The organism is Kitasatospora sp. NPDC101183 (assembly GCF_044767945.1).
Lineage (GTDB): Bacteria > Actinomycetota > Actinomycetes > Streptomycetales > Streptomycetaceae > Kitasatospora.
Genome location: NZ_JBIWOW010000022.1, coordinates 1 through 109,538, shown reverse-complemented (window position 1 = coordinate 109,538; position 109,538 = coordinate 1). Strand labels below are relative to the sequence as shown.

General features: G+C 74.6%; 113 protein-coding genes (1 of these 113 running past the window's edge). 53 read left to right on the top strand and 60 right to left on the bottom strand.

Annotated features, from left to right (window positions below; all coding sequences use genetic code 11):
• Positions 1–134 carry the 5' portion of a hypothetical protein gene (locus ACIRRS_RS28230; RefSeq protein ID WP_402976240.1) on the bottom strand. It extends 265 nt beyond the left edge of the window, so the window shows 134 of its 399 coding nt (coding positions 1–134); its start codon is at positions 132–134; its stop codon lies off the left edge, out of view.
• A 237-nt stretch (positions 135–371) separates the two neighbouring features.
• On the opposite strand from ACIRRS_RS28230, the gene ACIRRS_RS28225 reads away from it, so the two are divergent.
• From ACIRRS_RS28225 to ACIRRS_RS28210, 4 genes are all read left to right on the top strand, one after another.
• Positions 372–1,496, top strand: a complete 1,125-nt coding sequence (locus tag ACIRRS_RS28225; protein ID WP_402976238.1) for a glycoside hydrolase family 3 N-terminal domain-containing protein — start codon at positions 372–374, stop codon at positions 1,494–1,496.
• 283 nt (positions 1,497–1,779) lie between these two features.
• The gene (locus tag ACIRRS_RS28220) at positions 1,780–2,247 is read left to right on the top strand and encodes a hypothetical protein (protein ID WP_402976236.1); all 468 of its coding nucleotides are present in this window, start codon (positions 1,780–1,782) and stop codon (positions 2,245–2,247) included.
• A gap of 375 nt (positions 2,248–2,622) precedes the next feature.
• Positions 2,623–2,967, top strand: a complete 345-nt coding sequence (locus ACIRRS_RS28215) for a helix-turn-helix transcriptional regulator (RefSeq protein ID WP_031076766.1) — start codon at positions 2,623–2,625, stop codon at positions 2,965–2,967.
• A gap of 24 nt (positions 2,968–2,991) precedes the next feature.
• On the top strand, positions 2,992–3,123 hold the full coding sequence (locus tag ACIRRS_RS28210) for a DUF6126 family protein (protein WP_402976234.1): 132 nt from the start codon (positions 2,992–2,994) through the stop codon (positions 3,121–3,123).
• A 59-nt stretch (positions 3,124–3,182) separates the two neighbouring features.
• Here the strand turns inward: ACIRRS_RS28210 and ACIRRS_RS28205 are convergent, their stop codons facing one another.
• A complete protein-coding gene (locus tag ACIRRS_RS28205) occupies positions 3,183–5,585 on the bottom strand; it encodes a cytochrome P450 (RefSeq protein WP_402976232.1) in 2,403 nt (800 codons plus the stop codon).
• Positions 5,586–5,981: 396 nt separating this feature from the next.
• On the opposite strand from ACIRRS_RS28205, the gene ACIRRS_RS28200 reads away from it, so the two are divergent.
• From ACIRRS_RS28200 to ACIRRS_RS28190, 3 genes are all read left to right on the top strand, one after another.
• Positions 5,982–6,152, top strand: a complete 171-nt coding sequence (locus ACIRRS_RS28200) for a hypothetical protein (protein ID WP_402976230.1) — start codon at positions 5,982–5,984, stop codon at positions 6,150–6,152.
• A 74-nt stretch (positions 6,153–6,226) separates the two neighbouring features.
• Entirely contained in the window at positions 6,227–6,649 is a 423-nt protein-coding gene (locus ACIRRS_RS28195) for a hypothetical protein (protein ID WP_402976228.1), read from the top strand.
• Positions 6,650–7,031: 382 nt separating this feature from the next.
• Positions 7,032–7,577, top strand: a complete 546-nt coding sequence (locus ACIRRS_RS28190; RefSeq protein ID WP_402976226.1) for a hypothetical protein — start codon at positions 7,032–7,034, stop codon at positions 7,575–7,577.
• Between the two features lie 28 nt (positions 7,578–7,605).
• On the opposite strand, the gene ACIRRS_RS28185 is transcribed toward ACIRRS_RS28190, so the two are convergent.
• A complete protein-coding gene (locus ACIRRS_RS28185) occupies positions 7,606–8,289 on the bottom strand; it encodes a lytic transglycosylase domain-containing protein (RefSeq protein ID WP_402976224.1) in 684 nt (227 codons plus the stop codon).
• Between the two features lie 83 nt (positions 8,290–8,372).
• On the bottom strand, positions 8,373–8,591 hold the full coding sequence (locus ACIRRS_RS28180; RefSeq protein ID WP_402976222.1) for an antitoxin: 219 nt from the start codon (positions 8,589–8,591) through the stop codon (positions 8,373–8,375).
• Positions 8,592–8,958: 367 nt separating this feature from the next.
• Between ACIRRS_RS28180 and ACIRRS_RS28175 the strand changes: the two genes are divergently transcribed.
• Both ACIRRS_RS28175 and ACIRRS_RS28170 read left to right on the top strand, forming a co-directional pair.
• A complete protein-coding gene (locus tag ACIRRS_RS28175) occupies positions 8,959–9,429 on the top strand; it encodes a DUF6542 domain-containing protein (protein ID WP_402976220.1) in 471 nt (156 codons plus the stop codon).
• Positions 9,422–11,020: an LCP family protein gene (locus tag ACIRRS_RS28170; protein WP_402976218.1), complete on the top strand. Its 1,599-nt coding sequence runs from the start codon at positions 9,422–9,424 to the stop codon at positions 11,018–11,020. The genes ACIRRS_RS28175 and ACIRRS_RS28170 overlap by 8 nt, the downstream gene beginning before the upstream one ends.
• 7 nt (positions 11,021–11,027) lie before the next feature.
• Here the strand turns inward: ACIRRS_RS28170 and ACIRRS_RS28165 are convergent, their stop codons facing one another.
• Together ACIRRS_RS28165 and ACIRRS_RS28160 are read right to left on the bottom strand one after the other, a co-directional pair.
• Positions 11,028–11,381 (bottom strand): hypothetical protein, encoded by a 354-nt coding sequence (locus ACIRRS_RS28165; RefSeq protein WP_402976216.1) that lies wholly within the window; start codon positions 11,379–11,381, stop codon positions 11,028–11,030.
• Entirely contained in the window at positions 11,378–12,178 is an 801-nt protein-coding gene (locus ACIRRS_RS28160; protein ID WP_402976214.1) for a nucleotidyltransferase domain-containing protein, read from the bottom strand. Before ACIRRS_RS28160 ends, ACIRRS_RS28165 begins: the two co-directional genes overlap by 4 nt.
• A 119-nt stretch (positions 12,179–12,297) precedes the next feature.
• On the opposite strand from ACIRRS_RS28160, the gene ACIRRS_RS28155 reads away from it, so the two are divergent.
• A complete protein-coding gene (locus tag ACIRRS_RS28155) occupies positions 12,298–12,735 on the top strand; it encodes a DUF4259 domain-containing protein (protein ID WP_402976212.1) in 438 nt (145 codons plus the stop codon).
• A gap of 28 nt (positions 12,736–12,763) precedes the next feature.
• On the opposite strand, the gene ACIRRS_RS28150 is transcribed toward ACIRRS_RS28155, so the two are convergent.
• Positions 12,764–14,020: a DUF6777 domain-containing protein gene (locus ACIRRS_RS28150; RefSeq protein ID WP_402976210.1), complete on the bottom strand. Its 1,257-nt coding sequence runs from the start codon at positions 14,018–14,020 to the stop codon at positions 12,764–12,766.
• A 410-nt stretch (positions 14,021–14,430) separates the two neighbouring features.
• Here ACIRRS_RS28150 and ACIRRS_RS28145 point away from each other — a divergent pair, with 410 nt between their 5' ends.
• Positions 14,431–15,768, top strand: coding sequence for a streptophobe family protein (locus tag ACIRRS_RS28145; protein ID WP_402976208.1), 1,338 nt, complete (start codon positions 14,431–14,433; stop codon positions 15,766–15,768).
• A gap of 77 nt (positions 15,769–15,845) precedes the next feature.
• On the opposite strand, the gene ACIRRS_RS28140 is transcribed toward ACIRRS_RS28145, so the two are convergent.
• The 7 genes from ACIRRS_RS28140 to ACIRRS_RS28110 form a co-directional block, all read right to left on the bottom strand.
• A complete protein-coding gene (locus tag ACIRRS_RS28140; RefSeq protein ID WP_402976206.1) occupies positions 15,846–16,136 on the bottom strand; it encodes a barstar family protein in 291 nt (96 codons plus the stop codon).
• 336 nt (positions 16,137–16,472) lie between these two features.
• Positions 16,473–16,745, bottom strand: a complete 273-nt coding sequence (locus ACIRRS_RS28135) for a hypothetical protein (RefSeq protein ID WP_402976205.1) — start codon at positions 16,743–16,745, stop codon at positions 16,473–16,475.
• A 220-nt stretch (positions 16,746–16,965) separates the two neighbouring features.
• Positions 16,966–17,616, bottom strand: coding sequence for a hypothetical protein (locus ACIRRS_RS28130; RefSeq protein WP_402976203.1), 651 nt, complete (start codon positions 17,614–17,616; stop codon positions 16,966–16,968).
• A 10-nt stretch (positions 17,617–17,626) separates the two neighbouring features.
• The gene (locus tag ACIRRS_RS28125; protein WP_402976201.1) at positions 17,627–18,001 is read right to left on the bottom strand and encodes a DUF1304 domain-containing protein; all 375 of its coding nucleotides are present in this window, start codon (positions 17,999–18,001) and stop codon (positions 17,627–17,629) included.
• Entirely contained in the window at positions 17,998–18,960 is a 963-nt protein-coding gene (locus tag ACIRRS_RS28120) for a serine/threonine-protein kinase (RefSeq protein ID WP_402976199.1), read from the bottom strand. Before ACIRRS_RS28120 ends, ACIRRS_RS28125 begins: the two co-directional genes overlap by 4 nt.
• Complete coding sequence (locus ACIRRS_RS28115) at positions 18,957–19,535, bottom strand: hypothetical protein (RefSeq protein ID WP_402976197.1); 579 nt, start codon at positions 19,533–19,535, stop codon at positions 18,957–18,959. The genes ACIRRS_RS28120 and ACIRRS_RS28115 overlap by 4 nt, the downstream gene beginning before the upstream one ends.
• 9 nt (positions 19,536–19,544) lie before the next feature.
• Positions 19,545–21,887 carry an ATP-binding cassette domain-containing protein gene (locus tag ACIRRS_RS28110; RefSeq protein ID WP_402976195.1) on the bottom strand — a complete coding sequence of 781 codons (2,343 nt, stop codon included), beginning with the start codon at positions 21,885–21,887 and terminating at the stop codon, positions 19,545–19,547.
• A gap of 158 nt (positions 21,888–22,045) precedes the next feature.
• Here ACIRRS_RS28110 and ACIRRS_RS28105 point away from each other — a divergent pair, with 158 nt between their 5' ends.
• On the top strand, positions 22,046–23,395 hold the full coding sequence (locus ACIRRS_RS28105; RefSeq protein WP_402976193.1) for an acyltransferase: 1,350 nt from the start codon (positions 22,046–22,048) through the stop codon (positions 23,393–23,395).
• Positions 23,396–23,414: 19 nt separating this feature from the next.
• On the opposite strand, the gene ACIRRS_RS28100 is transcribed toward ACIRRS_RS28105, so the two are convergent.
• The 12 genes from ACIRRS_RS28100 to ACIRRS_RS28045 form a co-directional block, all read right to left on the bottom strand.
• The gene (locus tag ACIRRS_RS28100; RefSeq protein WP_402976191.1) at positions 23,415–24,200 is read right to left on the bottom strand and encodes a DUF3050 domain-containing protein; all 786 of its coding nucleotides are present in this window, start codon (positions 24,198–24,200) and stop codon (positions 23,415–23,417) included.
• 32 nt (positions 24,201–24,232) lie between these two features.
• Entirely contained in the window at positions 24,233–25,198 is a 966-nt protein-coding gene (locus ACIRRS_RS28095) for an alpha-ketoacid dehydrogenase subunit beta (RefSeq protein ID WP_402976189.1), read from the bottom strand.
• A complete protein-coding gene (locus ACIRRS_RS28090) occupies positions 25,195–26,175 on the bottom strand; it encodes a thiamine pyrophosphate-dependent dehydrogenase E1 component subunit alpha (RefSeq protein WP_402976187.1) in 981 nt (326 codons plus the stop codon). Before ACIRRS_RS28090 ends, ACIRRS_RS28095 begins: the two co-directional genes overlap by 4 nt.
• Positions 26,172–27,086 (bottom strand): phytanoyl-CoA dioxygenase family protein, encoded by a 915-nt coding sequence (locus ACIRRS_RS28085; protein WP_402976185.1) that lies wholly within the window; start codon positions 27,084–27,086, stop codon positions 26,172–26,174. Before ACIRRS_RS28085 ends, ACIRRS_RS28090 begins: the two co-directional genes overlap by 4 nt.
• Before the next feature lie 24 nt (positions 27,087–27,110).
• Entirely contained in the window at positions 27,111–28,094 is a 984-nt protein-coding gene (gene hppD / locus ACIRRS_RS28080; protein WP_402976183.1) for a 4-hydroxyphenylpyruvate dioxygenase, read from the bottom strand.
• 27 nt (positions 28,095–28,121) lie between these two features.
• Entirely contained in the window at positions 28,122–29,381 is a 1,260-nt protein-coding gene (locus tag ACIRRS_RS28075) for a beta-ketoacyl-[acyl-carrier-protein] synthase family protein (RefSeq protein ID WP_402976181.1), read from the bottom strand.
• Positions 29,378–31,048 carry an AMP-binding protein gene (locus ACIRRS_RS28070; protein ID WP_402976179.1) on the bottom strand — a complete coding sequence of 557 codons (1,671 nt, stop codon included), beginning with the start codon at positions 31,046–31,048 and terminating at the stop codon, positions 29,378–29,380. The genes ACIRRS_RS28075 and ACIRRS_RS28070 overlap by 4 nt, the downstream gene beginning before the upstream one ends.
• Before the next feature lie 117 nt (positions 31,049–31,165).
• Entirely contained in the window at positions 31,166–31,696 is a 531-nt protein-coding gene (locus tag ACIRRS_RS28065) for a beta-ketoacyl synthase N-terminal-like domain-containing protein (RefSeq protein WP_402976177.1), read from the bottom strand.
• Between the two features lie 11 nt (positions 31,697–31,707).
• Positions 31,708–32,823: a beta-ketoacyl synthase N-terminal-like domain-containing protein gene (locus tag ACIRRS_RS28060; RefSeq protein WP_402976175.1), complete on the bottom strand. Its 1,116-nt coding sequence runs from the start codon at positions 32,821–32,823 to the stop codon at positions 31,708–31,710.
• A complete protein-coding gene (locus tag ACIRRS_RS28055) occupies positions 32,820–33,095 on the bottom strand; it encodes an acyl carrier protein (RefSeq protein WP_402976173.1) in 276 nt (91 codons plus the stop codon). Before ACIRRS_RS28055 ends, ACIRRS_RS28060 begins: the two co-directional genes overlap by 4 nt.
• On the bottom strand, positions 33,092–33,379 hold the full coding sequence (locus ACIRRS_RS28050) for an acyl carrier protein (RefSeq protein ID WP_402976171.1): 288 nt from the start codon (positions 33,377–33,379) through the stop codon (positions 33,092–33,094). Before ACIRRS_RS28050 ends, ACIRRS_RS28055 begins: the two co-directional genes overlap by 4 nt.
• Before the next feature lie 59 nt (positions 33,380–33,438).
• Entirely contained in the window at positions 33,439–34,803 is a 1,365-nt protein-coding gene (locus tag ACIRRS_RS28045) for a class I adenylate-forming enzyme family protein (protein WP_402976169.1), read from the bottom strand.
• A gap of 246 nt (positions 34,804–35,049) precedes the next feature.
• Here ACIRRS_RS28045 and ACIRRS_RS28040 point away from each other — a divergent pair, with 246 nt between their 5' ends.
• The 4 genes from ACIRRS_RS28040 to ACIRRS_RS28025 all read left to right on the top strand — a co-directional run bounded on the left by ACIRRS_RS28040 (position 35,050) and on the right by ACIRRS_RS28025 (position 39,282).
• On the top strand, positions 35,050–36,147 hold the full coding sequence (locus ACIRRS_RS28040) for an alpha-hydroxy acid oxidase (protein ID WP_402976167.1): 1,098 nt from the start codon (positions 35,050–35,052) through the stop codon (positions 36,145–36,147).
• A gap of 62 nt (positions 36,148–36,209) precedes the next feature.
• Positions 36,210–36,986: a methyltransferase domain-containing protein gene (locus ACIRRS_RS28035; protein ID WP_402976165.1), complete on the top strand. Its 777-nt coding sequence runs from the start codon at positions 36,210–36,212 to the stop codon at positions 36,984–36,986.
• Positions 36,987–37,033: 47 nt separating this feature from the next.
• Entirely contained in the window at positions 37,034–37,993 is a 960-nt protein-coding gene (locus ACIRRS_RS28030; RefSeq protein ID WP_402976163.1) for an alpha/beta hydrolase, read from the top strand.
• Positions 37,990–39,282 carry a PLP-dependent aminotransferase family protein gene (locus ACIRRS_RS28025; RefSeq protein ID WP_402976161.1) on the top strand — a complete coding sequence of 431 codons (1,293 nt, stop codon included), beginning with the start codon at positions 37,990–37,992 and terminating at the stop codon, positions 39,280–39,282. The genes ACIRRS_RS28030 and ACIRRS_RS28025 overlap by 4 nt, the downstream gene beginning before the upstream one ends.
• Before the next feature lie 66 nt (positions 39,283–39,348).
• On the opposite strand, the gene ACIRRS_RS28020 is transcribed toward ACIRRS_RS28025, so the two are convergent.
• The 4 genes from ACIRRS_RS28020 to ACIRRS_RS28005 all read right to left on the bottom strand — a co-directional run bounded on the left by ACIRRS_RS28020 (position 39,349) and on the right by ACIRRS_RS28005 (position 42,796).
• On the bottom strand, positions 39,349–40,113 hold the full coding sequence (locus tag ACIRRS_RS28020; RefSeq protein WP_402976159.1) for an ABC transporter permease: 765 nt from the start codon (positions 40,111–40,113) through the stop codon (positions 39,349–39,351).
• 37 nt (positions 40,114–40,150) lie between these two features.
• The gene (locus tag ACIRRS_RS28015) at positions 40,151–41,182 is read right to left on the bottom strand and encodes an ATP-binding cassette domain-containing protein (RefSeq protein ID WP_402976157.1); all 1,032 of its coding nucleotides are present in this window, start codon (positions 41,180–41,182) and stop codon (positions 40,151–40,153) included.
• Positions 41,183–41,298: 116 nt separating this feature from the next.
• A complete protein-coding gene (locus tag ACIRRS_RS28010; protein WP_402976155.1) occupies positions 41,299–42,459 on the bottom strand; it encodes a glycosyltransferase in 1,161 nt (386 codons plus the stop codon).
• Between the two features lie 73 nt (positions 42,460–42,532).
• Entirely contained in the window at positions 42,533–42,796 is a 264-nt protein-coding gene (locus ACIRRS_RS28005) for a hypothetical protein (protein WP_402976153.1), read from the bottom strand.
• A gap of 177 nt (positions 42,797–42,973) precedes the next feature.
• Here ACIRRS_RS28005 and ACIRRS_RS28000 point away from each other — a divergent pair, with 177 nt between their 5' ends.
• From ACIRRS_RS28000 to ACIRRS_RS27980, 5 genes are all read left to right on the top strand, one after another.
• The gene (locus ACIRRS_RS28000; protein ID WP_402976152.1) at positions 42,974–43,906 is read left to right on the top strand and encodes a 3-oxoacyl-[acyl-carrier-protein] synthase III C-terminal domain-containing protein; all 933 of its coding nucleotides are present in this window, start codon (positions 42,974–42,976) and stop codon (positions 43,904–43,906) included.
• Between the two features lie 63 nt (positions 43,907–43,969).
• Positions 43,970–44,260 (top strand): phosphopantetheine-binding protein, encoded by a 291-nt coding sequence (locus ACIRRS_RS27995; RefSeq protein ID WP_402976150.1) that lies wholly within the window; start codon positions 43,970–43,972, stop codon positions 44,258–44,260.
• 4 nt (positions 44,261–44,264) lie between these two features.
• On the top strand, positions 44,265–45,053 hold the full coding sequence (locus ACIRRS_RS27990; protein WP_402976149.1) for a hypothetical protein: 789 nt from the start codon (positions 44,265–44,267) through the stop codon (positions 45,051–45,053).
• Positions 45,050–45,736: a 4'-phosphopantetheinyl transferase family protein gene (locus tag ACIRRS_RS27985; protein WP_402976148.1), complete on the top strand. Its 687-nt coding sequence runs from the start codon at positions 45,050–45,052 to the stop codon at positions 45,734–45,736. The genes ACIRRS_RS27990 and ACIRRS_RS27985 overlap by 4 nt, the downstream gene beginning before the upstream one ends.
• 130 nt (positions 45,737–45,866) lie before the next feature.
• Entirely contained in the window at positions 45,867–47,744 is a 1,878-nt protein-coding gene (locus ACIRRS_RS27980) for a condensation domain-containing protein (protein WP_402976146.1), read from the top strand.
• 5 nt (positions 47,745–47,749) lie between these two features.
• Here the strand turns inward: ACIRRS_RS27980 and ACIRRS_RS27975 are convergent, their stop codons facing one another.
• Positions 47,750–48,400, bottom strand: coding sequence for a hypothetical protein (locus tag ACIRRS_RS27975; RefSeq protein WP_402976144.1), 651 nt, complete (start codon positions 48,398–48,400; stop codon positions 47,750–47,752).
• Positions 48,397–49,005 (bottom strand): RNA polymerase sigma factor, encoded by a 609-nt coding sequence (locus ACIRRS_RS27970; protein WP_402976142.1) that lies wholly within the window; start codon positions 49,003–49,005, stop codon positions 48,397–48,399. Before ACIRRS_RS27970 ends, ACIRRS_RS27975 begins: the two co-directional genes overlap by 4 nt.
• 245 nt (positions 49,006–49,250) lie before the next feature.
• On the opposite strand from ACIRRS_RS27970, the gene ACIRRS_RS27965 reads away from it, so the two are divergent.
• The 7 genes from ACIRRS_RS27965 to ACIRRS_RS27935 all read left to right on the top strand — a co-directional run bounded on the left by ACIRRS_RS27965 (position 49,251) and on the right by ACIRRS_RS27935 (position 54,726).
• A complete protein-coding gene (locus ACIRRS_RS27965) occupies positions 49,251–50,054 on the top strand; it encodes an SAM-dependent methyltransferase (protein ID WP_402976140.1) in 804 nt (267 codons plus the stop codon).
• A 62-nt stretch (positions 50,055–50,116) separates the two neighbouring features.
• Entirely contained in the window at positions 50,117–51,073 is a 957-nt protein-coding gene (gene bla, locus ACIRRS_RS27960) for a class A beta-lactamase (RefSeq protein ID WP_402976280.1), read from the top strand.
• Positions 51,074–51,190: 117 nt separating this feature from the next.
• Positions 51,191–52,099: a DMT family transporter gene (locus ACIRRS_RS27955; RefSeq protein WP_402976138.1), complete on the top strand. Its 909-nt coding sequence runs from the start codon at positions 51,191–51,193 to the stop codon at positions 52,097–52,099.
• A 49-nt stretch (positions 52,100–52,148) separates the two neighbouring features.
• Complete coding sequence (locus ACIRRS_RS27950; RefSeq protein ID WP_402976136.1) at positions 52,149–52,922, top strand: SDR family NAD(P)-dependent oxidoreductase; 774 nt, start codon at positions 52,149–52,151, stop codon at positions 52,920–52,922.
• Positions 52,919–53,674 (top strand): polysaccharide deacetylase family protein, encoded by a 756-nt coding sequence (locus tag ACIRRS_RS27945; RefSeq protein WP_402976134.1) that lies wholly within the window; start codon positions 52,919–52,921, stop codon positions 53,672–53,674. Before ACIRRS_RS27950 ends, ACIRRS_RS27945 begins: the two co-directional genes overlap by 4 nt.
• A gap of 11 nt (positions 53,675–53,685) precedes the next feature.
• On the top strand, positions 53,686–54,015 hold the full coding sequence (locus ACIRRS_RS27940) for a deoxyxylulose-5-phosphate synthase (RefSeq protein WP_402976132.1): 330 nt from the start codon (positions 53,686–53,688) through the stop codon (positions 54,013–54,015).
• Positions 54,016–54,096: 81 nt separating this feature from the next.
• On the top strand, positions 54,097–54,726 hold the full coding sequence (locus ACIRRS_RS27935; RefSeq protein ID WP_402976130.1) for a hypothetical protein: 630 nt from the start codon (positions 54,097–54,099) through the stop codon (positions 54,724–54,726).
• A gap of 9 nt (positions 54,727–54,735) precedes the next feature.
• Here ACIRRS_RS27935 and ACIRRS_RS27930 read toward each other — a convergent pair whose 3' ends face one another.
• From ACIRRS_RS27930 to ACIRRS_RS27920, 3 genes are all read right to left on the bottom strand, one after another.
• On the bottom strand, positions 54,736–55,815 hold the full coding sequence (locus ACIRRS_RS27930; RefSeq protein ID WP_402976128.1) for a hypothetical protein: 1,080 nt from the start codon (positions 55,813–55,815) through the stop codon (positions 54,736–54,738).
• A gap of 3 nt (positions 55,816–55,818) precedes the next feature.
• Positions 55,819–56,766, bottom strand: a complete 948-nt coding sequence (locus ACIRRS_RS27925) for an NAD-dependent epimerase/dehydratase family protein (RefSeq protein ID WP_402976126.1) — start codon at positions 56,764–56,766, stop codon at positions 55,819–55,821.
• Positions 56,767–56,868: 102 nt separating this feature from the next.
• Positions 56,869–57,996 (bottom strand): DegT/DnrJ/EryC1/StrS family aminotransferase, encoded by a 1,128-nt coding sequence (locus ACIRRS_RS27920; protein ID WP_402976124.1) that lies wholly within the window; start codon positions 57,994–57,996, stop codon positions 56,869–56,871.
• A gap of 326 nt (positions 57,997–58,322) precedes the next feature.
• Between ACIRRS_RS27920 and ACIRRS_RS27915 the strand changes: the two genes are divergently transcribed.
• The 3 genes from ACIRRS_RS27915 (at position 58,323) to ACIRRS_RS27905 (ending at position 62,799) form a co-directional block, all read left to right on the top strand.
• On the top strand, positions 58,323–60,575 hold the full coding sequence (locus ACIRRS_RS27915) for an MMPL family transporter (protein WP_402976122.1): 2,253 nt from the start codon (positions 58,323–58,325) through the stop codon (positions 60,573–60,575).
• Positions 60,576–60,730: 155 nt separating this feature from the next.
• Positions 60,731–61,954, top strand: coding sequence for a histidine kinase (locus ACIRRS_RS27910; protein ID WP_402976120.1), 1,224 nt, complete (start codon positions 60,731–60,733; stop codon positions 61,952–61,954).
• 170 nt (positions 61,955–62,124) lie between these two features.
• On the top strand, positions 62,125–62,799 hold the full coding sequence (locus ACIRRS_RS27905; protein WP_402976118.1) for a response regulator: 675 nt from the start codon (positions 62,125–62,127) through the stop codon (positions 62,797–62,799).
• A 66-nt stretch (positions 62,800–62,865) separates the two neighbouring features.
• On the opposite strand, the gene ACIRRS_RS27900 is transcribed toward ACIRRS_RS27905, so the two are convergent.
• Complete coding sequence (locus ACIRRS_RS27900; RefSeq protein ID WP_402976116.1) at positions 62,866–63,594, bottom strand: DUF4097 family beta strand repeat-containing protein; 729 nt, start codon at positions 63,592–63,594, stop codon at positions 62,866–62,868.
• Between the two features lie 169 nt (positions 63,595–63,763).
• A complete protein-coding gene (locus tag ACIRRS_RS27895; protein WP_402976115.1) occupies positions 63,764–64,594 on the bottom strand; it encodes an SAM-dependent methyltransferase in 831 nt (276 codons plus the stop codon).
• A 162-nt stretch (positions 64,595–64,756) separates the two neighbouring features.
• Here ACIRRS_RS27895 and ACIRRS_RS27890 point away from each other — a divergent pair, with 162 nt between their 5' ends.
• The 5 genes from ACIRRS_RS27890 to ACIRRS_RS27870 all read left to right on the top strand — a co-directional run bounded on the left by ACIRRS_RS27890 (position 64,757) and on the right by ACIRRS_RS27870 (position 69,790).
• Positions 64,757–65,023: a metal-sensitive transcriptional regulator gene (locus tag ACIRRS_RS27890; protein WP_392877763.1), complete on the top strand. Its 267-nt coding sequence runs from the start codon at positions 64,757–64,759 to the stop codon at positions 65,021–65,023.
• Between the two features lie 301 nt (positions 65,024–65,324).
• The gene (locus tag ACIRRS_RS27885) at positions 65,325–66,755 is read left to right on the top strand and encodes an endonuclease/exonuclease/phosphatase family protein (protein ID WP_402976114.1); all 1,431 of its coding nucleotides are present in this window, start codon (positions 65,325–65,327) and stop codon (positions 66,753–66,755) included.
• 14 nt (positions 66,756–66,769) lie between these two features.
• Entirely contained in the window at positions 66,770–68,755 is a 1,986-nt protein-coding gene (locus ACIRRS_RS27880) for a phosphocholine-specific phospholipase C (protein ID WP_402976112.1), read from the top strand.
• Between the two features lie 107 nt (positions 68,756–68,862).
• Complete coding sequence (locus ACIRRS_RS27875) at positions 68,863–69,336, top strand: VOC family protein (protein ID WP_402976111.1); 474 nt, start codon at positions 68,863–68,865, stop codon at positions 69,334–69,336.
• A gap of 4 nt (positions 69,337–69,340) precedes the next feature.
• Positions 69,341–69,790, top strand: a complete 450-nt coding sequence (locus ACIRRS_RS27870) for an SRPBCC domain-containing protein (protein ID WP_402976109.1) — start codon at positions 69,341–69,343, stop codon at positions 69,788–69,790.
• A gap of 62 nt (positions 69,791–69,852) precedes the next feature.
• Here the strand turns inward: ACIRRS_RS27870 and ACIRRS_RS27865 are convergent, their stop codons facing one another.
• On the bottom strand, positions 69,853–70,596 hold the full coding sequence (locus tag ACIRRS_RS27865) for a polyprenol monophosphomannose synthase (protein WP_402976107.1): 744 nt from the start codon (positions 70,594–70,596) through the stop codon (positions 69,853–69,855).
• A 287-nt stretch (positions 70,597–70,883) separates the two neighbouring features.
• Positions 70,884–72,449: a N,N-dimethylformamidase beta subunit family domain-containing protein gene (locus tag ACIRRS_RS27860; RefSeq protein WP_402976105.1), complete on the bottom strand. Its 1,566-nt coding sequence runs from the start codon at positions 72,447–72,449 to the stop codon at positions 70,884–70,886.
• A gap of 295 nt (positions 72,450–72,744) precedes the next feature.
• Here ACIRRS_RS27860 and ACIRRS_RS27855 point away from each other — a divergent pair, with 295 nt between their 5' ends.
• Positions 72,745–74,685: an amino acid transporter gene (locus ACIRRS_RS27855; RefSeq protein ID WP_402976103.1), complete on the top strand. Its 1,941-nt coding sequence runs from the start codon at positions 72,745–72,747 to the stop codon at positions 74,683–74,685.
• Positions 74,686–74,737: 52 nt separating this feature from the next.
• Here the strand turns inward: ACIRRS_RS27855 and ACIRRS_RS27850 are convergent, their stop codons facing one another.
• The 4 genes from ACIRRS_RS27850 to ACIRRS_RS27835 all read right to left on the bottom strand — a co-directional run bounded on the left by ACIRRS_RS27850 (position 74,738) and on the right by ACIRRS_RS27835 (position 78,402).
• On the bottom strand, positions 74,738–75,025 hold the full coding sequence (locus ACIRRS_RS27850; protein ID WP_402976101.1) for a hypothetical protein: 288 nt from the start codon (positions 75,023–75,025) through the stop codon (positions 74,738–74,740).
• A gap of 82 nt (positions 75,026–75,107) precedes the next feature.
• Complete coding sequence (locus ACIRRS_RS27845) at positions 75,108–75,377, bottom strand: GlsB/YeaQ/YmgE family stress response membrane protein (protein ID WP_402976099.1); 270 nt, start codon at positions 75,375–75,377, stop codon at positions 75,108–75,110.
• A gap of 191 nt (positions 75,378–75,568) precedes the next feature.
• Positions 75,569–76,411 (bottom strand): HEAT repeat domain-containing protein, encoded by an 843-nt coding sequence (locus ACIRRS_RS27840; protein WP_402976097.1) that lies wholly within the window; start codon positions 76,409–76,411, stop codon positions 75,569–75,571.
• Between the two features lie 116 nt (positions 76,412–76,527).
• A complete protein-coding gene (locus ACIRRS_RS27835) occupies positions 76,528–78,402 on the bottom strand; it encodes a hypothetical protein (RefSeq protein ID WP_402976095.1) in 1,875 nt (624 codons plus the stop codon).
• A gap of 265 nt (positions 78,403–78,667) precedes the next feature.
• On the opposite strand from ACIRRS_RS27835, the gene ACIRRS_RS27830 reads away from it, so the two are divergent.
• Both ACIRRS_RS27830 and ACIRRS_RS27825 read left to right on the top strand, forming a co-directional pair.
• A complete protein-coding gene (locus ACIRRS_RS27830; protein ID WP_402976093.1) occupies positions 78,668–79,297 on the top strand; it encodes a CBS domain-containing protein in 630 nt (209 codons plus the stop codon).
• 151 nt (positions 79,298–79,448) lie between these two features.
• Entirely contained in the window at positions 79,449–80,099 is a 651-nt protein-coding gene (locus tag ACIRRS_RS27825; RefSeq protein ID WP_402976091.1) for a beta-glucanase, read from the top strand.
• 46 nt (positions 80,100–80,145) lie between these two features.
• Here the strand turns inward: ACIRRS_RS27825 and ACIRRS_RS27820 are convergent, their stop codons facing one another.
• Entirely contained in the window at positions 80,146–80,517 is a 372-nt protein-coding gene (locus ACIRRS_RS27820; RefSeq protein ID WP_402976089.1) for a hypothetical protein, read from the bottom strand.
• Positions 80,518–80,678: 161 nt separating this feature from the next.
• Between ACIRRS_RS27820 and ACIRRS_RS27815 the strand changes: the two genes are divergently transcribed.
• Complete coding sequence (locus tag ACIRRS_RS27815) at positions 80,679–81,053, top strand: SHOCT domain-containing protein (protein ID WP_402976087.1); 375 nt, start codon at positions 80,679–80,681, stop codon at positions 81,051–81,053.
• Positions 81,054–81,077: 24 nt separating this feature from the next.
• On the opposite strand, the gene ACIRRS_RS27810 is transcribed toward ACIRRS_RS27815, so the two are convergent.
• The gene (locus tag ACIRRS_RS27810; protein ID WP_402976085.1) at positions 81,078–81,488 is read right to left on the bottom strand and encodes an organic hydroperoxide resistance protein; all 411 of its coding nucleotides are present in this window, start codon (positions 81,486–81,488) and stop codon (positions 81,078–81,080) included.
• Positions 81,489–81,623: 135 nt separating this feature from the next.
• On the opposite strand from ACIRRS_RS27810, the gene ACIRRS_RS27805 reads away from it, so the two are divergent.
• The 3 genes from ACIRRS_RS27805 (at position 81,624) to ACIRRS_RS27795 (ending at position 83,713) form a co-directional block, all read left to right on the top strand.
• Complete coding sequence (locus ACIRRS_RS27805) at positions 81,624–82,097, top strand: MarR family winged helix-turn-helix transcriptional regulator (RefSeq protein WP_402976083.1); 474 nt, start codon at positions 81,624–81,626, stop codon at positions 82,095–82,097.
• A 282-nt stretch (positions 82,098–82,379) separates the two neighbouring features.
• A complete protein-coding gene (locus ACIRRS_RS27800; RefSeq protein WP_402976081.1) occupies positions 82,380–82,949 on the top strand; it encodes an RNA polymerase sigma factor in 570 nt (189 codons plus the stop codon).
• Positions 82,946–83,713, top strand: a complete 768-nt coding sequence (locus ACIRRS_RS27795; RefSeq protein ID WP_402976079.1) for a hypothetical protein — start codon at positions 82,946–82,948, stop codon at positions 83,711–83,713. The genes ACIRRS_RS27800 and ACIRRS_RS27795 overlap by 4 nt, the downstream gene beginning before the upstream one ends.
• A gap of 225 nt (positions 83,714–83,938) precedes the next feature.
• On the opposite strand, the gene argG is transcribed toward ACIRRS_RS27795, so the two are convergent.
• The 3 genes from argG to ACIRRS_RS27780 form a co-directional block, all read right to left on the bottom strand.
• Positions 83,939–85,351 carry an argininosuccinate synthase gene (argG, locus tag ACIRRS_RS27790; protein WP_402976077.1) on the bottom strand — a complete coding sequence of 471 codons (1,413 nt, stop codon included), beginning with the start codon at positions 85,349–85,351 and terminating at the stop codon, positions 83,939–83,941.
• Between the two features lie 281 nt (positions 85,352–85,632).
• Positions 85,633–86,493: an SAM-dependent methyltransferase gene (locus ACIRRS_RS27785; RefSeq protein ID WP_402976075.1), complete on the bottom strand. Its 861-nt coding sequence runs from the start codon at positions 86,491–86,493 to the stop codon at positions 85,633–85,635.
• 215 nt (positions 86,494–86,708) lie between these two features.
• Positions 86,709–87,371: a rhomboid-like protein gene (locus ACIRRS_RS27780; protein WP_402976073.1), complete on the bottom strand. Its 663-nt coding sequence runs from the start codon at positions 87,369–87,371 to the stop codon at positions 86,709–86,711.
• Positions 87,372–87,575: 204 nt separating this feature from the next.
• On the opposite strand from ACIRRS_RS27780, the gene ACIRRS_RS27775 reads away from it, so the two are divergent.
• On the top strand, positions 87,576–88,286 hold the full coding sequence (locus ACIRRS_RS27775; protein ID WP_402976071.1) for a rhomboid-like protein: 711 nt from the start codon (positions 87,576–87,578) through the stop codon (positions 88,284–88,286).
• 82 nt (positions 88,287–88,368) lie between these two features.
• Here the strand turns inward: ACIRRS_RS27775 and ACIRRS_RS27770 are convergent, their stop codons facing one another.
• The 8 genes from ACIRRS_RS27770 to ACIRRS_RS27735 form a co-directional block, all read right to left on the bottom strand.
• On the bottom strand, positions 88,369–88,752 hold the full coding sequence (locus ACIRRS_RS27770) for a VOC family protein (protein ID WP_402976069.1): 384 nt from the start codon (positions 88,750–88,752) through the stop codon (positions 88,369–88,371).
• Between the two features lie 100 nt (positions 88,753–88,852).
• Positions 88,853–90,025 carry a methyltransferase gene (locus ACIRRS_RS27765; protein ID WP_402976067.1) on the bottom strand — a complete coding sequence of 391 codons (1,173 nt, stop codon included), beginning with the start codon at positions 90,023–90,025 and terminating at the stop codon, positions 88,853–88,855.
• Positions 90,026–90,316: 291 nt separating this feature from the next.
• Complete coding sequence (locus ACIRRS_RS27760; RefSeq protein WP_402976065.1) at positions 90,317–91,240, bottom strand: STM4011 family radical SAM protein; 924 nt, start codon at positions 91,238–91,240, stop codon at positions 90,317–90,319.
• Positions 91,237–92,568, bottom strand: coding sequence for an STM4012 family radical SAM protein (locus ACIRRS_RS27755; protein ID WP_402976063.1), 1,332 nt, complete (start codon positions 92,566–92,568; stop codon positions 91,237–91,239). The genes ACIRRS_RS27760 and ACIRRS_RS27755 overlap by 4 nt, the downstream gene beginning before the upstream one ends.
• Positions 92,565–93,401, bottom strand: a complete 837-nt coding sequence (locus tag ACIRRS_RS27750; RefSeq protein WP_402976279.1) for an STM4013/SEN3800 family hydrolase — start codon at positions 93,399–93,401, stop codon at positions 92,565–92,567. Before ACIRRS_RS27750 ends, ACIRRS_RS27755 begins: the two co-directional genes overlap by 4 nt.
• 44 nt (positions 93,402–93,445) lie before the next feature.
• On the bottom strand, positions 93,446–94,564 hold the full coding sequence (locus ACIRRS_RS27745; RefSeq protein WP_402976061.1) for an STM4014 family protein: 1,119 nt from the start codon (positions 94,562–94,564) through the stop codon (positions 93,446–93,448).
• A 31-nt stretch (positions 94,565–94,595) separates the two neighbouring features.
• Positions 94,596–95,528, bottom strand: coding sequence for an STM4015 family protein (locus tag ACIRRS_RS27740; protein ID WP_402976059.1), 933 nt, complete (start codon positions 95,526–95,528; stop codon positions 94,596–94,598).
• Between the two features lie 76 nt (positions 95,529–95,604).
• Positions 95,605–96,576, bottom strand: a complete 972-nt coding sequence (locus tag ACIRRS_RS27735) for an STM4015 family protein (protein ID WP_402976049.1) — start codon at positions 96,574–96,576, stop codon at positions 95,605–95,607.
• 201 nt (positions 96,577–96,777) lie between these two features.
• Here ACIRRS_RS27735 and ACIRRS_RS27730 point away from each other — a divergent pair, with 201 nt between their 5' ends.
• Positions 96,778–97,104, top strand: coding sequence for a hypothetical protein (locus ACIRRS_RS27730; protein ID WP_402976043.1), 327 nt, complete (start codon positions 96,778–96,780; stop codon positions 97,102–97,104).
• 81 nt (positions 97,105–97,185) lie between these two features.
• Entirely contained in the window at positions 97,186–98,295 is a 1,110-nt protein-coding gene (locus tag ACIRRS_RS27725; protein ID WP_402976041.1) for a DUF6745 domain-containing protein, read from the top strand.
• 70 nt (positions 98,296–98,365) lie between these two features.
• Here ACIRRS_RS27725 and ACIRRS_RS27720 read toward each other — a convergent pair whose 3' ends face one another.
• Both ACIRRS_RS27720 and ACIRRS_RS27715 read right to left on the bottom strand, forming a co-directional pair.
• Entirely contained in the window at positions 98,366–99,175 is an 810-nt protein-coding gene (locus ACIRRS_RS27720; protein WP_402976039.1) for a class I SAM-dependent methyltransferase, read from the bottom strand.
• Complete coding sequence (locus tag ACIRRS_RS27715; protein ID WP_402976037.1) at positions 99,172–99,729, bottom strand: hypothetical protein; 558 nt, start codon at positions 99,727–99,729, stop codon at positions 99,172–99,174. The genes ACIRRS_RS27720 and ACIRRS_RS27715 overlap by 4 nt, the downstream gene beginning before the upstream one ends.
• 78 nt (positions 99,730–99,807) lie before the next feature.
• On the opposite strand from ACIRRS_RS27715, the gene ACIRRS_RS27710 reads away from it, so the two are divergent.
• Positions 99,808–100,176 carry a hypothetical protein gene (locus ACIRRS_RS27710; RefSeq protein ID WP_402976035.1) on the top strand — a complete coding sequence of 123 codons (369 nt, stop codon included), beginning with the start codon at positions 99,808–99,810 and terminating at the stop codon, positions 100,174–100,176.
• A gap of 31 nt (positions 100,177–100,207) precedes the next feature.
• On the opposite strand, the gene ACIRRS_RS27705 is transcribed toward ACIRRS_RS27710, so the two are convergent.
• Positions 100,208–101,809, bottom strand: a complete 1,602-nt coding sequence (locus ACIRRS_RS27705) for an ABC-F family ATP-binding cassette domain-containing protein (protein ID WP_402976033.1) — start codon at positions 101,807–101,809, stop codon at positions 100,208–100,210.
• Between the two features lie 160 nt (positions 101,810–101,969).
• Entirely contained in the window at positions 101,970–103,325 is a 1,356-nt protein-coding gene (locus tag ACIRRS_RS27700; protein ID WP_402976031.1) for an NAD(P)/FAD-dependent oxidoreductase, read from the bottom strand.
• Positions 103,326–103,825: 500 nt separating this feature from the next.
• Here ACIRRS_RS27700 and ACIRRS_RS27695 point away from each other — a divergent pair, with 500 nt between their 5' ends.
• The 6 genes from ACIRRS_RS27695 to ACIRRS_RS27670 all read left to right on the top strand — a co-directional run bounded on the left by ACIRRS_RS27695 (position 103,826) and on the right by ACIRRS_RS27670 (position 109,403).
• Positions 103,826–104,689 carry an SDR family NAD(P)-dependent oxidoreductase gene (locus ACIRRS_RS27695; RefSeq protein WP_402976030.1) on the top strand — a complete coding sequence of 288 codons (864 nt, stop codon included), beginning with the start codon at positions 103,826–103,828 and terminating at the stop codon, positions 104,687–104,689.
• A 438-nt stretch (positions 104,690–105,127) separates the two neighbouring features.
• On the top strand, positions 105,128–106,747 hold the full coding sequence (locus ACIRRS_RS27690; protein WP_402976029.1) for a hypothetical protein: 1,620 nt from the start codon (positions 105,128–105,130) through the stop codon (positions 106,745–106,747).
• Between the two features lie 72 nt (positions 106,748–106,819).
• Entirely contained in the window at positions 106,820–107,416 is a 597-nt protein-coding gene (locus tag ACIRRS_RS27685) for a helix-turn-helix domain-containing protein (RefSeq protein WP_402976028.1), read from the top strand.
• A gap of 67 nt (positions 107,417–107,483) precedes the next feature.
• On the top strand, positions 107,484–108,320 hold the full coding sequence (lepB, locus tag ACIRRS_RS27680) for a signal peptidase I (RefSeq protein WP_402976027.1): 837 nt from the start codon (positions 107,484–107,486) through the stop codon (positions 108,318–108,320).
• Positions 108,321–108,384: 64 nt separating this feature from the next.
• The gene (locus ACIRRS_RS27675; protein ID WP_402976026.1) at positions 108,385–108,621 is read left to right on the top strand and encodes a hypothetical protein; all 237 of its coding nucleotides are present in this window, start codon (positions 108,385–108,387) and stop codon (positions 108,619–108,621) included.
• Between the two features lie 122 nt (positions 108,622–108,743).
• Positions 108,744–109,403: a zinc ribbon domain-containing protein gene (locus ACIRRS_RS27670; RefSeq protein ID WP_402976025.1), complete on the top strand. Its 660-nt coding sequence runs from the start codon at positions 108,744–108,746 to the stop codon at positions 109,401–109,403.
• Positions 109,404–109,538: the final 135 nt, after the last annotated feature.

The window sequence follows — 109,538 nt, the reverse complement described above, 5'->3', positions numbered from 1 at the left end:
TGGACGGAGCGCCCGTGCGCCTCGTCGCCGGGGCCGATCGAGCCCGCGATGACGTCCTCGCCGTTGACGAGGAAGCGGACCTGGGGCCAGCGGTGGCCAGGTTCGGGCAGGAGGATCTCCAGGTGGTCGAACACCTGCTCAGCCTACGGCCGCTCCGGTGACGGGTGGTACGGGATATCGACCAGGGGCGCGTGTGACCGGGGGCGCGTGGCGCACTGCCGGGCGCGGGCGTACGCCGCTACGCTGGCGGGCCGTAGCCCGCTGCCGACCCTGACCCAGGAGGCGTCATGGCCCCGTTCCGGCGCTCTTTCCGGCGCCCGTTCCGGCAATCGGCTCGGCGGTGGGCCCGGCGTCCCGTCCGGCTCGGTGTGGTGCTGGCCGCCGTGGCCGCCGCCGTCGCGCCGCTGCCCTCGGGCTCGGCGGCGACCAGGCCGGTGGCGCTCGCGAGCGGCCTCCCCGAGGTGAGGAGCGCGGCGATGGCCCGTCCCGTCCAGGACTCGCGGCGGCTCGCGGGCCGCCGGATCGTGCTCTCCTACCCGGGGCCGACGCCGCCTCCCGGCGTGCTGCGCGCGATCCGGGAGGGCCGGGCGGCCGGGGTGATCCTGTTCGGCGAGAACGTCAAGAGCCCCGAGCAACTGGCGCAGGCGGTGGCCGAGTTGAAGCAGGCCGCCGCCGAGTCCCCGGACCGGCTGCCGCTGCTGCTGATGACCGACCAGGAGGGCGGCAAGGTCCGCCGCCTGCCGGGCGCGCCCGAACTCTCCGCCCGCCGTACGGGGTTGGCCCCGCACCCGCTGGCCACGGCGGCGGCCAACGGGGTGGGCGCCGCGCGGACGCTCGCGGAGGCCGGGCTGAACGTCAACCTCGCCCCGGTGCTGGACGTGTACGACACCCCGGGGAACTTCATCGACCGCTACGAGCGCTCCTTCGGCCAGAACCCGTACCGGGTGGCCGAGTTGGGCACCGCCTTCCTCGCCGCCCAGCAGGGCCTGGGCGTGGTGGCGACGGCCAAGCACTTCCCGGGCCTCGGCGCCGCCGCCCGCGACGAGAACACCGACACCCGCCCCGTCACCCTGCCCGTCCCCCTGGAGCGTCTGCGGGCCCGCGACGAGGAGCCCTACCGCTCCGCCGTCGCGGCGGGCGTGCGGATGGTGATGACCTCCTGGGCCGTCTACCCGGCCCTCGACCCGGACCATCCGGCCGGCTTCTCGCCCGCCGTCGTCCAGGGCGAGCTGCGCGGGCGCCTCGGCTTCCGGGGCGTCACCGTCACCGACGCCCTGGAGGCGGAGGCCCTCACCCCGTACGGCGGCACCGGCGCCCGCGCCCTGGCCGCCGCCTCGGCGGGGATGGACCTGCTGCTCTGCTCCGGCCGTGACCCACAGCAGGCCGAGGATGCGACGGAGGCCCTCGCGGCCGCCCTGGACTCGGGCGCCCTGGGCCGCTCCGGCTTCACGGCCGCCACCGCCCGCGTCGACGCCCTGCGCTCCTCCCTCCGCTAGGCGCGTCTCTTCCGGGACCACGCCGGGCGGGGTTCACCGCAGCTTCGGCGGGGCGTCGCCCGGTGGTCGGGGTGTGCGGGCGGGTTCGCGCCATCCAAGGTCATGTTTCGGTCGGCTCGCCAGTTCGAAGGTCGAACGCTCTCATGGGCTAGGAATCGCATGGCAAAGTCTTGGTCACGGCGCGTATGAAATGTCATATGCGACACGTCATGCATCTCGTTCCACCGTCTCGAGCCGCAGACACCCTCAGTCGAACCCTCAAACGCCCTCAGAAGGGGAGATCATGAACCGCCTCGCCCGTTTCGCGATCGGCACCGCCGGCGCCGCCGCCCTGCTCGCCGCGCCCGCGTCGGCCTTCGCCGCCCAGGCCGGCCCGGCCACCACCACCGGCACGACGGTCACGACCTGCTCGTACGGCCTCCAGTCCGGCCTGGCCACCTACGCCTGCACCGACGTGACCGGTGACAGCGTCGCCGTCTACGGCAAGGTCGCGCTCGCCGGCCCGCCGTCGCCCGGCACCCCGTGGCCGCCGGCGCCGAAGGAGCTGTTCACCACCCTGTCGGCCGAGGTCGCGGGCGGCTCCTCGCTCGGCTCGGTCAACGGGCACGGCGTCTTCCAGATCAGCACCCTGCGCTTCGACGGCTTCACCTCCACCGTGCCGTGCGGCTCGACGGTCAACGCGACCTTCTCCGTCACCTCGTACGGCTGGGGCCCCAGCCCGGTGACCGTCTCGGTGCCCGTGAACTGCTGACGTCCGACACCCGCAGCGGCCGGGTCCGGGGGGTGCGAAGCCCCCGGACCCGGCCGCTGTGCGTCATGTCACCGGGCCGGAGTGTTTCGGGCGGGAAATCCGGGAGGGAAAGAGGTTCCGGCTGACACGCCCGGTGACCGTCCCGTGCCTGTAGGCTGCTGACGGCCCGTCATCGTGGCTGCCGGGTCCGGGAGTTGGCAGCGTCCCGGACCCGGTTCTGGCGTGCCCGCGCGCGGGCGCCGACGTGACGGGCGTCACCTCCCGCGGTGACGACTTGAAGAAATCTTCATCTGTCGCGATGATGCCTACGGCCGGGGCGGGACGCGCCCACGGCCGGACGACCACCGAACCGGACGCGAGGGAGCGAAGCGGACGATGCCGGTCCCGCTGTACCAGGCGAAGGCGGACTTCTTCCGCACCCTCGGGCACCCCGTCCGCATCCGCGTCCTGGAGCTGCTCCAGGACGGGCCCCGGCCGGTGCGCGAGCTGCTGGCGGAGATCGAGATCGAGCCGTCCAACCTCTCCCAGCAGCTCGCCGTGCTGCGCCGCACCCAGCTGGTGACGGCCACCCGCGAGGGCAACACCGTGGTGTACGCGCTCAGCACCCCGGACGTCGCCGAACTGCTGCGCGCCGCGCGCCGCATCCTGACCGAGCTGATCGCCGACCAGGGCGCGCTGCTGACCGAGCTGCGCGCCACCGGCGGCCGGCCGACCCGCTGAACCGCACCGAGGAGAACCCCCACCATGAGCGACGGCACGACCGAGGAGAAGGCGCGCCGCAAGGCGATGCTGATCCGTGCGGGCATCTACATCTTCGCCACGCACCTGTTCGCCGGCTTCGTGCTGCTGCTCTTCGCGCTCGGCGACCGCAAGTGACCCCGCCGCCGGCAGGCGCCCGCTAGCGGAGCGGGTGCCGGACGGCGGAGCGGGCACCGCTAGCGGTACCGCCTGCTCGTGCTCGACCAGATCCGGGCCCCCTCGACGAGCTCCCGGGTGCCGTCCAGGTACCAGCGTTCGCCGGGGTGGCGCCGCAGCAGCTCCGCGCGCAGGGCCTCGCTCTCCTCGCAGAGCCGGGCGACCCTGGCCCGCACCGCCCGTACGGCGCGGCGGCGGGTGCAGCCGAGGGCCCGCTGCACGGTGTGGACGGTGTTGAAGGCGGCCTCGCCCTGGCGCTCCTCGCGCTCCAGCGAGTAGAGGTCGTTGATCAGCGTGGCGGCGTCGGCCGTGTTGGCGCGCAGCCGGTGCAGCGCCGGGTCCGCGTGGAAGGCGGCGGGGGCGTCGGTGCCGTGGACCCGTTCCAGTATGTTCATGAACGGGTAGAGGCAGCTCCCGTGGCGCCGCAGCCTGATGGTCTCGGCGAGACCCAGGGAGGGCACGGTGCCCCCGGCCCGGTGCTCGGCCTCGGCGGGGAAGGTGTCCAGGCAGGCCTGCCACTCGCGTGCGGCGCGGGCGCGCCAGGCGGGGGAGGCCGTGGCGCTCTGTCGCCGCCACAACTCCCGCCAGGCGGCGGCCAGTCGGGAGTCCTCCGGGGCGCCGCGCGAGGGGCCGTGGAGGGCGGTGACCAGCGGTTCGACGAGGGCGCGGGCCTCGGCGGCTCGGCGTCCGGGCGGGCCGTCGAAGCGGTCGTCGAGGATGGTGAACCAGCCGAGCACGTCCATCAGCAGGTTCAGGTCCTCGCCCCGGGCGCGGGGGAAGGCGTGGCCGATCAACTCGTGGAGGGCGTAGGCCTGGTAGCCGGGCACGTCGTCCGGCGCGAGCAGGCCGCCGCGCACCGCCCAGTCGGTGTGCCGGCGTGCGGCCTCACACAACTCCCCGGTGACACGCGGTGGTTGGGGTCTGGGGGCGGCGGTCAGCGGCGGGTCGAGGGTCGAGCGGGCGGCCGGCACCCCGCTGGCCGGGCACCGGGCGGGCGGGGCGGAGCCCTCGCGCGGTGTCAGCCGCACCTTCAGCCCCTGGGCCTGGACGGTGGTCCACACCACCTCCCGGGCCCGGGAGCTCGGCAGCGCCTGCGGCCGCCAGCGCCGCAGGATCGCGGCGGCGGCGACGGTCAGCTCGGCCCAGGCGAAGGCCTCCCCGACGCACTTGTGCTTGCCCGCGCCGAAGGGCAGGAAGGAGGTCCGCCCGCCGCCGCCCTCCTGCCAGCGCTCCGGGCGGAAGGCGAGCGGGTCGGGGTAGCGGTCGGGGTCGCGGTGCAGCGCCGTGAGGCTGTAGAGCAGCTCCGTCCCGGCCGGGATCCGGTACGGGCCGAGGTCGACGGGCACGGTGGCGGTGCGCATCAGGAAGGCGTTGGGCGCGTGCAGCCGCACCACCTCCTGGGTGACGCTGCGGGTGTACGTGAGCCGGGCGAGCGCCTCGGGGGTGGGCACGGTGCCGGCGGGCAGGTGCTCGTCCAGTTCGGCGAGCATCCGGGCCTCGACCTCGGGGTGGCGCAGGAGTTCGTCGAGCAGCCAGGTGAGGGTGGTGGAGACGGTCTCGGTCCCGGCGCCGAACATGGTGATCGCCTCGGAGCGCACGTCGTCCTCGGTGAGCGGCTTCCCGGTGGCCGGGTCGACGGCGGCGCGCAGCAGCGCGGGCAGGGTACCGCGCTCCTCCTCGGTGCCGGGGCCGCGCCCGTTGACGGCCTGGTCGACGACGCGGTTGAGCACCCGGACGGCGGCCTCGAAGCGCCGGTTGACGGGCAGTGGCAGCCGGCCGAGCGAGGGGTGGGGGTAGAGGGACTGGACGATCTGGCCCTTCACCAGGTCGGGCAGGGCCCGGTGGAAGTCGACGGTGGCGTCCTCGCTGAGCCGGGCGCCGAACAGCGAGCGGGTGACGATCTCCAGGGCGAGGTGGTTCATCTCCTTGGCGACGTCCAGGACCTGGCCGGGCCGCCAGCGCCCCGCGCGCTCCTCGGTGACCCGGTGCATCACCTCCAGGTACCCGGCCATCCGGTCCTGGGCGAAGGCGGGTTGGACGACGCGCCGGCGGTCGCGGTGCGCCTGGCCCTCGGACATCAACAGGCCGTCGCCGAAAGCCGTCTTCAGGGTGTCCTGGACGGCGCCGCGGGGGCAGTCGTGGGCGAGGGCGACGAGCAGGGTGTGGACGAGCCGGGCGTCGGTGACCACGCAGACGGTGCGCGGGCCGAGCCGGATGCGCACCACGCCGCCGTGCCGGGGGAGGGAGCCGAGGAATCCCAGCGGGTCACGCAGCAGGGCGGCGGCGTGGCCGATGCCGGGGAGGGCGCCGGGTGCCAGGGCGGGCAGCGCCGCGCGGCGGGTGGGCGGCGCGGGCGGCGCGGGTCTCGGGGGGACGATTCCCAGCCGTTGACAGTGGAGCCTCGTCTCGGTCAGCAGGGACATGTCACTACCTCTCAGTAGAGGGGCCGGTTCGGGCGGTACCGGGGGATTCGCCGGCGGGCGGCCGGCCGGTCGGCGCGGGGGCCGACCGGCTCGGACCCCGCGCGCGCCCTGGCTGGAGGGCGCACGCCATGGGAAACGCGCCGGTCCGGCGGGCGTTGCGCCGTGCGCGCCCGGATCACTCCAACGGCTGATCGCCACCCCCTCGCCCGGCGGGCCGCCGCGCCCCGGCCGACCTGCGCGGACACGGCCGGGGAGCGGCCCCGGAGCGCGCGATCGAAGGGCGGCGTGCGGTGTGGCGCCCACCTCGCCCGGTGCGGGCCCTCCCGCAGGGTCTTTGGACCCTCGTCGCGCGGCTGTGCGAGGGCCAGCATGGTGTTCCGGAGAAGGAGGAACCCGATGACCCGTCTGCGCGGACGCTCCGTCACCCGGCCCGTCCTCGCCGGCCGCACCGGCCCCGAGGGCGGCCGCGCCCCGGTCCCGTACCGGCGCCGCGACGGCCACTACGGCCTGATAGCGGCGGTAGCGGACGGCACTCCCGGGGCAGGAACCACCCCGGAACACCTCTGACCCGCCAGGCCCGCCCGCACCGCCGGCAGTACTCCTCGACACGCCACCTCGACCCAGGACAGGGGACCGGGACCATGGACTGCGACGACGTCATGATGACCGTCCGGATCGCCGCCGCCGAGCGCTCCCTGCTGAGGGACCTGGCGCGCGGCCACGGCGGCGACGTCTCCGAGGTCGCCGTCGACGGACTGCTGGAGATCGTCCCCGCCCTGCACGACACCGCCGCGCTGCTGCCGCTGCGGCGCGTCCTGGCCCGCCCCGCCCCCTGCGCCGTGACCCTGTGGCTGCCCGCCCCGGTCGCGGACCTGCTGCCCCTGCTCGGCGACCGCCTCGCGCACGCCGTCGCCCCCGGCCTCGCCCCGGCCAGCGGCGCGCTCGCCGCCGCGCTGCGGCTCTGGCTCGCCGGGGACCGCGCCGCGCTGGCCGCCGGGCTCGCCCGGCTGCACGGCGCCGGGGGCGCGGCCGAGCGGGTACGGACCGTCCGCGTGGCCGCCTGACCCCACCCTTGCCGCGCCCTTGCTGACGGACCGTCATCTTCCGTACGTGAATGGCATGTCCAGGATCAGAACTCGCCAGCTCAAGGCTCTGGTCAGGGCACGGTCGAGAGGTCTAGCATTCCGGTCACGGCCCTCGGAGTCACGGCCCCGGGACTCCGGCCTGGTGGCCGCCGCCACCCCGCCGGGGAGCGCACACCCCCCGATTGCGCTCCCCGGCACCTTTGCGTCCCGGCCCGGGTGACGGGCCGTCAGAAGTGCGGCCGCGCGGAATTCCGCAGCCGGTTTTCGTTATTCGCGGGCCCCGGGCCGGGTCTCCGAGGTGCCGGAGGGTGCGTCCGCCGGCGCCCCGCGCACCGCCCCCGTCCGACGAGGAATGCCCGCCATGCGTACCCTCCCGCTGCTCGCCGCCCTCACACTCGCGGCAGCGGCCGTCCTGCCCTGCGCCGCACCGGCCGGGGCCGACGGCGACTCCGTCCGCCTGGACATCGGCGAGGCCCCCGGCGGCCACGTCCGCGCCGAGGCCCGCTGGGCGGGCGACCGCGCCCCGGTCGTCGACGGCCTCGACGGCACCCTCGCCGCCACCGCCCCGGACGGCCGCAGCGCCGGGCCCTGGCGGCTGGTCGGCCTGCCCGACCGGCCGGGCACGTACACCACCCGCGAGGCCCTCCCGTCCGGGCACTGGCGGATCAGCGTCGGCTGTTCGCAGCCCGCCCGGGGGCGCGGCGTGCGCGAACTCGACGTCGACGGGCGGGCGTTCACGGAGGGGCCGGTGGCCCCGCAGCTCGCGGTGCCGCTCGGGGCGGTGGCCTCCGGGGCGGCGCACGAGACCACCGACGAGGCGACCACCTGGGCCGCCATCGGCACCGCGGCGGCGGCCGTGCTGCTCGTCGCCACCGGCCTGTGGATGCGGCGGCGCCCGCCGTGGTGACGGGGCGCCAGCGGGGGGCTGACGGGGCCTACTTCACGGCCGTGCCGGACTTCTCCCAGTTGTCGTGCAGCCGGTCCAGGTAGGACTGGGCCTGCGGGCCGATCTTCACGCCCCGGGCGAAGGCCAGCATGTTGCCCGCCCCCGCGTTGTAGCCGAGGGCCAGCAGCTCGTCCTTGGTGAGCGGCGCGGCCGGGCGGGCCGGGAGCTGCGCCGCGAGGTCGTGCAGGTGCCAGGCGGCGGCCTGGACGGCCAGGTCCCGGTCGTCCGGCAGCTCCTCCCACCGGCGGGAGGCGAAGGGGCGGCCCGGCTTGGTGTCGTCGAACGCGGCGCGGTGCATGTTGGCGATGCCGAAGGAGGCGTCCGGCTTGCCGCGCTGCCAGGCCCGCTCCAGGTCCGGGTCGTGCGGCTTGTACGACTCGTTGTAGAGGATCGCCATCACCAGCTGCGGGTTCACCCCGGCCTCGGCGGCGAAGCGGCGCACCGGCTCCGCGTAGTCGGCGGGGTCGTAGCGCCCGGAGGCGGCCTTCTGTCTGGACGCCGAGGGGGAGGGGGCGGGCGCCCCGGGCGCGCTCGCGGAGGAGGAGGGGGAGGCGCCGGCGGACGGCTGCTCCGGCAGGTGCCCGCCGCTGCGGACGATGCCCCAGCCGGCCGCGCCCAGGAGCGCGATCGCCGCCCAGCGGCCCCATCGCGGGCCCTTCCGCTCCTCGCTCACCGTCGCCGACCCCTCCCCGGATCCTCGGATGTCCGTGCGACCGTCGTACGGCTGTCGTACGTCCGGTCGTGCCCCGGGGCCGGTTACTCGGCCGGCTTGTCGCCGGCCTCGCCCTTGCCGTCGAGGTTGTGCAGGAAGTCCTTCGCCTTCTCGACACCGGTGTCGATGTGGTTGCTGAACTTGCCGTCCGTCTTGTCGTCGATGACGTCGCCGACCTTCTCCAGGCCCGTCCCGATCGCGTCGCTGTGCTCGCGGGCGAGGTCGGTGGCCTTGTCCGCGAGGTTCTTCAGGTTCTCAAACATGGTGACGCTCTGCTCCTCTGACGCGTTCCTGTTGGTGTGCCGACGTGGCGGGGATCATGGTCATCCTAACGAGGCCGGCCCCGGCGGTTCCGCCGCCGGGAGGCCCGGATGACTTTGCCGAAATGGGTTTGTATGCTCCGGTTCACCTCTACATGTCTGTAGTAGGAGGGAACCGCCACGAGGACGGAGGGCGTCCCGGCATGCACGGTGGCGCAGAATGGGTCGCCGTGGCCGAAAACGATCGAGGGAAGTGCGCATGGCCGGTCAGCGGGCGAGAACGCCGTACCAGGACGCGGGGCCGCGCACCGAGGACCGGTCCGTGCCCGCCCAGCGCTCCCGCGTGGGCGGGGCGGGAGGAGGTGAACCGGTGGGAGCACCCGAGGGACGCGGCCAGCGGGCCGGAGCCTCGCGCCGGCGGCCGCAGAAGCGCCGGATCGGCGCCGTACCGGTGGTCCTCACCGCCGTCGGCCTGCCCGTGCTCGGCGGGATCGCCGACGAGTTCGGCGGGCCCGGCGTCGGCATCCTGTTCGCCGTCGGCGCGGTGCTGGGCACCGCCGCCGCGGCCGGGCTCTGCACCCGGGCCGGCCGGTGGTGGGTGGTGACGGCCTCGCCGATCGTGGTGCTGGTCGGCGCCTCCGCCGTCGAGTACGCGGCCAACCCGGACAAGTACCAGGGCAAGGGCCTGGGCACCGGCGCGCTGCGCTGGGTCGTCGGGGCGTTCCCGGTGATGGCCGCGGCCCTGGTCGCCGCGCTGCTGGTGATCGCCCTGCGCGCGGTGCTCGAGCGGCGCCGCCCCGGCCCGGCCGCCGCCCCGGGCGGAAGGGGCCGACGTGGCTGAGCGCCGCCCCCGAGGCCGCGCCCCGCGCCGCGGCACCACCCCGATGACCGTCGCCGGGCGCACCCTGGCCTGCACCGTCTCCCTCGCCGTGCTCGGTGCCAGCGGCTTCACCTGGTACGAGTACCGCAGCCTCGACGACGGCATGATCAAGTCCAAAGCGCTCGACGAGGCGAAGCGCAACGCCCCGGCGCACCTGGACAAGTCCGTCAACCTGCTCCTGATCGGCCTCGACAGCCGCAAGGACATGGACGGCAACGACCTGCCCAAGCAGTTCGTCGAGGACGAGCTGCACGCCGGCTCCAGCGAGATCGGCGGCTACAACACCAACGCCCTGATCGTGCTCCACATCCCGGCCAACGGCGGCAAGGTCAGCGCGCTGTCCATCCCGCGCGACGACTACGTGCAGACCGTGGGCGCCGACGGCAAGATGCACAAGATCAAGGAGGCGTACGGCATCGCCAAGGAGGCCGCCGAGGCGAAGCTCGCCGGCAAGGGGCTCTCCAAGGCGGAGCTGGAGCGGCAGAGCCGCGAGGCCGGGCGCTCGGCGACCATCCAGACCGTGCAGAGCTTCCTGAACGTCCCGATCGACCACTTCGCCGAGGTCAACCTGATCGGGTTCTACGACATCGCCAAGGCCGTCGAGCCGATCCAGGTCTGCCTCAACCACCCGGTGGACGACCCGATCGTCTCCCGGACGGCCACCCACGAGGGCGGCGGCACCGGCCTCAAGCTGCCCGCCGGGATCAGCTCCCTCGACGCCGCCCAGGCGCTCTCCTTCGTCCGCCAGCGCCACCACCTCACCAACGGCGACCTCGACCGCACCCACCGGCAGCAGGCGTTCATCTCCTCCGTCGAGTACAAGCTCAAGCAGCAGGGCATCCTGAACGACTTCGGCCAGATGCAGAAGCTGTTCGGGGTGATCAAGAAGGACGTGGTCATCGACAACGAGTGGAACATCCTCGACTTCGCCCAGCAGGCGCCCAACCTGACCGGCGGGAACGTGGAGTTCAACACCCTGCCGATCACCGGCTTCAAGACGGTGGGCGGGCAGGAGGTCAACACCGTCAACCCGGACCTCATCAAGAAGATCACCCGGCAGATCTTCAACCACGAGTCCGCCCCCGCGGCGCCGGCCGACCCCTCGGCCGAGGCGACCCCCGCGCCCGCGTCGGCGAGCGCCGCCGCGCCGACCACGGCCGCCCCGACGAAGGCCGCCGTCGACGTCAACGCGGCCAAGGGCGCGGACGTGGCCTCCGCCGAGTCCAAGGCGCTGGTCGAACTCGGTTACCAGGCGGGCAGGATCGGCGACGCCCCGGCCAAGACCCGGTCCACCTCGGTCATGTACGGAACCGGGGCCAAGGCCGACGCCCAGCAGCTCGCCGCCCGGTACGGCGTCACCGCCGTCCCGTCCTCCGGCGTGGCCGCCGGGCACATCGTGCTCACCCTCGGCGCCTCGCGCGGCGCGACCGCCGCCACGCCCTCCGCCACGGCGGGGAGCGGCGCCCCGGCCGACCCGGCGGCCGACCCCGCGGCGGGGCTGCCGATGCAGGGGCCGGCCGTGAAGGCGGGCGGGATCCCCTGCGTCGACTGAGGTGGTGTTACCGCTCCGGCCGTTCCTCCTCGGGCGGCCGGGCCAGGCGCGCGTCATGCATCGGCGGGCGGTCGAGGACCTCGACGTGGACGATCGCGCCGTCGACGAGGTCCAGGACGAGCATCCCCCTGGAGGGCAGGAGCGGCAGGCAGCGGTGGCCGGGCCCGTAGGGCTCGCCGTCCCTCGTCGGCGCGGTCTTGAAGCTCTGGCAGAAGTCGTCGCCGCAGTCGCAGCGGGCGACCAGGCGCAAGTCGGCGACGGTGAGGGCGAGTGCGGGCTCGCCCTCGGCCAGGAGGAGGCCGGTGAGCTCCGCGGCCAGGTCGGGGAAGACCTCGCGGACGAGGGGGTGCCGGTCGGTCACGGGCGGGGCGCCTTCTCGCCGTGGACGGCGAGGTACTCGGAGGCCAGCCAGGGGCCGAAGTCCTCGACGAGGACGGTCAGGACGGCGCGGTCGGGGTCGGCGGCGCGGGTGGCTGCGGCGGCGAGGCGGGCCTGGTCGGCGCGGTCCGGATAGTACGAGGCGAAGACCTCGGCGGAGGCCGCCAGATCGCTCGTCCAGCCGCCCCATCGCGGCATCACCAGGGTGAGGGCGGTGCGGACGAGGCGGCGGGAGACGGCGCGGTTGAGGGTGTGGAGGTCCGTGCCGGGCTCCGCCAGGCGGGCTCGCCAGTCGGGCAGGGCCAGGGCGAGGTCGCCGTTGGTCTCGCGGGCCAGCAGCGAGGTGGGGCGGTAGCGGGGGAGGCCCGCGGCGAGGTCGGGGCCGAGCAGCGGGGTGCAGAGGCAGGCGAGGAACCAGCCCAGGTCGTGGCGCTCCAGCTCGCTCAGCAGGGTGCCCGTGCCGAACAGCAGGGCGCCGACGCCGTTCACCTGGCCGAACCCGGCGTCCAGCGCGGCCTCCAGGGCGTCGGCGGCCTCGCGGTCGGCGGGGGTGGGCTCGTGGTGCAGGGCGAGCAGCAGGTCGAGGTCGGAGACGCCGGGCGTCGCGGTGCCGCGCGGGATGCTGCCGTAGAGGTAGGCGCTGTGCAGCCGGGCGCCGTCGAAGGACGCCGCGATCCGCTCCCGGGCGGCCTCGACCACGGGCCCGAACTCCGCGGGCACGCGGGAGAGCGAGCCCTCGCGGGCGATGAATCCTTCGGCGTCGAGCCCTCTGTCGGTCATGGGGGTACTGTGCCCGCCCGGCAGGGCACCCGGCCAGCGGTTTTACGGGAGACCGGGGTCGATTGTCAGTGGTGTGCGCTAGCGTCCCGGTCGTACACGAAAGCACGAGGGAGGCCGGCATGGGGACTTGGGACATCGGGCACTTCGACAACGACACGGCGGCGGACTTCTCCGGCGCCCTGGACGACGCCGCGCTCGCCGAGCGCGCCGGGCTGATCCGGGCGGCGCTGGAGAGGGCGGCCGAGGCGGTCGCGTACCTCGACGACTACGAGGGCGTGCACGCCGTCGCGGCGGCGGCGCTGGTCGCGGCGCAGTGCCCGGGCGGGGTGCCGGTGACGACGGCGTACGGGCCGGACGAGCCCGTGCCGGCGCTGCCCGTCGAGCTGCGGGAGCTGGCGGTGGCGGCGCTGGACCGGGTGGTCGGGGAGGAGTCGGAGCTGGCCGAGCTGTGGGACGAGTCGGAGTCCGGCGCGGAGTGGCGCCGGGGGATACGCGAGCTGCGCGAGGTGCTCGCGCCGACGCCGCCCCGTGCGGAGGAGCCGCTGGTCGAGCTGTGAGGCACAGGGGCTGACGGTCGGGCGGCGGTCAGGGCGTCGCGGCGGATGCGCTGACACACGGCGGCAGGGAGGACGGGGCGGTCGTCGCGCAGGTCGCGGCCGGGGTGTGCGCCGTGGTGGTGCCTGCGGCCGTCGTGGTGCCGCCCTGGGACGTGGTCGTGCCGGTCGTCGCCGCGCGGGTGGTCACCGTGGCGGAGGAAGTGCTCGCTGTGGCGCTGGCCGCCGTCGTCTCGGCCGGGGTCGCGGAACGGGTCGTCGGGCTCGCGGTGGTGGACGAGGGGCCGCCGGAGGAGCTCGTCGCCCCGGAGGTGGTCGCGCCCGAGCTCGTCGCGCCGGAGCTGGTGGAACCGGAGGTGGTCGCGCCCGAGGTCGTGGAACCGGAGGTCGTCGCGCCGGAACTGGTCGCCCCGGAGCTGGTCGCGCCCGAGGTCGTAGAACCGGAGGAGGTGCCGCCCGAGGCCGAGGTGGGGCCGGAGGCCGTCGGGGTGCCCGGCTTCCACGGCGCCGGCGGCGGCACGCCCGGCGTCAGAGGGCCCCTCGGTGCGTCCACGTGCCGGTCGACGATCTCGGTCCGCCCCGTCAGCCGGGAGAACCAGCCGCCCGTCTCGACGTTCACCAGGATGATCTCCGTCACCGGCTGCGGCGCCGGGACGACCACGATCAGCGTCGTGGGCTGGAAGCCCGCCCACGCCCTGCCCGTGTACCTGGCGTCGCTCACCAGCACCGGCTGCTTCAGCGGGTTGCCGCAGGCGCAGCGCACCCGGGGCACGCCCTGGGCGTCCACCAGCACGGCGGTGCCCGCCTGCAGCACGGACTGGTACTCGACGACGGCGCCGCTCTTGTAGTTGTGGTTGGTCACCCGGGTGTCCACCCGCAGGTACGCCGAGGTCAGCGACCGCAGGTAGCCAGGGATGTCGGCCTGGGCGATGCCGGCGGCCGAGGCCCAGGCGCGGCCGGCGTCCCCTGCGGAGACCATCGCGATCAGCCGCTCGGTGTCGCAGCTGGGCCTGGCCATCGTGCCGGCGTACAGCCCGGCCGAGCCGCCCTGCACGCTGTGCAGCACCGCCGAGGAGGTGGCCCCGCCCTGCGCGGTCGGCCGGGGCGGGGCGGGGGCGGTCACCGGCTGGGATTCCACCGATGGGGTGAACGGGTCCGGCCCGGAGTCCTGCGGGGCCTGGAGGGCGACCTCGTTGGCGGTCGGCACGGTGTCGTGGTGGCCGCCGTTCTGGTTGTTGACGATCAGCACCGTCGCCACCACGGCCGCGGCGACCGTCCCCGCCGCCACCGCCAGCCCCCGGCCGGAGCGCCACCACGGGGTGTGCGGCCCGCCCGCACCCCCGGCTCCGCCGCTGCCACCTGCGCCGCCTCCCGTACCGCCGCCTCCTGTACCGCCGCCTCCTGTACCGCCCGAGGGCGGGCCCGGTGGGCCCGGGGGCGGCGGGGGGACGGACGGCGGACCGGCCAGCGGACCGGAAGGTGGCCCGGAGGGCGGGCCGGCCGGAGGGGGTTGGGAACTCATCGGGGGCTCCGTTTCGCAGGCCGCCGACCGTCGCGGCCGGCGGCACGGGAGGCTCGTGCCACTGCCCCCCATTGGCCCCCGCTGCCCCGCCCGCCGCAACAGCAGGTCGGCGCGCGGTCGCCGAGCGTGCGCGGCCACTCTCGGCCAGTCTGGAGACCCCGGACCGAGGAGACGGCATGCGGCAGCCCGTACCCGAGCGGCAGACCGGCCCGCCCGGCGCGGTGCGCGGGTGGCTCGACGCCCTCGCCGTGGTGCTCGCCGGCTTCGCCGCGATGGCGGCCGTCGGCGCCCTCGGCCTCTGGCTGGCCGGCGCCGACGACCTCCCCGGCGGCGGCTTCCCCGCCGTCCTGGCCGCCCTGCTCGCCCTCGCCGTCGGCGGCTCCGTCCAACTCGACGGCGGCGCAGGCGACTTCGCCTCCCTCGGCGCAGGGATCAGCGCGATGCCGCTGTCCGTGTCCGTGGTCGGCGCCGTCGTGACGGCGGAGGTGTTCCTGCGCCCACTGCGCCACCGCGCCGTGGCGGGCGGAGGCGAACTGCTCGGGCGGATCGCCCGCACCGCCGTGCTCTGGCTCCTCGCCCTGGTCCTGCTCACCCTCGGCGCGAAGCACAGTTTCACCGTCCAACTCGGCCCCGACCTCGTACAGTCCATCGGCGGCGCCCTCGGCCTCACCCCCGACGTCGGCTTCCACGCCGACGCGCCCAGCACCATCGGCATCGGCCTCGCCTGGCTGCTGCTCGTCCTGGCCGCCACCTTCGCCGTCTCCCGCCGCGCCCCGCTCCCGCCCGCCCTGCTGCGCCACCAACTCGCCGTCCGGCCCGCCGCGTTCGCGATCTGGCTGGTGATGCTCGCCTACCTGGCCGTCGGCGCGGCGACGGGCGTCGTCACCGCGATCGTCCACGGCAACGCCCGTCAGACCCTCGCCGTGGTGCTGCTCGCCCTGCCCGACCTCGTCTGGCTCGCCTTCGGCCTCGGCCTCGGCGCCTCCTGGCACGGACGGCTCTCCGGTGGCCTCGGCCTGCCCGTCCCCAAGCCCCTCTCCGACGCCCTGCGCGCCCCGGAGGGGCAGCAGGCCACCGTCGACCTCGGCACCCTCGCCGACCAGGACGCCCGCGCCTGGTGGCTGCTCCCGCTGGCCGCCGTCCTCCTCCTCGCCGCCGCCTTCCTCGCCGCCCACCGCTCCCCGCGCACCGTCCGCCTCTGGCAGCACGCCGTCCGCTTCGCCCTCGCCACGACCGTCGCCGTCCTGCTCATCGGCCTCTGGACCCGGATGGACGCCCAGTACGGCCTCTCCGTCCTCGGCGTCGGCCTGGGCCAGGGCGGCCTCGGCGACCTCCTCGGCACCGTCCTCGGCGACACCAGCCCCCTCACCACCCTCGGCACCGGCACCCTCACCCTCCGCCCCGCCCTGTGGCCCGCCCTCCCCCTCGCCGCCGCCTGGGGCCTCCTCACCGGCACCCTCGGCGCCCTCCTCGCCTCCCACCTCCGCCACCGCGGCGAGGCGTCAGGGGGCTGAACCCGGCTGTGACGGGGTCGTTGGGAGGCAGGTGCTCGGCACCACGCGGTGTGGTGCCGAGCCACGATCCGACGAGATCAGGCACCGGGATGGATGCAGAGCTGGTTGGTCTGTCCGTCGAAGGTGTCTGCCAGGACCTGGGCCTCCCGGCGGCTCCCGTCGAACAGCCCTTGTCGGTCGACGTGAATGACCAGGGTGTCGTGGCTGTCGATGACCTCGGAGATGCCTCGGGTCTCGATGGTGTCCGACCAGGCGTCCAGATTCCGGCCGAACCATTCCGGCAGGCCGCAAGGACCGGCGACGGCATCCCAGAAGTCGTTCAGTGTCTCCATCGCGTGGCCGCGCAGGTCGATCCGCAACTCGTTCATCGCGGAAGACTGGAGCGAGCCCGGCATCGGTCGAAGAGACGCCTCCCACCTCCGCCACCGCGGCGCGTCGACGGACGACTGAGTCGGCTCGCGGTCCCTCACGGGCGCCAACCCCCGGCGGACCTGGGCGCCAGCGGCCGTGTCGCCCGGGCGTAGCCGCACCTCGTCCAGCGGCGCGACCCACGAGGTCCGGCCCGCGACGGTGCTCCGGGGCGGGCGCCGGGCCCGTCTGGGTCTTCACCGGACCGTCGGTGCACAGCTCCTCCGGTCAGGATCCTCGCGACGGTCCGACGAACGACGGCCTGGCAGGCGGATTCGTCTGCCAGGCCGGTTCGGTCACTGGGACCGGTGGTGGTTCCATTGGTTCATGACGCTGTCGTGCAGGTAGGCGCAGGCCTCCTCCTCGGCGTCGAAGACCGCGGGGTACCTCTGCTCACCGCGCTCGAATACTTCGATGTACCAGCGGTCGTCGAGCGCTTGGACCAGCACTGGCACCGACTCCAGCTTGAACACGAAGGATCTCAGATCCCGGGTGTTGATGCCGTACCAGTCATCCGGGACTCCGGCTTCCCGTAGGGCCGTCAGGAGCTGGTGGCGATTCATGTGCACGTCGTTCCGTCCCCGTTGACGAGATACCCCGCCGCGCCGGGTTCGCTCACGGTCTTCTCGGTCGTGAACCGGGTCGCGCCGCCGTCCTGCCCGAGCCGCTTTGCGGCCTTGCTCCGCTCGATGGTACCCGGCGCCCGAGTCGTGGTCCTCGGCCCATGTGAAGCGGTTGTACGGCAGGTTGAGGCCGTCCGGCGGGATGGACGTCGTTCCGATCTTGAGGTCAGTCGTCGTCGGGCACCCCGCCGTGCAGGCCCCAGTTGTCGAGGCCGGAGTAGATCCACGCGGTGCGTCCGCGCGGCCAGGAGAGGGCGACGGCCTCGCCCGTGTGGACGGCGATGAGGGAGTCGGGGCCGCGCCACCAGGTGTCGGCGAGGCCGCGTACCTCCGGCACCGGTTCGAAGCCGGTCAGGTCGATGGCGTCGACGTCCTCGCCCGTGACCTTGGTGATCTGCCTCGCCCAGGACGCCGCGTGGTGGGCCAGCGCGAGCGCCTCCACCCAGCCCTCGATGCTCGCGTGCAGGGGCGCCCAGTGGTCCCCGTCGATGGCGAACTCGCCGGACGGGCCGATCCAGAACCCGTACGGGAGGGCCGTGCGCTGCGGCCCGGCCTCGAAGGACCAGCCTTCCGCGTGCGAGTTGTCGGGCAGGTCCGCGCACAGCTGCTTGGGCCCGCCGTCGTACACCGGGGAGGGCGGCAGGACGAGGCCGCCCCAGCGCCGCTGGTAGGCGGCCATCCGGTCGACGACCGCTGCCGGGACGCCGTGGTCGAGCCACGGTTGCCGGAGTTCCTCGACGACGGGCCCGGCGTCGGCCCTGACGCCGTGGGCGCCGATGAAGGACCGTGCCCGGTTCGTCAGGTGTTCGAAAGTCACCGGCGCGATGCTATCGGGCCCCGGCGAGCAGGATGACGGCCGCCGGGACGGCCTGGCCGAGGGCGCCGCGCCAGAGTTTGGGTGCGGAGGCGGCGAGGGTGAGGCCGCCCGCGAGCATGAAGGCGGCGACGTAGAGGATCATCGGGCGGCCCGCGTTCGGGTGGCCGGTGTGGAGGAGGGTCAGGCCCGTGATCAGGCCGAGGGCCAGGAACAGGTTGTAGAAGCCGACGTTGACGCGCCACAGCCGGACCTCGGGGGCGTCCGCCGTGCTGCCGGTCAGCAGGCGGCGGACCCGGGGGTGCCCGTACAGGAAGCTCTCCAGCGGCCACACCACGAGGTGGATCGCGGCGGCGAGGACGGCGAAGGCCTGGCTGACGGCGTTCATCGCGGGCGGCTCCTCCGGAGGACGGGCTGGGCCCAGGCGGGGGGCTCGGGTACGGCGGGTACCACCTGGGTGGGCGGCCCGGGGGTGGCGGCGGCCGCGCGCAGGGCGGCGACGAAGTGCAGGCAGCTGTCGTAGCGCTCCTGGGGCGCCTTCGCCAGCGCCCGCGCGAGCACCGTCCCGACGGCCTCCGGCAGGTCCGGCCGGTGCTCGCGCAGGGTGGGCGGCGGGTCGTTGAGGTGGGCCCAGAGCAGGGCGAGGTCGCTCTCGCGGCGGAACGGCGGGGCGCCGGCCAGCAGCTCGAAGACCACGCAGGCCAGGGCGTACTGGTCGCACCGCCCGTCCAGCGGCTTGCCGGAGATCTGCTCGGGCGCCGCGTAGTCGAGGGTGCCGACGATCTGGCCGACGCTGGTCAGCCCGCTGAGCGACAGCGACTTCTTGGTGAGCCCGAAGTCCGCCAGGTACAGGTGCTCGGGGTGCTCGCCGTCCGTTCCGGCGGCGACGAGGACGTTGCCCGGTTTGACGTCCCGGTGCACCAGGCCGTGCTCGTGGGCGGCGTCGAGCGCGGAGGCGATCTGCAGGGCGAGGCCGGCGGCGCGGGGGAGCGGGAGGGGGCCGGTGCGGGTGATCAGGGAGCGCAGGTCCCCGCCCTCGACGTAGCGCATCGCGAGGTACAGGATGCCGTCCTGCTCCCCGGCGTCGAAGACCGGGACGATGTGGGGGTGGTCGATCGCGGCGGCGGCCTCCGACTCGTGCATGAACCGTCGGCGGAACACCTCGTTGCGGGCCAGCTCGGGGGCGAGGAGCTTGACGGCGACGGTACGGCCGAGGTGGAGGTCCTTGGCCCGGTAGACCACGGCCATGCCGCCGCGCCCGATCTCCTCCTCCAGCCGGTAGCCCGCGACCCGGCGCCCGTCCAGGCCCGAGGGCAGGGCGGTGGCCGGGCCCTCGGGGGCGGTCACGGCCCGCCGGCCCGGGTGGGCGCCGCAGCGGACGGAGCAGACGGGGCGGACGGGTCGGCCGGGGCGGGGGCGGCCGCGTACGGCTGGGACTGGAGCCCCTCGCCGTAGGACCAGCCGTCCCGCACCGGGTCGAAGACCCACAGCCGGGGCCCGTCCAGCACCAGGCCGACCCGCAGCCCGCGCGTCTGCTCCCGGAAGGCGGCCTCGTCCAGGCCGCCGGAGGCGAGGGCGTCCAGCAGCGCCCGGTAGCGGGCGACGGCCGCTTCGGCCTCGGCGAGCGCCGCGCGGGGGTCGGTCCCGGGGGCGGGGTCGCCGCCGGCCTCGGGCGGGGGCTGGGGAAGGACGACCAGCAGGCGGCCGTCCACCCAGGTCGTCCAGCCGTTGGAGCACAGCACCTGCGCCCAGTCGCCCTGCCGGGCGAGCACCCGGACGGGCAGCAGCTCGTCCAGCCGGGCGGAGAGCCGGGCCGGGTCCGGGGCCGCCCAGCCGGCCATCCCGCCCGGAGGGGCGACATGGCTGGGGCGGAACGCGAACTCGTCCATCACCGGCTGCACTTCCTCGCTCGCTCTCTCCACTCTAGCCGTCTACCGGCGCATGATCGCGGGCTCGTGCCGCCGCAGCAGGGCCAGCACCACCAGCCCGTACGCCGCCGAGAGCGCGGGCAGCACGGCCATGCTCAGCAGCCAGCCGTTGCGCTCGTGGCGGAACATCGGGTCGGCGGTGATCGCGGTCGGGAAGATCGCGTGCAGTTCGACGGTGCGGGCCATCGCGGACAGGCCCCAGCGGGAGGGGATCAGCCAGGCGAACTGCTCCAGGCCGGGCACGCCGTGGAGTTTGAGCATCAGGCCGCTGAAGACGATCTGCACCACGGAGAGCAGCACCAGCAGCGGCATCGTCGCCTCCTCCTTGCCGACCAGGGCGGAGACGACCAGGCCGAGCATCATCGCGGAGAAGGCCAGCAGCGCCACCGCGATGATCAGCTCGGGCAGTTGGGGCATCACCACGCCGGTCGGCACCGCGAAGGAGAGGTCCACCCCGGCGAGGCCGACCACGGTGAGCACCGCCGCCTGGGCGACGGTGACGGTGCCGAGCACCACCACCTTGGAGACCAGGTAGGCCGATCTGGAGAGCCCGACCACCCGCTCCCGCCGGTAGACGGCGCGCTCCTTGACCAGCTCGCGCACCGAGTTGGCGGAGCCGGTCAGCAGACCGCCGATGCAGAGGGTGAGCAGGCAGTTGACGGCGTTGTCGGGGGTCAGGCGGGTGCCGGCCATCGCGCGGCACATCAGGCCGATGACGAAGGGCAGCACCACCATGATGGTGAGGAAGAGCCGGTCGGCGGCCAGCACGGCGGTGTAGCGGCGTACGAGGGTGCCCAGTTGGGAGAACCAGCCCTGCGGCTTCTCGCGCCCGATGACCGGCCGTGACGGGCCAGAAGAGGGCGCCACGGAGTGGGTGGCCTCGGCCGCCACGTACCGCCCGTACTGCGGGGAGGCGCGGAAGCGCTCCTGCCAGGCGGTGTGCGTCTCGTTCTCGAAGGCCTCGAAGGCCTCCGGCCACTGCGTGAACCCGAAGTACGCCAGCGCCTCGCCCGGCGGCCCGTAGTAGGCGGTGCGCCCGCCGGGGGCGAGCACCAGCAGCCGGTCGCAGACGTCCAGGCTCAGCACGCTGTGCGTCACCACGACGACGGTGCGGCCGTCGTCGGCGAGGCCGCGCAGCATGTGCATCACGGAGCGTTCCATGCCCGGGTCCAGGCCGGAGGTCGGCTCGTCCAGGAACAGCAGCGAGGGCTTGGTGAGCAGCTCCAGGGCGACGCTGACGCGTTTGCGCTGGCCGCCGGAGAGGCTGGAGATGACCTGGTCGGCCCGTTCCCGCAGGCCCAGTTCGCCGATCACCTCGTCGACCCGGGCCTCCCGCTCGTGCCGGGCGGTGTCGCCGGGGAAGCGCAGCTCGGCGGCGTAGGAGAGGGCGCGGCGCACGGTGAGCTGGGTGTGCAGGATGTCGTCCTGCGGGACGAGGCCGATGCGGCGGCGCAGTTCGGCGTAGTCGCGGTAGAGGTCGCGCCCGTCGTAGAGCACGGTGCCCTCGTCGGCGGGGCGCAGGCCGGTGAGGGCGTTGAGCAGGGTGGACTTCCCGGCGCCGCTGGGGCCGGCCACGGCGAGCAGCGCCTTCTCGGCGAGCGGGAAGCCGACGTCGTCCAGCAGCACCCGGTGGTCGGGGCCGACGCGCACCACGAGGTGCTGCACGTCGAGGGAGACCTCGCCGGTGTCGGTGTACTCGACGAGGCGGCCGTCGGAGAGGCAGAGCGCGGAGTGGCCGATGCCGACGATGTCGGCCGGGCCGACGGGGGCGCGTTGGACAGGGGCGCCGTTGAGGTAGGTGCCGTTGTGGCTGCCCAGGTCGACGATCTCGTGGCCGCCGCCGGGCAGTTCGCGCAGTTCGGCGTGGTGGCGGGAGACGACCAGGTCGTCCAGGACGAGGTCGTTGTCGCTCGCGCGGCCGATGCGCACGGCCCGTGCGGGCAGCTGCAGGACGGAGCTGGGGCGGCGGAAGGTGCCGGAGGAGCGCGGGGCGAGCAGGGAGGTCCGCGCGCCGGGGTCGTGCGGGGGCACGCCGGCGAAGGTCGCGGACGGGCCGGTGGACGGGTCCCCGAAGCGCAGGCTGGTGCCGGGGCCGACGTCCTCGCTGGCGACGCGGTGGCCGTGGTCGTACGTGCCGTTGGTGCTGCCGACGTCCTCCAGCAGCCAGTGGTCCCCGACGGCGCGCAGCACCGCGTGGTGCCAGGAGACCCGGGGGTCGGGCAGGACGATCTCGCCGGTCGGGTCGCGGCCGAGGTGGTAGGCCCGGCTCGGGTCGATCAGCCGCGACCCGGTGTCGGTGACCAGGACGAGGGGCGGCGCGGTGGGTGCGCCCGGGCGCTCTCCCATGCCGAAGATTCTAGTTCCGCCCCGCACGGCCCGCGCCTCGGACGGGATTCCTCCGGATCCCTGGATTCGATCGTCGATTGGACTGGACCACTGCCTCGGCGCGGCACTATCGTTCGGCGTGCCCGCCGCCGGCGTACGACCACTTGGGGACGGAACTCATGAGCATCTGGCCGCAGTTGAGGAGCCGCCGGGTCGTCAGGGTGGGCCACGCCACCGGCCGTGAGCTGCGCTGCGGCCTGATGGACACGATGCTGGCGGACCTCTCCGTCTCCGTCGTCCTCTACTTCGAGCGCCCCCTGGACGAGGACCGCCTCGCCGCCGGCCTGGCCCTCGCCCTGGAGCGGGTGCCGGTCTTCGCCGGCCGCCTGCGCACGGACGGGGACCGCCTGACGGCCGTCTGCGACGACACCGGCGTGCCCCTGGACGTCTACACCGTCGAGGGCACCCTCGCCGAGGCCATGGGTCGCGCCACCGCCGCCGGCTCCGAGCTCGTCGACCCGGTGGACGCCCCCGCCGCCCGCCTCGGCGGCGTCCCGCTGCTCACCGTGCGCGTCACCCGCACCTCGGACGGCGGGACGGTCCTCGGCTGCTCCTGGCACCACGCGATCGGCGACCTCCAGAGCTTCATGCTGCTGATGCGCGCCTGGTCGGCAGCCGTCGAGGGCGAGGCCATGCCGGAGGCCGAACTCGTCGAGGACCAGGACGCGCTGTTGCACGAGGTCCTCCCCGAGCGGGACTGCGGCCGCCCCGGCTTCCGGCTGCCCACGCCCGCCGAGGCCCGGGCGCTGGCCGTCGAGGTGGCGGTCGCGCCGCGCGCCAACAGGATCGTCCAGATCCACTTCGCCGAGGACGAAGTACGGCGGATGCTGGAGGAGTTCACCGCCAAGGCCGGAAGGCGCCTGTCCTCGGGGGACGCGGTCTGCGCCCATCTGATCAGCACCCTGCGGGAGTTGGACGAGGACGAGGCCGAGCGGATGGTCACCGTCCCCGTCAACGCCCGGCGCTGGCTGGGCCTTTCGCCCGCCCTGGTCGGCAACCTGCTGAGCGAGGTGCACGTGCCGCACCGGCCCGGGGAGGGCCCCGCGGCGCTGGCGGCCACGCTGCGCACGGCGGTGGAGGAGTTCCCGGCCGCGCACCTCAACCTGCGGGCCAACCTGTCCTTCCTGGCCGCCCTCGGCCGCGGCCGGCTGGGCGACTGCGTGCCGCTGGGCTTCGACCCGGCGGCCCGCCGCTTCAGCTTCTCCAACTGGAGCCGCTTCGGCGCGTACGGGATCGCCTTCCAGGGGCGGCGGCCGGTGCTGTTCAGCCCGGCGGCGAACTTCCCCGTCCCGTGGGTGTGCTGGACGGTGGAGGGCTTCGACGGGCGCGGTTTCCTGTGCAGCGTGGTGCTGCCGGCCAGGCTCGCCGCCCGGGTGCGCGGAGCGCAGGGCCGGGCGGCGATGCACCGCTACCGGGCCGAGGAGGACGTGCTGCCCGTGGCGGCCTCCCTCGTCCCGAAGATCATCTGACAGACGATCCGATGGAGCGTCAGAACGACTGCTCGATGGCCGTCCAGAGCTTCAGCCGGGCCTCCAGCGCGAGCTGGACGGTCTCGGCGCAGGAGTCCCACTTGTCCTGGTCGTCACCGTTCAGGTCGATCAGCATCTGCATGGCCATCGGGGTGTGCTGCTCGCCGTCGACCTCGATGTGGCGGGCCAGGTAGTCCTTGAAGACGGTGAGCACGCCGTCCGGGTCCGCGATCCCGACGACCTGGGTGAACATCTCGGGGATCAGGTCCTCGCGGCCGAAGGCGAAGGCGGCGGCCCGGCAGTGCACCGGCGCGTCCTCCACGATCGACCAGGTGGTGGTCGTGAAGTCCACGGCCGCCTGCGGCACTTCGGCTTCCTTGAGGGCCTGCGGGACGGTGCTGCCGGAGCCCAGCAGGGCGAGGAACTCCGCCATCGGGGCCGTGTCGGCGCCGGCCTGGCGCATGCCCTCGACGTACAGCTCGAAGTGGCTGGTGTAGCCCTCGCCGAGCTCGTCGCTCTCCTCGACCAGCACGATGTCGTTGATCAGCCGGCGGCTGGCGGTCGGGCCGTTCGGCACCCAGGGGACCTCGACGCAGGTGAGGTCGCGCTGGAGGCTCTTCAGCAGGGACATGAAGTCCCAGACCGCGAAGACGTGGCTGTCCAGGAAGGTGCGGACGCGGCCGATGCTGTTCAGCCCGTGGTAGACGGAGTGGCCGACGACCTCGCGGCGCAGCGGGTCGATCGCCTTCTGGAGGCCGGTCAGGCCGGGGTGGGTGCGGTCCCAGTGGTAGCGGCTGGTGGACATGGTTCTCCTCGGGGGTTGGAGACGAACGGGGTTCAGGGGTGCTTGAGGACGGCCGCAAGCGCCTGCCGCAGCTGTTCGCGGGAGGGCTGCACGGCGCGGTCGAGGGCGGGCGCGAAGGGCAGGACGGCGCCGTCGGGGCGGGTGACGCGCCGGGGCGGGGCGACCAGGCGCATCTCCTCGGAGGCGGTGGCCAGGACCTCGGCCGCGAAGCCGCAGGTGCGGTTGGAGTCGTCGAACACCACCAGCCGCCCGGTGCGCTGGAGGGAGGCGGCGAGGGCCTCCCAGTCGAAGGGGTACAGGGTGCGCGGGTCCAGCACCTCGACGGAGACCTCCGGGGCCAGCTCCTCGGCCACGGCCAGCGCGTCGTGGACGAGGTGGCCGACGGCGACGACGGTGACGTCCGTGCCGGGGCGGTGGACGCGGGCGCGGCCGAGCGGGATCGGCTCCAGCTCCCAGGTGACGGTCTCGCGCACCGCCAGGGCGCCGGCGGGCGCGAAGACCACGACCGGGTCCTCGTCCCGGACGGCCGAGCGCAGCAGCCCGTAGGCGTCCGTCGGGGTGGCGGGCACGACGGTCTTCATCCCGGCGTGCGCGAACAGGCTGTACGGGTGGTCGGAGTGCTGGCCCGCCCAGCCGTCCCGGGAGCCGGAGCCGGGCACCAGGCAGGTCAGTGGCACGGAGGCCTGGCCGCCCGTCATCAGCGAGAACTTGTGCGCCTGGTTGACGAGTTGCTCGAAGACCAGGAACAGCAGCGAGGGGATCTGGAACTCCAGGACGGGCCGGCGCCCGGCCAGGGCGGCGCCGATCGCCATGGAGGTGAAGGCCTGCTCGGACAGCGGGGTGTCGACGATCCTGTCCGCGCCGAAGCGGTCCAGCAGGCCCAGGGTGGGCCCGGCCATCCCGGCGCCGATGTCCTCGCCGAACACGCACACCGCCGGGTCGGCGTCGAGCTCGTCGGCGAGGGCCCGGTTGAGGGCCTTGGTGTAGGAGAGTCTCATGCCGTCGCCCCCGCCCGGGGGCGCAGCCCGTCCGCGTACAGGTGGTCGAGCGCGCCGGACGGGTCGGGGTGCTCCGAGGCGAGGGCGAACTCCTCGGCCTCGCGCAGGAGTTGTTCGACCTCGGCGTCGAGGGAGGCGACGTCGGCGGGGTCGAGCAGGGCGGCGGCGCGGGGGATCGGGTCCTGGTCGCGCCAGGCCTCGACCTCCTCGGGGGAGCGGTAGCGCAGTTTCATCCGGCGTTCCATGGTGTGGTGGCCCTCGTAGCGGTAGGTGCGGCACTCGAGGAAGCCGGGGCCACCGCCGTCGGCCGCCCGCTGGACGGCGCGCAGCGCGGCGGCCCGGACGGCCTCCGTGTCCATGCCGTCCACCCGCTCGGCGGGGATGCCGAAGGCCTCGGCGCGGCCGGTGGCGCTGCCGGCGACGGCGGCGGCAGCGGGCAGGGTGGTGGCGTAGCCGTTGTTCTCGCAGACGAACACCACCGGCAGGCGCCACATCGCGGCCAGGTTGAGCGACTCGAGCAGGACGCCCTGGTTGAGCGCGCCGTCGCCGAAGAAGGAGACGGCGACGGCGCTGCTGCGGGCCTGCCGTGCGGCCCAGGCGGCGCCGACGGCGATCGGGGCGCCCGCGCCGACCATGCCGTTGGCGCCGAGGATGCCCAGGCCGAGGTCGGCGGCGTGCATGGAGCCGCCCCGGCCGCTGTTCAACCCGCCGACGCGGCCCATGAGTTCCGCGAGCAGCCGGTCGGGGGCCACGCCCCGGGCGAGGACGTGGCCGTGGCCGCGGTGGGTGCTGGTGAGGGTGTCGGCCGGGCCGAGCGCCGAGCAGACGCCGACCGCGACGGCCTCCTGACCGATGTACGGGTGGATGCCGCCGGGGATCGCGCCGGCCTTCACCTGGGCGAGCGCCAGCTCCTCGAAGCCGCGGATCAGCCGCAGCATCCGGTAGCGCTCCTCCACGGACCGCAGGGGTGCCGTCACAGGGCCCCTCGCCAGGTGGTCGGGCAGTAGGCCGGGTCGGCGTAGTCGGGCCGGTCGTCGGCGGTGCGGCGCACCAGTACGTCGTGGTTGTAGACCACCGGGCCGCCGTCCTCCCTGTCGTGCCGGCGGTACTCGTTGGCGCCGTCCTGCAGGTGCAGGGAGACGGCGCGGCGCGGGTACGAGGCCAGGTTGGGGCCGGAGCCGTGGTAGGTGCGGCAGTGGTGGAAGGACATGTGGCCGCGCGGGATCCGCATCGGGACCTTCTCCACCGTGGTGCCGTTGTGCGCGGCGTTGGCGGCCAGGATGGCGTCCAGCTCGCCGTTGTCGCGGTCGGCGAAGTGCCGGGTGGAGTCCTCGCCGGAGGGCAGCTCCTGCCAGCGGTGGCTGCCGTCGACCATGGTGATGGTGCCGTTCTCCTCCCGGCAGTCGTGGAAGGGGATGAAGGCGGTGAGCATGTCCTCCGAGGTGGAGGTCTGCCAGTAGTGCTTGTCGAAGTGCCAGGGCACCTGGTTGCTGGGCTCCCCGGGCACCGGCGGCTTGAGGATCAGCGTGGCCTGGAAGATGCGGATCTCCTCGGCCCCGGCGAGCAGCGCGGCGACGGCGCCGACCAGCGGCTTGCGCAGGATCGCGCCGATGGCGTCGCTCTCGTAGTGGACGTAGTCGTTGTGGCGCTGCACCGGGCCGTGCGAGGGGTCCCAGGCGGCCAGCCGGGGCGGGCGGACGGGCAGTTCGCGGTCCCGCTCGCCGTCGTAGTAGCGCTCGGTGGCGGCCTGGAGGGCGTCCAGCTCCTCGTCGCTGAACAGGCGGCGGGACAGGTACCAGCCGTGCTCGCGGTAGTGCGCCACCTCCTCGGGGGTGGGCAGCGACGCGCGTTCGGCGTCGGTGAGGTGGAACTCGATGGTGGTGGTCATCGGCGCGCTCTCTTCTCGCGGGGGTCAGCGGGCGGTGGTGCTCTGGCGCTCGACGGCCTCGTACAGGGCCTTGATGTTCGCCGTGCCGAAGGTGCCGGCGCCCTGGCGCTCGATCACCTCGAGGAAGTAGGTGCGCCGGGGGTGGGTGGAGCGGGCGAAGATCTGGAACAGCTGGCCGCCGTGGTCCTGGTCGACGAGGACGTGCAGGTCGCGCAGGGTCTCCACGGGGATGGCCGTCTCGCCGAACCGCTCGGCGAGCGCGTCGAAGTAGGCGCCGGGGGTGGTGAGGAACTCCACGCCGCGCGCGCGGATGGTGCGCACGGCGGTGGCGATGTCGCGGGTGCTGAACGCCAGGTGCTGGACCCCGGCGCCGCCGTGCGAGGAGAGGAACTCGTCGATCTGGCCGGGGCGCCGGGCGGTGTCGGGCTCGATCAGGGTGAAGGTGACCTCGCCGGAGGCGCTCTGCACGACGCTGGAGTCCATGGCCTGCTCGCCGACCTCGATGTACTCGCCGAAGATCCGGTGGAAGCCGAGGGCGGCCTCGCAGAACTTCACGGCCTCGGCCAGCTGGCCGGCGGGGACGCAGACGGCGACGTGGTCGAGGGTGTCGAGCAGGCCCTCGCCCGTGTCGGGGTCGGCGGTGCGCAGCGGGACGAAGCGCAGCGCGGTGTCGCCGAACCCGGCGATCAGGGCGCCCGCGCGGTCGATCACCCGGGCGCCGTGCCGCTCGGCGCGGTCCAGGGCGGCGCCCGGGTCCTCGCAGCCGAGGGCCAGGGCGGCGACGGCGTCCCCGTGGCGGGCGACGAAGGAGGAGACGGGGTGGCCGGGGTCGGCGGCGTCGGCCAGGTGCAGGCGGATGGTGCCCTGGCCCAGGGCGATGGTGCGGGTGCCGTCGGGCGCGGTGACGGGGGCTTCGGCGGTGAAGCCGTAGTCGGCGCAGAGGCCGGCGGCGTACTTGTCGGCGTCGTCGCAGTGGAACTCGACGTGGCTGATGGTCTGGACGGACATCGGGATCTCCCCCCGGGGGGTGGTGGATTAGCGGGTTGACCGGGTGGACGCCGGGCCGAGGATCAGGCTGAGGTTGTGGCCGCCGAAGGCGAAGGCGTTGCTCAGCGCCGCGCGCACCGGGCCGGTCCGGGCGGTGCCGCGGACGTGGTCGAGGTCGCAGGCCGGGTCGGGGTCGGTCAGGTTGAGCGTGGGCGGCAGCGTCCCCCTCGCCACCGCCAGGGCGGTCACGGCCGCCTCCAGCGCGCCCGCGGCGCCCAGGAGGTGGCCGGTGGCGCCCTTGGTGGAACTGACGGCCGGGCGGTGCTCGCCGAAGACGGCGCGCAGGGCGGCCGTCTCGGCCACGTCACCGATCTTGGTGCCGGTGCCGTGGGCGTTCACGTAGTCGATGTCGCCCGGCGCCAGGCCCGCGTTGGCGAGGGCGGCGCGCATCGCGTCGGCGGCGCCGGCGCCGTCCGGGCGGGGCATGGTCGGGTGGTGGGCGTCGGTGGAGGCGCCCCAGCCGATGACGTCGGCGTAGCCGCCGGCGCCGCGGGCGTCGGCGTGCTCGGCCCGCTCCAGGATGAGGACGGCGCTGCCCTCGCCCAGCACGAAGCCGTTGCGCCGGGCGTCGAAGGGCCGCGAGGCCTGCGCCGGGTCCTCCCAACCCTGGGCGAGGGCGCGGGCGTTGGTGAAGGCGGCGGCGATGGTCGGGTGCAGCGAGGACTCGGTGCCGCCGCAGACCACCACGTCCGCGTCGCCGGAGCGGATCAGCCGCAGCCCCTCGGCCACGGCCTGGGCCCCGGCCGCGCAGGCCGTCACCACGGCCGAGCTGTAGCCGCGGATGCCGTGCTTGATGGCGATCCGGGCGGTGGCCATGTTGGAGAGCATGCCCGGCAGCAGGTACGGGCTGACGCCGGGGCGCCCGCGCTCCAGGCGGCGGTGGGACTGCTGCTCGAAGGTCTCCAGCCCGCCGCCGCCGGTGGCCAGCACCACGGCGGTGCGGTGCGGGTCGACGTCGCGGCCGACGACCAGGCCCGCGTCGGCGAGCGCGTCGTCGGCGGCGGCCAGGGCCAGCAGCACGAAGCGGTCCACGCAGCGGGTCTCGGTGGGCGGCAGCACCTCCTTGCCGTCCACGGGCGGGGCGATCCCGGCGGCGGGCAGCCAGCCGTGCGCGGGGTGGCCCTCGGGCACGGCGCTCAGGCCGGAGCGGCCGGCGGCCAGCGCCTCGAACACCTCGGCGCTCTTGCGGCCGAGCGGGGAGACCATGCCGAGGCCGGTGACGACGGCTCCCGGACGGGCGGCGCTCATGCGCTCACCACGCCGGTCGAGCCCGTCGAGCCCGTCGAGCCCGTCGCGCCGGCGGTGCGGGCCGCGCCCAGGTGGCGCTCGCGCAGCAGGACCTTGCGGACCTTGCCGGTCGGGCCGAGCGGGATGTCCCCGCCGGAGACCACCAGCACCTCGCGCACCGTCGCGGCGGTGGCCTCGTCGAGGGCGGCGGTGACGGCCTTCGTCCGGTCGAGGTCGGTCGCGGAGTCCTCCGCGAGGATCAGCAGCACGTCGGTGACGACGCGTTCGCCGTCGCGCACCGCGACGACGGTGCAGTCCAGCACGTCGGGGCAGGCGGCGAGCACCCGCTCCTCCGACATGGCGGTGAACAGCCGCTCGCCGCCGTCGAGTTGGACGGAGTCCACGGCCCGGTCGACGTGGTAGTAGTAGCCCTCCTCGTCCCGGTACATCAGGTCGCCGGTGAGGAAGCGCCCGCGCAGCCGGGTGCGGAAGGTCGTCGCCGAGTCGTTCCAGTAGCCGAGCGCCAACGTCGGGGAGGCGGTGGCGAGTTCGCCGATCTCGCCGGGGCCGAGCGGCTCGCCGTCCGGGCCGACCACCTCGCAGTCGACGAAGGCGTGCGGGCGCCCGACGCAGCGCCCGTAGCGCTCGGTGCCGGGGCCGTGGGTGATGAAGAAGTGGGAGTGGCCCATCTCGGTGGAGCCGAGGCCGTCCACGAACAGCGAGCCGCTCTCGCGCACGCGGCCCTCGCGGGTGACGGTCTCCCGGCTGCCGGTGGCGATCAGGCGGCGGATGTGCACCTCGTGCGCGCAGTCGCCGGTGTTCCACCACAGCGCGACGGAGTTCAAGTCCCGTGCGGCCAGGTCGTGGTGGGCGAGGTCGGCCCAGGTGGCGGCGAAGCCGACGACCCCGTTGGGGCGCCACCGCTCGATCGCCTCCAGCACCTCGGCGCCCGACTGGCCGGAGAGCACGGCGAGTTCGGTGTGCGAGCTGAGGGCGAGGTTGAGGGCGATCAGCGTCGCCGCGTGCGGGGCGGGCAGCGCGCTGAGCATCCGCTCCTGGCCCTGCGGGCGCGGCAGGCGCAGCCGGTGGAGGATCGCCGCGTACAGGCTGGCGTGCGAGTGGACGACGGCCTTCGGCATGCCGGTGGTGCCCGAGGAGTGGGTGATCGCCACCGGGTCGCCGGACCAGTGCCGGTACGGCGCCGGGGCGGCCTCGGGGTCGCCCGCGCCGAGCGTGCCGATCTCGGGCAGCAGCGGCGCCCCGGGCTCCTGGTCCGCGAGGGCGGCCAGGTGGGCCTCGTCGGCCAGCACCCCGGCCGCGCCGAGGCGGGCGATGTAGCGGGCCGCGCGCTCGGCGTCCAGGTTGGGGTTGAGCAGGGCGGGGATCGCGCCGAGGCGGGCCAGGGCGAGGAAGGCGAGGACGTGGTCGGCGGCGGCGCCCGACCAGACCACCACAGGGTCGCGGCGGGTGACGCCCAGGGCGTGCAGGGCGGCGGCGCGGGCGCGCACGGCGCGGTCCAGCTCGCGCAGGGTGAAGGGCTGCCAGGCGGCGTGGTCGTCGACCGGGGTGTCGAAGGTGATCAGCGGGTCGTCCAGGCCGAGGCCGAGAGCGAGGCGGGCCTCCAGGACGTTCCCGGCGCCGAGGCCGGGGTCGTCCGCGAGCAGGCGGCGGAGACTGCGGATGGACACGGGTGGCTCCCTCTCGGGCGGTTCGGTGGCAGGGCGGTGCGCGCGTCGGCCTCGGCCGGGTGACGGAAGGCTTCTGGTCGAGAGCGGGTGACGGGTGCGGTCGGGTGGAGGGGGCGGTCAGCGGGCCAGCAGGGCGGCCGCGGCGACGTGCCCGCCCCCCGCCGTCTCCTCGGCGGCGACGACCAGGACGCGGTCGGCGTCCCCGTCCTCGATCAGCAGCGCGGCGTGGTCGAGCGCGTCGGCCGGGATGCGGCCGGGTACGGCCTCGGCGGGGCGGATCGCCACGACGGGGCCGGTCAGGCCCCAGCGCGCGGCGATGTGCCCGAGGACGGCGTTGGGGTTGGACTGGAAGAACAGCAGCGGCGCGGCCCGCCGCCCGGCCCCGGCGGCCTCGTCGATCGCCCGCGCGGTGGCGCGGTCGCCGGTGGTGCTGGCCAGCAGCAGGGCGGTGCGCCCGGGGGCCGGAGGTTGGCCGTGGAGGGCGCCCAGGCAGCGGTCGGCGGCGTGGGCGACCAGCGGGTTGAAGCCGGAGGCGGCGAAGCCGGGCAGGGGTGGCACAGGGGCGGCGGCGTCGGGCGCGTGCGTCTCGGCGAGCACGCGCAGCCCGTATGCGGCGGCCGCGGTGGTTGTGGTGGTGGTCGTCGTCATGGGTGTGCTGTTCATGCGGCGGCCAGCAGCAGGGCGGTGTTGGCGCCGCCGAAGGCGGAGTTGAGGCTGAGGGCGTGGCGGGGGCGGGCGGCGCGCGGGCCGTCCAGGACGAGGTCGAGGCCGATCTGCGGGTCCGGTCCGAGCCCGCCGGCGTTGACCGGGAGCAGTCCGGTGCCCAGCGCGCCGACGGTGACGGCGAGTTCGAGCAGGGCGGAGGCCTCCAGGGCGTGGCCGTGCACCGACTTGCTGGAGCTGACCGGGAGTTGGGCGGTGTGCGGGCCGAACACCCGGTGCAGGGCGCGGGCTTCGGCGAGGTCGGCGAGGTCGGAGCCGGTGCCGTTGGCGTTGACGTAGCCGACCTCCTCGGGGGCGAGGCCCGCGCGGGTGAGCGCGGCCTCGATCGCCCGGGCCAGGCCGGTGCCCTCCGGTTCGGGGCGGCAGACGTGGTGGGCGTCCCCGGCCCGGCCCCAGCCGGCCAGCCGGGCGAGCTCGGGGGCGCCCCGGTGTGCGGCCGCCGGGGCGGCCTCCACCAGGACGGCCACGGCCGCGTCGGCGAGCAGGGTGCCGGTGCGTCCGCTGCTGAACGGGCGCAGTTCGCCGTCCCGGGCGAGGGCGCGCCCGGCGTCGAAGACGGCGAACACCCCCGGCTCGACCAGGTGCCCGGCCGCGACCAGGACCCTCTCGTGCCGCCCGGTGGCGACCATGGCGGCGGCGTCGGCGACGGCCGTGGAGGCCGCCACGCAGGCGCCGGTGTACACCCGGGTGACGCCCGGGCCGCCGCACAGGGCCTCGACCCCGGCGCCGACGGCCCGCGCGGTGGCCCCGGTGCGCTCGTCGCTGTGCAGCGCGAGCAGCACGGGAGTGCCCCCGGCGGGCGCCCCGGCCTGCTGCCAGGCCTGCCCGACCGCGTCCAGCACGGCCCTGGCCAGCGGCAGCGCGGCGGCCAGCGGCACCTCGGGGGGCAGCAGCGCGGCCCGGGTGGTGCGGCGCCCGCTCACGTCGAACCGGGCGACCTCGCCGAAGGCGGCCTTGCCGTGCGCGGCGGCCTCGGCCAGCGGGGCGAGCCCGCGCCCGGCGGCGCTGAGCACGCCGACGCCGGTGACGAGCACGGGCCGCGCGCCGGTCACGGCCGGGCGCCCGCGCGCTCGGCGAGGACGGTCTCGCGCAGCAGCGCGGTGGCGTCGTCCACCGTGCGCACGGCGGCGAAGCCCTCGTCGTCGAGGTCCAGCTGGATGCCGTAGCGCTGCTCGAACTCGGCGATCAGCCAGGTGAGTTCGAGGGACCCGAGCTCCTCCGGCACGGCCTCGGCGGCGCGCTGCCCGAACGCCGCCAGCATGGTGACCACCTCCGCCCGGTCGGGCAGCGCCTGCCCGGCGTCGAGCGTCTCGGCGCCGCTCACGCCGCGTCGCCGACCGGGCCGGCGCCGGCGGTGGCGAGGGCGTCGACGCGCTTGGCGACGTCCGCGGTGAACTCGTCGAGCGTCATCATCGCGGTGGTCTCCATCTCGTCCAGGTCGAACTTGATCCCGAACTCGTCCTCGACCTGCACCGACAGTTCGGCGAGGGCGAGCGATTCGAGGTCCAGTCCGGCCGGTCCGAGGTCGGTGTCCCCGGTGACCTCCGAGACGTCGTACTGCATGTCGGTGAGGGAGGCGAGGACGAACGCGCGGATGCGGTCCTGCATGGTGGGCTCCTAGGTCGGGAGGTGCGGGTGGTGCAGGTCGTGCGGGTCGTGCGGGTGGTTCAGTGCGCGGGGGCGGCGGCGCTCCCGCGCAGGGCGGCGGGGTCGCGCAGCAGCTTTCCGGTGGCGGTGCGGGGGAGTCGGGGCAGCAGCGCCAGGCGCCGCGGCCGCTTGTAGGCGGCGAGCCGGCGGGCCAGCCCGTCCTGGACGAGGGAGAGGTCGGCGTCGGGCTCGGTGGCGAGGTAGGCCTCGATCGCGCCGCCGTCGAAGACGACGACGGCCTCGCGGACCTCGGGCAGCGCGGTGAGCGCGTCCTCGACCTCGGTCAGGTCGACCTTGAGGCCGCCGATCGACACCTGGGAGTCGAGCCGGCCGAGGACGGTGACCAGGTCGTAGACCTCGTCGACCTCGGCCGCGTCCCGGGTGTGCAGCCAGCCGTCCGACCAGCGGGTCGGGTCGTCGAGCTGCGGGTACGGGGAGGTCGGCGCCGCGATCTGCAGCTCGCCGCCGACCAGCCGCAGCCGCATCCCGGCCACCGGCCGCTTGGCCGGGTGGAGGGCGCCGGACAGGTCGGTGGCGATGACCCCGGTCTCGGTCATGCCGTACATCGTGCCGAGCGGCACGCCGTAGCGCTCGGTGAACAGCGCGGCCAGCCCGGGGCGGACGAGTTCGCCCGCCACGATCATCCGGCGCAGCTGCGGCAGCGCCGGGGGAGCGACGGTGCCGGCCAGCATCTCCGCGTGGAAGGGCACCCCGATGACGGTGGTGGGCCGGTCGCTGCCGGCCACGGCGGCGAGGATGCCCGCCGCCGTCATCCGCTCGGGGATCGTCAGCGCGGCCCGGGCCCGCAGGGCGTTGAGCAGCCCGCCGACCAGGCCGAGCACGTGCACGACCGAGGACAGCAGCACGACCCGCTCGCCCCCGCCGGGGAAGTCCGTGAGCTTGCGGTAGCAGTCGAGTTCGCGGATGACGTCGCCCGCGGTGCGCGCGATCACCTTGGCCGGGCCGGTCGAGCCCGAGCTGAGCTGGATCAGCGCGTGCCCGGTGGCGGCCGGTCGGCCGCCGGGCAGGGCGAGCGCCTCCGGCTCCACGTCGGAGAAGCCGCGCAGCGCCGAGGCCGGCCGGTGGGCCGCGCTCACCAGCACCTGCGGGGCCAGCCGCTCCACCGCGCCGTCGATTTCATGATCGGTCAGTCTGTGGTCGAGCAGGGCGACTTGGGCGCCGAGGCGCCAGGCGGCCAGCAGCGACGTGACGAACGCCACGGAGGGCGGCAGGCGCAACGCCGCGGTGCCGCCGGGCTCGAGCCCGGCGGCTGTCAGCCGCGCGCACTGCTCCTCGACCAGCGCGCGCAGGGCGTCGCGGTCCAGGGGCGTGCCGAGGTGCAGGCACTCCTCGCCCCCGGGCCCCGCCAGCAACAGTTCGTCCACCCAGTTCTCCTGGGCGTCGGCGTGCGGGGGTGGGGAGGGCGGAAGGGAGGAGGGGGAAATGCGGGTCAACACCGCTCCACAGAAGCAGGGGATTTGACATGAACGCCGTTAGTAGCCAAAACGGTCAATTCCGTGGCCAGACCTTGGCACAGACGATTGGTCAAATCAAGGTCTATACCAATGTGGTCCTTCCTCCTACGCTGCCGAATCGGGACTGGCCCGAGCGTGGCCGTCCCGGAAACGAGGATGCCCGTGGGAGCACTCACGCTGGCCGGGATCGAACGTGCCGCGCGCGCGGAACTCCCCCGCGAAATATGGGACTTCATCGCCGGAGGGAGCGGGGACGAACGAACCCTCGCGGCCAACCGGAAAGCCTTCTCCCACTACGCGCTTCGCCCCCGCACGATGGTCGACGTCACCACCTGCTCGACCGGCCTGACCCTCCTCGGCAGCCGCCTCGACGCGCCGATCGGCATCGCGCCCATGGCGTACCACCGGCTCGTCGACGAGGACGGCGAGACCGCCACCGCCCGCGCCGCCGGCCGCGCCGGAGCCCTGTTCGTGGCCGGGATGTTCGCCAGCCGCACCCTGGAGGAGATCGCGGAGGCCGCCACCGGCCCGCTCTGGCTCCAGCTGTACTGGCTGCGCGAACGCGAGGCCGTCGCCGCCCTGGTGGAACGCGCCGAGGCCGCCGGCTTCGCCGCCCTCGTCCTGACCGTGGACGCCCCCCGGATCGGCAGACGCCTGCGCGACCTGCGCAACGGCTTCGCGATCCCCGCCGCCGTCCGCGCCGTCAACCTCGACCCGGCCCTGATGAGCGCCAGCCACCGCTCCACCGTGGGCGGTTCGGGCATCGCCGAGCACGCACGCCGCCAGTTCGACCCCAGCCTGACCTGGGCCGATCTCGCCTGGCTGCGCGAACGGACGCGGCTGCCGATCGTCCTCAAGGGCATCCTCACCGCCGAGGACGCCCGCCTCGCCGTCGAGTACGGGGCCGACGCCGTCCTGGTCTCCAACCACGGAGGCCGTCAACTCGACGGCGCCCTCCCTGCCCTGGCCGCCCTGCCCGAGGTCGTCGACGCCGTCCCCGCCGACCTGCCCGTCCTCCTCGACGGCGGCGCGCGCACCGGCACCGACCTCGCCACCGCCCTCGCCCTCGGCGCCCGCGCCGTCCTCGTCGGCCGCCCGGTGCTCTGGGGCCTGGCGACCGGGGGAGAGGCCGGAGTGCACCGCGTCCTCGACCTGCTGCGGGACGAACTGGAGCACACCATGGCCCTGTTGGGCCGCCCACGGCTCGCCGACCTCGACCGCACCGCCCTCGCCCCCTGGCCCGCGCGGCCCTGACCGCCACGGCGGTTGAACCGGGCCCCACCCGCCCCACGTTCACCAGGAAGAGAGACCACGCCATGACCACCGCCGACACCCGGTTCCCCGGCTGGGACTGGGACGACCCCGACGACCTCGCCGTCAGACTCGACGAGTTCAGCGCCGACGTCGCCACCTGCACGACCCTGGAGGCCCACCCGGGCCCCCTGCCCCACGACCACGCCTCCTTCCGCGAACTCGGCGTCACCGGCATCGAGTTCGCGGCCTTCCGCACCGCCCACCCCGAGGGCCTCGGCACCGACCTGGCCGCCCTGCGCAGCCCGGACACGGCCGCCGAGCCCGGAACCCTCTACCGCGTCGACGGCGACCGCTGGTTCACGCGGCTCGACATCTCCGAGCCGCTGCCCTTCGCCGACGCCAGCGTGGACTGGGTGTACGCGGAGCACCTCATCGAGCACGTCCCCATGCCCGTCGCCGTCGGCTGGCTGCGCGAGGCCCGCCGCGTCCTGCGCCCCGGCGGCGTCCTGCGCGTCACCACCCCCGACCTCGCCCGCTACCTGGTCGGCTACGCCACCGGCGACGGCTTCCTACCCAAGCACCGCCGCCGCCTCACCACCCTCGGCTTCGGCCCGCCGATGCCCGAGCGCCCGGCCTTCCTCGTCAACCAGATCTTCCGCCACTACGGCCACCAGTGGATCTACGACCTGGACGAGCTGCGCCACGTCCTCACCCGGGCCGGCTTCGCCCCCGAGCAGATCCGCCACTGCGCCTACCGTCAGGGCGTACGCCCGGACGTCGCCGACCTCGACACCGCCTTCCGCACCGACGAGACCGTCTACGTCGAGGCCGACCGCTAGGGCGTGTCTTCCGGATCACGCCCTGGCCCCCCGCAAAAAGGAACCCCATGCCCCTCCACCCCCAGGCCGAGGCCCTGCGCGCACGCTACGCCGCCGCCGGCGCGCCGCCGCTCTACACCCTCAGCCTCGAACAGGCCCGCGCCGCCGACCTCGCCGAGATCCAGGCCTCGGCCGGCACCCCCGAGCCCGTCGCCGCCGTCGAGGAGCACCGCTTCCCCGGCCCCGGCGGCGAACTCGCCCTGCGGCTCTACCGCCCCGAAACACGCCCCGAACCGCAGGCCGAACCGCAGGCCCGCGAACTGCCCGCCCTGCTCTACCTCTTCGGCGGCGGCTGGACCCTCGGCTCGCTCGACACCAGCGACGCGATCTGCCGCCGCCTCACCAACGCCGTCGGCTGCGTCACCGCCTCCGTCGGCTACCGCCTCGCCCCCGAACACCCCTTCCCCGCCGCCCTCCACGACTGCCGCGCCGCACTCCACCACCTCGTGGACGAGGCGGCCGCCTACGGCATCGACCCGCAGCGCCTCGCCGTCGCCGGGGACAGCGCCGGAGGCAACCTCGCCGCCGCCCTCACCCTCCTGCTGCGCGCCGAGGGCGGCCCCGCCCTGCGCCACCAGCTGCTCGTCTACCCCAACACCGACCACGGCGCCGACACCCCCTCGCTGCGCGAGCACGACGACCCGCTGTGGTTCAACCGCCGCTCCGTCGCCTGGTACTGGAGCCACTACCTCGCCGACTGGACCGACGGGGCCAGCCCGTACGTCTCCCCGCTGCGCGCCGCCTCCCTGGCCGGCCTGCCGCCCGCGACCGTCCTCACCGCCGAGTACGACCCGCTGCGCGACGAGGGCGAGCGGTACGCCCACGCCCTGCGGGCCGCCGGCGTGCCCGTGGACCTGCGCCGCTACGAGGGCGTGCCGCACGGCTTCTTCGCCATGACCGGCACCCTGGACGCCGCCGCCGAGGCCCACGCCCACGCCGCCGGGCGCCTGCGGGAGGCCCTGCGGTGATCCTCGACCTCGCCGAGCTGCACGCCTCGCTCTCCGACCCCCTCCTGGACGCGATGACCTTCCTCAACGAGGTCACCACCCGCTACCCGGACGCCGTCTCCTTCGCCCCCGGCCGCCCCTACGAGGGCTTCTTCGAACCCGAGGACGTCCCCCGCTACCTCGACGCCTACCTCGCCCACCTGGCCGAGCGCGGCCTCGACCGCGACGCCGTACGCACCGCGCTGTTCCAGTACGGCCCCACCAAGGGGATCGTCGCCGACCTCGTCGCCCGCACCCTCGCCAACGACGAGGGCCTCACCGCCGCCCCCGAGGCGCTCGTCCTCACCGTCGGCGCCCAGGAGGGCATGCTGCTGACCCTGCGCGCGCTGTGCGCCGGCCCCGAGGACGTCCTGCTGGTCAGCTCCCCCTGCTACGTCGGCGTCACCGGCGCCGCCCGCCTGCTCGACCTCACCACCCGTCCCGTCCCCGAGGGCCCGGACGGCGGCCCGGACCCTTCGGCCGTCCGCGCCGCCGCCCGCGCCGTACGGGCCGAGGGCCGCCGTCCGCGCGCCCTCTACGTCGTCCCCGACTTCGCCAACCCCTCCGGCACCAGCATGCCGCTGGCCGCCCGCACCCGGCTGCTGGAGACGGCCCGGGAGGAGGGGTTGCTGATCATCGAGGACAACCCCTACGGCTTCTTCGCCCGCACCCCCGGCGAGCGGCCCACCCTCAAGGCCCTGGACCGCGAGGGGCGGGTCGTCTACCTCGGCTCCTTCGCCAAGACCTGCTTCCCCGGCGCCCGCCTCGGCTACGTCCTCGCCGACCAGGAGGTCGGCGCGCCCTGCGGCCGCAGCAGCCTGCTCGCCGACGAACTCGCCAAGCTCAAGAGCATGACGACCGTCAACACCCCCGCGCTCAGCCAGGCCGTCATCGGCGGGATGCTGCTCGTCCACGACTGCCGGCTGCGCGCCGCCAACGCCCGCGCCACGGCCCACTACGCGGCCGGCATGGACACCCTGCTGCGGGAGCTGGAGCGGCACTTCCCGGCCTCCGAGCAGCGCCGCCTCGGCGTGGGCTGGAACAGGCCGGAGGGCGGCTTCTTCGCCGTCCTGACCGTCCCCTTCGTCGCCGACGACGAGGCCATGGAGCGCTGCGCCCGCGAGTACGGGGTGCTGTGGACGCCGATGGCCCCGTTCTACCCGGCGGGCGGCGGGGAGCGGCGGCTGCGGCTGTCCGTCAGCTCGGTGACGCAGGACCAGATCATCGACGGGGTGGCCAAGCTGGCGGCCTTCATCACCGCCCGCTCCTGAACCCCCCTGAGCACGTCGAAGGGCCCGGTCCGCGGACCGGGCCCTTCGAGGTTCGTACGGGTCTTCTCAGCGCACCCGGGTCGAGAACAGCCGCGCCGACCAGTACACGGCCAGCACCGTCATCAGGACGACCACGAGCAGCCCCTGCCAGACGGCGGCGTCCCCGGCGTGCCCGGAGAACAGCGCGCGCATGCCCTCCACGGCCCAGTAGAAGGGGTTCCAGTGGGCCATCTGCTGCAGCCAGCCCGGTGCCAGGGTGAGCGGCAGCAGCACCCCGGACAGCAGGGCGATCGGCTGGGCGATGGTGTTCACCACCGGCGCCATCGCCGCGTCGGCCGGCACCATCAGCGCGATCCCGTAGGAGATCGCCGAGGTCATCAGCGCCAGCAGCCCCAGCAGCACGTAGGCGAGCAGCAGGTTCAGCGGGCTGACCCGCAGCCCGAAGGGCAGCGCGATCAGCGTGATCAGCACCGCCTGCACCAGCAGCGCCACCATCTCGCGCAGCGCCCGCCCGAGCAGCAGCGCCAGGCGGCTGACGGGCGTGACGCGCGAGCGCTCGATGATCCCGGCCCTGAGCTCGCCGAGCAGGCTGAAGCCGGTGAACAGCCCGCCGAAGATGCACAGCACCGCCAACAGGCCCGGTACGTACACCTGGTAGGCGTCGGCGTAGCTGGTCGTGCCCTGCGGGGCGAGCACCTTCTTGAGCAGGGGTGCGAACAGCAGCAGGTAGAACACGGGCTGGATGATCCCGACGGCGATCCACACCGGCGTGCGGACCATCAGCAGCAGTTGGCGCTGGAAGACCAGCCAGGTGTCGCGGGCGAGCTTCACGGTGTCCCCAAAGCGGTATCCCCAGGAAGGAGGTTGGTCAGGACTGTTGCAGCGAGCGGCCGGTGCGGGCCAGGAACACGTCGTCCAGGCTGGGCCGCTGGAGCCGCACCGTGCCCGGCCGCACCCCCGCCGCGTCCAGGGCGCGCAGCAGCAGCGGGATGGCCGCCGCGCCGTCCTCCAGGTAGAGCCGCAGCCCCTCCTCGCCGTCCGGCTCCAGCCGGTGCAGGTACGGCTGGGGCCGCAGCACCTCGGCCGCGCGCTCGGCGACGCCCCCGCCGGGCTCCAGGCCGAGCAGGACGACGTCCCCGGAGATCTCGCGCTTGAGCGCCTCGGGGGTGCCCTCGGCCACCACCTCGCCGTGGTCGACGATGGAGACGCGGTCGCAGAGCGCGTCGGCCTCGTCGAGGTAGTGCGTGGTGACGACGACGGTCATGCCCTCGGTGCGCAGCCGCCGGATCTCCTCCCAGACGTACGCCCGGCTGGCCGGGTCGAGCCCGACGGTGGGCTCGTCCAGGAAGAGCACGCGCGGCCGGTGGATGACGCCGAGGGCGATGTCCACGCGGCGGCGCTGCCCGCCGGAGTAGGTGGCGCAGGTGCGGTCGCCGAACTCGCCCAGGTCGAAGGCCTTGAGCGCGTCCTCGGCGGCCCGGACGGCCTCCGCCTTCCCGGCGCCGTACATCCGCGCCTGGAGGACGAGCTCCTCCCGGGCGGAGACGTTGTCGGTGGTGCCGCCGCCCTGGGCGACGTAGCCGATCCGGCGGCGCACTCCCGCCGGATCGGCGAACAGGTCGGCGCCGGCGACCTCCGCCCGTCCGCCGTCGGGGCGGATCAGGGTGGCCAGCATGCGCAGGGTGGTGGTCTTCCCCGCGCCGTTGGGGCCGAGGAATCCGAAGATCTCCCCGGCGGCGACGGACAGGTCGATGCCGCGCACGGCGTCGACGGTGGGGCTCCCGCCGCTCTTGCGGGCGGTCTTCTTGCGGTAGGACTTGCGCAGTCCCGTGGTCTCGATCAACCGGAACTCCCGTACGGGGATTGCCTGCCACGGCACCTGGATCGCGGTGCTCGGCACCGGCCATGACGGTGGTGCAGGGCGGTACTGCTGCGACACCCTAGGGCGAACCCCGGCCCGGAAACAATGGCCTAGACCAATGGACCTGCGCTCGGCGTTTCTGCTAAAGGGCCCGCTCAGCGGGCGGCGCCGGCCAGGGCCTCCAACCGGTCGGCGGCCGCCACCGCACCCCCGCCCGCGAGCAGTTCGCGGCCGACCCGGACCGCCCGGTCCCGTACGTCCGTCGTGTCGAGGACGCCGCCCAGCGCCTCGGCCAGCCGGTCCGGGGTCACCCGGGCGAAGGGCACCCGCAGGCCCGCACCCGCCGCCGCCACCTGGGCGGCCACGAAGGGCTGGTCGTGCCGGATCGGCGCCGTGACCAGCGGCAGGCCGTGGGCGAGGGCCTCGCCCACGGTGTTCATCCCGCCGTGGCACAGCACCGCGTCCAGCTCGCCGCGCGCCATCAGCTCCAGCACCGGCGCCCGGTCCACCGCCAGGGCGTGCGAGGGCAGTTCGGGCAGCAGCTCGCGCGGGGCCGCGAACACCGGCTGCACCCCGGGCCCGCACAGCTCCAGGGCCCGGACGGCCCGGGCGAGGAACCCGGCGCCCAGCTCGCCCGCCAGCGTGCCCATCGTCACCAGGACGCGGCGGCACCCGGGCGTCAGGCGCTCCCACGGGAAGTCCGGATCGGCCGGGCGGGTGCGCAGCACGGGCCCGACCAGCGCGTGGTGCGCGGGCGCGTCGGCCCGGCCGGTCAGCGCCGGACCAGTCGTGGCGATCAGCAGCGCGGGGGAGGAGCGCGGGTCGGTGAACTCCTCGGCGGGCAGCTTCGCCCGCTCCCACAGCCCGCGCAGCAGGCCCTCCGTCCACGCCTCCACCTGCGGCAACGCCCGGTACGGGCGGCCGAGTTCCATCGCCCCCGGCGCGAAGGAGGCCCAGGGCACCCCGTGCCGGTGGGCCGCGAGCGCCCCGGCCGGGGTGTGCTGGTCCACCAGCAGCGCGTCCGGGCGGAACTCCCGCAGGATCGAGTCCAGCGGCTTCGCGGTGAACCGGGCGTACGGGACGATGAAGCCCTCCCAGAGCGAGCGCAGCGCGGCCAGCCCGTGCCCGCCCTGCGCGCGGAAGGCCCGCGTCCCGGTGCCGAGCACCAGCGCGTCCGGGCCCAGCAGCGGTCGCAGCACCGACTCGGTGCCCGTCCAGGCGACGTCGTGGCCGCGCGCCGCCAGCTCGGCGGCGATGCCCGCCGCCGGGTTGACGTGCCCGGTCAGCGGGGGCATGACGAGCAGGAACCGACTCATGCGCCCACCTCGCTTCGCTCGGCGAGGGCATTCGCCCACGCGCATCCTTCAACGGTTCGCTCGCTCCGCTCGCTCATCGAGCGTCCTCCTCGGGCAGCAGCCGGTGCAGGTCGGCGACGGTCAGGGCCTCCAGCGCGGGCAGGTCCAGCCCGGCCCGCAGCGCGGCCAGGTCGGCGGAGGGGCCGAAGCGGCGGCGCAGCAGTTCGCCCAGTGCGGCCAGTTCGCACTCGTCCAGCAACAGGTCCTCGTCCAGGCGGGACTCGGGGGTGATCGCCTCCGCCCAGTCGGGCGGGGCGTCCGCCGCCTCGGCGAGCAGGGCGATCAGTTCGGGGTGCAACGGCCCCGGTGAGTAGGGGGGTTCACGGTCTGACAAGGGAGTTTCTCCCGTCGGCTCGACGGCATGGGGTGAACGCGACGGCCCCGGGCGCACGGCGGGCGCGGGCGGTCGCGAAGGAGTCTGTCAAGGGCCCGAGATCACTTGTGCGACCCGTCGGGCGTGGTGATACTAGCCCGCGTGACCGCACTGGAGGCAGTGGCCGTTCACCTCCCCCCGCTCTCCGTGCCGATCGAGGCGGTGGGTGAGCGCCTCGGCCTGACCCCACGTCAACTCCGACTCTTCCGCCGCTTCCACGGCCTGGACCAGCTCCGGCTGGACCCGACCGGGACGCTGCCCGACCTGCTCGAAGCCGCCCTGCACAACCTCGGCGCACTGAGCGGACGTGAACAGCACGTCCGCTACGTGATCCACGCCCGCAGCATGCCGGTGGCGGTGCCCCACCCGCTCAACCCCCTGCACGACCTGCTCGACGCCCACGGCCTCGGCCACGCGAGCGCCTTCACCGTCACCCACCACGCGTGCGCGGTGGGCCTGCTCGCCGTCGACCTGGCGGGCCGCCTGCTGGCCGGAGACCCCGACCCGCAGGCCCTGGCCCTGATCCTCGCCGGGGAGAAGACCTTCACCAAGGACGCCCAACTGGTGCCCGAGACGGGCATCTTCGCCGAGGGCGCGGCGGCCTGCCTGGTCAGCGCCGCCGGCGAGCGCCACCGGGTGCTGTCCTACGCGGTGCGCCAGCGCCCGGAGTTCGACGGCCGCCTGGCCGAGGACGCCGACCTGCTCGCCCGCTACCAGCGCGAGTACCCCGACGTCATGGTCGAGGCGATCGAGGCGGCCCTGGACGAGGCCGGCCTGCGTCTGGACGAGCTCGCCGCGATCCTGCCGCACAACGTCAACCAGGCCTCCTGGCGGATGATCGCGCGCCGGATCGGCTTCCCGCTGGACAAGGTCGTGCTGGACAACGTGCTGTCGGTGGGGCACAGTTTCGCTGCGGACAGCCTCATCAACCTCCACACGGCCACCACGCGTGGGACGGTCCAGCGGGGCGACCCCTACCTGATCGCCGCCGCCGGCGTCGGAGCGACCTTCTCCGCGATGGCCGTGCGCTGCTGACGAGGCATCGGCCCGTACACCACACTTCTCCGCGTTTCCCACGCAAGACGGGACGGAATCCCCATGTCAGAACCCGTGGTCCAGACCACCGACCCCGAGATGCGCGAGCGCGTCCTGCACGGCATCGGGGAGCTGCTGCCGCGCGTCCTCAAGCGCGACCTGCCCGAGATCCCCGAGAACGCCTGCCTCTTCGACGACCTCGGCCTCACCTCCGCCGGCACCATCGAGCTCATCCTGGAGCTGGAGGAGTCGCTGGACATCCAGGTCGACGTCGAGCAGATCACCGAGGACGACCTGCGCTCCGTCACCCGGCTGGCCGACTACGTCGCCGGCCACATCATCCCCGAGGACTGACCGGGTGACGGACCCCAAGGGCGCGGGCCTGCGGATCACCCGGGCCCTGGCCCGCCGCTTCGACGGTCGGTCGGAGACCTCGCTGGACCCGGACCTGCGGGTCTTCACCTCCGACCTCGTCCGCCCGTACGGCCTGCCGCTGCGCGAGGACCTGCTGGCGCAGGGCGTCGGCCACTCCTACGAGGAGCTGGCCGCCGGGCTGCTGCGCGAGGCGCTGGCCGAGGACGAGCCGGTGGATCTGCTGATCCTCGCCTTCGACACCCCGGACGTGCGGCCCGGCGCCCCCTCCTCGCTGGCGCTCAGCCGCTCCGTCCCTGGCACGCCGCTCGCCTTCGCCGTCTGCGACCAGGGCTCGGCGGCGGCCTTCACCGCCCTGCGGCTGGCCGGGGCGCACCACCGCACCGGCGGCTGCCGGCGGGCCGTCGTCGTGCTCGCCGAACAGGGCGCCCTGCACTACGAACCGGCCGGGCCCGTCGCGCTGCCGCAGCGGCACGCGGTGGTCGTGCTGGTCTGCGAGGAGACCTCGGCGCCCGAGATGACGGTCCGTCAGATCCGGGGCGCCGACGACCCGGAGAAGGCCGTGCGCGCCTGGGCCGAGGAACTCGGGCCGGAGACCGACCTGCTGGTCGGTCCCGGACTGGACGGCACGCCCTGGCCCGGCGACCAGCCCTTCACCGGACTCTGGGCCGACCTCGCCGACCGGCTGCCCGCCACGCCGGAGGGGCGGCGGCCCCTCGCCGTCGCCGGGTTCGACCGCCGCCTCGGGGTGCTGAGCACCCTGACCCTGCCGTGACCGTGACGGACGTCGACCTCTGGCTGATCGACTGCCGCCAACCCGACCGGCTCGTCGAGGAGTTGTGGCGGTCGCTGGACGAGCGGGAGCGCGCCCGGGCGGACGGCGCGAAGCCGGAGGTCCGCCGCCGCTTCGTCGTGTCGCGCGGCGCCGTCCGGCACCTGGTCGCGGCCCGGCTCGGCCTGCGCCCCGCGGAGGTCCGCTGGCGATACGGCCCGCAGGGCAAACCGGAGGCGGAGGATGCCGACGGCCTGCGGGTGAACTGGTCCGGCTCCGACGACCTCGCCGCGCTCGCCCTCGTCGAGGGGGAGCGGGCGGTCGGCGTGGACGTGGAGCGGCTGGCCCTGCCCCGGACGGCCGAACGCCTCGCCCGCCGCTGCTTCCCGCCCGAGGAGGCCGGGTTCGTCTCCGGCGCGCCGACCCCCGAGGAGTGCGCGGCGCGCTTCACCGAGCTCTGGTGCCGCCGCGAGGCCTGCGTGAAGACGTACGGCGGACGGCTGGCGCAGTCCTTCGCCCTGCCCGTGGCCGGGCCCTCGCCGCTGCTGCTGCCGGACGCCGGGGCGCTCGGGCCGGGGCCGGTGCGGCTGTGCGACCTGCCCGCGCCCGAGGGTTTCCGGGCCGCGCTAGCCCTGCCCGGTGAGGCCCCTGTTCATGTCAACAGCCGTTCCTGGCATGTGAGTTGACGGTTCATCAAGTCGCAACCGGTTTGGTCTGGACCAGTATCGGAACCCGCTGCTACCGTCCCCGGAAAACCTCCAGCCGCCGTGCACCCCCGGCGAGCCGAAAGGCGCGTGCGACGTGACCATCCAGGACGTGACCTCCCCTGACGTGGACCAGACCCCTGCCCCGAGCCCTGCCCCGAGCCCTGCCCCGGCCTTGACCCCGACTCCGGCCTCGACTCGGGTCCCGACTCCGGCCCCGACCCGGGAGATCACCGTCCGCTACTCCGCCGAGACCGGCGGCTTCGGCCCGCTGACCCGCGGCCAGGACAACATGATCCGCTGCATCCGCCGCGACGCCCCGGAACAGATCAACAAGGACTCCCTCTGGCCCGTCCCCGACGGCACCTCCCTGACCGCCGCCCTGGACGCCCTGCGCCACCTGGTCGAACGGCACGAGTCGCTGCGGACCGACTTCCCGCCCGGCCCCGGCCCGGACGCCTTCCCGGTGCGCCAGGTCGTGCGCACCGACGGCGAGTTCACCGTCACCGTCATCGAGGCCGGCGGCCTCACGGAGGCCGAGGCGACCGCCCTCGCCGAGGAGACCGGCCGCCGCGACGTGACCGTCCCGCTGGACCTCGCCACCGCGCCGCGCGTCCGCTTCACCCTGCTCGCCGACGGGGACCGGCTGCTGCGCCTGCTCGCGGTGGTCTGCCACGCCGGCGCGGACGGCGCCGCCACCGCCGTCCTCATCCAGGACTGGCACGCCCTCGCCGCCGGCAAGGACCTGCCGCCCGTCACCGCCCCGACCCCGCTGGCCGTCGCCGGCGCCGAGCAGAGCCCCCAGGGCCGCCGCAAGGCCGCCACCGCGCTGCGCCACTGGGCGCAGGTGCTCTCCACCGGCCCGCAGGCGGTCTTCGCCGACTCGCGGATCACCGGCCCCTCGGGCGCGCCCGGCGCCCTGCTCGTCCGCTCCCGCGCGGGCGCGGACGACCTGGCGGCCGTCTGCCGCCGCACCGGCGCCAGCCCGTCCGTCGTCCTGCTGGCCGTCTTCGCCGCGCTGACCGCCCACCGCTCGGGCCAGTCGAGGCTGGTCCTGGCCGCCCTCTCCGCCAACCGCCAGCGCGCCGTGCTGCTCGACCACGTCGGCACCCTCGCCCAGGACGCGCTGATCATGCTCGACACCGGGGCCGGACCGGACCGGGACGCCGCCCCCGCCGACCTCGCCGCCCCCGCCGATCTCGCTGATCTCGACGGCCTGATCGGCCGGGCCAAGCCCACCTCGCTCGCCGCCTACTTCAACAGCACCCTGGACGCCGAGCAGGTCTGGCAGGTCGTGGAGGACACCGCCCACCTGCGCGGCTCCCGCTTCGGCCGCCAGGTGGTCGTCAACGACCTCAGCCTGACCATCCCCGCCGCCGTCGCCGACCTCCAGCCCGCCCCCACGGCCGAGCCCGAACTGACCCCGGTGCCCTCCCCGCCGCTGCCGGTGCGGCTGATGTTCACCATCCTGCGGATCAGCGGCAGCCTCGACTTCGCACTGATCGCCTGCCCCCAGGTCCTCGACGCGCAGGAGACCGAGCACTTCGCGCGGGGCCTGCTCGCCGTGCTCGCCGCCGCCGCCCGGGGCCCCGTCCCGCTCGCCGACCTGCCCGCGCTGCCCGGCGTCGCCGACCTCCCGCTCCCGCGCCGCGAGGGGGAGTGGCACCTGATCGACGGCTCCTGGATCGACCTGGCCGCCGTCCGCGCCCTGCTGCGCGAGGCGCTCGGACCGCAGGCCGAACTGCACCTCGCCGTCGAGGACTCCGCCCTGACGGCGGAGGTCACCACCCCCGACGCCTCGCTCACCCCGGCCGCGGCCCACCGCGCGGTGGTCGCCGCCCTGCCCGGGCGCGAGACCGCGATGGCCCCGCACCACTACCGCGTCCGCCACCGGGGCTCCGGCGCCACGGCCGCCGGCAGCGGCCGCGACCCCGAGGTGGCGGCCCGCCACACGGCCCTCACTCGAACGGGTGGCCGTTCATCGCGGTGACGCGCTCACCCCTGCGGGTGATCGTCATCCGGCTCCCCCCACACCAGGCCCAGCCCCCAGGGGTTGGGCACCTCTTCCTCGTCCCCGTCCTGCACCGGCAGCCGGTCGATCACCTCCACCAGCGCCGCCGGGAGCTGCGGCGCCAGCCCGTGGTGCACCCGGGAGAGGATGTCGCGCCGCACGTCGTCCGGCAGCAGGGGCCGGTTCATCCGCAGGGTCCGGGGTTGCTGCCGCGTGGCCGCCAGCTGCTCCGACCAGGCCCGCCAGTAGTCGGCGTCGTCCGTCTCGCCGAGCCTCAGGTGGTGCAGGTGCAGGCAGTACGCGGCCGTGCCGCTGCCCGAGCCGGCCGCGAAGCGCCACCAGAACTCGGCGGCCTCCTCCCGCCCCGTCGCGTACAGCAGCGCGCCGAACACCTCCGCCCCCTCGGGCTGGATGCGGCGCTCGTTGACGAGCAGGTCGAGGCCCGCCGAGGCGTTCGGCGCGCCCAGGACCAGGGCCACCACCAGGCCCAGTTCGAAGGCCGCCTGCTCGTGCTCGGAGGGAAGGTGCGCGGGCGCGGCCGTCACCCGGGCCTGGCGCAGCGCGGCGATCCGCTCGGCGTGGGCGCGCTCGGGCCGGGGCACCCGGAACGTCCCCCCGTCCTCCTCGGGCGTCACGCCGACTCGCCGCCCCGGTCCGGGAGTTCGCGCACCCCGAGCCGCCGGGCCAGGCGCTCGCGGGCGTGCCGCAGGTTGGAGTGCACGGTGGCCACCGGCCGCCCCAGGTACGCCCCGATCACCTTGACGTGCAGGCCCAGCAGGTAGCGCAGGATCACCACGTCCCGCTGCCTGTCCGGCAGTTCGAGGATCGCCGCGTACAGCCGGACCTCGTCCGCCTCGCTGTGCAGCAGCCCGTCCGCGACCTGCTTGAACGCGCCGATCACCGCCTCGAAGGTGACGGCCTCCACGGCCGCCGGCTCCCCGCCCGACACCCAGTCCGCGACGTGCCGGTTCGCCAACCGCCAGGCGTACGCGGCCGGTTCCTCGAAGCGCAGCACCTGCGGCCAGCAGCGGGCGAGGTCGCCCTTGACGGCCTCGACGGCCAGCACGGCGTCGGCCCGGTTGCCTATCCGTGTCAACGCGAGCGCGTACCAGGCGGGTTGGTGGGTCGCACAGAACGCGGCGTAGGTCAGGTCCGGCCGCTGGGCGGTCTCGCCGCCCAGCGTGGCCGCCGCCGCCCCACCCCGGTGCCCCCGCGCGGGAGCACCCCTGTCGATCGTCATCGCGCCTGCTTTCCGTGGCCGCCGGCTGCCCGCCGGGCCACCCGAGGTCGGGCTGTTCCGGCCATCCTCACGGCATCGGGCCCGTCACTCCAGGCCGTCAAACGAATACAGTTCGTCATCCGGTCATATGTATCCGGATGGGGTCGATCGCGCCGAAACCGGCGGCCCGCAACGCGATTGGGCGCCGGGAAGCGTGGGCAACAATCGATCCGTCCATGTCAGAACGGTCGAGGGGGAGCGCGCGGATGAACCGCTACGACGGAGTCGACCTGCGGTTGAACGTGCCGCACTCCGCCCGGATGTACGACTACTACCTGGGCGGCTTCACCAACTTCGCCGCCGACCGCGAAGCCGCCGGCCACGCCCTCGCCGCCGCGCCCTGGCTGAGGGGCGCCGCCCGCGCCAACCGCTCCTTCATGCACCGCTCCACCCGCGCCCTGGCCGAGGCGGGCATCGAGCAGTTCCTCGACATCGGCACCGGCATCCCCACCTCGCCCAACCTCCACGAGGTCGCCCAGGGCATCCAGCCCCGCGCCCGCGTGGTCTACGCCGACAACGACCCGATCGTGCTCTCCCACGCCCAGGCCCTGCTCACCGGCACGCCCGAGGGCCGCACCGCCTACGTCGAGGCCGACGTCACCGACCCCGAACGCCTCCTCGCCGCCCCCGGCCTGCGCGAGACCATCGACCTCGCCCGCCCCGTCGCGCTCTCCCTCAACGCGCTGCTGCACTTCGTGCCCGACGCGCACGGCGCGTACGCGATCGTCGAGCACTTCAAGTCCGTCCTCGCCCCCGGCAGCGCCCTGGTGATGAGCCACGTGACCCCCGACTTCGCCCCCGAGGACGTCGCCCGCGTCGTGCGCATCTACGAGGCCGCGGGCACCGCCGCCCAGGCCCGGACGTACGAGGAGTTCACCCGCTTCTTCGACGGCTGGACGCTCCTGCCGCCCGGCGTCGTGCCCAGCCCCGAGTGGCGCCCCGCCCCGGGGGACCCGCAGGTCACCGCCGCCGAGGCCGCGGTGTACGCGGGCGTGGCGCTCGCCCTGTGAACCCGCACGCGAACCGGGGCGGGCCCGGTCGCGTCCTGAACGGCATGGACGACACGAACGACATGGACGACACGAACACGCAGCAGAAGAGCGCCACTTCACGTCGCGGCCTCCTCGCCGCCGGAGCGGCGGCGGCCTCCGCCGTCGCCCTCACCGCCGCCGCCGCAGGCCCGGCGCAGGCCGCCGCGGGCCGGGGCGCCACGGGCGTGGCCGTCCCGGGCGAGGTCGGCCGGCGCCTCGCGGAGCTGGAGCGTGAGCACGGCGCCCGGCTCGGCGTCCACGCCCGCAACCTGCGCACCGGCCGTACGGTCGCCCACCGCGCCGACGAGCTGTTCCCGATGTGCTCGGTGTTCAAGACCGTCGCCGTCGCCGCCGTCCTGCGCGACCTCGACCGGGACGGCGAGTTCCTCGCCCGCCGCCTCCACTACACCGAGGCCGACACCACGGCCTCCGGCGGCGCCCCGGTCACCGGACTGCCGCAGAACCTCGCCCACGGCATGACCGTCGGCGAACTCTGCGCCGCCGCGATCGACCACAGCGACAACGCGGCGGCCAACCTGCTGCTGCGCGAACTCGGCGGCCCCACCGCCGTCACCCGCTTCTGCCGCTCCATCGGTGACGGCATCACCCGGCTCGACCGCTGGGAGCCCGAGCTCAACACCGCCGAACCCGACCGCGTCACCGACACCACCACCCCGCGCGCCATCGCCCGCACCTACCGGCGCCTCCTCCTCGGCCGCGCCCTCGAGCCCGCCGACCGCCGCCGCCTCACCGGCTGGCTCCTCGGCAACACCACCAGCGCCCACCGCTTCCGCGAGGGCCTGCCGGCCGACTGGCGCCTCGCCGACAAGACGGGCAGCGGCTCGTACGGCACCGCCAACGACGCCGGCGTCACCTGGACCCCGAGCGGCGCGCCGATCGTCCTCGTCGTCCTCACCACCAGGCCGGAGCCGACCGCCCCCCGGGACGAGGCCCTCGTCGCCCGCACCGCCTCCCTCCTGGCGGCCACCCTCGGCTGACCCCCCGCCGGGCAGACCTCTCCCGTCCTCTCCCGTCCCACCCGTGCGCCCCCACCCGGCCTGGCCCAGACTGGGTGGGGAAACCGATGCTGCCCACACCCCCGGGACGGGAGAGGCATGCTGCTGGGACTCGCCACCGCACTGGTCGCCACCGTCTGCTTCGGCTTCGGCGCCGTCTTCCAGGCCCGCGGCGCCCGCTCCACCCCCCGCGCCGACCGGGTGCGGGCCGGCCTCCTCGCCGCCCTCGCCCGGTCCTGGCAGTTCGTCGCGGGCACCCTCCTCGACATCCTCGGTTTCGTCCTGAGCATCGTCGCCCTGCGCACCCTCCCCCTCTTCCTCGTCCAGGCCGTCACCAACGCCAGCCTCGCCGTCACCGCCCTCGCCGCCGTCCGGCTGCTCGGCGCCCGCCTGCACCGCAGCGACGTCGCGGGCATCCTCGCCGTCGTCGTCGGCCTGACCCTGCTCGCCCTCGGCTCGGGCAAGGAGGGCCGCAACCACGCGCCCGCCGCCTTCCACTGGGCCCTGCTCGCGACCACCGTGGCGATGTTGCTGCTCACCCTCGTCCTGGCCCGCCGGGGGGGCGTCCCCGCCGCGGCCGGCCTCGGCCTGCTCGCGGGCGTCGGCTTCGGCGTCACCAGCCTCGCCGTCCGCGTGATCGAGACCTCCGGCCTCGCCGCCCTCCTCACCGACCCGGCCGCCTACGCCCTGGTCGTCGGCGGCCTCGGCGGCTACCTCGCCTACGCCCTCGCCCTGCAGCGCGGTACCGTCACCGCCGCCACCGCCGCCGGAACCGTCGCCGAGACCTTCGGCCCGGCCCTGGTCGGCGTGACGGCGCTCGGCGACGCCGCCCGCCCCGGCTACGCCTGGTGCGCGCTGACGGGCTTCGCCGTCGCCGTCGGCGGCACCTTCCTGCTCTCCCGCTTCGGCGAACTGGAGGGCGAGTCCGCCGAGGTCGCGGCCGCCCTGGCACCGGCCGAGACGGACGAGGCCCCCGGTCGCCCGGGCGACTCCGCCGTGCGAAGGTGACGTGCCGGACAAACCGGACGGCGCAGCCCCACAGAGCGGCAGGTCCCCGATGCCGGACGAACCCCAGGCCACCCCCGAGAGCCGCCCGGTCGCCCTGATCACCGGCGCCTCCTCCGGCATCGGCCTCGCCACCGCCACCCGCCTGGCCGACGCCGGCTGGCGCACCCTGCTCTCCGGCACCGACCGCACCCGCCTGGACGCCCTCGCCGACCGCACCGGCGGCCGCGCCCTGCCCGAGGACCTCGCCAAGCCCGACGGCCCCGCCCGCCTCGTCGAGGCCGCCCTCGCCGCCACCGGCCGGGTCGACGCCCTGGTCGCCAGCGCCGGCCTCGGCTGGCGCGGCCCGTACGAGCGGACCCCCTCCGACACCCTGGACCGGATGATCGAGGTCAACCTCGCCGCCCCCCTGCGCCTGGTCCGCCTCCTCCTGCCCGGCATGCTGGAGCGCCGCCGGGGCCGCATCGTGCTGCTCGGCTCGATCGCCGGCCAGGTCGGCGTCCGCGACGAGTCCGGCTACTCGGCGACCAAGGCGGGCCTGGCGATGTTCGCCGACAGCCTCTGGTACGAGCTGCGCGGCACCGGCGTCGGCGTGCGGATGATCCTGCCCGGCGCGGTGGACACCCCCTTCTTCGACCGGCGCGGCACCCCCTACCAGCGCGAACACCCCCGCCCCGTCACCGCCGAGCGGGTCGCGGAGGCGGTGGTCGCGAGCATCGTCACCCAACGCGACCGCCTCTTCGTCCCCCAGTGGCTCGGCCTGCCCGCCCGCATCCACGGCGCCGCCCCCGGCTTCTTCCGCCGCATGGCCTCCCGCTTCGGGTGAGCGCCCTGCTGACGGCGGCCGCCACGGCCGCCGCCGTCGAACTCCTGCACCTGGCCCCGGCCGCCGTCCGCCTCCCGCCGCTGCGCCGCACCCTGGCCCGCCGCACCGCCGGCCACGGCGCCGACCCGACGCACATCGCCCTCACCTTCGACGACGGCCCCGACCCGCGCAGCACCCCGTACGTCCTCGACGCGCTCGACGTGATCGGCGCCCGCGCCACCTTCTTCCTCCTCGGCGCCATGCTGGAGCGCGCCCCCGGCCTCGGCCGCGACCTGGTGCTGCGCGGCCACGAGGTCGCCGTCCACGGCTGGCACCACCGGCAGCAGTGGTACCCGGCCCCCGCCCGGGACGCCCGCGAGCTGCGCCGCGCCACCGCGGCCGTCACCGACCTGTGCGGCGAGCGCCCGCTCTGGTACCGCCCGCCGTACGGCGTCCTGACGGCCGGCCCGGCGCTGGCCGCCCGGCGCCTCGGCCTGCGCAGCGTCCTGTGGACGGCCTGGGGCCGCGACTGGACGGCCGAGGCCACCGGCGAGAGCGTCTACGCCACCGCCCGCCCCGGCCTGACCGGCGGCGCCACCCTGCTGCTGCACGACTCCGACTGCACCTCCGCCCCCGGCTCCTGGCGCGCCGCCCTCGCCGCCCTGCCCGCCCTCGCCGCCCACTGCCGCGCCCACGGCCTGGCCCTCGGCCCGCTGCGCGACCACGCCGTCCCACCCCCGAAACGGATGGCGCCCGGCCCGGCCTCCCCGTAGGCTCCCCGCCCATGACGGGCCACACCAGGACCTCCTACGTCTGCCTGCCGTGCCGGGCCTCCTACAAGAAGGCGTACGGCCTGCTGGAGCCCCTGTGCCCGCGCTGCGCCGGCCTGCTGTTCCCGGTCGGCTCGGCCTTCGCCGCCCCGCGCCGCCGCGACCGCGACGCCTGGCGGACGCTGACGGTGCTGCTGAACGCGGGCATCACCTTCCACAAGTCCTGCTGCAGCGGCCCCGGTTACCGCCCGCGCACCCGCCGCGAGGTCCTCGAGCGCCTCGCCTACGCGCGGGCCGTCGGCGAGCCCGCCCACGTCTCGCTGCGCCGCCGCGAACTGCCCTGACCCCCGGGCGCGTTCGGGAACCGGGCGCCACGGTGGGCGCGTCGTCAGGGCGACACCACGACGATCCGGGGGGAATCCGAGATGAGCAGCACCAGCACCGCGCGCAGACTGCGCACCGCCACCGCCGTGTCGGCGGCCGCCCTCACCGCGCTGGTGGCGACGGCCTGCAGCAGCGGCTCCGACTCCACGAGCGCGCCCGCCGCCCCGACCGCGGCGAGCACCCCGACCACCCCGGCCGCTCCGACGACCCCCTCGGCCCCGACCGCGCCGGACGCCACCGCCACCACCACGCCCGCCAAGCCCGGCGCCGCCCTCCCGTCCATCCCCGGCCTGCCGCCCGTCCAGGGCGGAGTCGGCGGGGGTGGCTCCCTGACGCTCTCCGGATCGGGCGGCGGCACCTACGAGTTCGAGAAGGTCGGCTGCGTCGGCGAGGCCAAGCCCGACGGGATCCTCACCGTCGCCGGAACCCCCAGGAACGCCAACGTCCTCGTCGCCTCGATCATCTTCAAGGACGGCCAGGCCCAGCTGCTGCTGACCGTCAAGGGCAGCACCCGCCCGCAGCAGTGGAAGGGCAAGGCCGCCGTCGGCGAGCACGCGAGCCGCACCGGCGACAGCGCCAAGCTCACCGAGTTCCCGGTCAAGGAGGAACTGGGCGCCACCGGCACCGTGAGCGGCACCCTCTCCTGCTCCGGCACCTTCGGCCTGCACTAGGGTGCCCCGTCAGCCCAGCCCCACCCGCTCCAGCGCCGCCCCGAACCCCGCCCGCCACGCGTCCGGCGTGGCGCCGGGGGAGGGGGCGGGCGAGGGGCGCCCGAGCGCCGCCAGCGCGCCGCGCACCACCTCCTCCGGACGGGCCGAGACGACGTCCGCGTGCCCGAGCTCCAGCTCGTGCTGGAGGTTGTCCCGCCCGTGCCCCTGGACGATGTCGAGCAGCAGCAGCCGCCGCCCGATCGCCCGGGCCTCGCTGCAGGTGTCCCCGGAGCTGGTCACCACCAGGTCCGCGGCCGCCATCAGCCCCGGCACCCCGTCGGTGTAGCCGTACGGGTGCAGCCTCGGCTCCCGGCGGGCGGCCGCGCGCAGCCGCCGCTCCAACTCCCCGTTGCGCCCGGCGACGGCCAGTACGTGCGGCCCGGCCTCCGCCAGCGCGGCGGCGCAGCGGGCGAGCGGCCCCAGCCCCCAGGCGCCGGACATCAGCAGCACGCACCGCGCGTCCGCCGGCACCCCTGCGCCCTCCCGCGCCTCGGCCCGCCCGGGCGGCCGGTAGAACGGGGCGCGCAGCGGCGCGGGCAGCACCGCGATCGCGGCCTCGGGCCGGTAGCGGCGCACGGCGCAGGCGGCGACCTCGGAGGTGACGAGGAACAGGTCCGTGCCCTCCTGCACCCAGAGCCGGTGGGGCGTGACGTCCGTGCAGAACACGAAGTGCCGGAACCCCCGCCCGGGCAGCGCGTTGACGGCCGAGGTCGCGGTGGCGAACACGGACACCACCAGCTGCGGCCGCTGCCGCTCCACCAGCTCCCGCAGCGCGGGCACGAGCCGGGAGCGGGCGGCGGCGTCGGCCGCCAGCGCGATCCGGGCGCCGGGGCGCAGCGCGGAGAAGTGGAACGCGTCGTAGACCCCGGGCAGGTCGAGCAACCGCCGGAACACGGCCTCCCCGGCGGCGCCGGAACGCCGCCCGAGCAGGGCCATCGCGTCGACGGTGGAGGTGGTCCAGCCGCGCTCCTCCAGCGAGTCCGCGCAGGCCCGGGCCATCACGTCGTGGCCCTGGCCGAGGGAGCCCGAGACCAGCAGGGCGTGCGGCACCGGTCAGCCCGACACGGAGGCGGCGTCCTGGTACCACTGCGCGTAACGCCGCACCCCCTCCGTGAAGTTGGTGCGCGGGGACCAGCCGAGCAGCCGCTTGGCCTGGGCGGAGGAGATCCGCCGGCCCGCGTAGTCGGCCTTGCGCCCGGGGATGTGCTCGATGGTGACGGGGCCCAGCAGGTCGTCGACGGTGTCGGCGATGTCGCGGACGGAGATGGCCGTCGAGCCCTCCAGCGCGAAGGTCTGGTCCTCGGCGGCGGGGGACAGGGCGCGGACGTGCGCGTCCGCGAGGTCCTCGACGTAGACGAAGTTGCGGCTCTGCCGCCCGTCGCCCGCGATGGTGATCGGCCGCCCGGCCAGCGCCGCCTGGACGAACCGGGCGACGACCAGCTCGTCGCGCATCCGGGGCCCGTACGGGATGCCGAAGCGCAGGATGGTGAAGTGCTGCCCGTACAGCTCGCGGTAGCTGTGCACCAGCATCTCGGCGGCGAGCTTGGTGGCGACGTACAGATGGCCGCTGTGCTCCAGGGCGATCGGCGCGTGCTCGTCCAACTCCTGTTCCTCACCGTCGAGTTGGTCGAGCTGCTGATCGGCGAGGGCGGCCCCGTACACCCAGACGGTGCTGGCGAGGACGGTCCGGCTCAGGCCGCTGCGCCGGGCGGCCTCCAGGACGGCCTCGGTGCCGTCGATGTTGGCGCGCACCGCGCCCACCGGATCGGCGGCGACCTGCTCGACGTCGGCCATCGCGGCGAGGTGGTAGACCACCTCGCTGCCGGCCAGCGCGGCGGTCAGGGCCGGCAGGTCGAGCACGTCCAGGCGCGCGTGCTCGGCGTCCGGGTTGAGGTACTTGTCGGTGGTGTCCACGGCCAGCACGTCGTGGCCGGCCGCGACCAGGTGGTCCACGACGTGTGAGCCGATGAACCCGCACCCTCCGGTGACGGCTATCCGCACGGCCCTGCTCCCTTCGTTGAGGCGGTCGTTCAAGCGGTTGTTCAGGCGGTTGTTCAGGCAGTTGTTCAGGGCGGTTGTCCGGGCGGTTGTCCGGGCGGTCGTTCAGGCCCCGGTGAGGCGGCGGTGCACCGTCGAGACGGCCTCGACGACCTGCTCCGCCTCGTCCTCGGTCATGTCCGAGTGCACCGGCAGGCAGACCTGCCGGGCGCAGACGTCCTCCGACACCGGCAGCGGCCCGCGCCGGTACGGCTCCAGCACCGGCTGCAGGTGCAGCGGCAGGTCGTACACCTCGCCGGACAGCCGCACCCCGAACTCCTCGGCCACCGCCCGCTTGAACGCCGCGCGGTCGGTGCCGCGCGGCAGCAGCGCCACGTACTTGTAGTAGTTGCCGCGGCTGCCGGTCGGCTCCACCAGCGGCTCCAGCCCGTCGAGGCCGGCCAGCGCCTCGTCGTAGCGGCGGGCGACGGCCCGGCGGGTCTCGACGAACTCCTTGAGGCGGCGCAGGTGCACCGCGCCGGTGGCCGCGTGCAGCTCGCTCATCCGCCAGGCGTGGCCGAGCAGCACGTGGTGGTTGGTGGTGAACGAGCCCTTGCCCTGGTCGCGGTAGACCCGGGCCTCGTCGCGCAGCTCCGGCGACTCGGTGAGGATCATGCCGCCCTCGCCGCTGGTGGTGACCTTGGTCGGGTAGAAGGAGAACGCCCCGGCCAGCCCGAACGTCCCGGCGCCGCGCCCGGCGTAGCTGCTCCCGTGCGCGTGCGCCGCGTCCTCGACCAGCGGGACGCCGCGCGCGTCGCACAGCGCCCGCAGCTCGTCCACGCGCGGGGTGACCAGCCCGCCGATGTGCACCAGCACCACGGCGGCGGTGTCCGGGGTCAGGGCGGTGGCCAGCGTCTCGGGGGAGAGTGCCAGGGTCGCCGGGTCGACGTCGGCGAACACCGGCCGCCCGCCCGCGTGGACGACGGCCCCGGCGGTCGCGTAGAAGGACACGGCCGGCACCACCACGTCCCGGCCCCGGACGTCGACGGTGCGCAGGACCACCTCCAGCGCCGCCGTGCCGCTGGCCACCGCGACGGCGTGCGAGGCGCCCTGCTCGGCCGCGAAGGCCTGCTCGAAGCGCTCCGTCCACGGGCCGAGGGTGAGGGCGCCGGTGGTGAGCATCTCCGTCACCGCCTCGGCGACGGCCGCGCGGTCGCTCTCGTCGAACACGATGCGGGCGGCTGGAACGCCCATGGGACACCTCCGGCGGCGGGCTGGCTTCAGCACCGATCGGGGTCAGGTCGTACCGAGCGTCGGAGACGGTCGGGCCAGGCACATCACGCTACTTCGCCCGCCGGGCCCCGGCCCGCCCGCGCCCTCCGCACGGGTGACGGGCCCGGTACTACTGCGTCCGCAGTACGCGTACTGCCTGCACCGGGACGACGACGGAGGAGGGGTCGGCGATCAAGGATGGACATGCTGCGGGCGGACCGCGCCGGATCAGGCGCCGGGGCCGCTCGCCCCAGTTTTTCCGAGAGCAGTTCACGACCCTGCACCGAACCGAAGGAGGCCGCACTTCCGTGGCCACGTTCCTGTACCGAATGGGCCGATGGGCCTTCGCCCGGCGCAAGCTGGTGACCCTCATATGGGTCGCCGTGCTGGCCGTCTGCGGGGTCTTCGCCGCCAAGGCGCCCGCGGCGCCCGACGACGGCTTCGCGATGCCCGGCACGGAGGCGCAGAAGGCCTTCGACCTGATGAACGAGCGCTTCCCCGGCGGCCACGCCGACGGCGCCACCGCCCGGATCGTGTTCGTCGCCCCCAACGGGCAGAAGATCACCGCCGCGCCGAACCAGCAGGCCGTGGAGAAGACGGTCGGCGAGCTGGCCCACGCCGAGCAGGTCACCTCCGCCGTCGACCCGTTCAAGGCGCACACCGTCTCCCAGGACGGCACCACCGCGTACGCGACCGTCAGCTACTCGGTCAAGGGCGGCGAGCTGTCCAAGGGCGCCACCACCGCGCTGGAGGACGCCGCCCAGCACGGCCGCGACGCCGGGCTCAAGGTCGAGATCGGCGGCACCGCGCTGCTCGCCAAGCCCGACGCGGGCGGCAGCAGCGAGGCCATCGGCATGGCGCTGTCCGCCGTCGTCCTGGTCATCACCTTCGGATCGCTGGTCGCCGCCGGGCTGCCGCTGCTCACCGCCGTCATCGGCGTGGGCCTGGGCATGGCGCTGATCACCGCCCTCGGCAGCACCCTCGGCCTGTCCACCACGACGGGGACGCTCGCGATGATGCTCGGCCTGGCCGTCGGCATCGACTACGCGGTGTTCATCGTCTCCCGCTACCGCGCCGAACTCGCCGAGGGCCGCACCCCGCAGGAGGCGGCCGGACGGGCGGTGGGCACCGCGGGCTCGGCCGTGGTGTTCGCCGGCCTGACGGTGGTCATCGCGCTCGCCGGGCTCTCCGTGGTCGGCATCCCGATCCTCGCCAAGATGGGCATGGCCGCCGCCGGCACCGTCGTCATCGCCGTGCTCGTCGCGCTCACCCTGGTGCCCGCGCTGCTCGGCTTCCTCGGCCGCAAGGTGCTGCCCCGCAAGGTCCGCAAGGCCGCCCGCGCGGCCGAGGCCGCCGGGGGCTCCGACGGCGCAGCGGCCGTCGCGGCCTCCGCAGCCGCCGCGCAGCCCGTGCGCGAGAACGGCGGCGCCCGCTGGGCCCGGTTCGTGCTGCGCCGCCCGCTCGCGGTGCTGCTCGGCGCCGTCATCGGGCTCGGCGTCCTCGCCGCCCCGGCCCTGGACCTGCGCATGGGCCTGCCCGGCGACGAGTCCAAGCCCACCTCCACCACCCAGCGCCGCGCCTACGACCTGCTCTCCGAGGGCTTCGGCCCGGGCTTCAACGGCCCGCTGACCGTCATGGTCGACGCCAAGGGCGTCCAGGACCCGAAGGCCGCCGCGGGCGAGGTCGCCAAGACCCTCTCCGGCCTGCCCGGGGTCGTCGCCGTCACCCCGCCGATGTTCAACCAGGCCGGGGACACCGCCCTGGTCAACGCGATCCCGAAGACCGGCCCGAGCGAGGCCGCGACCAAGGACCTCGTCCACACCATCCGCGGCCACGCGGCCGGCATCAAGTCCTCCACCGGGGCGACCGTCCTGGTCAGCGGCACCACCGCGATGAACATCGACGTGTCGCAGAAGCTCAACGACGCGCTGCTGCCCTACCTCGCCGTGGTCGTCAGCCTCGCCGTCGTCCTGCTGCTGGTGGTCTTCCGCTCGGTGCTCGTCCCGCTCAAGGCCGCGCTCGGCTTCCTGCTCTCGGTGGTCGCCGCGCTCGGCGCCGTGGTCGCCGTCTTCCAGTGGGGCTGGCTGGCCCACCTCATCGGGGTGGAGCAGACCGGTCCGGTGATGAGCATGATGCCGATCTTCATGGTCGGTGTGGTCTTCGGCCTGGCCATGGACTACGAGGTGTTCCTGGTCACCCGCATCCGCGAGGCCTACGTGCACGGCGAGAGCCCGAACGACGCCATCGTCACCGGCTTCCGGCACAACGCCCGGGTGGTCACCGCCGCCGCCTTCATCATGATCGCCGTCTTCGCGGGCTTCATCGGGATGAGCGAGCCCATGATCAAGATGATGGGCCTGGGCCTCGCCGCGGCCGTCGCCTTCGACGCCTTCGTGGTCCGGATGACGATCGTGCCCGCCGTGCTCGCCCTGCTCGGCCGCCGCGCCTGGTGGCTGCCGCGCAAGCTCGACCGCGTCCTGCCGGACATCGACGTCGAGGGCAGCAAGCTCCAGTCCGCCTCCGCCGAGGCGGCCCCGGAGCGGGAGCCGGTCACCGTCTGACCGGCCCCGACACGGGCCCGCTCGACCACAGGTTCGAGCCCGGACCGTTACCGTTGCAAGTCGGGGGCCGTCCCATCGGGGCGGCCCCCGGCGCGGCACCCACCGGCCGCCCCGCGAGGGCGCGGCCGGGGCACCCCGACTCGGAGAGCACCACCATGAGCGACACCTGGCAGCGGCTGCGCCGTGACCACCCCCGGCTGCTCGACGTCGTGGGCGGCGCGGTGCTGATCGTCATCACCGCCCTCGGCGCCACCATCGACCAGACCGGCGGCCGCTGGATCATGCCCGACGCCGTCACGATCGTCATCGGCCTGGCCTCCGCCCTCGCCGTCTTCGCGCACCGCCGCCACCCGCTCGCCGTGGTCGCCGTCACCCTGGCCTGCACGATGGTCCTCAGCGTGACCAGCCCCCGGCTCACGCCCACGCTCGCCACCCCGCTGCTGCTCGCCCTCTACTTCCTCGCCGTGCGCACCGACCGCGCCACCGCCTTCCGCGCCTCCGTCGCCACCGCCGCCCTGCTCACCGTCATGACGCTGGCCTTCGGCCCCGGCGGCCCGATCGGCGAGCGCATCGGCGTCCTCGCCTGGGCCCTGCTGCCCGGCGCCCTCGGCGACTCCATCCGCAACCGCCGCGACCAGCTCGCCGCGATCGAGGAGCGCGCCGTACGGGCCGAGGCCACCCGCGAGGAGGAGGCCCGGCGCCGCGTCGCCGACGAGCGCATCCGCATCGCCCGCGACCTGCACGACGTCGTCGCCCACCACATCGCCCTGGCCAACGCCCAGGCCGGCATCGCCGTCCACCTCATGGACCGCCACCCCGCCCAGGCCCGCGAGGTGCTCAGCCACATCACCGAGGCCACCGGCTCCGCCCTCCAGGAGCTGCGCGCCACCGTCGGCCTGCTGCGCCGCGCCGAGGAGCCCGCCCCGCTGGAGCCCGCCCCGGGGCTCGACCAGCTGCCCGAGCTGATCCACAGCTTCGAGCGGGCCGGACTGCCGGTGCGCCTCACCGTCGAGGGCGAGGCCCGCCCGCTCTCCCCGGGCGTCGACCTCACGGCCTTCCGGATCGTCCAGGAGTCGCTGACGAACGTGGCCAAGCACGCCCGGGGCGCCGACGCCGAGATCACCCTCGCGTACAGCGGCAGCCGGGTCGCGCTCAGCGTCGCCAACGGCCGTCCGTCCCCCGCCGGCCGCCCCCGGCCGGCCACCCTGCCCCGGCCCGGTCCGGGCGAGGGCGGCTTCGGCCTGATCGGCATGCGGGAGCGGGCCGGCGCCGTCGGCGGACGCCTCAGCGCCGACGCCCGCCCGGACGGCGGGTTCCTGGTCACCGCCGAACTGCCGCTGCGCACGGGCTCCCGGGACGCGGCCCCGCTGGGCGACTGAGTCGAACGACTGGAATGGACGACCGGGGTGACCAACTGAAGCGAACAACCGGGTCGGCCGACTGAGCCGGCCGACCCGGCCGACCGACCGAAGCGAACGACCGAGCCGACCGACCGAGCTGACCAACTGAGCCGAACGACCGAGCCGACCGACACGACAAGGACCACCGCATGACCATCCGCGTACTGCTCGCCGACGACCAGGCCCTGCTGCGCGGCGCCTTCCGGGTGCTGATCGACGCCGAGGACGACATGGAGGTGGTCGGCGAGGCCGCGGACGGGCGCGAGGCGGTCGAGCTCGCCCGCGCCACCAGGCCCGACCTCGTCCTGATGGACATCCGCATGCCCGGCGCGGACGGCCTCGGCGCCACCGCCGCCATCTGCGGAGACGAGGAGCTCTCCGGCACCAGGGTGCTGATCCTCACCACGTTCGAGATCGACGAGTACGTGGCCCAGGCCCTGCGCGCCGGCGCCGGCGGCTTCCTCGGCAAGGGCGCGGCCCCGGAGGAGCTCCTCGCCGCCGTGCGCACCGTCGCGGCCGGGGACGCACTGCTGTCGCCCGCCGCCACCCGCGCTGTCATCGACCAGTTCCTCGCCCAGCCCGACCTGGCCGCCGCCACCCCGGCGGGGCGCCTCGACGTCCTCACCGCCCGGGAGCGCGAGGTCATGTCGATGGCCGCCACCGGCCTGACCAACGAGGAGATCGCCGAGAAGATGTTCGTGAGCCCGTTCACCGTGCGCACCCACATCCACCGGGCGATGTCCAAGCTCGACGCACGCGACCGGGCCCAACTGGTGGCCATTGCCTACCAGTCGGGCCTCGTCCCGCCGGGCCGCCCCTCCTGAGGAAGCCCCTCCTGAGGAAGCCCCTCGGCCGGTCCGGACCGTCAGCCGGTCCCGACGGTCAGCCCGTCAGCCGGTCTTGACGGTCACGTCGCCCAGCTCCGTGCCCACGTCCAGCTTGAACTTGCCGTTGGAGTCGTTGCTCACCCCGACGTGCTTCTCGCCGATGTCCGTCTTGGCGCTCACCTTGTACGAGCCCGCCGGCACCGTCACCGAGACGTCCCCGTGGCTGGTGCTCGCCTTGACGTTCTGGGCCTTGCCCGGGCTGAGCTTGATCCCGCCGTTGTCGGTTTTGGCCGTGGTCTGCTCGCCCTTGAGGTTGTTGCCCTTGATGTCGCCGTTGCTGGTGCGCACGTCGACGGTGCCCGCGTCCTCGACCGAGATGTCCCCGTGGTCGGTGTGCACCGAGACGTCCCCGACCTGGGAGAGCGTGATCCCGCCGGCCGAGCCCGCCCCGCTGACCGGCAGCCCCACCGGCAGCTCGATGGTGTAGTCCACCGCGCAGAGGTGCCCGCAGCCGCTCAGGACCAGCACGCCGTTCTCGACCTTCGTCGTCACCCCCGGCTTGCTGCTGCGGTACGAGACCTTTCGATGGACGGAGGCCTTGTCGGTGCCGGATTTGCCGCGGACGGTCAGGTCCCCCGCGGAGTTGTCGAACTTCACGGCCGTGATCTTCTCCGACACCGAGGCGTCGTCGCTGAACGTGGTCTCTGTGACGGAGACCGGGTCGCAGGCCGTGATCACTCCGATGGCCAGAGCGGCGACGACGATCCCCGTGTAACGGCGGTGGTGACGCATGGCTGTTACCCCCCACTAGCTGCGCGTGGTCCCTGTGGACTCCCCGTGGGACGGCCCCGAACCGGAGCCGTCCCCTCGACGGTATCCGCGCGAGCTGGGCGGGGTCGGTGGTAAAAACCCCCCAATGCGCTTTCACCTGGGGGGTATTGACTCCACCGTGCGCCGTTCCCTACGGCTTTCGCGCCACCGCGCCGTACATGCTCACCCGCTCCGCGCCCGGCGCCGGGGGAGCGTCCGGCCGCCAGAGCGGCACGGTGACCACGCCGGGCTCCAGCAGCTCCAGCCCGTCGAAGAAGGCGCGCACCTCCTCCTGGCTGCGCCCGACCAGCGGCGCGGTGGCCCGGTCGTACACCCCCGTCACCCGGTCGCGCACCGAGGCCGGGATGAAGTCGGCCGTGCCGTGCGAGAGCACCAGGTGGCTCCCGGAGGGCAGCGCCTCGAGCAGGGTTCCCAGCACCCGGTACGGCTCGTCCTCCTCGCGCAGGAAGTGCAGCACGGCCGCGAGCACCAGGGCCACGGGCCGCTCGAAGTCGATCACCCGCTCGGCCCGTACGGCCTCCAGCAGGGCGTCCGGCTCGCGCAGGTCGGCCTGGAGGACGGTGCTGCGCCCCGGCCCGGCGCCGGTCATCAGGGCGCGGGCGTGGCTGAGCACGATCGGGTCGTTGTCCACGTAGACGACCCGGGCGGCGGGGGTGACGGCCTGGGCGATCTCGTGGGTGTTCCCGGCGGTGGGGATGCCGGTGCCGATGTCCAGGAACTGGTCGAGGCCGAGCCCGGCGACGTACGTCACCGCGCGGGTCAGGAACCCCCGGTTGGCCCGGGCCGTGGAGCGGAACTCGGGGTTGGCCGCGAGGGCCTTCTCGGCGGCGGCGCGGTCGGCGGGAAAATTGTCCTTCCCCCCGAGGTAGTAGTCGTACATCCGGGCCGGGTGCGGCACGTCGGGCCGCAGATCGGCCGGGACCCCGGCCTCGCCCGGCCCCCACATGCTCTTGTATCCCACGGTCGTAGCCCCCTTCGCCTGCGGCCCGGAACGAGGAAACCAGGTCATCGGATGATCACTTTGATTTCCTCGGCGCACAGCCTAGATGCCCGGCCGCCCGGGAATGAATACCCCGGCGGGTACACTTGTCCTCTGAAAGTCGAGCGTGAAAGGCGGCCCGGGATGCAGGTGGACGAGGAGGCGGTCGGTGCGGTGCTCAACCGACTGCGCCGCGCACAGGGCCAGTTGGCCGGAGTGATCGCGATGATCGAGGCGGGCCGCGACTGCAAGGACGTGGTCACCCAGCTCGCCGCGGTGTCCCGCGCCCTGGACCGGGCGGGCTTCAAGATCGTCGCCAGCGGCATGCGCCAGTGCATGGCCGCCGCCGACGAGGACGCCCCGCCGATGAGCGAGGCCGAACTGGAGAAGCTCTTCCTCGCCCTGGCCTGAGCAGGGCGGACTTCGGCCGGGAGCACCGGGCGCGCACGAACGCAGGGCCGCGACGCGAACGCCGTCGCGGCCCTGCGGCGCGTCCGCGCCCGGTCGCCCCCGGCCCACGGAGTTCCCGAACCGCCCGACGCTGCGTCACGCGTCGTTCACGCGCCGGTCGCTGGTCTTCGGATGAATGAGGCCGCCCACAGTTGTACAGCCAACTGTGGAGCATCTCCCTCCCAGCCTCCGTGACCAGCCGCGCGCGGCCCCGGCACCGTCCCCCCGGCGGACCGGGCGCCCGGCGGCGGACAGGACAACCGTGGCCGCAGGCAGCGCCCTGACCCTGACCTCCTCCGCCAACCCCGTCGAAGGCGACCGGCTCACCTTCCACTGGACGACCGACGCCCCCGACGCCAAGAACTGGGTCGGCATCTACGACGGCGCCCGCAAGCCCGGCACCGGCTCCTCGCTGCTGTGGAAGTACACCGCCGCCGCCGAGGGCGACGTCCAGCTCGACACCTCCGCCCTGACCGGCGGCCCGTACACCGCCTACCTGCTGGCCAAGGACGGCTACGCGGTCCTCGCCCAGACGGCCCCGTTCAGCTTCCGGCCCAAGCCCGTCGTCCCGCGCCCGCACGCCGCCGTCGACGCCCTCACCACCGCCCCCGTCGCCCCCGGCGCCAAGGTGAGCGTCAAGCTCAGCGGCCTCTGGTCCCGCCCGGCCGGCAACCCTGCGGGCAGTGCCACCTACCGCAAGGTCAGCGGCCCGGCCTGGGCCTCCGTCAGCGCGGACGGCACCGTCACCGGCACCGCCCCCGCCGCCGGGGACCCCGAGCCGATCGTCGTCGGCGTCAAGGACTCCGCGGGCGCCGTGGACACCGTCACCGTCCTCGTCCCGGTCGCCGACGCCTCCGCCCGCCCCCGCCTCAAGGCCGCGAGCTGGAACCTGCACGACGCCGGGGCCGCCCACACCGACGCGCTGGAGAAGCAGCTGCGCGTGGTGCTCAGCCAGGGCCTGGACGTGCTGGCGCTCCAGGAGACCGCCGGCGAGCGGGCGAAGACCCTCGCCGACGCCCTCGGCTGGTACGCCCACCAGAGCCCCGGCAGCGTCGGCATCCTCAGCCGCCACCCGCTCACCGACCTGCGGGCCGCCACCCCCGACCTGCCCGCCGTCGCGGCCACCCTCACCCTGCCCGGCGGGCGCACCGTCCGCCTCTGGGCCGCGCACCTGGACGAGACCGGCTACGGCCCGTACGCCCTCCAGGACGGCCAGGGCACCGCGCAGGTCGAGGCCGCCGAGAAGGCCTCCGCGCGCGCCAGGCAGGCCGCGGCCCTGGCCGCCGCCGTCCGCGCCGACCTCGCCGGCAAGACCCCGGTGGTCCTCGCCGGAGCGCTCTCCTCGCCCTCCCACCTGGACTGGACGGCCGCGACCGCCGCCGCCCACCAGGGCGTCGGGCCGCTCAACTGGCCGGTCTCCAAGGCGCTCCAGGACGCCGGACTGACCGACGCCTTCCGCGAGGAGCACCCCGACCCGGTGAAGTTCCCCGGTGCCACCTGGTCGCCCACCCGCAAGCGGCGCGGCGACAAGCCCGAACCGCAGGATCGCATCGACTACGTCCTGTACGCCGGGGCGCTCAAGCTCGTCGAGGCCCACACCCTCGTCACCGGCTGGCCCCAGGCCGAGCCGAACGCCGCCGCCGACGAGTGGCCGTCCGACACCGCCGCCGCCGTCGCCACCTTCCAGCTCTGAAAGGCCGGTCCGAGATGCCCGAGTTCTCCCGCCGCACCTTCGTCGGCGCCACCGCGGCCGTCGGCGCCACCGCCCTGACCGGCCTCGCCGCCACCCCCGCCGCAGCCGCCCGCCCCGACGCGGAGCCCACCGGCACCATCAAGGACGTCAAGCACGTCGTCGTCCTCATGCAGGAGAACCGCTCCTTCGACCACTACCTCGGCTCCCTCTCCGGGGTCCGCGGCTTCGGTGACAAGCAGGCGCTGACCTTCCCCGACGGCACCGACGTCTTCCGCCAGCCCGACGCCCGCCGCAGCGACGGCGGCGCGATGCTGCCGTACCGGATGGACACCGCCAAGTACAACGCGCAGAACGCCGGCGGCCTCGCCCACGACTGGGCGACCGGCCACCAGGCCATCAACAACGGCGCGATGAACAAGTGGATCGCCGCCAAGGGCGAGCGCACCATGGGCTACTTCACCCGCGAGGACATCCCCTACCAGTACGCCCTCGCCGACGCGTTCACCGTCTGCGACGCCTACTTCACCTCCCTCGCCGGCCCGACCGACCCCAACCGGCTCTACCTGTGGACGGGCACCTCCGGCCCCGGCCGCGACGGCACCACCGGCCCCTGGATCGACAACACCCCCGTCACCGACAACCCCGTCGCCGACTGGACCACCTACGCCGAGCGCCTGGAGAAGGCCGGCGTCAGCTGGCGCGTCTACCACAACCCCAGCAAGGACGACCGCACCGGCGACTACGACGACAACGCCCTCTCCTACTTCAAGCAGTTCCACAACTTCCCGCACGACGACCCGCGTTACATCAACGCGATGACCAAGTTCGACCCCACCGACTTCGACCGCCACTGCAAGGACGGCACCCTGCCGACCATCTCCTGGCTCGTCGCCCCCTACCTGTTCTCCGAACACCCGGAGGCCGGCCCGGCCTACGGCGCGCACTGGGTCAACCAGGCGCTCCAGTCGCTGATGTCCAACCCCGCCGTGTGGGAGCACACCGTCTTCCTCGTCATGTACGACGAGAACGACGGCTACTTCGACCACATGGTCCCGCCCACCCCCGAGGAGGGAACCCCCGAGGAGTTCACCCACGGCCGCGCCATCGGCCTGGGCAACCGGGTGCCGCTGTGGGTCGCCTCGCCCTGGTCGCGCGGCGGCTGGGTCGACTCCCAGGTCTTCGACCACACCAGCGTGCTGCGCTTCATGGAGCTGGTGACCGGCGTCGCCGAGCCCAACATCTCCGCCTGGCGCCGCGCCGTCTGCGGCGACCTCACCAGCTGCTTCGACTTCGCCGCACCGGACTTCTCGATCCCGAAACTCCCGGACACCAAGGCCCTGATGGCGAAGGCCGACGCCGGGACCAAGCTCCCCGGCGTGGCCCTGCCCGCCGTCGGCGCCCAGGCGATGCCCGTCCAGGAGCGCGGCGAGCGCCCGCACCGCCCGCTGCCCTACCAGCCCTGGGCCGACGTGGACGTGGACCGCGTCACCGGCAAGGTCACCTGCACGATGAGCAACGACGGCTCGGTGGCCTTCCCGTACACCGTCTACCCGAACATCCTGCTGCCCTTCGCCGGCACCCCGTACACCGTCGCCCCCGGCGCCACCGCCCGGTACGTCTGGGACGCCGCCACCACCGACGGCCGCTACGACTTCACCGTCCACGGCCCGGACGGCTTCGTGCGCCGCTTCGCCGGCACCGTCGTGCGCGACGCCAAGGACGGGCAGAACGGCCAGAACGACATCGGCGTGCCGATCGTCACGGCCGACCTGCACGGAAGCCTGAAGCTGACCCTCCAGGTCGCCAACGACGGCCTCACCGACGTCTCCTTCACCGCCGCGCCCAACGACTTCGCGGGCACGGCGAAGACGGTGCGGGTCAAGCCCGGCAAGCAGGTCAACCTGACCTGGCCGCTGGACAAGCAGGGCCGCTACGACGTCACCGTCACCGCCCACACCGGCCTGCGCTTCGCCCAGCGCTACGCGGGCTGGGTGCACTGACCGGCCGTCACTCACTGACCAGCCGTCAAGTGGCCGGGGGCGCCGATCCGGTGACCCCCGGCCGTGGCTGGCCCGCACTGTCGGTCCCCGGCGCTACGGTCGGGCCCATGCAGAAGATCACCACCTTCCTCTGGTACGACGGCCGGGCCGAAGAGGCCGCCACCTTCTACACCTCGCTGTTCCGGGACTCCCGGATCACCAAGGTCGCCCGCTACCCCGACACGGAGGCGGGCGAGCCCGGCGCGGTCATGACCGTCGAGTTCGAACTCGACGGCCGCCCGTACGCGGCGCTCAACGGCGGCCCCCACTTCCACTTCACCGAGGCCGTCTCGCTCATGGTCGAGTGCGACGACCAGCAGGAGGTCGACCGCCTCTGGGCCGCGCTCACCGCCGACGGCGGCGAGGAGAGCCAGTGCGGCTGGCTCAAGGACCGCTTCGGCCTCTCCTGGCAGATCACCCCGCGCGTCCTGCTCGACCTCGTCGGCGGCGAGGACCGCGCCAGGGCCACCCGCGTCATGAACGCGATGATGACCATGCGCAAGATCGAGATCCAGCCCCTGCTCGACGCGGCCGAGGGCTGAGCCCGTGACGGCCCCCGACGTCCGCGCCGTCGTCTACCTGCGCGCCACCCCCGAACGCGTGTGGCACGCCCTGACCAACGCCGACGAGACCGGGCTCTACTGGGGCCACCGCAACGTCTCCACCTGGCTGCCCGGCACGCCCTGGGAGCACCAGCGCACGGACGGGTCGGGGATCGCCGACACCATCGGCACGGTCGAGGCCGCCGAGCGCCCGCACCGGCTGGTCGTCACCTGGGCCGAGCCGGGGCGCGCCCGGCCGGGCGGCCCGGCCAGGGTGGACTACGACATCCAGGGCTGGCAGGAGCTCACCCGGCTGACCGTCCACCACGCGAACCTGGCCGACGAGGCCGAGCGGGCGGACGTGGAACACGGCTGGTCGGCGGTGCTGTCCAACCTCAAGACCTACCTGGAGACGGGCCACCCGCTGCCGCAGCACCCCTGGCTGATGCCCTGAGAACGCCGCTCCGGTGGGGCGCCCGGCGCGGGCCGGGCGCCCCTTTGCCGGGGCCTCCGTGTTCAGGCCTTGGGCTCGTCGCGGTCGAAACGCAGCTTCCACGGCGCCAGCGCCGACTCGACCTGCACCCCGAGGCTCATCTTCGACATCCCCTCGACCCGCTCCTCGAAGCGGATCGGCACCTCGCGGATGGACAGCCCCCGCTTGATCACCCGGTAGTTCATCTCGACCTGGAACGAGTAGCCGTTGCTCTGCACCGTCGGCAGGTCGATCGCCCGCAGGGTGCTCGCCCGCCAGGCCTTGAACCCGGCGGTCGCGTCCCGGACGCCCAGGCCCAGGATGGCGTTGACGTAGAAGTTGGCCCAGGAGGAGAGCGCCTTGCGGTGCCAGGGCCACTCGGAGGCCGTCGAGCCGCCGGGGACGTAGCGCGAGCCCAGCACGACGGCTGTCTCGCCGTCCTCCAGGATGCGCAGCATCTCGTGTATCGCCGAGGCGGGGTGCGAGAGGTCGGCGTCCATCTGCACGACGATGTCCGCGCCCTCGTCCAGCGCCCGGGCCATGCCGGCCAGGTAGGCGCGGCCCAGGCCGTCCTTGGTCGTGCGGTGCAGCACCCCGACGGTGCCGCCGGAGTCGGCGGCCAGCTTCTCGGCGACCTCGCCCGTGCCGTCCGGCGAGCCGTCGTCGACCACCAGGAGGTGCAGGTTGGGCACCTCGAGGTCCGCGAGGAGCCCCGCCAGGACCGGAAGGTTCTCCCTCTCGTTGTACGTGGGGACGACGACAACGACCTTGGGGGAGGCCTCGACCATGTTCTGTTTCCCTCGCACCCTCTCGGGCCGCGCCCCGGCCGCGCCGGCCGGTCACCCGCGACGGCCCGCTCCGCAGTAGACCGTGTGAGTGTATCCGCGCGCGTCACTCCCACCGACCACGGGTGCCCGCCGGGCACCGCCCGTCCCCGCCCCGGAGAGCCGTTCGACCGCGATGGGCCCTTGTGGCGTGCCGCCCCGACCTTGATCGATTTTGCATGATCTTGAACGTCCTGGACCGGCTTCGTCCTGAGGAACCGCCGCCGTGCGCCGCCGGTGTACCGGTGACCCTAGGCGCCGTAGACGGAGGCGAGGTTGTCGACGGCCGGACGGGTGTGCCCGGCCGGGCCGGCGGCGAAGGCGCGCAGCACGGTCTCGGTGACGGTGCGCACGAGGTCCCCGGCGCGGGAGTCGATGCCGTGGTCCGCCTTGCCGCCGCCCGGCCCGTGCGCGTCGAGGCTCTCGACCCAGCGCATCGTCCCGGTGGCGAAGACCCCGGCGCCGCCGGGCACCGTGTAGTAGGCCGTGTCGGCGTGGGAGCGCCGGCCCTCGCAGACGACGGGGGAGTGGGAGACCACCTCGATCGGGCGCGGGGTGGGGAAGGCGGTGTTCACCCGGTCGTACTCCACGCCGACCAGGTGCGGGAAGGACGCCCCGGCGGCCACGCCCGTCCCCGCGAAGACCCAGTGCTCCGGGGAGGTCACGACGTACGGGGCGTCCACCGGGTAGCCGTCGTAGATGACGCCGAGCATCGCGCTCTCCGGGTCGGCGCCCGGGCCCGACCGGAAGTCGGTCGTGGCGGGCGCCCCCGCCCGGTGGCCCGGGTCCTGCGCCCAGGCGTCCTTGTAGCAGACGACCGTGCGGTCCGGGCCCAGGGCGGTGGGCTCGAAGCGGACCCTGCGGAAGCAGCAGTTGGCGCCCAGGACGGCCAGGTTGGTCCCCGCGTCGCGGGCCGCGACCACGTGGGCGCGCTGCTCGGGGGACCAGTACTCGTCGTGCCCGAGCGAGAGGACGGCGCTCGCGCCGCGCAGCAGGCCGGGCTCGCGGGCCACGTCGATCCCGGTGGTGTACGCCAGGGGCAGGCCGAGCCGCTCGGCGAGCGCGATCAGCGGGGCCTCGTAGACCAGGAACAGGCCGGCGCCGTGGTCGTAGTCGTAGGGGCGGTCGAAGACGACCTGGAGCGAGCGGGTGGCGAGGGTGCCGGTGGGGCCGTTGTAGAGGCTGTAGCCGCCCCACTCGTTGTACGCCTGCCAGGTCGCCGGGGCGCTCATGACCACCGTCCGGCCGGCCGTGCTCGCGGAGCGGACGGTGAGCGGGACGTAGGAGCGGCCGGAGCCGTCCTCGGCGTCCAGGCGCAACAGGTACGCGCCCTCGGGCCAGCCGGTGGTCCCCACGGCGAGGGTGCGCTGCCAGCCGGTGAGGACGGTGCGGGTGGCCCTGTCCACCTGCGGGGCCTCCTGCCGGGTGCCGGGGACGTGCTCGCGGCGCCAGACGAGCCGGGCGCGGGCGCCGCCGTACCAGCCCGTGCGGTAGGCGGAGACGGTGAAGGCGGCGGCCGTGGTGGAGACGTGCAGGCCGAACTCCTCGCCGGGCAGCACGCTGACCCGGTCGGCGAAGCCCTCGACGGCGCCGGCCCGGCCGGGGTCGGTGATCTCCCAGTCGGGGCTGCCGGGCAGGGCGTTCTCCTGCGGGGCGCCCAGGTGGGCGGGGGCTGCCGGGCCGCCCGGGGTGCCCGCCGGGGCGGGGGTGGCGGCGAGGTGCGCGGCGGCGGCCGCCGGGTGGCGGGGGCCGCAGGAGGTGGTGGCGGCGGCCGCCAGGGCCAGGCCCAGAACGCCTCGTCGGCTCGGCTGCGCCACGGGGGCCCCTGTCGTCGGCTCGTCAATGTACTGGTGCATCCTCACCCTTTCGGAGGGTGCTTACTCCTCGCCGCGCCGGGCGTGCGGACACACGCGTGCGCCTCCCGCCACCCGAGGGGGCCGTACGGGCGTCGCCCGGGCGTGTCCGTGCGCCGGCTGCCCGGTCCCGTGACCGGCGTCACCTAGCCTGACCAGGCCCGCCGTCCGGCGGTCTGGGGGTCGGGAGCCGTGGTGCGGCCGGCCGGAGTCGTGGACAGGGGTGCACGTGGTCTCGTCGGGTTCGGCCGAACCGGGGATGGCGTCTTCGACGCGACGGGAGCGCTTCCGGGAGTGGATGCTCGAAGGCCTCTCCGACATGGCCAAACAGCACCCCGGCCCGCACGCGCAGGCCCCGAAGGAGAAGGGCCAGCGGTGGTGGCGGGTCATGTGCCTGACCGGCCTCGACTACTTCTCCACCCTCGGCTACCAGCCCGGCATCGCCGCTCTCGCGGCCGGCCTGGTCTCCCCGCTGGCGACGATCGTCCTGGTGGTCGTCACCCTCTTCGGCGCGCTGCCCGTCTACCGGCGCGTCGCCCAGGAGAGCCCGCACGGCGAGGGCTCGATCGCGATGCTGGAACGGCTGCTCTCCTTCTGGCAGGGCAAGCTCTTCGTCCTCACCCTGCTCGGCTTCGCGGCCACCGACTTCATGATCACCATCACCCTCTCCGCCGCCGACGCCACCGCGCACCTGGTCGAGAACCCGCACCTGCACAGCGCCCTGTCGGGCAAGCAGGTCATGCTGACGCTGATCATGGTCGCGCTGCTGGGCGCGGTGTTCCTCAAGGGCTTCAGCGAGGCGATCGGCCTGGCCGTCGTCCTGGTCGCCGTCTACCTGGCGCTCAACGTGGTGGTCGTGGCCAACGGCCTCTGGCACGTGTTCCAGCACCCGCACGTCTTCCACGACTGGACGAGCGCCCTCACCGTCGAGCACGGCAACGCCGTCGCGATGATCGGCGTCGCCCTGATCGTCTTCCCCAAACTGGCCCTGGGCCTGTCCGGCTTCGAGACCGGTGTCGCCGTCATGCCGCACATCGAGGGGGACCCGGACGACACCGAGGAGAAGCCCACCGGCCGCATCCGCGGCGCCCGCAAGCTGCTCACCACCGCCGCCGTGATCATGAGCTGCTTCCTGATCACCACCAGCTTCATCACCACGCTGCTCATCCCCGCCGACCAGTTCAGGACGGGCGGTCAGGCCAACGGCCGGGCGCTCGCCTTCCTCGCCCACGAGTACCTCGGCAGCACCTTCGGCAGCGTCTACGACCTCTCCACCATCGCCATCCTCTGGTTCGCCGGCGCCTCCGCGATGGCCGGACTGCTCAACCTGATGCCGCGCTACCTCCCGCGCTACGGCATGGCCCCGCACTGGGCGCGGGCCGTACGGCCCACCGTCATCGTGCTCACCCTGATCGCCTTCCTGGTCACCTGGATCTTCAACGCGGACGTGGACGCCCAGGGCGGCGCCTACGCGACCGGTGTGCTGGTGCTGATCAGCTCGGCCGCCATCGCCGTCACCATCGCCGCCCACAAGGCCGGGCAGCGCAACTGGACCATCGGCTTCGCCGTGATCGCCGCCGTGTTCCTCTACACCACGGCCGTGAACATCGCCGAGCGGCCCGACGGCGTGAAGATCGGCGCCTGCTTCATCGCGGGCATCATGCTGGTCTCCTTCCTGTCCCGCCTCAAGCGGGCCTTCGAACTGCGCGTCACCGACGTGGTGCTGGACGCCACGGCGGAGCGCTTCGTCCGCGACTACCAGCACCGGCCGATGCGGCTGATCGCCAACGAGCCGAACAACCGGGACCTCGCCGAGTACCGCGACAAGCTCCACCAGATGCGCAAGGACAACGACATCCCGGCCGAGGACGACCTCGTCTTCGTCGAGGTCACCGTGCTCGACCCCTCCGACTTCGAGGCCGAACTGACCGTGCGCGGCGAGGTGTTGCACGAGCGCTACCGGGTGCTGTCGCTGCAGAGCTCCAGCGTCCCCAACGCGCTGGCCGCCCTGCTGCTCCAGGTACGCGACCTCACCGGGCAGCAGCCGCACATCTACTTCGAGTGGACGGAGGGCAACCCCTTCGCCCAGTTCCTGCGGTTCTTCCTGTTCGGGCAGGGCGAGATCGCCCCCGTCACCCGCGAGGTGCTGCGCGAGGCCGAGCCGGACCGCCGCCGCCGTCCGGCCGTGCACGTGGGCTGACACGGGGCGCGGCAGCGGGTCGGTGGGTCAGCGGGTCGGGTGGGGCAGCGGGTCAGCAGCGGAAGGACGCCTCGTCGCCGCGTATGTGGAGCAGGAAGCCGTCCACCGGGCCGCTGGGGGCGGCCAGGGTGAGGGACTCCTCGATCGGGTCGTAGGCGCGCTCGAAGCCCTCGTAGTCCTCGGCGTCGACCAGGGCGGCCGATTCGTCGAACCAGGGCTTGACCTCGGCGAATCCGGGTGAGGGCGTGAACCGGCCGCGCTGCCAGGGCATGTCCGGGTCGTCGACGGCGATCTCGCCGAGCAACTCGCTGCCGCGCAACAGCTGCCACGTCCCGTTCATCGGCATCGTGCACCTCCCTCGGAGCCCGTTCGTCAGGCTCCGAGGGAGTCTTGCACGTGCCACTGACAATCGGGCCGGGCGTTCAGCGCCTGGGGTGGGACCTGGCCCAGGCCGGTGCGACGAAGGCCACCAGGGCCACGGCGAAGCCGATTTGGAGGAAGTGGCGGATCCAGTCGACGCCCGAGGTGTGCCGGACGCCGATCCAGCCGGAGACGGCGTTGCCGAGCAGGGCGCCGCCGGCGCCGAGCAGCATGGTGAGCCACCAGGGGATCGACTGCGGCCCGCGCAGGATCAACTTGGCGATCACGCCGAGCACGAAGCCGATGAGCAGAATCCAGAGGAGCTGGAACATCGCGGTCCACCTTCCCGGCGGCGCCCGGGGGGCGCTGTCGAAGGGCGCCCGGCGGGCCGGATCGCCGAAGACGCGGTTCGTCCCATGATCGCCCCGGTGCGCCGAACGGGCACGTCGGGGAGACGGCCGTCACGCACCGTCGCGGTAGCCCGATCCGTGGGGCCGCCGCCCGCCCGTTCGCCTACGGTCCGTCACAGGTCCCGGACCGTCTCGACGGCGGCGCGCACCGTCGCGTCCCGGTCGCCCGCCAGCACGTCGAGCAGCGCGGCGACCCCCGGGGTGGACCACTGGTGGACCGCCCGGACGAGCGCCCGCCGCACCTCGCGGTCCGGGTGGCCCGCGAGCCGGGCGAGCTCCTCCACCGGGCCCCGGCGCCGGCGCAGGTTGAACCAGTGCAGGGCCTCGCGCAGCGCCTGCGCGTCGCCCGGATCGGTTGCCGAAGGGTCGCCGTCGGGAGCGCGGAACGCGGGCCAGGCGGCCTCGATCCGGGCGAGCAGCACGCGCGCCGGCGGCGGCGGGCCGTCCAACGGGTGCGGATGCCGCTCGCGCAGCCGCCGGTCGCCGTAGTTCCCGTACGGGCGGCAGCCCTGGCAGAGGCAGGGCCGGGTGCCGTGCGCGTTCGGGACGTAGCGCCAGCCCGCGACCTGCGGCACGGAGCGGATGCGGTGCACCTCCCGGGCGGTCACCGCGCGGGGCAGGAGCACCTCCCAGCCGCGCGGGTCCGCCAGGGCGGCGATCCGGGCGACGGCCTCGCCGGCGGGGGTCCACTTCTGGCGGTCCCTCCACTTGTCGCCGTAGTGGCCGACCAGCACCTGCTCGTCGTCGTCCAGCCGGACGTGCACGGCGACCAGCGCGCCCTTGGGGCCGAACCGGGCCAGCTCGCGCAGCCACTGGTGGGTGAGCGTGTACGAGGGCAGCACCGGGAAGAGGTAGACGCCCCGGACGCCGCTCTGGCCCGGGCTGGCGGCCCGGACGCCGGCCCGGCGGATGCGCGGCGCGGTGGCCGCGGAGGTCAGGTGGACGAACATCGCCATGGCGGCCGATGGTAGCGCCCGGGGCGGGCGGGGGCGCAGCCGTTTTCGCCGCCGCCCCTGAGCGGTCAGGGGCCGGGCGGTGGGCGGGAGTTGGACTGATCGATGTGGCGAAGGGCTCAACGCTGCGCGGTGATCCGGGTGCCGCCGTCGAGCACGGCCTCGACCTGGACGGGTCCGCGGGCGGGGCGTTCGAGGGCGAGCACGTGGTCCGGGGCGGGGCGTTCGAGGGACCAGTCGGGGCCCTTGACGGCGAACCGGGCGGCCCGGCGGCTGCCCGCCAGGAGCAGGTAGTCCGCGCCCTGCGGGGAGCACCACCAGGCCCAGGCCGCCACCTCCGGCTCGTAGCGGCTGCACGCCCGGCCCTGGCCGCCGCCGGTGCGCTGCGCGCTGCGGGCGGTCGGCAGCAGGACGGCGGTGGCGGCGCTGCCCTCGCCGTTCCAGCGGTCGGCGCGCAGGCAGTACCAGGCGGCCGGGCCCGCGTTCTGGGGGAGCTGCTGGGCGGCGAAGGCCCACAGGCTCAGCTGCCGTACGCCCGGGGTGCCGTCGGGCAGGGCGCAGCCGGCGCGGGCCCAGGCCTGGAGGGCGTCCTGGGCGACGGCCTCGCGCGGGCCGGTGTCGGGCTGCGGGGGCTGGTTGCGGTCGAGCGGGGGCGTCCAGGTGAGGTGGGCGGGCACCAGGCCGCCGAGGTCGGCCAGCAGGAAGGCGCCGCGGTCGGCGAGCACCGCGGAGGTGCGCAGTTGGAGCGCGGTGGCGCCGTGGCAGTCGGCGAGCCCGCCGCCCGGTGCGGGGGCGGTGATCCCGTCCGGGTGCTCCAACGGGTGGGCGGGGGCGTCGGGCTGGTCGATCCGGCGGGTGTCCGCCTCCTCCACCCAGGGGGCGAGCAGGTAGCGGACGGTGGGGCCCTGGCGGCGCAGCACCAGGGCGCCCGCCGTCGCGGGGTCGGCGCCGTCGGCGCGGGCGAGGTCCATTGCGCCGCCGGGCCCGTCCTCGTACCGGGCGAGGCGCCGCCCGTCGTACAGGACGACCACGCCCGTGCCGTCCACCGTCCCGGCGTAGAGCAGGTGGGGCGGCGCGGCGGGCGGGGCGGTTTCGGTGCCCGGTTCGGCGCGGAGTCGCGGGCCGGGTGCGCCCCAGGCGGTCAGGGCGCGGTCGAGCAGGGGCCCGTCCTCGCGGCGGTCGCCCCGGGCGGGCCAGACGTCGAAGTCGACCCGGGTGGTGTGCTGCCAGGCGTCCGGCGCGACCTGGACGAGGCGCGCCCGGTCCACCGCGGTGCCGGGGGCCGCTCCGGTGTGCGGCGCGGCGGCGGGCGCGGAGTCGCCGAGCACGGCGGCGGTGGTGGTCAGCCCGAGCACCGCCACGGCAAGCGCGGCGGTCAGGGTGCGGCGGCGGCGCAGCAGGTCGGTGGGCTGGACCCGGACGGCGCAGGGGTCGAAGGCGGGCGGCTCGGCCGACGGGCCCTCGGGGAGGCCGGCCGCGGCGGCGACGGCCTCCTCGGCCCGTTCGACCCCCGCCGCGCGCAGCACCTCGGCGGCGGCCTCCGGCGCGAGGCCCTCGACGGCGCGCAGGGCGTACGCGGCCCGCGCCGGGGCGTCCAGGGCGGCGAGCGCGTGGTCGAGCGCCGCGTCCTCCCCGCCGCCGTGCGGGGTGAACAGCCGCAGGCCCCACACCCGGGGCGCCGGCAGCAGCCGGTGCGCCAGGTGCGGGCGCAGGGCTGCGCGCAGCACGCGGTGGCGCAGGCGGGTGTACTCCTCCCCCTCCTCCGCCGCGGCGGTCCGGTCGGCGCGCCGGGGCCAGGGCGGGGGCAGCGCCCGCTGGACGGCGGCGTGGGCGGCGAGCACCCGGGTGTGCCGGTCGCGGTCGGCGGGCAGCGCCAGGTAGGCGAGGCGCACCAGCCTGCGGTAGTGGCGCACCAGCGCGGCCTCCGCCAGCGCCACCGGCCGCTGCGAGGCGCCCCGTCGCCGCCAGGCCGCGCCCACCGTCCGTGCTGCCAACGGGCCCTCCCGGTGCCGTCCGTGCTGTCGTGGTGGACGGTCCAACGAGTCGATCATGTGATGGTTGCGCCGTCCGGAGGGTGTTCCGTCGGTTTCCCGTCAGAGTCCCCGGGCCGAAGGTCCCACCCGTTCGGCCCCATGGACCCTGGCTTTACGGCCCGCCGGGCGCGATGCTGCGGGTACCGACCGGGACGATCCGCACCCGGTGGGCCCAGCGTGGTGGACGAGGTGAACCGGCGTGCGGCATGCCACCGTCGAATCAGTGATGACCAGCCCCGTGGTCCGGGTCGCTCCCGAGACCGGCTTCCGGGAGATCGTGGCGTTGCTGACCGAGTACGACATCACCGGCGTTCCGGTGGTCGACCCGGACGGCCGGCCGCTCGGGGTGGTCTCCGAGGCCGACCTGCTGCGGACCCTGGCCGCGCAGGAGGACCCGCACAGCCTGCTTCCCGCCCCCGAGCCCGCACGGGTCGGCGAGGGCGGCTCGGTCACGGCCGCCGACCTGATGACGGCCCAGCCGGTCTGCACCACGCCCGACACGAGCGTCGTCGCGGCGGCGCGGCTGATGAGCCGGCACGGCCTCAAGCGGCTGCCCGTCCTGGACACGGACGGGCGGGTGGTCGGCATGGTCAGCCGGGGGGACCTGCTGCGGGTCTTCCTGCGCGAGGACGTGGTGATCCGGCGGGAGATCGTCGAGGAGGTGCTCGGCCGGATCGAGGGGGTCAGCCCGGCGCAGGTCGGGGTGGAGGTCATCCAGGGCCGGGTGGTGCTCAGCGGCACCGTCCCCGAACCGCACCTGGTGCCGATCGTGCTCAACCTGTGCCGGTCGGTGGACGGCGTGATCTCGGTGACCGACCGCCTGGAGGCCGGCGGGGCGCCGTCACCGGTCGGCTGACCAGGGGAGCGGCCCGGGGGATCGGCCCCGGAGATGGCCCCGCGCCGGGTCCGGGTGATCCCGTTCGCATACTGCGGAGCGTATCGGGTAACTCACTCTGTGTGCCCGGCTCCGCAGACTGCCGGGACTCCGGAGCTTCGGGGAGGCGGCCGTGACAGTCGTGTTCGACGCGGACTTCACTTCGACCAGGCAGTGGATCGCCGGGCGCACCAGCGCATACCCGAGAATGGGCCCGACCAATCGGAGCGACCACAAACTCGACTTCCTCAGCCGCGACCACTGCCCCGGCGGCGTGTTCACCGCCTCCCGGCGGCGTACGGGCGGGCTCTGGACCTGCAACCTGCTCACCACCGAGGGCAGTCCGGACGGCTTCCAACTGCGCACCGGGGACGTGCTGTCGGCGCGGGTGACGCTGCCCGCCGAACTCGGCGCCTGGCCCGCGATCTGGACCTGGCGCGACGGCGGCAACGAGGTGGACGTCTTCGAGTACCACCCCGACAACCCCGACCTGCTGGAGATCTCCAACCACGTGCGCGGGGGCTTCCGTTACTGGCACGGCGGCGGCTCCGGCGTCGCCCCGGGCGCCACCATCGGCCTGCGCGTGGCCCTCGGCTCGCACTCGGTGGACTGGTACGTGGAGGACGAACTCGTCTACGCGGACCTGCACGGCGTCGGCGCCGCCTGGCACGCCTACCTGATCGTCAACCTCTCGGTGGCGGACGGGACGTACCACGACCGCCCGCCGCTGGACGGGCCGGACCGGCTCAGCTGGGTCTGCCACAGCCTCCAGGTGGAGCGCTGAACCACCCTTCGCCCAGGGCTCGTTGGGGTGGCCGCCCCGGCGGGCCCTACGAAGGGAACAGGGCGGTGATCGGACCGTGCGGTCCCGAGCGGCGGAACCAGACCGTGCGGCGGTGGGGGCCGATGTGGGCGGGGTCCGTCTCGTACAGGTCGTCGCGCGGGGCGGCCTCGTTGCCGGGGGCGAGGGCCGCGTCGACGGCCTGGGCGGCGAGCTCGCGCAGCAGCGCGGCGGCCGTGGCCTCGGCGGCGTTCGGCGCTATGGCCAGGGCGGACAGCTCGGCCCACAGCGGGGTGGAGACGTAGGAGACCGGCGAGCCGCCCAGCGTCGGGTGCCGGGTCGGGTCCTCGTGGCGGCGCAGCAGTCCGGCGGCGACGAGCCGCTCGGGGGAGCGGTCGTCGGCGGGCGGGTGGTGGGCCATGGTGGGCACGCTACCCCGGCCGGAGGGCCCGCCCGGTGCCGGAACGATTTCTCAGGCTTTCCTCAGGTCTCCCGGGTCGCTCCGGCCGCTGACGGGCGCAGGATGGTGGTAAGGCGCTGATCGCCTCGGCGGGCCCGAAGGGGCCGGAGGAGGAGGTCCTGATGAGGCACGGGCACTGGCACGGATACGGACGCGGGTTCGACCACGGGCTGGGCGGCTGGGGCATCGGGATGGTGGTGGTCGGCTCGCTCCTGGTCCTTCTGCTGGTCCTGCTCGCCGTCGTCCTGCTCCGTTCCGCCTCCCGGACGCGGGATCCGCTCCAGCACGGCGCGGCGGGCCCCGGACCGGCCTGGCGGCACGGTTGGACGGGCGGACCGGGCGGACCGGGCCCCGGCGGTGCGCCGCACGGGCCGACGCCGGAGCAACTGCTGGCGGAGCGGTTCGCCCGGGGCGAGATCGACGAGGAGGAGTACCGGCGACGGCTCGCCACCCTGCGCTCCGCGAACGGGCCGGGCGGCGAGCCGGGGGAGGGCTGACCTCCTGCGGCGGGGCCGGCGGGACTACTCGACGACGAGCTCGACCGGGATGTTGCCCCGGGTGGCGCGGGAGTACGGGCAGACCTCGTGCGCCTGCTTGACCAGCAGCTCGCCGGCCTCGCCCGCGAGGGACTCCGGCAGCTCGACGCGCAGCACCACGGCGAGGCCGAAGCCCGCGCCGTCCTTGCCGATGGACACCTCGGCGGTGACGGAGATCTCGCCGGTGTCCACCCGGGCCTGGCGGCCGACCAGGCCGAGGGCGCTGGCGAAGCAGGCCGCGTAGCCGGCCGCGAACAGCTGCTCGGGGTTGGTGCCGTTGCCGTCGCCGCCGAGCGCCTGGGGCATGGCGAGGGCGAGGTCCAGTCGGCCGTCGGAGCTGACGGCGCGGCCCTCGCGGCCGTTGGCGGTGGCGGCGGCGGTGTAGATCGCGTCCATGGTGCGTCCCTTCGGAAGGCTTCGTGTGGTGACGAGGACAAGTAGAGCACGCAATTGAGTTGCGCACAACTGAATGGCATGACGCTTGATCGTGCGGCACTCGATGGTGCGGCATCGATCGGTACCATGGAGGGCATGACCACGCTCCCCGGTATGGCGGACGAGGACCTGCTCCGCCTCGACCAGCAGATCTGCTTCTCGTTGAACGCGGCCTCGCGCGCCTTCGGCGGCGTCTACCGGGTGCTGCTCAAGGACCTCGGGCTCACCTACCCCCAGTACCTCGTCATGCTCGTGCTCTGGGAGGACGGCGAGGCGCCCGTCAAGCGGATCGGCGAACGGCTGCGCCTCGACTCCGGGACGCTCTCCCCGCTGCTCAAGCGGCTGGAGGCGGCCGGGCTGGTGGCTCGGGAGCGCAGCGCCGAGGACGAGCGCTCGGTGACCGTCCGCCTCACCGGGGAGGGCGCGGCCCTGCGGGAGCGCGCCGTGGAGGTGCCCCGCAGGCTGCTCGCCGCGACGGGGCTGCCCGTCGAGGACCTGGCCGCGCTGCGCGGGCTGCTGGATCGGCTGACCGCCGAGCTCGACGCGGCTGCGGTGGAGCCCGTCCCGTAGTGCGGGCCTGCCGGTGGCGCGGGGGTGGCGCGACGGCGCTTGTCAAGCCGGGCGGCCGCGTGCTGTGATCTGGGTCACGTGGCCGCGGCTCGGTGGGGGCCGATCGGGTCGAACCGCCAGGTCAGCGGCGGTGGTCGGAAACGAACGGAAACGTTCGCCAATTGTCCGCCCGATCCGGTCGACAATCCGCACCTCCCGGACGGTTACACCACGAGCCCCTCCACGGGCCGTCGGCGTGCCACCCGGTGGGCCGGCCAGTTGACCCACGAAAGGGGGACGGGTGTGAGCACCCCCGGGCCGGGTGAGGAACCGGCCCTGCGGGCGGACCCGCTCGCCGACCTTCCGGCCGACTTCGAGGCCTTCTTCACCCGCGAGAACCCCGGATACCTCCGCTACGCCCAGCAGCGCCTGCACCACCGTGAGGATGCCCAGGACGCCGTCCAGAACGCCGGCGCCACCCTGTACAAGAACTGGCGCCGCGCCCTCGCCAGCGAGGACCCGCAGGCCTTCGGCTTCAAGGTCCTCAAGGACGCGGTCGTCGACGTCCTGCGCGACCGCCGCCGCACCGAGCGCAAACGGCTGCGGGTCATCGCCCAGCGCCGCCCGGACACCAGCCAGGACGAACTGGAGGAACTCGCCGAACTCGACGCCCTCGACTGGGCCATGGACGAACTCGCGCGCGCCGCACCCGTCCAGGCCGACGTCGTCCGGCTGCGCCAGGCCGGCCTGTCCTACCCCGACATCGGACGGGCGCTCGGCATCGCCCACACCACCGCCCGCACGTACTACAGCCTCGGGCGGCGCCACCTCGAGTACCTGCTGGAACACCCGGACGACGGGGAGGCGCGATGAAGGCCGCCGAACTGCTGGACGCGCACGCCGCCGAGTTGGAACGGGAGTTCCGCGACCACGACCCGGTCGACTTCACCCGCCGGCTCGCCGAGCGCCTGGCCACCGCCCGGCGGCCCCCCGCGTCGGCGCGCGAGCGCCCGGCCCGCCCGCCGTCCGCCGCGCGGCCCGCGCACGGCTCGGCCCCGGGAGCGGGCTCGGGCAGGGGATCGGGCCCCGGCGCGGTCTCCGGACCGGCTTCCGGCGACCCGCCGGGTGGCGGCCGGCGCGCCGAGCTGCGGCGGGACCTGCGGCACCTGTGCGCGGCCGTCGCGGGCGCAGCGGAGCCGGGCGAGCTGGCCCTCGACCTCGAACTCGGCGAGAAGGCGGCCCTGCGCACCCTCGGCTGCCTGTTCTACGGCATGGGGCGCACGGGCGACGGCGTGTTCTGGTGGCGGATCGCCGCCCAGCACGGCGACCAGCTGTCCGTGCACTGCCTCGCCGTGCACTACGCCGCCGAGGGCGAGGCCGGCGACGCCGCCCGCTGGGCCGTCCAGGCGCAGGACCTCAGTGCGCCGGGCCGACTGCCCGACCTGGCTCCCGACGCCCGCCCCGGCGGCACCGCCCGGCTGGCCCGCCTGCTGGCGGAGCACTACGACGGCGAGATCCTGCTGACGCTGCGGGACGCGGTCGCGGCCCGGCAGCGGGCCGGGGCCGCCGCCGCGCTCGGCGACGCCCGGCTGGGCGTGCGCGCAGTCCGGGGGCGGGGCGTGGTGCGGATACGGTGACGGGCGCCGTGTGTGCTGCTCGGGCTGCTCGGGCCGGTTGGGCGGCGTGCGCAGCAACGGCCGGGGCGGCGCGGTGCTCGGGCGCCCAGAGCGGACAGGCCCGGCGACGGGGCCGGGGGAACGGCCGGGGCCGCTGTACCCAAGGGTGGGTACAGCGCCCCGGCGCGCAGGGGGCAGGCTCCGGCCGGAGCCGCGGTGGACAGCTCCGGCCGGGCCGTCAGGGGATCAGTCCGTGCCGGACTCGATCGCGGCGTGGTCCAGGGCGCTGGACTCCGCCTCGTCGCCCGTGCCGGCCGCGATCGGCGCCGCGCCGCCCGGGGCGAGCTCGCCGATCAGCCCGGTCCACGGCGCCAGCTGGCCGTGGACGGCGTACTGCTCCAGCTTGCTGCGGGAGTCGGCGATGTCCAGGTTGCGCATGGTCAGCTGACCGATCCGGTCGTCCGGGACGAACGCGGCGTCCACGCTGCGCTCCATCGACAGCTTCTCCGGGTGGTAGCTGAAGTGCGGGCCCTGGGTGTCGATCACCGAGTAGTCCTGGCCCCGCCGCAGCCGCAGCGTGACGCTGCCGGTGACGCCGTGGCCGACCCACTTCTGCAGGCTGTCGCGCAGCATCAGCGCCTGCGGGTCGAACCAGCGGCCCTCGTACATCAGCCGACCGAGCCGCCGGCCCTGGGTGTGGTACGTGGCGAGGGTGTCCTCGTTGTGGATGGCGTTGAGCAGCCGCTCGTAGGCGATGTGCAGCAGCGCCATGCCGGGGGCCTCGTAGATGCCCCGGCTCTTGGCCTCGATGATCCGGTTCTCGATCTGGTCCGACATGCCGAGGCCGTGCCGACCGCCGATGGTGTTGGCCTCGTGCACCAGCGCCACGTCGTCGGCGAACGCCTGGCCGTTGATCCGGACGGGCCGGCCGAACTCGAACTCGACGGTGACGTCCTCGGTCGCGATCTCGACCGACGGGTCCCAGAAGGCCACGCCCATGATCGGGCTGACGATCTCCATCGAGGTGTCCAGGTACTCCAGCCGCTTGGCCTCGTGGGTGGCGCCCCAGATGTTGGCGTCGGTGGAGTAGGCCTTCTCGGCGGAGTCCCGGTAGGGGAGGTCGCGCTCGGAGAGCCAGGCGGACATCTCCTTGCGGCCGCCGAGCTCGGTGACGAAGGCCGAGTCCAGCCACGGCTTGTAGATCCGCAGGCTGGGGTTGGCGAGCAGGCCGTAGCGGTAGAACCGCTCGATGTCGTTGCCCTTGTAGGTGGAGCCGTCGCCCCAGATCGAGACCTCGTCCTCCTGCATGGCGCGCACCAGGAGGGTGCCGGTCACGGCCCGGCCGAGCGGGGTGGTGTTGAAGTACGTCTGCCCGGCGGAGCGGATGTGGAAGGCGCCGCAGGCGAGGGCGGCGAGGCCCTCCTCGACCAGGGCGGCCCGGCAGTCCACCAGCCGGGCCTGCTCGGCGCCGTAGGCGCGGCCACGGGCCGGGACGTCGGCCAGGTTCGGCTCGTCGTACTGGCCGATGTCGGCCGTGTAGGCGAACGGGACGGCGCCGTGCTCGCGCATCCACGCGACGGCCACCGAGGTGTCCAGACCACCGGAGAATGCGATGCCGATCTTCTCTCCGACCGGCAGCTTGCTCAAGACCTTCGACATGGGTGCACCCTTGACCCGCGGGGAGCGGGCTCCTGACTCAGCGATGTTGACTAGCGACTGTGGGGATCTCGATGTATCCGATGCCCGTACTCTGGCATAAATTTGCAGAGTTCCGCAAGACAATACGATCGCGTCGGCCGGGACGGCGGCGGGAAGTGCCGCCTCTTCGGGGTCAACTGTCGTGCTCGGCCCGCGAATTGGGCCGGATGGTGCCGCAGGCCGGGCTCCCTCGGGGGAATCCGGCCTGCGGCGAGCAAGGGCGAGTATGGGGGTGGGCGGCGTCAGATCTTGCGGCCCGCGCCCGCGTACATCCAGCGGGTGGAACCGTGGGTGGAGCCCTCCGGGCGCCAGAGCGGGACGAAGTCCACGCCGGGCTCCAGCAGCTCCCAGCCCTCGAAGAACTCCTCCACCCGCGCCCGGTTGCGCAGTCGGATGCCGGAAGTGGTCTTGTCCCAGGTCCTGGCGGCCGCGGCGGCGCGCTCGGGGTTGCCCTCGGCGGTGCTGTGCGAGAGCAGCAGGTAGCTGCCCGGGACGACTCTCTTGTGCACGGCCCGGACGGCGGCGGTGGCCTGGTCGTCGTCCACGAAGTGCAGGACCGCCATCATCAGGACGGCCACCGGCTTGGAGAGGTCGATCAGCTCGCGCAGCGCGGGGCGGTCGAGCAGCTCGTCCAGATCGCGCAGGTCGCCGGTGAGCACGGTGGTGGAGCGGTTGTCCGCGAGCAGGGCGCGGCCGTGGGCCAGCACGATCGGGTCGTTGTCGATGTAGACCACCCGGGCGTCGGGGGCTATCTCCTGCGCCACCTCGTGGACGTTGCCCTGGGCGGGCAGGCCGGAGCCGATGTCGACGAACTGGCGGATACCGGCCTCGACGGCGAGCCGCACGGCGCGGCGCAGGTAGGCGCGGTTCTCGCGCGCGGCCTGCGGGATGTCGGGGGAGACGGAGATGGCGTGCTCGGCGGCCGCGCGGTCCGGAGGGAAGTTGTCCTTGCCGCCGAGCCAGTAGTCGTAGATCCGCGCCGGGTGCGGCCGGTCGGTCTCCAGCGTCACCGATTCGGCGTCGGCCTCCGACCTGAACGCCTCGGCGCCCTGGTGCGAGCCTTCCGGTTCCACGGCGTCCGTGCCGTCCTCGGGTGTGGTCATCTCGGTCCCCCTCCAGTGACCTGAATGGTTGTCACCACAGCCGCGCCGACAACCGGTTGAACGTTCACGCATGATAGCCGTCGACCGCTCGGCGGAATCGGCCTCCCCCGATATCGACGCGGGGCGGGTCCGGTGCGGTTCAGGTGACGCCCCGGTGAAGGGGCAGGTGGCGCGGCGGGTTCGGTTTGTGGGCCGAGGAGGCCGTGGTGGAGCGGTCAGCGCCTTGTACGGGCCCTGACACGCAGCCATGCCGAACGGGAGGCGAGCAGGCCGAGGGCGAAGGCCACCAGGTGCCCGGCGTCGGCCAGTTGCTGGTCCGTCGCCCACGCTCCCGCCAGGGCGAGGGCGAGTGCCGGGAGGCCGAACCGGCGCAGCGGCGCCGGGCCGAGGGCGAGCAGGCAGGTGGCCGTGGCGACCAGCCCGTAGCTGATGCCGACGTCCCGCGCCCGGGAGAGCGCGCCCGGGATGTGGGCGACGAGCATGACCCACATCGCGCCCTCGGTGAGCAGGGTGGCGCCCAGGTGTCCGAAGAGGAAGACCGCTCCGGCCCTGAGGGCACCCCAGCGCCATTCGGCCAGGCCCAGGACCACGGCCACCGCCCCGATGCCCGCCCAGGCGGGCACGCCGTCGACCACCAGGGCGCTGGTGATCATGGTCCACCACTTGCCCACTTCCATGTGATGGACGTTGCTGCTGTTGTGCCGGACGAAGCGGGCCCGCTCCGCGTGGCCCTGGTTGGCGAACCAGGCGGCCATCGCGGTGAGCAGCAGGACGTAGACCGTGGTCAGCCGCAGCCGGGAGAGCACGCGGAGGGCGGGGTGCTGGGCCCTCTCCGCGCCCGGGATGGGGCGTTCGTCCGTGGAGAGGCTGTCCCTCATGGTGCGTGGTGCCTTTGCTGTGCGGCCCGGGCGGTCAGGCGCCAGCGTACGTCAGTCGCCGGTGGTGGGTATGACGTGCGAGGTGGGCCCCGGGGGCAAGGGGTTGGTGGCGCCCGCCCCGGGGACTCACCCGAACAGTGCAGCGCGTCGGCGCACCGCCGGGGTGCCGGGGCGAGGGTGAAGGGGACCGGCGAGGAGGTGTCGATGACCGGCAGCACCGGCGGGTCGGGCCGGGAGTGGCGCGAGCCCTGGTGGGCGAGGGCCGGGCAGGCCGTGCGGGCCTACGTGCGCAGCGCCCCGGGCAGCTACGCCTGGCTGGCCGTGCTGCTCGTCACCACGCAGATCATCCGGCACGTCGACCACGCCACGGCCGACCGCATCCTGGAGCGGCGCTCCACCAACCTGCACCACCTCCAGGTGTCACCCGTCCGTGTCCTGGTGACCAGCGCGCTGTGGATCGCCGGCGGCGGCTGGCCGACCTACTTCGTGCTCTACAACCTCTTCCACGTGCCCGTGGAGCGCTGGCTGGGCTCGCTGCGCTGGATCTCGGTGGCGATGATCGCCCACGTGGGCGCGACCTACCTCAGCGAGGGCGTGCTCGGCTGGGCGATCCACCGGGGCCTCGCCCCGGCGAAGGCCGTCTACACCCTCGACTACGGCGTCAGCTACGCCCTGGCCGGGGTGGTCGGGGTGATGGCGTACCTGATCGTCAAGCCCTGGCGGTACCTGTACGTGGCCGGGGTGCTGGCCGTGTACGTGCTCGGCGTCCACCAGCACCGCGACTACACCAGCATCGGCCACCTGAGCGCGGCGCTGATCGGGCTGGCCTGCTACCCGATCACCCGGGGCCGCCCGGGCGCCTTCGACCCGGTGGCGACGGCCCGTGCGCTCTGGCGGCGGGTGCGCGGGCGGTGAGCGCACGCCGCCCCGGCCGGGGGCCGGACCGCCCGTCACGGGCGCGGCCCGGCCCCCGGGTGAGGGGTGGACGAGCGGGTGCCTACGCGGCGGGCCGCTCGGCCAGGCAGAGGATGTTGCCCTCGCAGTCCTTGAACCAGGCGGCCCGCAGGCCGTCACTGCCCACGGCGACCCCGCCCTTGGTCGTGAGACCGGGGAATTCGTACTCCTCGAACGTGACGCCACGGTCCCGCAGGGCCGCCATCTCCGCGTCGAGGTCGCCGACCTTGAAGCTGGCCAGGGTGTGCGCGGCCTGGCCGCCGCTCGGGGTCTCGTACATGCCGAACCGGGTGCCGCCGCTCTCGAAGGTGACGTCTTCAGCGGTCTCGTCGACGAGTTTGAGTCCTAGGGTGTCGCTGTAGAAGGCCTTGGCCCGCGCCAGGTCGGTGGCGGGGATCATGGCCAGTACGGGTGCGTCTCCCAGCATGGTGATTCGCCTCCTCCTTCTTCCAGGCTAGGGAGCCGCGGGCCGGATGCCCACGGCTGGGAGCGGTCGCTTCGGGCCGTGCGCGACTGGTGACCGGGTGTCAAGCCGGGGTGAGCCGCCAGAGCGAGGTGGTCTCGGCGGCGCGCGCCGCGTGCAGCGGGTCCGCGGGGTCGGGGTGGGTCGCCCGCGGATGGCTCGGCCGGGTGTCGAGCCGCCCGTGGACGCGCAGCCCGGCGGCGGCGATGGCGGACAGCAGGTCGTCGCGGGTTCGCAGGCCGAGGTGTTCGGCGAGATCGGAGAGGACCAGCCAGCCCTCGCCGCCGGGCAGGAGCCGGCGGGCGAGGCCGTCCAGGAAGCCGTGCAGCATCCGGCCGCCCGGGTCGTAGACGCCCTGGTCGAGGGTGGAGGTGGTGTGGTGCGGCAGCCAGGGCGGATTGCACACCACGAGCGCGACCCGCTCGGTGCCCGGCGGGTAGAGGGCGGACCCGCCCGGCAGGATGCGGTCGGCCAGGCCGAGCCTGCGGGCGTTGTCCTGGGCGCAGGCGAGGGCGCGCGGGTTGACGTCGGTCACCAGGACGGGGCCGAGGCCGCGCCGGGCGAGCACGGCGGCGAGCACCCCGGTGCCGGTGCCCAGGTCGTACGCGGTGGGGTGCTCCCGGGCGGCCGGGGGCAGCGGCGCCCGGGCGACGAGGCCCACGTACTCACCGCGCACCGGGGCGAACACCCCGTAGTGCGGGTGGACGCGTGCGCCGAGGGCAGGCACCTCAACGCCCCTCGCCCGCCACTGGTGGGCGCCCACCACCCCGAGCAGTTCGCGCAGGGACACGATTCTGTTGTCAAGGATCGGCCCGTAGGCGGCCCGGCAGGCCTCGCGGACATCGGGCGCGCCGTCGAGCGGGATGCGGTGGTCGGTGCCGAGCGGGACCACGAGCATGGCGAGGGCGCGGGCGAGGCAGGCGCGTTCCCGGCGGTGCCGCCGGAAGGCCTCGGCCGGGCTCCCGGGGACGGGCGCGTCGGTGCGGACGGTGGATTGTCGGGATCGGGATCGGGGCCGCTCGGCGTGGCGGCGCATGGCGTGCAGAAGTCGGAGCGCGCCCGGGTAGTCGCCGTGCCAGAGCAGGGCGGTGCTCTCACAGGCGAGTTGGTAGGCGGCTCGGGTGGGCAGGGTCGGGTCGGCGGCGATCAGCCGGCGCGGCGCGGGGGTGCCGTTCTCGCTGTGCCAGCGGAGGCCGAGGGCGGACAGGGTGATGGCGGGCCGATGGGTGTCGGACACCGGGGCTCCTCGTGATCGAGCGTGCAAGGGGGCACGAAGAGCACTTCGACGAGGAGGCGAGCAGCGGGAAACGCCGTACGGCGCCGCAGCGGTGGCGGGCGTGGGCCTCAGGGCAGGCGCGGCTCGCGCGTCGAAGCGCGAGGCGGCGTGTCGCCCAGCACGAGGCCCGGCACGGCGGCGGGTGGTATCACGCTCGGCATGGTGGGCCTCCTTTCCACGGCGCTGGTCCTGCGGGGCAGTTCGTACGCTGCCACATCAAGTGGCCTGCCCGCAACCGATTTTCATTGACCGTCAGGAGACGGTCACCGGCCAGGCCTGCGGCACCCGCTCGAGCACGCCCGATCCGAAGAGTTCGTAGAGCGGCAGGGTCTCCAGGTGGACGTAGCCGATGTGACAGTCGCAGACGGGCAACGGGCAGGGGCGGGGCCCGAGTCGGGCGCGGTAGGAGCCGTCGTAGAGGTTGCCGAGCTCGTCGCGGACGAAGTGGCAGCGGCGCACCGTGCCGTCCCCGTCGACCGAGAGCACCGACTCGCCGGTGCGGCAGGGGCGGCCGGCGCTGGGGTGGGCGTGCCGGCTGTAGGCGAAGTGCGGGTCGAGCGCGGCCCAGTCGGCGGCCTCGGTGTCCGTGTACGTCAGCCCCTCGGCGGCGTTGACCCACAGGTAGACGCCCCCGGCGAGGTCCGAGCGCAGGCGGCGGGCCTCCTCCAGGTGCTCCGGTTGTCCCACCACGCCGACGCTGTACCGCACGCCCAGCCCGTCCAGCTCCCGGCACTTGGCGAGGAAGCGCTCCCGGGTGACCTGGCCGGGGTGGTAGGTGACCCAGAGGGCGAGCGTGTCGAGGTCGGCCCCGGCGAGCCAGCCGGTGCGGCAGCTCAGGTTGCTCTGGATCGCCACCCGGCGCACGTGCGGGAGCCGGCTCAGCTCGACCAGCGCCCGCCGGTACCAGGAGCGCACCAGCCCCTCTCCCCACGGGGTGAACAGCAGGGACAGCGTGTCGCCCGCACCGGCCCGGCCGGCGGCCCAGCCGGTGAAGCGCTCCAGCGCGGCCCGGTCGGCGCGCAGTTGCTCGGGAGTGTCGCGGCGCTTCGCGAACGGGCAGTACGGGCAGTCGTAGTCGCAGGAGGAGAGCGGGCCGCGGTAGAGCAGCGTGAGGTCGCGCGGGCTCTCCGCGTCACCGGTCGGAGGCGCGGCGGACGGCAGGCCGAGGAAGGTCACTTCGCCTCGTACCCCTTCATCAGCGCGCGCACCTCGGGGGAGAAGAGCGCCGGGCCGATCGCGTCGGAGTGCGCCAGCCCCTTGGGTGTGAGGCGCAGCCGCAGGGCGTCCTCCTCCAGCCAGCCGCGCTCGGCGAACCGGGCGAGTTCGGTGGGGAAGTCATGGCCGGGCGAGGCGCCGAACCGGGCGCGGTAGTCGGCCAGCGGCAGGCCCTCGGCCTGGAGCAGTGACTGCACCAGGTGGCGGCGCCGGGCCTCCTCGGGGTTCATCCGGTGGCCGTGGCGGGCGTGGTGGAAGTCGTCGGTGGCGACGTACTCGTCGATGATGTTCCGGACCTCGGTGGCGTTCACCGCGTAGTCGAAGGAGTAGTGCAGCCCGGAGGTGTAGGAACGGGCCCCGCAGCCCAGGCCGACCATGCCGTCCGTCTGGCAGGCGTACTCGCTCGCCCCGGCCTGCGGGGAGGCGGCGCGGCGGAACATCCGCATCGACACCTGCTCGTAGCCCTCGGCGAGCAGGTGGTCGCGGCCGGCGCGGTACAGGGCGAGGCGGCGTTCGTCCCAGGCCGCCGGGCTCTCCTGGTCGCCGCGCCGGGCCAGGCCCGTCAGCGGGCGGACGTACAGCGGGTAGAGGTACAGCTCCTCGGGCCGCCAGGCGAGCGCGGCGTCGAGGGAGCGGAGCCAACTGGCCTCCGTCTGGCCGTCGATGCCGTAGATGAGGTCGATGTTGAGGACGGGGAACCCGGCGGCGCGGATGCGGCCGAGGGCCGCCTCCACCTCGGCGCGCTTCTGCGGGCGGACGGCCGAGCGGGCCTCGGTGTCGTCGAAGGACTGCACGCCCAGGCTCAGCCGGGTGGTGCCCCGGGCGGCCAGCACCTCCAGCCGGTCGGCGGTCGAGGTCGCGGGGGAGGCCTCGACGGAGAGCGGGATCGCCTTCAGGTCGGCGCCCGTTCCCCGCTCGGCTATGTCGCACAGCCGCTCCAGCTCGCCGGCGGTCAGGTACGTCGGGGTGCCGCCGCCGAAGGCCGCCAGGGCGAACCGGGCGCCCTCGTCCAGGGCCGAGCGGACGGCGGCCGCCTGGCGCTCCAGGGCGTCCAGGTAGGCCGTGGCCAGGCCGTCCGGGCTGCCGATGCGGGTGAACAGGTTGCAGAAGCCGCAGCGCACCTCGCAGAACGGGATGTGCAGGTAGAGCGAGAGCGCGTGCTGCGGCTCGCCGCTCCACAGGCCCGCCAGCGACGGGCGGTCGTCGAGCGGGCGGTAGGCCGTCTTGTGCGGGTAGGCGTAGACGTACGACTGGTACGGCGACTCGGGGAGCGCCGGTGCGATGGTCATGCGGGCTCCTCGGAGGTGGCTGCAGCGGGCCGTCGGGGGAGGGTGAAGTGGGCGTACGGGACCGTCCAGACCACCTCGTGGCCGATCCGGTGCCCGACGTAGCCGTCCTCGCCGTACGCCGTGCCGTGGTCGGAGCAGACGATCGCGAAGCAGGGGCGGCGCGCGCTCATCGCCGCGAACAGGCGGCCGATGTGGGCGTCCACGTACTGCAGGGCGGCGGCGTGGCTCTCACGGGAGTCGCCCGACTCGCGGGTGGCGCCGGGCAGGTGGAACCAGTTCGGCTGGTGCAGCGCCGAGACGTTCAGGAAGAGGAACAGCGGCTGGTCGGCGGGCTGTTCGGCGGCGACCAGCTCCGCGCGGGCGACCTGCTCCTCGAAGGATGTCGGGGAGGGCACGCCCATGCCCGGCTCCCAGTGGCTCTCCTGGAACAGGCCCGGCAGGACGGAGCCGAGCGGGCCCTGCTTGTTGAAGAAGCCGACGCCGCCGATGCAGACCGTCCGGTAGCCGGCCGAGGCGAGGGCGGTGGGCAGGTCGGGGGCGTCGAAGACCCAGGTGCGCGGGGCGGTGCTCTCCGAACCGGCGAAGCGGGCCGCGAACAGGCGCGGGTGCGGGCCGTTCGGGGAGGCCGGCGTGGGCAGGAAGCCGGCCAGGATCGCCTGGTGGGAGGCGTAGGTGAAGCTGCCCGGGGAGTGGCGGCGCTCCCAGCGGCCGCCGGGCAGGTGGGCCGCGAGGTTCGGCAGGCGCCCGGCGGCGGCCAGCTCCTCGGCGACGTCGAAGCGGAGCGTGTCGAGGGTGACGAGCAGCAGGTCGTGGCTGCCCACGACGGCGTTCATGTCGGGCTCGGGCTCGGGCGATCGGGTGGGGAAGGCGTGGTGGTTCATCGGGCGTGGTCCAGGATCCGGTCGTTCGTCGGGGCGGGGTCGAGGAGTGCGGCGAGCTGGGCGCCGTAGGTGTCGAGGCCCTCGGCGGGGCCGCCGGGCAGCCCCGTGAGGTTGGGCAGCAGGTCGCCGAAGGCGTTCACCTCGCCGACCAGCGCCCGGCGCCAGCCCGCCGTGGGCAGGACGTCGACGCCGACCATCGGCGAGCGGGGGAAGCAGGCGGCCGCGCGCTCGGCCGTCTCGAGCAGGGCCGGCCAGGCGGCCCCGGCCGCCTCCTCGGCGGCGGCCAGACTGCCCCGGGCGCCGCCGAGGTGGAGGTTGGTCATCGGCTGGGCGGCGGTGCGCACCACCACGTGGGTGGCCCGGCCCGCGACCACCACCACCCGCAGGTCCGCCGAGCGGCCGGACTGCGAGGCCTTCGGCACCCACTGCTCGACGTGGAGTCCGTCGGGCGCGAGGGCGTCGACGATCGCCGCGACGTCCCGCTCGCGGTCGTAGCGGCGCACCCGCAGCGAGTTGTGCAGACCGCCGCCGGTGAGCTCGACCGAGGTCGTGGCCATCACCCGGCCGCGCGGGCCGAACTCCAGGGCCGTCACCCCGGAGGCGGAGGAGCCGTGCGCGGGCTTGACGAAGACCCGGCGCAGACCGGCCTCCGACAGGCGCTCGCGCAGGTGCTCCCAGCCCGACACCTCGCCGCCCAGCGCCCGGGGCACGGGCACCCCGGCGCCGGAGAGCAGGGCGTGGGCGCGGCGCTTGTCGAACATCACCGCGATCTCCTCCGGATCGCCCAGCAGCCGCAGGCCCGGGCGGGCCGCCAGAGCGCGCAGGGCCGCCATGACCCCCGCGTACCAGGCGGCCGTGCCCTCGACCCGCGTCGGGGCGTAGCCGGCGCCGAGCACCGGGCCGCGCAGCAACTCGTCGACCAGGGGCTCCTCGCCGGGCGACTCGATCCGCAGCAGAGCGCCCTCGGACGGCTCGGGCAGGCGGGCGTGGCCGCGCAGGACGTCCAGCCAGGGCAGGACGGCGGGCTCGGGCAGGCCGGCGGCCCGGGCCGCGGCGGCGAACAGCGTCACCCGCCGGTGCCCGGGATTGCCCAGGACGGTCAGCCGCAGTGCCATGGTGAGGGCCCCTTCTCCTTCCTGCTCGTTCCTACTCGGCGACCGCGACGTAGCGGTCCTCGTCGTCCTCGTGGCTCTCGTCCTCGGAGAGGTCGACCGTGACTCCGGGCAGGGACTCGCACAGGCGCTGTTGGACCTCCTCGGAGAGGTAGTGGTGGTGCAGGTCGAGGGAGCGCAGGTGTGTGAGGGGCTGGCCCTCGATCAGCGCCGCGACGCCCTCGTCGGTGAGCAGGCCCATGGACAGGTCGAGCGTCTCCAGGCGGGCCACCACGGGGGCGTGGGCCACGGCGGCGGCTATCTCGTCCTGGAACTCGCTGTTGGCCAGCGCGAGGTGGCGCAGCTTCGGCAGGCGGGAGCCGTCGAGGAAGGGCGCGATGTCGTCCAGCGTGGAGTCACCGCCGTACTCGTCGACGCCGAGCCACAGCTCCAGCCGCTCCAGGGAGGGGAGTTCGGAGGCCGCGACCGCGCGCACCACCCGGGCGGGCAGGCCGCCCGCCTCGAAGCGCAGTTCCCTCAGCGCCTCGTGCTGCACCGGCTGGAGACGCAGGTCGGTGCCCCCGCGCACCGCCAGGGAGGCCAGGCGCGGGAACGCGGTGAGGAGCGGCGTGACGTCCGTCATCTGGATCCAGGAGATCTCGCACTCGTCGTACGTCACGTCGCCGAGGAACAGGGCCTCCAGGGCGGGCAGGCGCTCGGCGTCGTCGACGACGGTCTCGATCACGGCGCGCACGGGCTCGTAGCCGCCCCGCCACCAGGGGCCGATCACGAGAGCCCGGACGCCGGTGGTGTCGACCGTGTCGAGGAAGGACTGCCAGAGCTCGTCGAAGTCGATCTTCGAGTCGTACTCGATCGCGAGCCGCCAGGCGGCCTCGCCAGGCGCGGGGCGGTCGGCGGCGTCGTGCTCGGGGGCGAACTCGTGGATCGGAAGAGTGTGGAAGTCTTCGAGGTGGTGGGACACGGCCATGGTGGCTCCAGAGGACGGCGGTTGACGGCGGCTGCCGCAGGTTCGACCACTGCGGGTTCGACTACTGCGGGTTCGGCTACTCGGCGACGGCGACGTAGCGCCACTGCTCGTCGGGCTTGCCGGGCTCGGAGAGGTCCAGCTCGACGGAGGGCAGCGCCTCGCGCAGGCGCTGCTGCATCTCCTCGGTGAGGTAGTGGTGGTGCAGGTCGAGGGAGCGCAGGTGCGTGAGGGGCTGGCCCTCGAGCAGCGCCGCGGCGCCCTGGTCCGTCAGGACGCCCATGGACAGGCTGAGCGACTCCAGGCGGGCGACCACCGGGGCGTGCGCCACCGAGGAGGCGATCGCGTCCTGGTACTCGCAGTTCTGCAGGCCCAGGTGACGCAGGGCCGGGAAGCGCGTGCCCTCCAGGAACGGCGCGAGGTCGCCGATCGAGGTGTCACCGCCGTAGTTGTCGACGCCGAGCCACAGCTCCAGCCGCTCCAGGGCGGGGAAGTCGCAGCCGGCGACCGAGCGCACCACCGAGGCGGGCAGGCCGCCGGCCTCGAACCGCAGCGCCTTCAGGGCGTCGTGGCGCACCGGCTGGAGCGCGAGCCCGCCGTTGCCCTCCCAGTCCTCCGTCGAGCCCCGGACCACCAGCTCCGTCAGCGCCGGGAAGGCCGTCAGCAGCGGTGTCACGTCGCACATCTGGATCCAGGAGATCTCGCACTCGTCGTACGTGATGTCGCCGACGAACAGGGCGCGCAGGGCGGGGAACCGGGCGGCGGAGGCGACGATCGCCTCCAGCGCCTCGTGGAAGCCCTCCGGCTCCTCCGGGGCCCACAGGCCGATGACCACCGCGGAGACCTGCTCGGTGTCGACCGTGTCGAGGAAGGCCTGCCAGGCCTCGGCGAACGGCCGCTCGCAGTCGTAGTACACGCCGACCTTCCACGCGGCCTCGGCCGGGGCGGGCAGCTTGACGGCGGTGCCCTTCTCCTCGGCCTCCTCCAGCGCGGCGAGGAAGTCGAGGACGGGGAGACCGTGGAACTGCTCCAGGTGCTCGTTGACGGTCATGCGCTGCTCCTTCGGTGGTCCGGGCCGAACAACTGTCTACCAGCAGGGACCGACATTCCGGTGGCCGGGTCGCCGACCGGGCGCGTTGTCAGACCCATGCTCTATGTTCCGTATCGGCTCCGGAGAGTGACCGCGAACGGCGGTGCGGAGCCCGGGGTTCCGGCGTCCGCCGGGGCCCGGTCCGACGGCGAGGGAGGCCTGATGTACCGCCAGGGAGACGTGCTGATCGTGCCGGTGGAGGAGAGCGCCGTGCCGCCGAGGGTGCCCGAGCTGCCCGTGCAGCCCCGGGACGCGCGGGGGCGGATGGTGCTGGCGCTCGGCGAGGTCACGGGCCACGCGCACGCGGTGGTCGGCCCCGGCGAACTGCGCCGGGAGGCGGGGCCGTTCGGCTCGGGCTGGCTGCGCCTGCCCGAGGGCGGGCGGGTGGTGCACGAGGAGCACGCGGTCATACCGCTGCCCAAGGGGTGGTACCGGGTGGTCCGTCAGCGGGAGTACACCCCGGGCGCGGTGCGGATGGTCGCGGACTGAGGCCCGGTCCGCCGAGGCGGACCACAGCGAGGAACGGAAACGGACGGCCGGGCGGTGAGCCCGGCCGGGAACGGAGTGGTGATGCAGACGGTGAACCCCGAGGGGATCAGGGGCGGGCAGGAGGCGGCCGGGACGGCCGGGGTGACGGCCCGCTGGCGGGCCACGGCCTCGGCCACCGGGCCGGGCGACCGGGCGGCGGCCGAGAGCGCGGTGCGGGCCGCGTACCGGGAGGCCGGGCTGCCCGAACCCGCCGAGGTGCGCTGGCACGGTTCGCCGCTCTCGGCGGTGGAGGCGGCGCTGGAGTTGAGGGCGGCCGGCGCGGTCAGCGTGCGCGAGGCCGTGCGCACCCTGCCCTGGGAGCGGGCCCGGCGACGGGCCGTCGAGGAGGTCGGCGAGGCCGGGTGGGCGGCCCACTGGGCGCTCACCGGCGGCGAACTCGGCCCGGTCGTCACCCCGCTCGCCGACCGCCTCCGCAACGCCGTCCTCGACCGGCTCGCCCCCGAGGCCGACCGCGACGAGGACGAGGAGGAGACGATCGACGCGGCCCGGGAGCGCCGCACCGTCGTCCGCCTCGCCCTGCTGGACGCCGTGCGCGGCCAGCACGACGCGCCCTGGATGGCGGCCTTCGAGGCCGCCGGGGCGGCCGCCGAGCCCGTGGCGCCGCTGGTCGGAGCGGCGCGGGAGGCGGGCTGGTGGTGGCCGTACGAGGAGGTGGCGCTGATCAGCGAGCGCCCCCTCGTGCTCCACCGGGACGAGGCGGGGCGGCTGGACAGGGCGGACGGGCCCGCCGTCGAGTACCCGGACGGCTTCGCCCTGCACGCCTGGCGCGGCATGCCGGTTCCCGCCGAGTTCCTGGCGGGCCTGGGCGACGTCACGGTCGAGCGGATCAGCACCGAGGAGAACGCGGAGCTGCGCCGCGTCCTGCTGGAGCACTACGGCTACGAGCGCTACCTGGCGGACTCCGGGGCCGAGCCGATCGACCGGGACGAGACGGGGGTGCTGTGGCGGATCGTCCTGCCGGACGACGAGCCGGTGGTGATGGTCGAGGTGGTGAACTCCACCGCCGAGCCGGACGGCACCTTCCGGACGTACTGGCTGCGCGTGCCGCCGAGCACCCGTACGGCGAGGGCCGGTGTCGCGTGGACGTTCGGGATACCGGAGGCCGACTACCACCCGCAGCGGGAGACCTGAGCGGTCGGTGGTCGGCCTCGAGGCGGGCGTCGGCGGGGGCGAGGCGGGTGTCGGCGGGGGCGGGGCCGACTCAGCCCGTCCGGGCGATCAGGAGGGGCTGGAAGAAGTCCGTGCGGTCCGGCTGCTCCCAGGAGACGCCGGCGAAACCGCACTCCTCGGTGAAGGCGGTCAGTTGAGTGGAGGTGAGGGCCCAGTAGGTGGAGCGGCCGACCGAGACGTGCCAGGTGTCGGTGTCGTCAGCGGTGTCGTCGGGAGAGAGGCGGAACAGTTCCAGGTCGTAGCGCTCGCCGTCCTCGTGCCATTGCCAGAGCTGGAAGATCACCGACCGGCGGCCGTCCCGTACGGCGGTCTGCGGCGCGGTGGATGCCGGCCGGGTACGGCGGAGGTCGTCGTACGGGCGGGTGCTCACCAGGAGCAGGCCGCCGGGGCGTAGCACGCGGCGCATCTCGCGGAGGGCGGTGCGCACGGCTTCGGGAGTGAGGAGGTGCGGAAGGGCGTTGTCCGCGCAGACGACCACGTCGAAGCGGCCGTCGGGAAAGGGCAGTCGGCACATGTCGGCGGCCGCCGTGGGCAGGTGGAGGCCGCGCCGGGCGGCCTCGGCGGTGGCGTGGGCGGCGGAGACCGGGCTGAGGTCGGTGCCCGTGACACGGTGGCCGCGGGCCGCGAGGCCGATCGCCTGGGTGCCGATGCCGCAGGCGCAGTCCAGCACCTCGGCGGGGCGGGCGCCGAGGTGGCTGCCGACGTCGTCGCCGAGGTGGGAGCGGATCAGCGCGTCCAGTGCGGCGCCCTGGCGGGTGACGGAGGCGTCCCAGTCCGGATAGAGGAGGTGGTAGCCGGGCGCGAACTCGTCGTAGAAGCGGCCCAACCGGGCGTCGTTCATGCGGGTGTGCCTTCCGGAGGAGTCGGGACGGTCCGGGCGGTCGGGGAGTAGCGGGCCTGATGGGCGTTCACCCGGGTGAGGCGGTAGGCCTCGCCGTGGAGGGTGAGCTCGGCGGGAGGGGGCACCGGTACGAAGCCGTGGAGCAGTGACGGCGCGTCGGTGCGGAACTGGAGCGGGCAGTCGTTGTGGTACGCCGCGTACTCCTCCGCCTCCTCCCGGCTCCACAGGCCGGGGGTGGTCGACTGCCCGGGCAGCGGGCGGGTGAGCGCCCGGTGCAGGGCTGGGCTGTGGACGGCGGTGGCGCGGAAGGTCTCCAGGAAGCGGACCTTGGTGACGACCGTGACGTAGCGCCGGTTGCTGCCCCGGTGGCGGCCGGCCACGACCACGTCGCCCAGCGGGTGCCAGCGCGGCGCGCAGATCCACACCTTGGCACCGGCGGCGAAGTGCCTGAGGCCGTGCCGGACCTCGGCACCGCCGGCGCCGTGCACGGTGAGCTGCGAGACGTTGGCGGCGACGGCGTGGCCGAGGGGTTCGGCGGGCTGTTCGTACGTCATGCCGGTATCCTCGCCCGGGCTCCGCGCGGGAGACCAGTGGTTTTGCGCGTGCGAAGGGCGCGGGAGAGGCGGGGTGGTGTGCTGGAACTTCCCGAGGGCAGCTGGTGGGACTGGGACGTCTACTCCTGGCGGCCCGGTGAGCTGCGCCTGGCAGCGGACTACGACCTGAGCTACCACCACGGGCTGGAGGTCGTCTTCGTGGACCCGCTGTACGTCAGCTGCCCGGCGTTCTTCCAGGACCCGGTGTTCCGGGAGGCCACGCCCGAGGAAGCGGCCCGTGTCGAGCGTCAGGTCGGGGAGCGGCCCGGAGTGGTGGTCGCCTTCGAGGCGGACGGCGGTGGCGCGGAGCCGGTGACCGGGCTGATCGCGGCGGGGAGCCTGGAGGCGCGGGTCGGGACGGTGCTGCGCCACGGCCCGCAGGCCGGGCGCCGCGTCGAGGAGGGGTGACACCCGTCCTCGACGAAGCGCCCGGTGGGGGTCAGCCCGTGGTGACGAGGTCCAGGTAGGTGTCGTGCCAGAGGTCCTCGTCGCCGGCCGGGAGGAGGAGGACCCGGTCGGGGTGGAGGGCGTGGATGGCGTCGGGGTCGTGGGTGACCATGACGATGGCGCCCGGGTAGGCGCCGACCGCGGCGAGGACCTCGGTGCGGGAGGCCGGGTCGAGGTTGTTGGTGGGTTCGTCGAGGAGGAGGACGTTGGCGCCGGAGTGGACGAGACCGGCCAGGGCGAGCCTGGTCTTCTCGCCGCCGGAGAGGACGCCGGCGGGCTTGTCGGTGTCGTCCCCGCGGAAGAGGAACGCGCCGAGCACCTGCCGGAGTTCGCCGTCGTCGAGGTGGGGCGCGGCCTGGGCGAGGTTGTCGCGGACGGTGCGGCGCGGGTCGAGGGTGTCGTGCTCCTGGGCGAAGTAGCCCAGGCGCAGTCCGGGGCCGGGCACGACGCGGCCGGTGTCCGGGCGCTCCTGGCCGGCGAGGATGCGCAGCAGGGTGGTCTTGCCCGCGCCGTTGTGGCCGAGGACGACGATCCGGCTGCCCCGGTCGACGGCCAGGTCGAGGCCGGTGAGCACGGGCCGCCCGGCGTAGGACTTCGTCAGGCTGATCGCGCCCAGCGGCATCCGCCCGCAGGGAGCGGGCTCGGGCAGCCGGATGCGGGCGGTGCGCTCGGCCTGGCGCACGGGTTCGAGTTCGGCGAGCATCCGGTCCGCCCGGCGGGCCATGCTGCGGGCGGTGGTCGCGGTGGCGACGTTGGCGCGCATGCGGTCGGCCTGGGCGTGCAGGGAGGCGGCCTTGCGCTCGGCGTTGGCCCGCTCCCGGGTGCGGCGCCGCTCGTCGGCCGCGCGCTGGGTGAGGTAGGCCCGCCAGCCGGTGTTGTGGACGTCGATCGCCGCACGCTGCGGGTCGAGGTGGAAGACCCGGTTGACGGTGTCCTCGATCAGCGTGAGGTCGTGGCTGATCAGGACGAGCCCGCCCTGGTGGGCGGCGAGGAAGCCGCGCAGCCAGGCGATCGAGTCGGCGTCCAGGTGGTTGGTGGGCTCGTCGAGCAGCAGGGTGCCGTGCTCGGCGAAGAGGATGCGGGCCAGCTCGACCCGGCGGCGCTGGCCGCCGGAGAGGGTGCCGACCGGCAGGTCCATGACCCGGGCGGGCAGCCCGAGGCCGGCCGCGACCCGGGCGGCCTCCGCCTCGGCCGCGTACCCGCCCCGGGCCTGGAACGCGGCCTCGGCCCGGGCGTAGGCGTCCATGGCCCGGCGCTCCCGCGCGGGGGAGTCGGCCAGGGCCATCGCCTCCTCGGCGGCGCGCAGGGCGCGGACGGCCTCGGCGAGGCCGCGGGCGGAGAGGATGCGGTCGGTGACGGTGACGGCCGGGTCGGCGGCGCGGGAGTCCTGCGGGAGGTAGCCGACCGGGCCGGTGCGGATGACCTCCCCGGCCGCGGGCGGCAGGTGCCCGGCGAGGGTGGCGAGCAGGGTGGTCTTGCCGGCGCCGTTGCGGCCGACGAGGCCGATCCGGTCGCCGGGGGCGATGTGGAGGGTGATGTCGGACAGCAGGAGGCGGGCACCGACGCGCACGTCGACACCACGGGTGGTGATCACGGGATGACGCTCCGAAACAGCGGATGGACACACGGGTGGCGTGGGAGTGGGTCCGTCAGCTAGGAGATTCGGGGCGTAGACATGTCGGCCAGGGTAGCCGGAGGCCCGGATCGGCCGCATCCGGATTAACGGGCGGCCGGCCGGGGGAGCAGAGGGGTTCTCAGCCGCGCAGCACGCCGGCGAGGACCTTCGGGCGCAGCAGCGCGCTCGGCGGCGCGGTCAGCGAGAGCACCTCGTGGAACGCCGAGGTGACCGCGGGATCGCGGGTGGCGGCGGCGAGGACCCGGTCGAGGGCGCGGTGCTGGAGCCTGACCAGCGCGCCGCTCGGGCCCCCGGTGGTGGCGGGGAAGCGCACGTCCTCGGAGCTGGACATCATCCAGGCGGCCTTGGAGGCCTCCATGATCCCGCGCTGGGCCTCCCGGACGGTGGCCGGGCCGAGGTCGCCCCGGCGCACCAGGCTGCGGCGCAGGGCGCGGGCGGAGAGCGCGGCGACGGCGACGCCCTGGCCGTACACCGGGTTGAAGGAGGTCGCGGCGTCCCCGGTGACGATCAGGCCGGGGACGGGGCCGCGCTCGTAGCGCCGGCGCACGCTCGGGCCGGGGCGGAACCCGCGCACCTCCGTCGCGGGCTCGGCGTCGCGCAGGGCCTCGCGCAGGATCGGGTGGCGCAGCTCCTCCAGGATCTTGTTGTAGCCCTCCTCCCCGGGCTCCGGTTCAGCGCCGCGCATGCCGCCGACGCCGACGATCCAGCGGTCGCCCTCGACGGGGAGCAGCGTGCCGAGGGTCCGGACGTGGGGGGCGCTGGTCTGGACGTAGAGCGCCTTCCAGTCGGGGTCGAAGCCGGGAGGGCGGTGGAAGAGGCGGGTGGCGTAGGCGACTCCGGCGTCCACCTGCTCCTCGGGGACGGGCGCGTGGCCGAGCCCGACGAGCCAGTCGGGGACGGAGGAGCGGCGCCCGGTCGCGTCGACCACCAGCTGGGCGGGGAGGTCCTCGACCTCGGCGCGCCCGCCGTCGGAGGAGGCCCGCGACCGGAGCCGTACGCCCGTCACCGCCCGGGCCGAGCCGAGCAGGCCGACCGTCTCGGTGGACTCCAGGAACTCGATCGACCCGTCGGCGCGGACGCGGTCCAGCACCGCCTTGTCCAGCAGCGGGCGGGTGCAGCAGAGGAAGGAGACCTTGGTCGGTTCGTACTCGGCCATCCACCCGGCGGAGCAGAGCCAGCGGAGGTCCCGGGAGGAGGTCACGAACTCCGCGCCCGCCTCCGTCAGTTCCGCGCCGATGCCGGGCATCATCTCCTCCAGCACGCGGTGCCCGGTCTCCATCACCAGGTGCGCGTGCCGGGCCTGCGGCACTCCGGGGCGGTACTCCAGGCCCTCCGGGTAGCGGTCGCGCTCCACCACCACGATCCGGTCGGCGAAGCCCCGCAGCGCCCAGGCCGCCGTCAGGCCCGCCAGACCGCCGCCGATCACCACCGCGGTGCCCGCACCCGAAGCGGAGCCCGTCCCAGAAGAAGTCATGACCCGCAGCTTAGCGAGGGTGCCGGGGCGTCACCGCCGTCCGCCCAACCATCACCCGGGGGCGGCAGGTTGACGGCCCGGCAGGGACACGTGTTCGGGCGGCGTCAGGGAATCGTCAGGGCGGGGGCCCGGAGCTTGCCCGGGTCGTGCGCGATGGGTTGGATGGGAACCATGAACCGCCCGGCACGCCACCACGACCGCCCGCCGCATCCGCGGCCCGCGGTCCGCGTCGCCGTGGGCGTCATCGCCGTGCGCTGATCCGCACCTCCCCGCCTCCCCGCCGGAAGGTGCGGCGCACGGCACGCGCCGCCCCCGGCCCGACCGCCGTCCCGGCGCGGGCGGGGGCGGGCGCGGGGGCCGTACGGCCCGTCCGTACGCGGGCCCGGTGAGCCGGCCGCGGCGAACCCGCCGCCCGCGCACACCACTTCCGCACACCACGTCGAATCCGCACACCGGTCCCGCTCGGGGCCGGTGCCGTCACGCACCCCTTGGGAACGGTCATGTCCGACTCCGCCCTGCCCCTCTCCGTCGACGAGGCGCTCGCCTCCGGCACCCCGCTCTCCGGCCGCACCGCCCTGGTCACCGGCGCGTCCTCCGGCATCGGCTGGCAGACCTCCCGGCTGCTGGCCGCCCTGGGCGCCACCGTCCTGGTGCACGCCCGCACCGCCGCCGAGTCCGAGGCGGCCGTCGGCCAGCTGGTCGACGCGGGCGCCCGCCGGGACCAACTCGTCGAGCTGGCCGCCGACTTCACCCGTCTCGCCGAGGTCTCCGCCCTGGCCGGCGAGGTCGTCACGCACTACCCGGCGCTGGACCTGCTGGTGAACAACGCCGCCGCGATGGCGCCCGAGCGCTGCACCCTCACCGACGACGGCAACGAGGTCTCGCTCCAGGTGAACTTCCTCGCCGCCCACCTGCTGTCAAAGCTGCTGCGCGCCCCGCTCTCGGCGGCCGGCGACGCGAGGATCGTCAACGTCTCCTCCTCCCTGCACCGCACCGCTTCCATGAACTGGTCGGACCCGCACCGGGTGAAGAAGTACTCCCGCGTCGCCGCGTACGCGCAGTCCCAGCTGGCGCTCACCATGGCGACCACCGACATGGCCCCGGCGGGCTCCGGCATCACCGCCGTCAGCCTCAACCCGGGCCTGTGCGACACCGCGCTGCTGCCGCTGTACGGGCGGGTCGGCGCGCCGGCGGCGGAGGGCGCGGCGGCCGTCGTCCGTCTCTGCCTGCCGGGCGTCCGGATCGCCAACGGCGCCTACTTCGACGGCGGTTCGCCCGCGCCCACCGCGGCGGCCGCGCAGGAGGAGCGCTCCCTCAAGCGCCTCGCCAAGCTCGCCGACCAGCTGGTCGGCCGGGCCGCCTGAACGTCTCGTCACCCAGTCCCGACCCCGTCCCACCACCCGAAGGAGCAGCATGTCCAAGCGCGCCCGCAAGAAGAAGGCCCGCCGCAAGAAGAAGGCCAACCACGGCGGCAAGGCCAACCAGGGCTGACGGCGGGGGCCGGGCGCGGGGCCGGGCGCGGGGTCGGGCGCCAAGAAGGCGTCAAGATCCGTGACCGGCACCGTCAAGGAGGCGTCAGGAAGCGCCTCACGGCGGCCCGCCCGGCGCTAGCGTCGCCCGGCCGGAGAGAACCGGTGGAACGAACCGGCGGAGAACTCGGCGGAGAACCCGGCGGGAACCGGGGCGGGAGAGCGACGAGCCCGCCCCGGACTCCGACGGTCGGCCACGACGGGCCACGACGGAACACGACGGCAGCAGCGCCGACAGCGGCGGGAACGGCACCACGGGGGAGAGGAACGGCCATGGCCACCGAGACGGAGACCACCGAAGGCGAGACCGGAACGGCCGCGGAGGAGCCCGCCCCAGCGGCGCCCCCGGCCAGTGGGCAACAGGGCGGTGGGCAACAGGGCGGTGGGCAACAGGGCGGTGAGCAGCCGGGCGGTGAGCAACCGGCCCAGGAGCAAGGGGCCCGCGAGGAACCGAACGCCCTGGCCCGCCTGAGGGCCGCCGCCCGCACCCTCGCGACCCGCGACCACTGGACCACCCCGCGACTCGTCCGCGGCCTCACCGCCCTCAGCCTCGCCACCCTGCTCGGCCTCGCCGCCACCGCCACCGCCGTCCTGGGCGGCGCCCACGACGGCACCGACACCATCGGCCACCGCGCCGCCCCGCAGGCCACCCGCGCCGCCGACCTCTACTTCGCGCTCAGCGACATGGACGCCCAGGCCGCCAACCTGCTGCTCATCGGCTCCGACCCCGACTACACCGACCTGCGCCGGCAGACCCTCGACACCTACGAGAAGCGCCGCGCCCAGGCCGACGACGACCTCCAGCAGGCCGCCCAGGCCGACGCCGGCGACCCGGACGGCCGCCGGGCCGTCCAGCTGGTCCTCGGCCAACTCGGCAGCTACGAGGCGATGGTGGCCCGCGCCGAGCTGCTGGAGGAGCAGGCGAAGTCCCCGGCCGGGCGGCCCTCGGCCGACGCCCTGGAGGCCTACCGCGGCGCCACCGACCTGCTGCGCCAGCAGCTGCTGCCCTCCGCCGACAAGGTCACCGCCGCCAACGCGGCCACCGTCGAGCGGGTCTACCACGAGCAGCGCGACTCGCTCGGCTCCGGCTTCTGGTGGCTGCTCGCCGTCGGCGGCCTCTCGCTCGCCGCCCTGGTCGGCCTGCAGCGCGCCCTCGCCGTCCGCTACCGGCGCAGCGTCAACCCGGCGCTGGTCGCCGTCACCCTGTTCACGGCGGCCGCGCTCGTCACCGGCCTGAGCCTGGTGGGCCGGGCCGAGGACCACCTGGTCACCGCCAAGTCCAACGCCTACGACTCCGTGCTGGCGCTGAGCCGGGCCCGGGCCCTGGCCTTCGACATGAACGCCGACGAGAGCCGTTACCTCAGCGACCCGGGCCGCGCCGCCGCGTACGAGCAGTCCTACCTGGACAAGAGCCAGGCGATCGTCCGCCTCGACGGGGCCGACCTGGCCGCCTACGACCTCCGGCTCGCCCAGGCCGTCGACCGCCACCGCGCGGAACGCGCCGTCGTGCCCTTCGGTGGCTACCTCGGCAGCGAACTGAACAACATCACCTTCCCCGGCGAACGCGAGGGCGCGGAGCGGGTGCTGGCCACCTTCCAGCAGTACCAGGCGACGGACCGAAAGATCCGCGAACTGCGGGCGGCCGGCAAGCTCAAGGAGGCCGTGACGCTCAACACCGGGCTCGCGCCGGGACAGTCCAACTACGACTTCGCGCAGCTCGACTCCGCGATCGAGGACACCATCAGGATCAACGCCACCGCGATGGACACGGCCGTCGCCGCGACCGACGACGACCTCGACGCCACCACCGCCGGCCTCGGCGCGGCGGTGCTCGCGGCGGCGCTGGCCCTCACCGTGCTGGGGGTGCGGCCCCGGCTGCGCGAGTACCGCTGAGCGGCGGCCCCGACGAGGATCACCGGTGTGCCGGATTGACAACCACCCTTGCCGTCCCGGCGAATTGCAGGCATGGCCGACGAAGAGTTCGACAACGTCCTGACCACGGTGGGCCCCCGGCTGCGGGCGCTGCGCCGCGAGCGCGGCACCACGCTCGCCAAGCTGTCCGCCGCGACCGGCATCTCGCTCAGCACGCTGTCGCGGTTGGAGTCCGGCCAGCGCAGGCCGACCCTGGAGCTGCTGCTGCCGCTGGCCCGCGAGTACCGGGTGCCGCTGGACGAGCTGGTCGGCGCCCCGGCCACCGGGGACCCGCGCATCCACCCGCGCCCGGTGACGAGGAACGGCCAGACGATCGTGCCGCTCACCCGCCACCTGGGCGGCCTGCACGCGTACAAGCACGTCGTCCCGCCCGGCAAGGGCGCCGGCCCGGACCTCGAACTCAAGGTCCACGAGGGCTACGAGTGGCTGTACGTGCTCTCGGGCCGGCTGCGTCTGGTGCTCGGCCCGCACGACCTGGTGCTGGCGGCGGGCGAGGCCGCCGAGTTCGACACCCGCACCCCGCACGCCTTCGGCAACGCCGGGCCCCAACCGGTGGAGTTCCTCAGCCTGTTCGGGCCGCAGGGCGAGCGGATCCACGTCCGGGCGCGGCCGGGAACCTCTGCTCGCTAGGTTCGTTGCCTGACAGGGGAACGCCCGTTCCGGGCCTCCCGTCGGGGCCGTCGGGAGGGGCCGGGGAATGAGCGTGCAGCAGAGCACCGAAGCGGGCGGGGAACCCACGGAACAAGGGGAGCGCAAAGCCCGCAGGAAGCTGCCCTTCTGGCAGGAGCTGCCGATCCTCGTCGTGATCGCCGTGCTGCTCGCGCTCGGCATCAAGACCTTCTTCGTGCAGGCCTTCTCGATCCCCTCCGGGTCCATGCAGCAGACGCTCACCAAGGGCGACCGGGTGCTGGTCGACAAGTTCACCCCCTGGTTCGGCGCCGAGCCCGAACGCGGCGAGGTGGTGGTCTTCCACGACCCGGGCGGCTGGCTGGAGGGCCCGCCCGCGCACGCCGGGGGCTTCGGGAACGACCTGCGCAAGGTGCTCAGCACCATCGGCCTGATGCCCTCGGGGGACGAGAAGGACCTCATCAAGCGCGTGATCGCCGTCGGCGGGGACACCGTGGAGTGCAACGCGGGCAGTCCGGTGAAGGTCAACGGCGTGGCGCTGGACGAGCCGTACGTCTTCCCGGGGGCCAAGCCCTGCGACAACGACCCGGTCGGCACCGTGACCGTCCCCAAGGGCAGGCTCTGGGTGATGGGCGACCACCGCAACGACTCCCGGGACTCGCGCCCGCACCACAACGAGACCGGGGACGGCTTCGTGCCGGTGGACGACGTCGTCGGGCGGGCCTTCGCGGTGGCCTGGCCGTTCTCGGACTGGTCGACCCTGCCCGTGCCCGGCACCTTCGACACGGTGCCGGACGCGAAGGGGGGCTCCGCCGCCCCGGTGGCGGAACCGGTGGGCCCCGAGGCCGCCGCGCTGGGCGCCGTGGTGCCGCTCGCGCTGTGGCGCAGGCGCCGCCGCGCCCGCTGAGGGGCGCTGACGGACCCGGCGGAACCGCCCCCGCCGGGCTCTACGCCGCTGTAGAGTGCGGGGCGTGACGGAGAGCCTGCGCGGCCCGGGAGCGGACGAGCCGGGCGTCGAGTGGGTGCACCAGCCCGTCGAGGTGGACCTCGGCGACGGCACCTGGGCGCCCGGCCGGATCAGCGGCTGGTGGCGGGACGGCGCGGGCGATCGCTGGTGCCGGCTGCGGATCGTCCGAGGAGGCCGGCCCGCCGACTGGCGCCGCTACGACCCCTCCCGCGTGCTGGTCCTCCCCGATTCGGGCCTCTGACCTCTCCGTCCCCGGCCCGCGAACGGCCCCCGCGCGGAGGGTTCTTGGCGGAACCGTTCGAATACCCCTATCGTCCCTGGGAGCGACCGCCGATCAGGCACCCTCCACTTACCGGGGACGACGTGAGTTCCGAGATCTACTTCAGCAACAACTACCGCGACCTGTGCGAGCAGTACGGCACCGGGGCGGGTTTCCAGTTCGAGTTCTCCTGCTTCCACTGCTCCGACACCTGGCGGTCGCCGTTCGAACGGTTCACCACCGGACAGGTGGCCGGATGGATAGGCAAGGGCGTCAGCGCCGCCTGGAACCTCATCGGCGGCAACGCCGACACCATCAGCAACGCGGCGGACGGCCTGGCCGGCCAGAACTGGGGGACCGCGCGCGACGCCGCCTTCCAGCGCGCGATCGACAACGCCCAGGGCCACTTCAACCGCTGCGCCCGGTGCACCTCCTACGTGTGCGGGCGCTGCTTCAACGCCGACCAGGGCCTCTGCTTCACCTGTGCCCCGGACACCGCCGCCGAGGCCGCCGCCTCCCAGCGGCGCGGGCTCAACGACATGGTCAGCGAGCGGGCGTACAAGGCGGGCCAGGCCTCGGGCACGGAGTTCGACGTCAACACCCCGCGCCAGCTGGTCTGCCCGCAGTGCCGGACGGAGACGCACGGCACGCCGTTCTGCCCGGGCTGCGGCTTCCGCCTGGCGACGCCCGACAAGTGCACCGGCTGCCAGAAGGACGTCCCCGAGGGCTCGGCGTTCTGCCCGTCCTGCGGCACCAGACGCTGACCGGCGGACACGACGGCGCGGGGGGGGGCCCCCCGCCCCCCCCCCGCGGGCCCCCCCCCCCCCCCCGGGCCCGGCCCCCCCCCCGCCCCCCCCCACCCGGGGCCCCCCCCCGCGGGGGGGGCGGGGGCGGGGGGC

Bases quoted from the DNA above. Each gene is read 5' to 3' on its own strand.
- ACIRRS_RS28220 (WP_402976236.1), top strand. From the start codon at position 1,780: ATGAACCGCCTCGCCCGTTTCGCGATCGGCACCGCCGGCGCCGCCGCC.
- ACIRRS_RS28215 (WP_031076766.1), top strand. From the start codon at position 2,623: ATGCCGGTCCCGCTGTACCAGGCGAAGGCGGACTTCTTCCGCACCCTC.
- ACIRRS_RS28210 (WP_402976234.1), top strand. From the start codon at position 2,992: ATGAGCGACGGCACGACCGAGGAGAAGGCGCGCCGCAAGGCGATGCTG.
- ACIRRS_RS28205 (WP_402976232.1), bottom strand. From the start codon at position 5,585: ATGTCCCTGCTGACCGAGACGAGGCTCCACTGTCAACGGCTGGGAATC.
- ACIRRS_RS28200 (WP_402976230.1), top strand. From the start codon at position 5,982: ATGACCCGTCTGCGCGGACGCTCCGTCACCCGGCCCGTCCTCGCCGGC.
- ACIRRS_RS28195 (WP_402976228.1), top strand. From the start codon at position 6,227: ATGGACTGCGACGACGTCATGATGACCGTCCGGATCGCCGCCGCCGAG.
- ACIRRS_RS28190 (WP_402976226.1), top strand. From the start codon at position 7,032: ATGCGTACCCTCCCGCTGCTCGCCGCCCTCACACTCGCGGCAGCGGCC.
- ACIRRS_RS28180 (WP_402976222.1), bottom strand. From the start codon at position 8,591: ATGTTTGAGAACCTGAAGAACCTCGCGGACAAGGCCACCGACCTCGCC.
- ACIRRS_RS28160 (WP_402976214.1), bottom strand. From the start codon at position 12,178: ATGACCGACAGAGGGCTCGACGCCGAAGGATTCATCGCCCGCGAGGGC.
- ACIRRS_RS28155 (WP_402976212.1), top strand. From the start codon at position 12,298: ATGGGGACTTGGGACATCGGGCACTTCGACAACGACACGGCGGCGGAC.
- ACIRRS_RS28145 (WP_402976208.1), top strand. From the start codon at position 14,431: ATGCGGCAGCCCGTACCCGAGCGGCAGACCGGCCCGCCCGGCGCGGTG.
- ACIRRS_RS28140 (WP_402976206.1), bottom strand. From the start codon at position 16,136: ATGAACGAGTTGCGGATCGACCTGCGCGGCCACGCGATGGAGACACTG.
- ACIRRS_RS28125 (WP_402976201.1), bottom strand. From the start codon at position 18,001: ATGAACGCCGTCAGCCAGGCCTTCGCCGTCCTCGCCGCCGCGATCCAC.
- ACIRRS_RS28110 (WP_402976195.1), bottom strand. From the start codon at position 21,887: ATGGGAGAGCGCCCGGGCGCACCCACCGCGCCGCCCCTCGTCCTGGTC.
- ACIRRS_RS28105 (WP_402976193.1), top strand. From the start codon at position 22,046: ATGAGCATCTGGCCGCAGTTGAGGAGCCGCCGGGTCGTCAGGGTGGGC.
- ACIRRS_RS28100 (WP_402976191.1), bottom strand. From the start codon at position 24,200: ATGTCCACCAGCCGCTACCACTGGGACCGCACCCACCCCGGCCTGACC.
- ACIRRS_RS28095 (WP_402976189.1), bottom strand. From the start codon at position 25,198: ATGAGACTCTCCTACACCAAGGCCCTCAACCGGGCCCTCGCCGACGAG.
- ACIRRS_RS28085 (WP_402976185.1), bottom strand. From the start codon at position 27,086: ATGACCACCACCATCGAGTTCCACCTCACCGACGCCGAACGCGCGTCG.
- hppD (WP_402976183.1), bottom strand. From the start codon at position 28,094: ATGTCCGTCCAGACCATCAGCCACGTCGAGTTCCACTGCGACGACGCC.
- ACIRRS_RS28075 (WP_402976181.1), bottom strand. From the start codon at position 29,381: ATGAGCGCCGCCCGTCCGGGAGCCGTCGTCACCGGCCTCGGCATGGTC.
- ACIRRS_RS28065 (WP_402976177.1), bottom strand. From the start codon at position 31,696: ATGACGACGACCACCACCACAACCACCGCGGCCGCCGCATACGGGCTG.
- ACIRRS_RS28050 (WP_402976171.1), bottom strand. From the start codon at position 33,379: ATGCAGGACCGCATCCGCGCGTTCGTCCTCGCCTCCCTCACCGACATG.
- ACIRRS_RS28040 (WP_402976167.1), top strand. From the start codon at position 35,050: ATGCCCGTGGGAGCACTCACGCTGGCCGGGATCGAACGTGCCGCGCGC.
- ACIRRS_RS28035 (WP_402976165.1), top strand. From the start codon at position 36,210: ATGACCACCGCCGACACCCGGTTCCCCGGCTGGGACTGGGACGACCCC.
- ACIRRS_RS28030 (WP_402976163.1), top strand. From the start codon at position 37,034: ATGCCCCTCCACCCCCAGGCCGAGGCCCTGCGCGCACGCTACGCCGCC.
- ACIRRS_RS28010 (WP_402976155.1), bottom strand. From the start codon at position 42,459: ATGAGTCGGTTCCTGCTCGTCATGCCCCCGCTGACCGGGCACGTCAAC.
- ACIRRS_RS27995 (WP_402976150.1), top strand. From the start codon at position 43,970: ATGTCAGAACCCGTGGTCCAGACCACCGACCCCGAGATGCGCGAGCGC.
- ACIRRS_RS27970 (WP_402976142.1), bottom strand. From the start codon at position 49,005: ATGACGATCGACAGGGGTGCTCCCGCGCGGGGGCACCGGGGTGGGGCG.
- ACIRRS_RS27965 (WP_402976140.1), top strand. From the start codon at position 49,251: ATGAACCGCTACGACGGAGTCGACCTGCGGTTGAACGTGCCGCACTCC.
- bla (WP_402976280.1), top strand. From the start codon at position 50,117: ATGGACGACACGAACACGCAGCAGAAGAGCGCCACTTCACGTCGCGGC.
- ACIRRS_RS27955 (WP_402976138.1), top strand. From the start codon at position 51,191: ATGCTGCTGGGACTCGCCACCGCACTGGTCGCCACCGTCTGCTTCGGC.
- ACIRRS_RS27950 (WP_402976136.1), top strand. From the start codon at position 52,149: ATGCCGGACGAACCCCAGGCCACCCCCGAGAGCCGCCCGGTCGCCCTG.
- ACIRRS_RS27940 (WP_402976132.1), top strand. From the start codon at position 53,686: ATGACGGGCCACACCAGGACCTCCTACGTCTGCCTGCCGTGCCGGGCC.
- ACIRRS_RS27935 (WP_402976130.1), top strand. From the start codon at position 54,097: ATGAGCAGCACCAGCACCGCGCGCAGACTGCGCACCGCCACCGCCGTG.
- ACIRRS_RS27920 (WP_402976124.1), bottom strand. From the start codon at position 57,996: ATGGGCGTTCCAGCCGCCCGCATCGTGTTCGACGAGAGCGACCGCGCG.
- ACIRRS_RS27910 (WP_402976120.1), top strand. From the start codon at position 60,731: ATGAGCGACACCTGGCAGCGGCTGCGCCGTGACCACCCCCGGCTGCTC.
- ACIRRS_RS27905 (WP_402976118.1), top strand. From the start codon at position 62,125: ATGACCATCCGCGTACTGCTCGCCGACGACCAGGCCCTGCTGCGCGGC.
- ACIRRS_RS27900 (WP_402976116.1), bottom strand. From the start codon at position 63,594: ATGCGTCACCACCGCCGTTACACGGGGATCGTCGTCGCCGCTCTGGCC.
- ACIRRS_RS27890 (WP_392877763.1), top strand. From the start codon at position 64,757: ATGCAGGTGGACGAGGAGGCGGTCGGTGCGGTGCTCAACCGACTGCGC.
- ACIRRS_RS27880 (WP_402976112.1), top strand. From the start codon at position 66,770: ATGCCCGAGTTCTCCCGCCGCACCTTCGTCGGCGCCACCGCGGCCGTC.
- ACIRRS_RS27875 (WP_402976111.1), top strand. From the start codon at position 68,863: ATGCAGAAGATCACCACCTTCCTCTGGTACGACGGCCGGGCCGAAGAG.
- ACIRRS_RS27865 (WP_402976107.1), bottom strand. From the start codon at position 70,596: ATGGTCGAGGCCTCCCCCAAGGTCGTTGTCGTCGTCCCCACGTACAAC.
- ACIRRS_RS27855 (WP_402976103.1), top strand. From the start codon at position 72,745: ATGGCGTCTTCGACGCGACGGGAGCGCTTCCGGGAGTGGATGCTCGAA.
- ACIRRS_RS27850 (WP_402976101.1), bottom strand. From the start codon at position 75,025: ATGAACGGGACGTGGCAGCTGTTGCGCGGCAGCGAGTTGCTCGGCGAG.
- ACIRRS_RS27845 (WP_402976099.1), bottom strand. From the start codon at position 75,377: ATGTTCCAGCTCCTCTGGATTCTGCTCATCGGCTTCGTGCTCGGCGTG.
- ACIRRS_RS27840 (WP_402976097.1), bottom strand. From the start codon at position 76,411: ATGGCGATGTTCGTCCACCTGACCTCCGCGGCCACCGCGCCGCGCATC.
- ACIRRS_RS27830 (WP_402976093.1), top strand. From the start codon at position 78,668: ATGACCAGCCCCGTGGTCCGGGTCGCTCCCGAGACCGGCTTCCGGGAG.
- ACIRRS_RS27820 (WP_402976089.1), bottom strand. From the start codon at position 80,517: ATGGCCCACCACCCGCCCGCCGACGACCGCTCCCCCGAGCGGCTCGTC.
- ACIRRS_RS27815 (WP_402976087.1), top strand. From the start codon at position 80,679: ATGAGGCACGGGCACTGGCACGGATACGGACGCGGGTTCGACCACGGG.
- ACIRRS_RS27810 (WP_402976085.1), bottom strand. From the start codon at position 81,488: ATGGACGCGATCTACACCGCCGCCGCCACCGCCAACGGCCGCGAGGGC.
- ACIRRS_RS27805 (WP_402976083.1), top strand. From the start codon at position 81,624: ATGACCACGCTCCCCGGTATGGCGGACGAGGACCTGCTCCGCCTCGAC.
- ACIRRS_RS27795 (WP_402976079.1), top strand. From the start codon at position 82,946: ATGAAGGCCGCCGAACTGCTGGACGCGCACGCCGCCGAGTTGGAACGG.
- argG (WP_402976077.1), bottom strand. From the start codon at position 85,351: ATGTCGAAGGTCTTGAGCAAGCTGCCGGTCGGAGAGAAGATCGGCATC.
- ACIRRS_RS27785 (WP_402976075.1), bottom strand. From the start codon at position 86,493: ATGACCACACCCGAGGACGGCACGGACGCCGTGGAACCGGAAGGCTCG.
- ACIRRS_RS27780 (WP_402976073.1), bottom strand. From the start codon at position 87,371: ATGAGGGACAGCCTCTCCACGGACGAACGCCCCATCCCGGGCGCGGAG.
- ACIRRS_RS27775 (WP_402976071.1), top strand. From the start codon at position 87,576: ATGACCGGCAGCACCGGCGGGTCGGGCCGGGAGTGGCGCGAGCCCTGG.
- ACIRRS_RS27770 (WP_402976069.1), bottom strand. From the start codon at position 88,752: ATGCTGGGAGACGCACCCGTACTGGCCATGATCCCCGCCACCGACCTG.
- ACIRRS_RS27755 (WP_402976063.1), bottom strand. From the start codon at position 92,568: ATGACCATCGCACCGGCGCTCCCCGAGTCGCCGTACCAGTCGTACGTC.
- ACIRRS_RS27750 (WP_402976279.1), bottom strand. From the start codon at position 93,401: ATGAACGCCGTCGTGGGCAGCCACGACCTGCTGCTCGTCACCCTCGAC.
- ACIRRS_RS27745 (WP_402976061.1), bottom strand. From the start codon at position 94,564: ATGGCACTGCGGCTGACCGTCCTGGGCAATCCCGGGCACCGGCGGGTG.
- ACIRRS_RS27740 (WP_402976059.1), bottom strand. From the start codon at position 95,528: ATGGCCGTGTCCCACCACCTCGAAGACTTCCACACTCTTCCGATCCAC.
- ACIRRS_RS27735 (WP_402976049.1), bottom strand. From the start codon at position 96,576: ATGACCGTCAACGAGCACCTGGAGCAGTTCCACGGTCTCCCCGTCCTC.
- ACIRRS_RS27730 (WP_402976043.1), top strand. From the start codon at position 96,778: ATGTACCGCCAGGGAGACGTGCTGATCGTGCCGGTGGAGGAGAGCGCC.
- ACIRRS_RS27725 (WP_402976041.1), top strand. From the start codon at position 97,186: ATGCAGACGGTGAACCCCGAGGGGATCAGGGGCGGGCAGGAGGCGGCC.
- ACIRRS_RS27720 (WP_402976039.1), bottom strand. From the start codon at position 99,175: ATGAACGACGCCCGGTTGGGCCGCTTCTACGACGAGTTCGCGCCCGGC.
- ACIRRS_RS27715 (WP_402976037.1), bottom strand. From the start codon at position 99,729: ATGACGTACGAACAGCCCGCCGAACCCCTCGGCCACGCCGTCGCCGCC.
- ACIRRS_RS27700 (WP_402976031.1), bottom strand. From the start codon at position 103,325: ATGACTTCTTCTGGGACGGGCTCCGCTTCGGGTGCGGGCACCGCGGTG.
- ACIRRS_RS27695 (WP_402976030.1), top strand. From the start codon at position 103,826: ATGTCCGACTCCGCCCTGCCCCTCTCCGTCGACGAGGCGCTCGCCTCC.
- ACIRRS_RS27690 (WP_402976029.1), top strand. From the start codon at position 105,128: ATGGCCACCGAGACGGAGACCACCGAAGGCGAGACCGGAACGGCCGCG.
- ACIRRS_RS27685 (WP_402976028.1), top strand. From the start codon at position 106,820: ATGGCCGACGAAGAGTTCGACAACGTCCTGACCACGGTGGGCCCCCGG.
- lepB (WP_402976027.1), top strand. From the start codon at position 107,484: ATGAGCGTGCAGCAGAGCACCGAAGCGGGCGGGGAACCCACGGAACAA.